Below are 115343 nucleotides of genomic sequence, written 5' to 3' on the forward strand. Positions count from 1 at the left end.
GACCTTCACCCTTCAGAAGACCGAAAACAAACGATATCGGTGATAGCGAAAGCTCTATTTAATGGAGATGAAGAAAAAGCCGAAGCTTATTATGACGGACTGAAACAAGGTGAAGCGAAAGCCTTAATTGAAGGTATCGAAGGTACGGTAGAGGCAGTTCAACACTTTGATGAAACAATAGTAACGATTGCCGAAGCATTGGGTAATCCAAAAGAAACTGTTCAAAAAGTAGTGATTTCTCTCGAAGAGTTAAATGCCCGTATCAATTCAGCATTAGAGACTAATCCGGCAGAGGCTGGAGAATTAATCGGATATTTGCAATCTCAAGGGAAAGCATTACAAGCTCCAACGGTGCTTCTAACCGGAGAAGTAGCAGAAAAAGTAGTGAGATTGTTGAAGAAATCGCCTCAGATGGATTATAAGTCTGATGTGAATAATTTGGGGGTGAATAGTGCTAAGTTTGATAAGGAATTGAATGACAATATTTCAAATAGGGTGAATGGTAGTTTTTATAATATTGATGCAGTTAATAAGCTTCGAAAAGGTAAATTACCTGGTGATGGTTTAGATAGAAAAACAGGGTTACCTGTAGAAGGAAAAATAGGTGTGCCTCGAAATATGCCTTCATCTAAAGATCCTGATACGATGGCTATTAATTTTGCAGAGCAGTTTTTAGGGAGAAGAGTTACTCCAGAAGAATGGGAGGCAGGTAGAAAAATGTTTAAAAATAAAGATTGCATAAATTGTTTTAAAGTGGATTTAGGCAATCGCCAATCTATTGTTTACCGAAGTGGAGTAAATGAAAATTCAAGCTCTAAAACTCTATCAGGAACAGCAACATTGGAGATAAATACTACAGAAATTAAAGAACTCAATTCAGGAGAAGTTCTGAAGTTGAAATTTCCAATATCTGAAATAGGGAGATAAAATGGATAAAAAAAGAATTGTTTTATTTCTTCAGAACTACTTCTCTTACTCTGTATCATATGATGATGATGATTGTATGGCATATTTATTTTCTTATATAGAAAGAAATTTTAATTTGAACCCACAAGATACATTTCAGTATTCTATAGATTTGTTTTATAGATTTATGTATGCAGGTTTGACAAGATATGTTTATTGGGATTTAGAAAGTGAGGAAGATTTGAAGAATGACATTAGCAAAATGGTTGAGGATTTTAATAAATTTAATAATCTAGATGAATGGCATAATTACTTTATGCCAACCAAACTTATTGCTGATATTATTTGTGAGTATGATCTGATTGATGGGTATTATGACGAGAATGTTATTTCACTAGAGTTTGAACGAGAAATATCAGAGTTATTAAACAAAAAAGGTATTGGGTTAGATATTTATCCTTTAGTTGATATAGGTAGAGGAGGGATAATAAAACTAAAATAGCCCCTATAGAGCTAGCACCCGATAGTGCTAGCGTCTATACAGGTACTATTTGATATAAGTTACAAGCGATCAATTATGTTGAATGTTTTGCAAATTTTAGAAGTAAATCAACAGCTTGTTTTGGTACGAGCGAGGATGCTCGCACCATCGGGGGGGATCAAAGATAAAGCTTGGGAAGAAGGCGGCTCGAAAAGACGACAAATGGATGTGGCAGTGGCAACACTCGGTGCAGTGCTAAGTGGCGGCAGTGCAGGGCAAGTGGCAGTAGCAGCCGTTTCCCCTGAACTGAATGCCCAAATCCACGAGCTGACGAAGGACAGTAAAACGGCAAATTTACTGGCGCACGCCGCCCTTTCTGCATTAGAAGCTGGGGTATCAGGCAACAACGTTGGCGCAGGGGCGGTGGCTGGTTTAGTCGGCGAAGGCAGTGCAATGTTACTGGCTGAAACGGTTTTCAACAAACAACCGAACGAACTCACCGCCGAAGAACGCAACTTGTTGAAAGTGGCAGGACAGCTTGCAGGTGCCGCGGCAGGACAAGCCACGGGTGGCACTACAGCAGATACAGTGTTTGGGGCAGAGACGGCTAAGAGGGCGGTGGAGAATAATTACTTATCCCATCGTGATGTGTATGCTTATCAAAAAGCCCTTAAAAAAGCGATTGAAAACGGAGAAAGCGTTGAAGAAGTACATAAGTATTTCAAAGCGTTAAGCGAAAAACAACGTAATGAATTGTTAGCCGATTGTGATATTGATTGCCGAGTGACAGTGCCACAAACCTTATTAGGGGCGGTAAATTTAGCAGATGATTTATCAGGTGCATTGAATAGCTGGCTTCAAGTCTTACCGTTTGAAGAACAGGGTAAATTCTATCAACTGGTTGAACATGAAAACCAGAAAACTATTGAAGCCCTGAAAGAGAAACAAACAGGCTTAGAGAAAGGCATTGAGTTAGCAGTAGATGCTTCTCGATTGCTTGCGAAAGAATCGGACATAAACACTCCAAAAACTAAGCAATCGCTTTATGATTCCAAGAAGGCAAGGGAAAAATTAGAGAAAGAGTTTGGTAAGGAAAATGTGATTTCCACAACCATTGCTGCCAGTGGAATAAGAAATACCAATTTAGCGGGGAAAAAGCATCCTAAGACAGGTGTACCATTTGATAGCAAAGGTTATCCAATTTTTGATGACATAGCTAAATATGATACAAGATTGGATATTAAGTCTTTTAGAAGTGCTACTTATCCTGAGCAAATGGAAATGGCAACTAAGCAATTATATAAAGATCTCGGAGAAGATGGTTTAAAAAAACTATTCAATCAAAAGCAAATAAACGCAATTAAGAATGGAGATAAAAAAATACCCGGATTTACATGGCATCATCATCAAGATACAGGGAGGATGCAACTAGTTCCTGAATGGCAACATTCTAAAACAGGTCATATTGGTGGAGATTATATTCAAAAAGGAAAATAATATGTGGAGTATTTATAAAGAGGATCATTCAGATCTTAATTTCGCTATTGGATGTTTATATTGTGATGCAATAAACATGGATGAATTTAAATCTTGGATAGAAATGCTTGTTTTAAACTTAAAATCAGAAGATATACCAATGTATATATACGACTTACTTGATTTTGATGGGGAGCTATATCATATCTCAAAGCTTATTGGATTTGATATTATTAATGATTTATCTGAATCAGAAGAATATAGTATATATGGAATTGCATATTTAAGAAACAATCCTATTTATGAGTGTCCAATTGGTAAGGATAAGGCTATTATGGTACTAGATTCAAATAGAGAAGTTTTAGAAAGATTTAAAAGATTTTTTCCATTTGTAAATATAAAATCCCCCCGATAGCACTAGCGTCCATGCTAGTACTATTTAATATGAATTACAAGCGGTTAATTATGCTAAGTATTTTGCAAATTTTGGTACGAGCGAGGACGCTCGCACCATCGGGGGTTACCGTTTGAAGAGCAAGGTAAATTCTATCAGCTGGTTGAGAGTGAAAACCAGAAGACTGTTCAATCCCTGAAAGAGAAACAAACAGGCTTAGAGAAAGGCATTGAGTTAGCAGTAGATGCTTCTCGATTGCTTGCGAAAGAAAATAGTTTGGGTAATTCTACAGCGCAGAATAATTTTGCGAAGAAAACTAACACATTAGCAAACAATAGGATTAAGCAATCACCTGTTTTCAATACAGATAGTGAGGCACATTTGGTAGCAAAAGAATTAGGCTATATTAAAACAAATTATCGAACTAAGTCTGGTGCGGCTGTATTTAAAAAAGGGAATAGCTATATAACTAGAGATGTTGATGGTCACAATGGTGGGGCTTGGAAAGAAGCTTCTAGCCCTGAAAAATTAAACAAAAAAGAAACAAGGAATGGAACCTTTGATATTAATTTAAATAAAATTGGAGATTAACTATGGAAAAATATATGGATTTTTATAGAAATGTAACTTATTCAAGATTGTATGATGAAAATTCATTTATAGGAAGATGGCTGGATTACTCAGAATGGAATGATGATGAATATTGGAAACTTGAAAAAGATTTTCTAAATATAGCAATAACATATCGAAATACAAGATTGGTAGAGCAAGATGTTTTAATTGGAATTATGCGAATAATTGAGCTATTAATAATTCCAAGTTGGGATAGTTTTACCATTTTCACTGATGGTAAGTCGGATATCTATGATAGATATGAGAGATTTAAGTATATAATCTCTAAAATGTTTGCAGATGAACATATGGATCTAAGTATTTTCTCTTATAACCCTAATAGCTTATAAATTATAGCTAATAAAGCTTGAATAAATCAACTTTACAAGTTAGAAAAATGTAAAATCAATAGCAGTGATAAATAATACCCCCTGATAGCGCTAGCGTCCACGCTAATGCTATTTAATATAAGTAAAAATCGGTTAATTATTCCAATATTTTGCAAATTTTAGCGGTAATCAAGCGCTTGTTTGGTAATAGTTAAGATGTTCGCATTATCGGGGGAAAACCAGAAAACTATTGAAGCACTAAACCGGCTTAGAGAAAGGCATTGAGTTAGCAATGGATGCTTCTCGATTACTCGCGAAAGAAGTGGAGATAAACACGCCAAAAACTAAGCAATCGCTTTATGATTCCAAGAAAACAAGAGAGCAAATTGAAGGGGAATTTGGTGAGAAAAATGTGAAATCAACAACAGTGGTAAATAATGCTCGTTCTACAGTAACTGAGCGGACATTAAAAACAGGCGAGAAAGTCCAAATTATTGAATCTGAAGGAGGGAAAGCAGTTCAGATTAGTTCCAAGCCTGATAAGTTTGGAAATACTAAATTGCTGGCAAATATTCCATATGATTCAAGAGGACTACCTATTTTTGATGATGTAGCTAAATTTACGACAAAAATAGAGAAGCCAAAGAATTACCAGAATATGTCAAATAAGGTAAGAAGAGAGGCTGAAATGCGTAATGCAACATTAGCGTTAAAACGAGAGATAGAATCAGGTAGAGTAAACAAGAATATATTTACAAAAGAGCAATTAGAACAAATCAATAATGGTACTTATAAAATAGTTGGTTTTACTTGGCATCATAATGCCCAAAGTAGTCCAAACAATATGCAATTAGTGCCTGAAAAGATTCATAATTCAATTAAGCATATTGGGGAAGCAGCATTAAGTGAGGGAAGATAATATGAAATTTAGAAATTTAGAAATTTATGTTGATTATGGAAAAGTAGATATTTCTTTGATTAGAAATTTTGAGCAGGCTTTTGGAATTAAACTCCCGAAATTATACATTGAATTATGCCTAAACCATAATGCTCCATCTATAAAAAATAACTGCATTACTTATTATGATTTTTATAACGATGAGGAAGGCATGACATCAATAGGATTTGATGCTTTTATAAATGAAGAAGATTTTGACGGGTATTCTATGTCAAATATTCTTCGTCAATATATTTGTGATGATTCGATTTATGGCTATGAACATGTTTATTCATTTGGTAGCTCAGCAAATGGAGATTGGATTTGTTTTGATTATAGAGATAATCCGGTCGGAGATGAACCAAAAATTTGTATAGTTATTCATGATGAATATGATAAAAAAACAGGAAAGCATTTATTATTTCCTATTGCGGATAATTTTGAGCAGTTTTTAGATAAGCTAAAAACCTTTGATGAAGTAATGGCTAAATATGAATAGTGCCTATTTGGAGCTTAAATTTCTGAACTACAAGTGGTAAAGAATGTTTAACATTTTGCAAATTTTAGCGGTAAATCAAGCGCTTGTTTGGTAATAGTTAAGATGCTCGCATTATCGGGGCCGAACTTGCAGGCGGCAGTGCCACAGCAGGCGCGGTTGCAGCAGGCGTGGGCGAACTCGGGGCAAAAGTGCTGGCTGAAACGGTTTACGGTAAGCAACCGAGTGAGCTTAACGAGGAGGAAAAACAGAACCTACTTAATGCAAGCAAAGCATTGGCAGGCGTTGCCAGCGGAGTGGTAAGTGGAGGCAATGGAGCTGAGACTTTAGCGAATGCAAGTGTTGGAATGGTTGTGGCTGAGAATGCGGTGGAGAATAATTTTCTCAAGCAGGCTATGGAAAACTCTAATCAGATAGTTCAATTAGGGCTATTGGAAGAAGGAGAAAAAGTCAAAAAAGAGATAGAGAAAAAGGCAGCAGAAGCGGCTGTAGAGGAGGTTGTTGATGTTGCTGATAAATATGCTCCTCATTATGCTGTGGTAAATTTAGGAGTTTATGGAATAGATAGTAAGGTGGCTGTCAATTTACGAAACTTTGACGTTTTTTATGGAGGAAGTTTTTCTCCAGTGGTGCTACCAAATAGATTTGGAGCTTCAGCAGGAGCAAGTTTGGGCTGGTTTACTAATTTAGAGAATAGTGATCTAAAAAATTCTGAAAAAATGAGAATTACAGGGGATAGTATATCTAGAAATCTACAAGGCCCTGGTATTGGTGCTAGTGGCTGCTATAAATTAGTTTGTGCAGGTTATGGACAAACAATTTCTGTAAATCCAGCAGATAAATCATATAAAAATATTGAATTAGGCGTTGGTGTTGGAGGTAGTGGAGGAAGTATAGATCAAGGTTATTTAAAAGGAATTAATAATGAAGATAAATAAATCTATGTTATTTCCTCTTTTTATATGTGTAATAATCTGGAATGTATTTTTATTGATTAGTAGTAGATTTTCAGGAGATCAATGGATAGAAAAAGAAACTAGAAATATATATAACTCTATCATCAGTGAAACTAGTTCGTTGGATGGGAAATTTGAACAATTTGGCGGTAGGATACTTGATGGATTTATTTTGGTTATTTACTTCTCTGATTTGAATGTTGATTATACAAATAGATTTTTTTCAAAAATTGAAAGTATGGGGTTTGTAAAAACATCAGATAAACTGAAGTATGGCAGCCATCTTTTTTGCAAAGGACATTCAGGGTTTCTTATTAGTAGGGATAAGAAATTAACAATAAATTATCAATATAGAATGTCTTATTGTATTGAGTAAATTCGCAATATGATCATAGTTTACACTGGTGGTACATAGTTGATATATGTATAAAAATAAAGAGAGAAATGATTGTGAAAATAAAATTGTTATTGTTTTTATTTATTCCATATCGTTTAGTAATAGTGAAAAGTAGTTAATTATGAATAATATTTATAAAGTTATTTTCAATAAAACTACTCAACAATTCATTGTAGTTTCAGAACTAGCTAAATCAGCAGGAAAGCACCTGATAGCGTAGTGTCCACAGCTAGTGCTATTTAATATAAGTAAAAATCGGTTAATTATTCCAATATCTTGCAAATTTTAGCGGTAAATCAAGCGCTTGTTTGGTAATAGTTAAGATGCTCGCATTATCGGGGGCCGAACTTGCAGGCGGCAGTGCCACAGCAGGAGCGGTTGCAGTAGGCGTGGGCGAACTTGGGGCGAGAATACTTGTGGAAACGGTTTACGGCAAACAACTGAGTGAGCTTAACGAGGAGGAAAAACAGAACTTACTCAATGCAAGCAAAGCATTAGCAGGCATTGCGAGCGGAGTGGTAAGTGGCGGTAATGGAGCTGAGACTTTAGCGAATGCAAGTATTGGGATGGTTGTGGCTGAGAATGCGGTGGAGAATAATTTGTTACTGACAGATTATATGATAATGGTTATGTATTTAAAACAAGCAGGTGGCTTTATTGCTACCATAGAAAACAGAATTGTGATATTTACAATAAATACAGGAAGTGAATTGTCTGATCTTCTACAACGGGATATCATTTTGTTCTTATGCCTAAAAATAAGGCGGTGTGTAACCGCCCTATTTTCTCTTTTTACTGTAAGATTACATAGAAATTTGCACCATCTCGTACGACATTTAGTGCCACAACAGACGGTTTTTTATCTAAGATTTTGCGTAATTCACCAATATTTTCAACTTTACTGCGGTTTACACCAACAATGATATCGCCTTTTTTAAAGTCATAACGCTCTGCGATTGAGCCTTTTTCAACTTTAGTGATCTCAACACCTTTTAATCCTTTTTCGTCATAGTTGCTGAATTCAGCTCCTTTTAACGCAGGTAGCAGATTATCGGCGGTCGTTTTTGTTTGTTCATCAGATTGCAAGGTCACTTTAACCGTATCTTCTTTATTATCACGTAGATAGGTTAATTCGATTTCTTTGCCTGCACCAGTGGTTGCGACTTTAGCTCGTAATTCGGCAAAGCTGCGGATTTTTTGGCCGTTTAAAGCAGTAATCACGTCACCTGCTTTTAAGCCAGCTTTTGCCGCAGCAGAATCAGCCATAACCTCGCTAACAAAAGCGCCTTGTTGAGCATCGACATTGAATTCTTTAGCAAGATCAGCGTTTAATTCGCCCCCTTTAATCCCTAGTAAACCACGTTTTACTTCGCCAAATTCAATAATTTGCTGGACAAGGTTATTTGCCATATTGCTCGGAATAGCAAAAGCAATTCCAGCATTGCCGCCACTAGGCGAGATAATAGCAGTATTAATCCCGATTAATTCGCCTTGCAAGTTGAGTAATGGACCTCCGGAGTTACCGCGGTTTACCGCTGCATCGGTTTGAATATAGCTTTCATAACCAGAATCAATACTACCTGTTGAGCGCCCAAGTGCAGAGACAATACCCGAAGTAACTGTTTGTCCTAAGCCAAATGGATTACCGATTGCAACAGTAAAATCGCCTACACGTAGTTTATCTGAATCGGCGATTTTAATTTCAGTTAGGTTTTTAGGATCTTCAAGCTGGAGCAAGGCAACATCTGATTGTGGATCTGCACCAACTAATTTGGCTTTAAACTCACGCCCATCTTCAAGTTTTACCGTAATTTTATCGGCCTTATCAATAACGTGGTTGTTCGTTACTACATAGCCTTTTTCCGCATTAATGATGACGCCAGAACCTTCTCCTCGGAATTGGCGTGGACTACTTTGACGATCGCCAAACATATCTGGGCCAAAGAAGAAATCAAATTCATCTGGTACCATTCGCTGTCGAGTTGAACGGCTCTCTGTTTTACCTTCAACTGCAATACTAACCACTGCGGGGCGAACTTTTTCAATCATAGGAGCAAGGCTAGGTAGTGTTTGTCCATCAACCGCATTTGGTAAGCTAGCGTGGGCATTTATTGGAAATGATAAAGTGCATAAGCCTAAGATGAGTGAAGAGAGTAGTGTTTTATTTAATTTTGTCATTCTATTTCCTTACTATTATTGATTATGAAATGAGCGGAGAACATCCGCAATCTGTAGCTGATATGACAGAGAAAAATTTCAGCGGTTCGAAAAATTGTGTACGATAGCTTGAAATTTCAACAAAAGACAGAGTTTGCTTTTTACAATTCGGCTAAATATGTGAAATGCTTCACATATTATTGACATTAGCATAACTTTTAGACGTGTGGAGATTTATTCTTTAGCATGAAAAAAGTAAAATATCCTGCCTTTCTGGTATTTATTATTCTACTTTCATTTCTGTTTATAGGAAATCCGACTATGTTATGGTTTCTACTTTGTGTAGCTATGTTACTTTTAGGTTACTTTATTTATGGAAAAGTAATTGAAAAGATCTTTGTTATTAAGCCTGAACGTGAGACTCCGGCCTATTCTATGCGAGATGGCATTGATTATGTGCCAATGTCTAAAAAGAAAATTTGGCTCATTCAATTATTAAATATTGCAGGCACAGGGCCAATTTTTGGTCCAATCCTAGGGGCATTATATGGCCCAGTGGCCATGCTTTGGATTGTATTCGGTTGCATTTTTGCTGGTGCAGTGCATGATTATTTAACAGGTATGCTTTCTATCCGTAATGGTGGTGCGAATGTACCATTTTTAGCGGGCAAGTATTTAGGCACTCCGATTAAACATTTTATGAACGGCTTTGCAGTATTGCTACTTTTATTAGTTGGCGTGGTATTTGTGGCTAGCCCGGCATCTCTTCTAACTAATATCACTTCTGATATTATTAATTCAGGAGGAGTAAGCGCAGGGGCAGTAAATGATGAAGCAGGAGCCTCTAAAGGTACTATTTTAATTGTTTGGACAACCATTATCTTTGCTTACTACATCATCGCGACGCTTGTGCCGGTAGACAAAATTATTGGTAAAGTTTACCCATTCTTTGGTGCTCTCTTGCTATTTATGACTTTTGGGATGCTATTTGGCTTAATTTTTAACGGTATTCCATTTTTCCAAACAGTTGGAGGTGATGTTGGTATTGCTGATTTTTTCCGTAATATGCATCCTAATGGTGCACCAATCTGGCCATTACTTTTCATCACTATCGCTTGTGGGGCGATTTCTGGGTTCCACGCAACTCAGTCGCCATTGATGGCTCGTTGTACTCAAAATGAAAAAGAAGGTCGCTTTATTTTCTATGGAGCAATGATTGCTGAAGGCGTTATCGCTTTAATTTGGTGTATGGTTGGCTTAAGTTTCTATGATAGTACAGCTTCATTCCAAGAAGCTTTAAAAGGTACTCCATCTAAAGTGGTTTATGACTCTGCCGTAGGTATGCTTGGCTTAGTGGGGGGAATTATTGCGGTGCTTGGTGTAGTTATTTTGCCAATTACTTCAGGTGATACATCTTTCCGTGCGGCACGTTTATTAATTGCAGAGTTCTTAAAATTTGACCAGCGTCCATTTGTTAAACGCCTAATGATTGCTGTGCCTCTATTTGCAATCGGTTTTGCTGTATCGTTAGTGGATTTTCAAATCTTGTGGCGCTATTTTGGTTGGGCAAACCAAACTACAGCAACTATTACATTATGGGCTGTAAGTGCATATCTGTATCGCACTAAGAAATTCCACTGGGTGGCAACACTGCCTGCAATTTTTATGACCAGTGTATGTTCAACCTTTATTTTAAATGCGCCAATTGGACTGAGCCTAGATTATACGCTGTCTGTATGGCTTGGTTTTGCGGTAGCATTGTTGTGCGCAGGGCTATTCTTTAAATTACTCAAACCGTTCGATAAAGAAGTCGAAGAGTAATTAAAATACCCTTAAATGATCTGACCCCAAAAAGTTAGACAAATTTAATTCAAGGACTGAGTTCTGTACTCCACAGGGCTCAGTCCTTTTAATTTCACTTGAATACGCTTATGGTTGTAATAATGAATGTCATCGAGAATCGTTTGTTCAAGCTGTTCGAAGGTCTCAAACCGCTCGGTAAAATAACATTTCGTTTTCAGTTCTAAAATGCGATAACGCAAGCGTTCTTCTTCGGTTTTTTGGGGGAGCATTTTCGGGTATTTCGGTTTCATTGACGGACAAGCTTTAGGTTTGGACAATAAACCGTTTATTACCTTGTTTATCAAAGGCGTGCAGCCATTGGCTGATAATGCCGGAATTGGCAATAGCAAAATAGAGATGCATATTCTGCAGAAAATTGACCATTTTTGACCGCTTGTATCACGGATAATTTGAATTCAGGTGAGTAAGCCTGTTTAGTATGACAAACAGCTAACCCATTGATGCCATTGTGATTATATTGCTGAATCCAACGTCATCATGTTCTACCTGTAAGCTGAAAATGCCGACGGGGCAGTGAGCTGTTTTACCCTGTTGAAGATAAAATTCCAATAACTTGTTGTTTGAAAGATTGGTTGTATTGAGCCATAAAAAATCTGCACCTTAATCTGTTGGTTGTTTAGTCCAACTTTTGGGGTGCAGATCATTTTAGTAAAAATCTAATTTTTTATGGCTTTTATTTGATCATCTGTCTCCGTTATATACGGTATTACGAACGATGACATAATCTACCGTGCGAATTGCTGCTAAATCTCGACCACCAGCGTAAGAAATAGCAGATTGAATATCTTGTTGCATTTCGTTCAATGTGTCAGCAAGTTTACCACGAACTGGAATCATCTCTTTTTTGCCTTCCACATTTTTACGCTCGCCTTTTTGGAATTCAGAGGCACTACCGAAATACTCTTTATATTGTTTGCCATTGATTTCTGCATTTACGCCTGGGCTTTCTTCATGAGCAGCAAGCAGTGATCCAATCATTACCATCGAGGCGCCAAAACGTACTGATTTTACTATGTCACAATGGTGACGGATACCGCCATCGGCAATAATTGGTTTACGTGCTGCTTTTGCACATAAGCGAACTGCAGCTAACTGCCAGCCACCGGTACCAAAGCCTGTTTTCAGTTTCGTAATACAAACTCGACCAGGTCCAATTCCCACTTTAGTAGCATCAGCGCCTGCATTTTCTAATTCACGTACGCCTTCAGGAGTACCTACATTACCAGCAATTAGAAATGTAGATGGTAAGTGTTGTTTTATAAATTGGATCATTCTAATTACATCATCTGAATGTCCGTGAGCCACATCAATAGTGATATAGTCAGGAACGAGATTTTCAGCGACGAGTTCTCGTACAAAGTCATATTCGTAATCTTTAACCCCAATACTGATTGATGCGATTAATCCTTTTTCTTTCATCTTTTTGACAAAAGGTTTGCGAGCGCTTTCATCAAAGCGATGCATAATATAGAAGTAGTGATTTTGAGCAAACCATTCTGCAAGTTCTTCGTTGATGACGGTTTGCATATTGGCGGGAACAACAGGGATTTTAAAAGTATGGTTACCGAATTTAACGCTGGTATCGCACTCTTTACGGCTACTAACAATACATTTATTAGGGATAAGTTGAATATCTTCGTAATCGAAAACTTCCATGGGACACTCCTGTATATAAAATAATAAAAGGGTGCCAATACGGTAGTATTGACGAAGAATTCTACTTTACAACCGTTTGCTTTGCAAGAGATAAAAATAAAAAAGCCTACAAATTCTGTAGGCCTTTGATACAAATTATCGCCACGCTTTAAACTGGTTAATTAAGCCATTGGTAGAACTATCGTGGCTTGTGATTTGTTCGTTATTTTCCAGCTCTGGCAGTATGCGGTTAGCAAGTTGTTTACCTAGCTCAACACCCCATTGGTCGAAGCTATAAATATTGAAGATCACACCTTGTACAAATATTTTGTGTTCATACATCGCAATCAATGCGCCAAGCGTGTATGGGGTGATTTTTTGTAGCAAGATAGAGTTGGTTGGTTTATTGCCTGTAAATACTTTAAATGGCACAATATTTGCAACTTCTTCGAGTTTTTTACCCGCTTGTAAGAACTCTTGTTCAACAATCTCTTTTGCTTTTCCGAAAGCTAATGCTTCAGTTTGGGCAAAGAAGTTAGATAGTAATTTGCTATGATGGTCAGCAAGAGGATTGTGGGTTTGTGCTGGGGCAATAAAATCACACGGAATTAATGTTGTACCTTGGTGAATTAATTGGTAGAAAGCATGCTGACCATTGGTGCCGGGTTCTCCCCAGATAATTGGACCGGTTTGGTAGCCCACCGCTTTGCCGTCTCTGCCGACAAATTTACCGTTCGACTCCATATTACCTTGTTGGAAGTAGGCCGCGAAACGGTGCATATATTGGTCATAAGGCAGGATAGCTTCACTCTCTGCACCTAAAAAATTATTATTCCAAATGCCGATAAGTGCAAGGGTAGTTGGAATATTTTGTTCAATTGGCGCATTGAGGAAATGTTTGTCCATTGCGTGCGCACCAGCAAGCAGTTGCTCAAAATTTTCAAAACCGAGTGAGAGCGCGATAGATAAGCCAATTGCTGACCAGAGTGAGTAGCGGCCTCCCACCCAATCCCAGAATTCAAACATATTGGCTGTATCAATGCCGAATTTCTCAACTTCTTTTACATTGGTAGAGAGTGCGATAAAGTGTTTTGCTACCGCGGACTCATCTTTTGCTGCAGCCAATAACCAATTACGAGCAGAATATGCATTGGTCATGGTTTCTTGAGTCGTAAAAGTTTTACTTGCTACTAGGACTAGAGTAGTTTCAGGATTCACTTTGCGTAGAGTTTCGGCAATATGTGTACCATCCACGTTTGAGACAAAGTGCATATTCAGATGATTTTTATACGGGCGTAGAGCCTCTGTAACCATGTAAGGGCCTAAATCTGAACCACCAATCCCAATATTGATGACATCGGTAATTGCTTTGCCTGTGTATCCTTTCCATTCGCCTGAGATTACTTTCTCGCAGAAATCTTTCATTTTTGCCAGTACTGCATTTACCTCAGGCATCACATCTTTACCATCCACTACTACAGGGGTATTTGCTCGATTACGTAATGCAGTGTGTAGTACGGCGCGGTTTTCTGTGCGATTAATTTTTTCGCCGTTGAACATTGCATAGGTTGCAGATTTAAGCTGGCACTCCTCTGCAAGTTGGCGTAGTAGGGTTAAGGTCTGTTGGTTCACCGCATTTTTAGAAAAATCAACCAATATTTGATCTTCAAAGCGGAGGGAGTATTTATCGAACCGGTTTGGTTCATCAGCAAAAAGTTGTGGAATAGTGAGGTTTTCCATTTTATGCTGAGCTAACGCGTTCCAAGCAAAAGTTTGAGTTGGATTGATATTTTGCATTGATAGTCCTCTAAGATTAAAAATTAATTCTGTTCAGATTTGTCATTTAGTAGTGTATCAAGACGTTTTTCTAACTCATTCAGTTTCTCACGGGTGCGTAATAATACTTGTGATTGAACGTCAAATTCTTCGCGGGTAACTACATCCAATTTCGCGAGTTGAGCTTGTAAAATCTGTTTAAATTTTTCTTCAAGATCGATACCAAGATTTTTTAACGGTTGCGGCAGAGCATTATGAAGCTGCTGTGCGATTGATTCTAAATTTTTGGGATTAAGCATAACATTCTCCTAGAAAAATACAGCGGAGAATTTTAAAGAATTTCAGCGATAAGCAAAAGCAAATAATGCGATATTTATTAAGAAATTTATTGGGAAGAAATGGCTGGGGTACTAGGATTCGAACCTAGGAATGCCGGGATCAAAACCCGGTGCCTTACCGCTTGGCGATACCCCAAATGAAAAAAACTAACTTTAAGTTAGCTATTAGAGATATGATGAACAAGATGGCTGGAGTACTAGGATTCGAACCTAGGAATGCTGGGATCAAAACCCAGTGCCTTACCGCTTGGCGATACTCCAGTCGTATTTTTGCAAGCCATTAAATGGTGCGGGAAGAGGGACTTGAACCCACACACCTCTCGGCGCCAGAACCTAAATCTGGTGCGTCTACCAATTTCGCCATTCCCGCAATGGTGGCTACAGCGAGATTCGAACTTGCGACCCCAACATTATGAGTGTTGTGCTCTAACCAGCTGAGCTATGTAGCCATTTGCGTAACCATATCGGCTTTGCGGGGCGTATTATGCTGATTTCCCCTTTGTTCGTCAAATACTTTTTTTAAAAAAATAAATTTTTGCGTTCTTTTGCATAGAGTTTCGGCAAATTGCGTAAAAAACAGTAGAAAACTGCTTAACTATTCATTTCTGCTGATAATTGTTGTAGTACTGGCACAATTTCTGGAAAGCTTCCCTCCCATAATTGGAAAGCATAGGCTGCCTGACCAACAAGCATACCTAAGCCGTCTTGGCAATTTTCTGCACCATTTGCTCGAGCATAATTTAAAAAAGGGGTCTTTTGCTGAGGCGCATATTGCATATCATATATATTGGCAGACACAAGTAGTGATACGGGTAATTCCACACATTTTCCTTGTAAGCCTAGTGAAGTGGCATTAATGATTAAATCAAATTGTTGCTGGCAGATTTCGTTCCAACAAGCGGCTTGAATTTCACCAAATTTTGCAAATTTTTCAGCTAAATCAACCGCTTTCTGGGGGGTGCGATTATAAAGTGTAACGCTTTGTTGAGCTTGTAATAGTGGATAAAGCACGCCTTTTGTTGCGCCGCCAGCACCTAAAATTAATACTCGTTGTGTTGGTTTTAACCAAGTTAAACGTTTTAAATCTGCGATTAAGCCCAGCCCATCTGTATTGTCGGCATATAATCTTCCATCGTCTAAGCGCTTTAATGTATTACAAGCTTGGGCTTGTAAACAAGCTTCACTATGTATATCCGCTAAGGCAAATGCGCGTTCTTTAAACGGCGCGGTAATATTGGCTCCTTTCGCCCCCGAGTTAAAGAAGCCCGTTAATTGCTGTTCAAATAGGGTTTCATCACCTAATTTAGCAATATAATTGATTGCTTTATCTGTCTGTTTGGCAAAAAGTTGATGAATACGGGGAGATTTACTCTGTTGGATAGGGTTTCCCCATACGGCATATTGGTTCATTGTTATCCTTTTCGTAAAATCTGTTGTGTGAAAATATCACGAATTTCTGAAGGGTTGCTTTTTCCACCTGTAGGCATATCCAAAACCGGAAAATGGGTTCCAAATTGTGCCAATACTTCAGTGACTGTTTTACAAGGCGGTAAGCCGCTTAAATTAGCACTGGTTGAAGTGAGCGCAAAGCCTACGCTATTGCATAGCTGTTCAACGGCAGGAATTTGACATAGACGCACAGCGATAGAATCAAATTTTCCTTTTAGATAAGATGGTACATTCGCTTTAGCAGGCATAATCCAAGTTATTGCTTTATCTGAAATTTGGTGGAAACGCTGCCATTCCTTCTCGCTTAAACGGTTATCGTCAATATAGGGCATTAAGAAATCTAAATGAGGAGCGATCAATATTAGCCCCTTTTCCTCTGGGCGATGTTTCAGAGCAAGTAACTTCTTTACAGCCTGTTCGCTATTCGGATTACAGCCCAATCCGAACACTGCTTCGGTTGGATAGGCTACGACTTGATCCTGCTTTAGTTTTTCTGCAATTTGTTTAATTGTTGTCATTTGGCTTTTCATTAAAAATATGCTGACATAGTTTATTGGCGCATTGGTATTGCTGTTTTTGGGCAAGAGCCAAAGGGTAATTGCACTCAGGGCAGCACCTTTTTACAGGCTTTATTGCTAAAGTAAATTTACATTTTGGATAGGCATTACAAGCATAGAATGCTTTACCTGAACGCCCTGTACGTTTAACCAATTTACCCGTGCTACATTCAGGACAATCAAATTCTTCTTCCTGTTCCACTTGTTCATGTACGACAAAACGGCAATTGGGATAATCACTACAGCCAATAAAAATACCGAATGAACCCTGTTTCAGTTGTAATAGGGCGTTGCAATCTGGACAAGGCTCATCTAGTGTTTTGATTATATGATAACTCTGTTGCAATGATTTAATGTAATGGCATTGCGGGTAAGCACTGCAGCCAAGAAATAAGCCTTGCTTGCCACGTTTAATCTGTAACATTGCACCGCATTCAGGGCAAATCTCTCGCTGTTTGCTGGATTCAAATAGACTCATTATTTGATTAGCTCAAATGTAATTACAAAAAGTTGCTGTTCTTCTGGATAAATCTCTTTAATCACTTGGCGTAATTCTGACAAGCTCATATTTTCTTGTTTAGCATGTTGCTCTGAAAGCTGTTCAACGTGGATAGGTTCAACAGATAATACTTGAATTTTGGCAAACAAGCGGTCTGTTTCATTGGTAAAAACACAAAGCTCTTGTCCTGCTTGATAAAAAGATTCTGATTTATCTCGAATTGTAATGGTTTTTTTACCATTAACAATATCGTTTTCAAAGCGTGAGAAAAAGGTAATTTTATTCATCTGTATATTCTGCATCGTAATTATCGCCGTAATCTAAATCCATTAAATGTGAAAAGTGATCATTAGCAAAGCCATGGCTTATCATATATCGCCACATTTTCTGTTTTGCCTTGAGATCCCAAACATGTGGCCGCTTTTTCTCAAAAACGCTTTCGGCTAATTCAAACCAATCGACTTCACAATTATCCAGAGCTTGTTGAATCATCCAATCTTTGATACCTTTTTGCAAGAGTTCTTGACGTAAACGGCGTGGCCCATAGCCTTGCAATGCTCTATATCGCAGATAGCTTGCACAGAATCGTTCGTCACTTTGCCAATGATTTTCTTGAGCTTTGCTCATTGCTTGCTCAATTTCATCATTAGTATAGGCTTTCAGTTTGAGTTTACGTTTAAGCTCTAATTCACTATAGTCCCGTTTGGAAAGCAAATAGAGTAAATAATTTAGTGCACTATATTTTGCTGTCATCAATAAAAAATGCGGTTTATTTAAACCGCATTCCCATTCTTAAAACTCTTCGTTAAATTCTTCGCTATTATTAACTAAATCATCGCCATCATCACTAGAAGACTCTGCGATCAAGGCTTTTTCTGGGCTGTTTGTTAGCAACTCACGAATATCTTGTTCAATTTTATCCGCAATTTCTGGATTTTCTTTTAACCACTTAATTGCATTATTTTTACCTTGGCCAATTTTCTCCCCTTCATAAGAGAACCAAGCACCAGATTTTTTGATTAAACCTTGAGCTTCAGCCAAGATTAATAGTTCACTCATACGAGAAATGCCTTGACCATACATAATATCAAACATCACTTCGCGGAATGGTGGCGCAACCTTATTTTTCACCACTTTAACTTTTGTTTGGTTACCCAAAATCTCATCACCTTCTTTTACCACTCCTGCACGGCGGATATCTAAACGTACTGAAGAGTAGAATTTAAGTGCGTTACCACCTGTAGTTGTTTCAGGATTTCCAAACATGACACCAATTTTCATACGAATTTGGTTAATAAATACCACTAGGCAGTTGGTATTTTTGATGTTTGCAGTCAATTTACGCAGTGCTTGTGACATCAAACGAGCTTGTAATCCCATATGAGAATCGCCCATATCGCCTTCAATTTCTGCTTTCGGCGTTAATGCAGCAACTGAGTCCACGATAATGACATCTACAGCGCCAGAGCGAACTAATGCATCACAGATTTCTAATGCTTGTTCACCATTATCTGGTTGAGAAATCAATAATTTATCGGTATTTACCCCTAATTTACGCGCATAGACAGGATCGAGAGCATGCTCTGCATCAATGAATGCGCAAGTTTTATCTGTTTTTTGTGCTTGTGCAATAAGAGAAAGGGTAAGTGTTGTTTTCCCTGAAGATTCAGGACCGAAGATCTCAACGATACGCCCCATCGGTAAACCACCGATACCGAGTGCTAAATCCAAACCGATAGATCCTGTTGAAACCGCTTCAATATCAAGGGTTTGGGTTTGGCCTAAAGTCATTACAGAGCCTTTACCAAACTGTTTTTCAATTTGTGCTAATGCTGCAGTAAGTGCTTTCTCTCTTGCTTCAGGATCTGTTTGCTTTACCACTTGGTTTTTCTGATTTTTTTTCTCGCTAGCCATAATGTTTCCTATTTTATCTTGCCCAAAATAGTTTGGGCGGGCTGTGCATCAATAACTGTAAATTATTATACTGTTTACTCATACAGTTTCAACTGTTTTTTGTAAATTTTTCGATCCTGATCGTAAAATTTTATGCAAAACGTACCGCTTGTATGGGGAGCGCACGTGCTAGATCGAACGGATTAAGTGCATTGATTAGCATAATTTGTTCAAAGTTGCCTAAACTTTCTACAGGAATATCAAGTAATTCAACTTGTTTTTCATCTAGTAAGCGACTTAATTGTGTGCCCTTTAGCAGGTAATCTTTTGAGCTATACCATTTTCCTTGTTTTGAAAAAAGCAAATTCCCGATGGTACAATCACTTACTTTTCCATTGTTGATAATAATCACCTCACTATGTTGGTTGATAGGAAAGGTTTGAAAAATAGAGCGATTACTGTATTTAAATTGATAATCTAAATTGTCAGAATAAACAACATCAAAATAATGGAGCTCTTTTGCTTGATAAGGGAAATATTGAATTTCATAATCGTGTTGATTATAGGCTATTTTACAGCGGTATAATCCCTGCTTATATTCCTGTGGAATAGTTAGAATTTTACTTAACTCAAATAATGGAGTTTCATTAAAATAGCCAAAACAAGATTTTTCATATCGTGCTTGATGATATGCAATATTTTGGGCAATGCCATCCTTAATGGCAATGGTTTCAAAGAGTGGAAATTGGGACATAAACTTTCTCGAGAATTTCATTATATTCTTCATCAAGATGACTTAAAAAAGTAATTCCACCACCACTGCGGAAAAATAATTGCTCATCTTGTTGTTCAATATAGCGAATAGCCACAGCACTTTCTAAATTTTCTCCATCAAAATAGCCAAAAATCCCTGTGTAATAGCCTCTTTCCTGCTGTTCTGCTTGCTGAATAATTTCTACGGTTTTCGCTTTGGGCGCTCCGCTAATTGAGCCTGCTGGCAATAATTTTGCCAGTATCGAACCAATATTTTTTTGCCAATATTCCCCTAAATCACCACAAATTTCAGAGCTGGTTTGATAAATTGCACCGCGATGGGTATGCACTTTTTCAACATAGCGATATTTTGTGACTTGGATATTTTCTGCAACTAGAGCGAGATCATTTCGGATTAAATCAACAATCGTATTATGTTCACTAAATTCTTTGGTGGAGTTTAATAATTTTTCTTTTGCATGCTCTTCAGCAGCATTAATTGTGCCTTTCATTGGGTAAGAATAGATCTTATTGTGCTGAATTTTAATAAAGCATTCAGGTGAGAAACAGACAAATTTCTCAGCTAAATAGCATTTATACTTGGCATGGCTTGCTGCAAAAATTTCATCTAAACGATAATTTGTTTTAATCTCTGTCGGAAAGGTTAAATTTAATAAATAGCTGTTTCCTTTCTGAATTTCGCGTTGAACAAAATTAAATGCAGCCTGATAACGTGGATAGTCTAAGGGGATTGGCTGAAAGGTAAATTTACGCTCAACATTTATGCATTCTTGTATGGCTAAATGAGGAAATACAAATTGAAGTGCATGCAGGTTTGCTTGAGCCAATGGGAAAATAATCGGTTTTTGCTGTTCAAAATCGATCAAAAAGAAAAACGGGCATTTTTCTTGCCCGAATTGATTTGCTTGTTGAATAAAATCTTGCATTTTAGGTATGAGAGAGAAAAAGTCGGTTAGTTATAATCTAATTTTCGGCTCTCTGCAAGCGGTGAGATTTTGCCAAAAATTTGCAAAATCTCACCGCTTGTAAGGTCTATTTACTTACTGCCTGTTGCCACGTTGCCAACCAATTTTTTGTTGTTTCACTATTTGGTTGTTTGAAATTAAGGATCGGATAGTTGGGTAATTGCTTAAATGCAGGATCTGCTTGAACCGCATTTACGGGTTTCATTACATTATTGTAAGCAATGGCTTTTTGTGCGGCAGGACTTTGCAGAAAAGCTAAAAATTGCTGTGCGAGAGAGCGTTGCTGTGAACTGGCGAGAATAGCCGCGACTTCTATTTGTAGCAAATGGCCTTCGCTAAATGGTGCGGCAGCATAATCATCATTTTGTTCGTGCCATTGATGGTATAGTGGCGAAGTCGTGTAACTCAGTACGAGATCAGATTCACCTTTTAAGAATGCCCCGTAAGTTTCTGACCAGCCTTTACCTACCGTGACGGTATGTTTTGCGAGCGTTTGCCACGCCTGTGCACTTTTTTCACCATAAACTTGGTTGATCCAATAGAGCAGACCACGTCCAACTGTACTGGTTCTTGGATCTTGATAAATTACCTTGAGATCTTGCCGCTCAACCAACTCTTTTAAGCTTTGTGGCGGATTAGCGAGTTTTTGTTTGTTGTAAATAAAGGCATATTCGCCATAGTCGTAAGGTAAAAATATGGTACTTTTCCATTCAAGCGGTAAGTTTTTTGCATTATTTTGCAAATGGTGTTCGCGAAATAGACCCGATTTTTCTGCCTCATTCATCACATTTTGGTCGATACCAAGCATGACATCTGCTTTGGTTTTATTGCCTTCTAGGCGAATGCGGTTAAACATAGTTACGCCATCTTGAAAAGGCATGAATTTGATATCGCAGTTGCATTCTTGCTCAAACAGCGCTTCTAAGGTTTTCGCGGGGCCATATTTAGAGGCAAAAGAGTCATAGGTATAAATTGTTAATACCGGTTTTTCATGGGCTAAAACGCTGGTAGAGAGGGAGAAAATCGTAAAAGGGAGGAGTTTGGAAAGTTTCATTCAATGTTCCTTCTAAAAATGGAGATAGAAGGATCTAAAACAGAAATAGTCATTGCTGTCTCAAATCCCTACGCTGATATTAGTCAGATCAGGTTCTATGGGTATTTCTCAGCCTTACATTACAAAGCACCCCAATGAGAACGAAGACATTTTAGGCAAAATACAGACTATTATCAATTGCTAAAATCACTTAGAATATTTGCAAAATTTCGACAGGTTTGAAGCGCTTACATAGGGACTTATTTTGAACGAACTTATTATTACTCTAGAACCACAAGACAATGCTCGTTTGCAAGCATTTTGTGGCGCATTCGATGAAAATCTGGCGTTGATTGAAAAGCAATTCAATCTACTGATTGCTCGCCAAGGTTTTACTCTTACATTACAACCAGCTGAAACCAATCATTACTCTCATCATGTTTTACAAAATACAGCAAAGCTACTCCTGCAGTTGTATAACGAAACTGCACCAATAAAGGGAAAAATTAAAGAACTAGACTTAGAAAATGTGCATCTCGCTATTGCTGAAAGTCGAACCTTATTACAAGGTCAGTGGCAAAATAGCGGAAATGAAATTGCGATCAAAACAAAACGGGGGGTAATTAAACCAAGAAGTGGGCACCAACAAACTTACCTGCGTAATATTTTAAGTCACGATATTAGTTTTGGTATTGGGCCGGCTGGAACGGGGAAAACTTTTTTAGCAGTAGCGGCTGCCGTAGAATCATTGGAACGGCAAGAAATTCGCCGTATTTTACTGACTCGCCCGGCAGTGGAAGCTGGGGAGAAATTAGGCTTTTTACCGGGGGATTTGGGGCAGAAAATTGAGCCTTACCTTCGCCCACTCTACGATGCTTTATTTGAAATGCTCGGCTTTGAACGGGCACAGAAATTGATGGAACGTAATGTGATTGAGATTGCTCCGCTTGCCTATATGCGTGGGCGTACCCTCAATGATGCATTTATTATTCTTGATGAGAGCCAAAATACGACGATTGAACAGATGAAAATGTTCTTAACCCGCATTGGGTTTAACTCAAAAGCGGTGATTACAGGGGATATTACTCAGGTTGATTTACCGCGTTCAACTAAATCAGGATTAAAGCATGCGATCGAAGTATTGAGCAAAGTTCCTGATATCAGTTTTAACTATTTTGATAGCCAAGATATTGTGCGTCATCCAGTAGTCGCAAAAATTGTGCAAGCTTATGATGTCTGGGAAGCGGAAGACGAATTACGTCGTGAACAGCGTAAACTTGAGAAATTGGCGTTAGAACAGCAAAAATTGTTAGAGCAGGCAGAAAACTTATAGCAACTGTATCTTGCCAAAAATTTTGGGGAGATACAGTTGCTAAAATCAGCGCGCGCTATCTCCCGCGTTGATTATTTTTCATGCCAAATTCGATTAACGTATAAGGTAACTTTCCCAGTAGGGGTAAGTACCTGCACTTCATCATCGACTTCTTTACCAATTAAAGCTCGAGCGACCGGCGAGTCAATAGAGATCCACTGTTTTGCAGGGTCAAATTCATCACAACCCACAATGCGATATTGTTTAATCTCGCCATCTTCGTTCTCTAATTCAACCCAAGCGCCGAAAAACACCTTACCTTCTTGCGATGGATGGTAATCCACGATTTGTAGAACTTCTAAACGTTTAGAAAGAAAACGCACGCGACGATCGATTTCACGCAGCCGGCGTTTGCCATAAATATATTCGGCATTTTCACTGCGATCACCTAATGCAGCAGCATCAGAGACAGCTTGAGTCACTTTGGGACGCTCTTCTTTCCATAAAAATTTCAGCTCTTGATCGAGCGCTTGCCAGCCTGCCCGAGTGATATGGTTAGATTTCGCCATGATTAGCTCGCAAATTCTACAATACCGGATACTTTACCTTGCTCATCTAAGGCAATAAGTGAGTGAATATGCTGTTCTTTCATGAGCTCTTCTGCATGTGCTAGGAAGGTAGAATCTGCAACGGTTTTAGGGTTTATCGTCATGATATCTGCAGCACTTTTTTGTAAACTTTCTGCACCAAATTTTGCCAAAGTACGACGAATGTCACCATCTGTGATAATCCCGCATAATTGCTCGCCATCCATCACTAACGCCACACCCATTCTACCTTCATTCATAACGTCTAAAAATTGAGTAAAGCGCGCATTAGGTTGAGTGATTGGCAGTTTACGCTGCATAACATCTCGTACACGACAGAGCAATTTACGCCCTAAACTACCACCAGGATGAAAACGCGCAAAATCTTCCGATTTAAAATCTCTTGCTTTAATTAAGGCTATGCCCAATGCGTCACCTAATGCCATCGTAATTAAGCTTGAAGTCGTCGGAGCAAGATTATTTGGGCAAGCTTCACGCTCAATACTAATATCTAATGTTACATCTGCATGTTTACCTAAAGTAGATTTTTCATTACCTGTCATTGCAATAATTTTATTGCCGAAGTTTTTTAGGCTTGGAATTAGCTTATTTACATCATCGGTTTCACCGCTGTAAGAGATTAAAATGACGACATCAATAGGCTTGAGCATACCCAAATCACCATGAAAGGCTTCGGTTGGGTGTAAGAAAAAGCTAGGTGTTCCTGTAGAGGCAAAGGTTGCGACCATTTTTTTGCCGACTAAACCTGATTTCCCAATGCCTGCGACAACCACTCTGCCACGACAATTTAAGATCATTTCAACGGCTTGATTGAAATTATCAGATAAATTTTGATTAAGTCGGTTAATTGCTTGTGAATATAAATTAAGCGTTTCGTTTGCACTGGCTAAATGACTCATATAGTAGATCCTTAATCAGAAAATTTCTTGAATTATACGCTGTTTTACAAAAAACGGCATGATCATGAATAGTTAAATTGAGTCTTTTCAACTATTATGCTTAAAAACTTTGTTATACTATCAGAGAATATTTTGGTAATTAACCATGCTAGGAGTAGCTATGAAAACTTTAAAATTAACAGTATTAAGCTTAATTTTAACTTTAACTTCATGTAGTAGTGGCGGTGGTGGCGGAACTCCAGCTTCTGCATCAAGCCAACCTACTGCTACAGCAAGCAATCAGCCTTCATCAAATTCACCATCAAACCCAGCAACAGATCTAGTTAATGACTCTGAACAACAAGATTCCCAGACACCCCCAACAACAGCATCACCGAAACCTGTTCACGGTTATTATTTAGTTGGTGCAAAGCGTGATAATGTTGGAATTACTGCTTTTACTTTGACTAGTGATCGCTTAGAAATACTAGATCATTTTGGTGGTTCCATTCCACTCTCAGATCCAACACAATCACCTGCCGATGGTTACTATAAAATTGGTAAAGGTATAGTAAATGATAATTCTTTATTAAAAGAAACTAAATTTGGTGTTGTGGAAAACGACCGACAGGTCTATATTTTTTCTCAGGGTAATCGCGCAACGGGTATGCCTGTTTCAGGTACTGCTTCTTACACAGGTGAGGCTATTTTAGTTGCTGTAGATAAAGAAGATGAATTCAAACGTTTGAATTACTTCACTACTCCAGTTAAATTTAACGCCGATTTTGGGCAAAAACAGTTAATCGGTTCATTACAATTAATGGAGCTTGGCGCTGATGGAAATGTTGTTTTTGATGCCGAAATTAACGGCGATAAATTCTCAAAATGGGGAGGTTTTGATGGTATTCAAGTTGACGGTGCATTCTATGGCAATAATGCATCAGAACTAGGAGGTGTTCTCCTGAAAAGAGACGCATTTAGTGGTTCTTTCGGAGCGAAAAAAGATGACTAATCTGGTTCATTAAACATCTCTGCGGGCTAAAGTATTTTAGCCCGCCTTATTTTGCCTCTCCTCCCATTCCGTAGTAAAATAACACGTTTTTGTCTATTTCAAACAGGTTTAAAAAATGCAAATTGAATCCCTTTTTCCACTTGATCCCAATGTCAAAGTCCGCACCCGTTTTGCCCCTAGCCCAACCGGTTATTTACACGTAGGTGGTGCAAGAACGGCACTTTACTCTTGGTTGTATGCAAAACACAACAACGGCGAGTTTGTGTTACGCATTGAAGATACCGACCTTGAACGCTCCACCCCAGAAGCGACAGCGGCTATTTTAGAAGGTATGGAATGGCTTGATCTTGCTTGGGAACATGGCCCTTATTTCCAAACCAAACGCTTTGATCGCTATAATCAAGTGATCGATCAAATGCTAGAAGCAGGCACAGCATACCGTTGCTACTGCTCAAAAGAGCGTTTAGATGCGGTGCGTGCCGAGCAAGAAGCCAATAAAGAGAAAGCAAAATACGACCGCCACTGTTTGGGCGATCATTCACACGATCCAAGCGAGCCACACGTAGTACGCTTTAAAAACCCGACCGAAGGTTCTGTGGTGTTTGAAGATGCGGTACGTGGACGCATTGAAATTGCCAACAGCGAATTAGACGATTTAATTATCCGCCGTACCGACGGCTCACCAACCTATAATTTTTGTGTGGTGGTGGACGACTGGGATATGGGCATTACCCACGTGGTGCGTGGCGAAGACCATATCAACAATACCCCTCGCCAAATCAACATCTTAAAAGCATTAGGCGCACCGATTCCAACCTATGCCCACGTTTCAATGATCAATGGTGATGATGGGCAAAAACTGTCTAAACGTCATGGCGCGGTGAGTGTGATGCAATATCGTGATGACGGCTATTTACCCGAAGCGTTAATCAACTATCTAGTACGTTTAGGCTGGGGACATGGCGACCAAGAAATTTTCTCACGCCAAGAGATGATTGAACTGTTTGATTTACATTCGGTGAGCAAATCTGCCAGTGCATTCAATACGGAAAAATTACAGTGGCTAAACCAGCACTATATCCGCACGCTTGATCCAAGCTATGTGGCAAAACACCTTGAATGGCATATGAACGATCAAGGCATTGATTACCAAAATGGTGTGGCATTGGAAGAGATTATCCCAGTATTAGGCGAACGTGCCAAAACCTTGAAAGAGCTTGCGGCAAGCAGCCGTTATTTCTATCAAGAATTTGAAGCTTATGATGAAAAAGCCGTTGCGAAAAACTTCAAACCAGAAGCCGTTGCTCCCCTTACAAAATTATTGGAAAAACTGACCGCTTGTAATGATTGGACGGTAGAAAACATTCACGATGCGATGAATGCCACTGCGGCGGAATTAGAAATCGGTATGGGCAAAGTCGGTATGCCGTTCCGTTTAGCGGTAACAGGAAGCGGGCAATCGCCATCAATGGACATCACCGCCAAATTAGTCGGCAAAGAAAAAACACTAACTCGTTTACAAAAGGCGATCGTGTTTATTCAAGAGAATAGTTAACCTAAACAGGGCGAATTTATCGCCCTATTTTTTGAAAAAATCAAAAAAATTACCGCTTACCTGCTAGCCATTCTGTTGGTGTTTTTCCTACTTTACGTAAAAAAATTCTTGTCAGTGCCGCATTATGGCTGTAGCCAACTTTTTCCGCCACAATTGCTACTGGAAATCCCTTAAGTAACAGATTTTGTGCCATGGTAATTCTCCAATAGGTGAGATATTCCAGCGGCGATTCACCCATCATCTCTTTGAAGTAGGCGGAGAATTGCGATTTGGACATCAGCGCCGTCTCTGCCATCTGTTCCAGTTGCCACGGCTGCTCGGGAGATTGATGTATCGCACGCAACAGCGGTGCCAGCCGTTTATCTGCCAAGCCTTGCAGCAAGCCTGCTTGAAACAGTTGTTGTTCCAAGCAGCAGCGGACAATCAAAATCGTAAAATAGGCACACAAATGCTGAATGGCGGCTTGATAGCCCAAGCGTTGCTCGGCGCTTTCGCTGAAAATCTGGTTGGCGATGATTTCTAAGCTTGGGTTTTGATCTAAAAACAGCGTGACCGTTTGGTGCAGGCTGTGAATAAGTGGGTTTTGCACCTCTGAACCGAAGTCGAAGCTGATGCAAAACACCTCTAATTCACCGTCTAGGGGCTGAATACTGTGCAGGGTTTTGGTTGGCGAGAACACCACACACGGCCGTTCGATGCTTTGCGGCGGCAGGTTGGCTTGGTTGAGCAGGCACTTGCCGTTGCGGATAAAGTGTAGGTAGCACTTGTTTGGCTCGTTAAATTCGCCTAAGCGGCAGAGCGAGCCGATAAAAAACAGATCGGCACGAAAGCTAAAATGGGTAAACAGGTGGGTAATGGCGTCCATAAATTTTGGTTAAAAAGTTCAGATTTTCGGTTAAAACAGACCGCTTGCGATTCCTTATAATGTGCCCACTTCAACGATACTGTTGATGTGTGTTCATCACTCTTTATTTTTATTACAAGGACTATTTTATGTCAAACCAAGTAAACGAACAAATCGATCAAGAGCGCCGCAGTGCATTAAACAGTGGTTCACGCATTGCAATGGCAGCCGGCGTATTAGGCGCAATGGGCTTAGCAGGTATGGCGAATGCGGCTGAGAAAAAAGCAGAGAAAAGCATCTACGCCGAGCCAGAGCAGTACGGTTTAGAGCGTCCGGGAATGAAAATCGACCCGAAACGTGTGGCGTTAGTGGTAGTGGATCCGCAAAACGACTTTTTAAGCCCGAACGGTGTAATGTGGGGCGTGTTGAAAGACAGCATTCAAGAGAACAACACCATTGAGAACATCGAAAGCCTGTTCAAAGCAGCGAAAAAAGTCGATATGCCGGTTATCGTTTCTCCGCACTACTACTACCCAACCGATCACCAGTGGGAATTTATGGCGCCGGGTGAAAACTTTATGCACAAAACCAATATGTTTGCTCGTAAAGGTGCATACACAATGGAAGGTTTTGAAGGTTCAGGTGCGGACTTCGTAGAGCGTTACAAACCATATATCTTCGATGGCAAAACAACCATCACTTCACCACACAAAATCTTCGGGCCGGAAACCAACGATGTGGTCTTACAACTGCGTAAACGTGGTATCGACCAAGTGATTTTAGCGGGTATGGCGGCAAACCTCTGTATTGAATCTCACCTGCGTGAGCTGGTTGAACAAGGTTTCGAAGTGGCTGTGGTGAAAGATGCGACCGCAGGGCCACGCATTCCGGAAGGTGACGGTTACTTAGCGGCGTTAGTGAACTTCCGCTTAATCGCTAACGACCTCTGGACAACCCAACAAGCGGTTAAAAATATGGGAGCGTAAGCTCTACTAAGAGTTTTTAGGCACTCAGTACGGATTTATAAAATTTATATTTGACAAACACAAATGTACGCCTTACTATGTCAGCGTTTTCAGGGGGTATAGCTCAGTTGGGAGAGCGCTTGCATGGCATGCAAGAGGTCATCGGTTCGATCCCGTTTACCTCCACCAAATTTTAAGCCTTGAACGTAAGTTCAAGGCTTTTGCTTTTTGTGGAAACCTAAGAAAATTTTGTCGCCTAAAATCAGGCAAAATTTTTTTACATTTTTCTAGCAAACGGTTGCGTTTTGTGTATAATCCCCGCCCCGAACTACTAGCATGGTAGTGGGGCGACTATCAAAAATCCAATAGAGAGTTGAAAAATGACCACAGAAAATATGAGTACGCCAAAGCAGGCGTTTATTGGCTTACAGATGCTTTTCGTTGCATTTGGTGCCTTAGTTTTAGTGCCGTTGATTACGGGCTTAGATCCTAACGTTGCACTTCTTACTGCCGGTGTCGGTACCCTTCTTTTCCAATTAGTGACCAAGCGTCAAATTCCTGTTTTCCTCGCTTCAAGTTTTGCTTTTATCGCGCCAATCCAATTCGGTGTTGCCCAGTGGGGGATTCCCGTTACTATGGGCGCGTTAATGAGTGCAGGTTTAGTTTATTTTGCTTTATCTGCCTTAGTAAGATTCCGCGGTGTTGGCATGTTACATAAATATTTCCCACCAATTGTCATTGGCCCAGTGATTATGGTGATTGGTTTAGGTCTAGCACCTGTGGCTGTAGATATGGCAACAGGAAAATCTGCGGGCATTGACACAAATACTGCTGTGTTAGTTTCTATGATCACGCTATTAGTCACTTTATTCGTTGCAGTATTTGCTAAGGGGCTATTAAAGTTAGTACCTATTTTAGCCGGTTTAACAGTGGGCTATGTTTTATCCATCTTTATGGGCTTGGTTGATTTCTCTAAAGTTGCTGAAGCGCCTTGGTTTAGCTTGCCGAGTGTATCAGCTCCAGAATTTCAATTAGATGCCATACTTTACTTATTGCCAATCGCAATTGCACCCGCAGTAGAGCATATTGGCGATGTGATGTCGATTAGCCAAGTAACCGGTAAAGATTTTATGAAAAAGCCAGGATTACACCGTACGCTTTTAGGCGATGGTGTGGCAACGGCTGCAGCATCAATGTTAGGTGGCCCGCCAAATACGACTTATTCCGAAGTCACTGGGGCGGTAATGCTCACGAAAAACTTTAACCCGAAAATTATGACTTGGGCAGCAATTTGGGCGATTGCTTTCTCATTCTGCGGCAAAGTAGGCGCATTCTTATCCACCATTCCAACGTTCGTGATGGGCGGTATTATGATGTTGCTTTTCGGTGCGGTAGCAGTTGTAGGTATGAATACCTTAATTAAAGCCAAAGTGGATTTATCTATACCTCGTAATCTCTGTATTGCATCTGTGGTAATGACTTTCGGTATTGGTGGTATGTTAATCAATATCGGTGAGTTCTCACTTAAAGGTATCAGCCTTTGTGCATTGATTGCTATTGTATTGAACCTTGTTTTGCCTAAAGAAGAGAAAACGGAAGCTTAATTTTAATGGGACGTTAATTTATTTAACGTCCCTTTTTGTAGGATGGGCTTTAGCCCATCAATAAATACAGTTTGTTGTGATGGGCTAAAGCCCATCCTACATTTGTTTAAATCCAAAATGATGTAATACGTTGCATCCTAATGAAGGAAAAAAAATGCAAAAACTCAACATTACCCCTGCGTTATTAAACACCCCTTGTCCATGGTGCTCAGAATTAGAAAATCTGCGTGAACTATACGCTTGTGAATATACGGGGGCGGTGACAACCCGTACCTCAATGCTTGAACCTTATCCGCACGATTGGGCGAAAAATCAGTATGTGTTGTTCGATTCTAACGCTCAGAAAGCTGCGAGTGTTAATACTCAAGATGCAACTATTGAACAAACCGCTAGTTTAAATACCATTGGTTTAAGCCCAAATAATTTAGCCAAAACAATTAGTTGGGTGCGTACAATCTCTGATGAATTGTCCGCTCCCTCAAACAAACCGTTTATTATTTCTGTGTTTGGTTCGCCAGAAGAAGTGGGCGAATGTTATGAGCAGATCGTCGCATTACAAAGCGAAGTAAAAATGCCATTAGCAATGGAAGTCAATATCTCTTGTCCAAACATTCCGGGTAAAGTTTCCCCTGCTTATGATGCGAATGAGTTAAGCCCCTATTTGAGCGCATTGCAAGCCACCTTGAAAAAACTTAACTTAGGTGAAAATGCTCTCCCAATCGGGATTAAAATTCCGCCATTTACTTACGAAAATCAATATGACGAATTGCTAAAAGGCTTGTTACAAGCGGTAGAAAATGGTGAAAATTTACCAATTGCTTTTATCACTTCAACAAATACACTAGGTTCTTCACTTGTTATGCAAAATGATAAAGCAGTGCTGAATTCAGAGCTTGGTACAGGCATTGGCGGTATGGCAGGAACAGCTATTCACGCTCTTTCACTCGGCAATGTGTACACGATTCGTCAAATGTTAGATAAGCAGCCAAAATTACAACATCTACAAATTATTGGTGTTGGTGGCGTGAATGATAAGACAGGCTTTGAGCGTATGAAATCGGTTGGGGCTGATTTCGTAGGTCTCGCCACGGCACTTGGCGTTAAAGGTATTAAAGTGTTTGAAGAAATTTCTGCATAAAAAAGTCGGGACAATAGTCCCGATTTTTTTATTCTGCTGTATTCAAACGCTGTTTTGCCATATTGATACTTTTAATTAGCTCTCGGCGATCAATTGCTTGATTTTCGCTATTGAGCACCTGTTCCCATTGTTCAATGGCTTGCTTAAAATCATTACGTAAAAATGCATCGGTTGCTAAAAGTAAACGACTGGCACTTTCATTGGCATCTTTTGCTAAGGCTTTATCAATTAAAGCACTGACTTCGGGAGTAATTTGGTGTTTATGACGATAGTATTCCACCGTTGCTTTTCCACCTAAAATGGCAGCTGTCTGCCCTAGCACCTTCTCTGCATTGTGATAACAGATTAATGCACTCTCAAAATCATTATCTAGTGCGTAGGCTTGGGCAAGTTCAAACCATAAATCGCCATCATTAGGATTTTCTCGAAGTTTATTTTGCAGATTGAGAATATAACGCTCGTTACGAGTGGTACTATCGCTTTCACTCTGTTGTTGCTGAAACTCGCTAAAGGCTTGGCTACCAGCATTAACTGTTTGTAAACGATTTGTTTGCCAATAAAACACTATACAACCAGCCAATACTAAGGCTAATAGCCCAATCCCTTTTTTGGTAAGCGGTGCATTTTGTGTATTTTTTTGCAAAATATGGCTTTGTTCAAAAGCATTACGCTCATTGGTTTCTTGCAAAAATTCGGCTTTTTCATCTTTGGCAAAATTATCGGCAAAACGCACAGCTTGATGGTAATGAGCTTGATTTAATGCCTCTCTTTCACTCATTTTTTCTTCCTTGCTCGCCATAAAACCGCTCCTAATAATAGACTGAATAAGCCAAATGGGACTCCCCATAGTACCCAAGTTTGAGCATTTACAGGTGGTTTATAATTGACAAAATGCCCAAAACGATTCGTCATTATTTGGATAATTTCTTGGTTGCTTTTACCTTTCTCAACCATTTCATAGACTTCTAAACGCAGCTGAAAAGCTTGTGTTGCATTTGATTCAATCAAGTTCTGGTTTTGACACTGCGGGCAACGTAATGATTTTGCTAATGCTACCGCTCGCACACGGTTTTCAGCATGGCTAAATTCAAAGGTATCAACCATTTCTGCTTGAGCAATACCACAAATAAAAGCAAATAATGCTAACCATTTTTTCATGCTATTCTTCTCTTAATGCTTGCAAACGAGGTAAAAAATCCTGTGCCAAATTCGGATTATAACCTTTTTGCTGATAGCGAATAACACCGTTTTTATCAACCAAATAGCTCATCGGTGCCGAATTCACCGCAAGCGTTTGGATTAAAAATGCACGTTCATAATCATCAATAATCAGCTCAAATGGGTTACCCCAGCGAGCCAGAGCTTGACGAGCATCAGAGGGGCGATCGGCATAAGTCAGCCCAACCACTTTCACGCCTTGAGCTTGCATCTCCTGTAAAATCGGAAACTCTTTAATACACCAAGTACACCAACTCGCCCACACATTTAAAATAAACGGCTCTTTAGGCAAGCTCTCTTTGCTTAGGCTTGCGTGGCTATCAAGTAAATGTGGCAAACGAAATTCAGGAAACGGTTTACCCCGCCAATCTTCACTGGGTGAAATAGAGTCAGGATCTTTGAGTTGGTAAACCAAAAAAAAGACCACCGCTAGAAGTAAAACGAGCGGTAAGAATAGGAGTGATTTTTTCATATTCGAAATGATGTTGTTAGGAAAGCACTTACCTCGGTGAATAAGAATATCACTAAAATTGACTTTTTTCACTCGTAAAAAGTATTGTGTATGCTGAATATTTAGTAAGAGAAGCATGCAACAATTTGAAATATAGATAGCCGTATTAGAACCAATTATTTTCCAAATATTTAACTTTTTATTTCAGCTGTTATGCTAGAATTTGCAAAATTTTATCATTTTCTTACCGCTTGGAGGGGATATGGACTGGTTTATTTTAGCACTTCGTAACACATTGAATTTTAAAGATCGGGCAAGACGCAGAGAATATGGCTGGTTTTTAATTGGGAATTTTGTTATTAACTTCTTTTTGGGTTTTATTGAAGCTGGGAGTGATAGGTTAGGATTAGATGGTTTTTCTCTTTTTGTAGGTGTTGTGAGTCTGATTGTTGCTATTCCCTTATTTGTTGCTTCGGTTAGTGTCACTGCTCGTCGTTTACACGACTTAGGCTATTCAGGCTGGTGGCAACTGGGTGTGCTTGGTATTTTGTTGCTCGTTTTATTAATGCTTTTTGCTCTGATTGATTTTATGCCAAAGAGTGCCATTATTACTGGTATTCTGCTTTGTGTTGCGGCTTATTTTATCTTTGGTCTATGGCTACTTTTCAAAGATGGGCAACGTTTTACCAATAGATATGGTCTCGATCCTAAAGCAGAGACTGTTCCCCATGCGGAAATAGTGAGTGATGAAAAACAGAATGAAAATAAACTGGTGAAGTTTTAGTAAGTTAAACGGCACGCAAAACGTGCCGTTTTTGTGAGATACTCACGATAATTTGGCCTTTCTTTTCGTTAATCCAACAACTGCCATTACTGCGGCAATCACCATCATCATTCCCCCGAGCCAAAGTAAGCGCACATAGGGTTTGTAATGCAAGCGAAATGCGTATTCTTTGATGCCAAGTTTATCGCCCATGACGATGTAAATATCATCAACGCCGTGATGGTATAAGCCTACTTCAGCCATCGTCATTGTGCGGACATCATAATAACGGCGTTCAGGTTTCACACTCGCAAGCAGGTGATTTTCGCTATTTAGAATATCAAAAGTGGCAACTTCAGCAGTATAATTTTGCCCAATTTCGTTATCAAAATGGCGGTAATGGAACTTAACCCCCGCTAATTCTGCGTGGTCGTTTGGCTTCATTCTCACTCCCATTTCATCGCCATAAAAGCTATTCATCATCGCGCCAATGACGCATATCGCAAAGCCGGTATGAGCCAATCGCATTGCAAGCGGTCGAATTTGCCACATAAAATGCAAATAAGGCAGATGGGTTAAAATTAACCAAATCGCAAGGCTTACAAAAACCAAAGGGATTATTTCAATTTGATGAACGTGTGTTTTTTGAATGGTTTGCCAAATCATTCCCGTTGAAAGAGCAACAGCCATAGGTAAGGCGAGCAATTTCCATTTGAAGGTGGTTTTTTCAATACTTTTCCAACGCAGTAGTACGGCAAAAACCATAATAAGCATAAGTAATAGGACTAGCGGGGTGAATACCGTATTGAAATAAGGGGCACCAACGGAAATTGCTCCCCAACCCATTGCGGTGAAAATCATAGGATAGAATGTGCCTAATACGACTACCACTGTTGCTAACACAAATAAACCGTTAATCAGCAAAAAGGCGGTTTCTTTAGAAAGTAAGCGGAAACGCACATCACCTTGCCAAAAATTCGCGCGGAAAGCGAAGAGTGAAAGAGCGATAAAACTTAAGGTAAAAAAGAGAGCGAGTAGGGCAATGCCACGATCAGCATCCACGGCAAAGGCGTGCACAGATGTCAGCACTCCCGAACGCACAATGAAAGTACCGAGTAAGCTTAAGGCGAATGCGAAAATTGCCAATAAGATAGTCCAATAGCTGAAAATCCCTCGTTGTTCGCTGACAATGAGGCTATGAATTAATGCTGTACCGAGTAACCATGGCATTAATGAAGCATTTTCAACGGGATCCCAGAACCACCAGCCACCCCAGCCAAGTTCATAGTATGCCCACCATGCGCCCAGCATTATACCCGCGGTTAAGAATCCCCATGCAATCATTGTCCATGGGCGAATCCAGCGCGCAATGGCATAATCAAACACGCCGCCAAGTAAAGTGGCGACACTCATCGCAAAGCTCACTGCAAAGCCAACATAGCCAAGATAGAGTAGTGGAGGGTGGAAAATTAAGCCAATATCTTGCAGCATCGGGTTGAGATCTCGCCCTTCGGGCGGCTGCGGATAGAGGCGTTCGAAAGGGCTAGAAACCCATGCAATAAATAGTGCAAAACCGAAGATGATCAGCGCAAGTACGGCTAAGGTACGGTGAGCAAACAAGCGGTCGATTTGACGAGAAAAAATGCAAAAAATCCCTGTCCACAGGCAAAGTGCGGTGAGCCAAAATAGCATTGAACCTTCATGTCCCCCCCAAGTTGCCGCAAATTTAAAAAAGGTGGGTAACTGACTATTAGAATGGGCTGCTACATAGCTTAGGCTAAAATCGTCTTGTAGAAAGCCGTAGGCTAGGGCAATGAAGGAAAAAATCCCTAAACCGGCTTGCAGCAAACTCAGTAAAGGATTTAAGGCAAGGTAATCAGGACGTTGGCGAATTTCGCCCCATAACGAAAGCAGGACTTGTAATCCTGAAACCCCCACTAAACAGATCAAACAAAAATAGCCTAATTCGGCAAACATAGCTGTTCTCTTATTTTGCAAAAAACTTAGTTATTGTAACCGCTTGTTATTCCATAAAAAAGGGCGATGGTTCGCCCTTTTGATCTGGTTCGATTTATGCCGTTTTGTTCTCCCCAGCATCTGGGTTTTGCTCAATTTCAGGCTCTTTAATTTCAACTTTTTCGCCCAAGCCTTCTAGCATTTCAGCTGTTTTTTCATCAAGCGCAACGGCAATGCTATCGTCTTGTGGTTTTAGATATGGCTCAATTGCCCAGTATTTGCGGATAGTTTCATCAGTCATACCGTGTAATACTTCCTCATTAATACGTTCTTGGTCTAGGCGACGAACATAGTTGATTACATCTTGAGATTCTGTTTCTGTTGCCCCCAATTTTTCCATTACAGCACGCCCAAGTACTAATGCAGATTCAAAGGTTTCACGTACTTGGAAATCAATGTGTTGTTTTAATAATTTAACTGCTGAACGGCGATCGTAGGTACGAGCAAAGACAGGGACAAGCGGAAATTCATCTTTAATCAGCTCGACAATATGCTCTGAACGTTCAGAGCTGGCTACACCTACGATCACGGCTTTGGCATTTTCTAAGCCACTGGCACGTAATACATCGATACGAGATCCATCACCATAATATACTTTAAAGCCAAATTTAGCGGCGATACGTACTTTTTCGACATCAGCATCAATAACTGAAACACTTACGCCGCGTGCAAGTAATGCTTGGCAGACGATTTGGTTAAAGCGACCAAAACCAATCACAAGTACACTGCCTTCTAGATTTTTTGCTATTTCAACGCCATCCAAATTAGGTTCGTTTGGCGTATTTGCTTTTCTGCGATTCGCTAATTTTTGCATAGCAAGTAAAATCAATGGTGACAGGAGCATAGAGACAATGACTGCGGCGGTAAATGTAGCTTGGCTATCAGCGGAAAGCACGCCTGCGGCAGCGGCAGCAGAAAAGAGTACAAAGGCAAATTCCCCGCCATGCGACATGATTGCCATGCGAGCAATGGCTTCTGCTTTTCGTAAGCGGGTGAGTAGCGCGACAATAAATACAGATAGCGCTTTCCCCATGACATATAAGCCAACAATGCTAAATAGCCAGAGCCAATTATTTGCTACCAGCATTAAATCAAGAGACATGCCCACGCCCATAAAGAAGAGGCCAAGCAAGAGTCCTTTAAATGGTTCAATATCGGCTTCAAGTTGGTGGCGGAATGAAGATTCGGAGAGCATTACCCCTGCTACGAAAGCGCCCATTGCCATAGATAAGCCACTAAGTTCCATCAATAATGCAGAGCCTAAGACGACAAGCAGAGCGGCAGCGGTCATCATTTCTCGGATATGAGCTTTAGAGATAATTCTGAACATTGGGTTCATGAGCCATTTCCCTAGGGCAACTAGAATTAACACGCCAAGTAAGCCTGCGCCTATAGCTGTCCAGTTAGTGCCATTGTCTATATGGGTTTGCTCAGGGGCTAAAAAAGCGATAGAGGCGAGTAGGGGGACAATCGCTAAATCTTCAAAAATTAAGGTGGCGACAATACGTTGTCCTTTTGGCGTGGTACTAATGCCTTTTTCTTCTAATACTTGCATGACGATGGCGGTTGAAGACAATGTAAACCCCATGCCTGCAATAAATGCAGTTTCTTTAGTAAGACCTAAGATAAAAATCCCTGCAGAAGTTAATAACGCACCACATAACGCGACTTGTAGTAAGCCTCGTCCAAAAATGGCTTTTCGCATACTCCATAAACGTTCAGGGTGCATTTCGAGCCCGATAATAAATAAGAACATGACAACCCCAAGTTCTGCCATATGCACAATAGATTCGGGGTCTTCAAATAAGCCTATGCCTGAAGGGCCAATTAATGCTCCTGCAACGAGGTAACCTAATACGCTTCCTAAGCCCAGACGTTTAAATAGTGGGACAACTGTGATACTTGCTATCAATAACACCACAACTTTAATTAATTCTGGGTTCTCGATGGTCATATTTTTTCCTTTATTTTGTAGGGCGTGTTGATGTTTCAAATGGAGTAGCGGCTTCGGCAAATTTTTGCCGTAACAAGGCAAAAAATGTGAAGTCTAGTGGGCTAAACAAACATTTTTTAACGCAGTGACGGCAAAAATCCGCCAAGCCCCGCAGGGTTGTGCTTAAAAATGATACACTCAGCGTCAGAAAATTTGTAAAGGGGGACACCATTCACTACATTTTCTTCCTTGATTGTGTCATTTTTAAGCGACAACGCTACTTCATTTGAAACATCAACACGCCCTAGTGTTGGTTTGCTCTTTTAAAAAATCACGGTGCTGTTTACTTTGAAATGGCACAATGAAAAGCTGCCTGTCTTGATGTAGAAGTTGATAAAATTGTGGGAAATTAAAGCTCCCAAAGGCATTTTGCTCTTTATTTTTTAATCCTTCTGCATAAAGGCGGCTAACTGTTTTTATTTTATCTTCTTTTTTTCCTTGGCAATAGTAGTAGCATTCGACTTTATTGTCTTTATCTAATACATAAACATTAAAGGTCGCATTGTCATTATCTTCAAAAAAGAATTGTAAAAAACCTTCACTAGCAAAAGTATAGATTTCTTGTGGAATGATATTGTTTGTTTTATCAATAGGATCTTCAATAATTTCCGTTAATGTTTGTTGCTGATTAAAAACTAGCTGCCATTCTTTCCCTGCCATTCGAACCACTGCCGGTTGATAGCGTTGAAAAATAGTGCCTGTTTTCACAGTAATACAACGATTGACCAAATTAAAAACGAATTGTTGTAATTCATCATTAAGTCTTTCACTATAAGAAAAGACTTTTACTGATTGCGGAGGCGCAGAGCTTAAATAAATTTTATTTGAGATTAATTTTAAGGCTTTTAATAATGCATTAGTATTTTCAAAGTGACGTGTAATGATTTCATTCCACATATTGCGATAGATAATACTAATACTACCAATTACCCCTTCTTTTGATGAACTTAAATTAAAGAGATCCAGCTGTTCAATATCTGCATTAGTAACGGTATTGATATGTTTAGTTGGATCACGGGTTAAGTTTATTGCAACCACTAAATTACGAATTTCATTTGGATGATCTAGTGCATGTCGGCACAATTTAGGCGCTTTTAATGGGAAAGAGAGGCGCAAGTCATTAATAAAACGGCATAATTTGGGTAATTCAACACCTTGATTAACCAAATGAATTTGGCTTGTTGAAGTAATTAAGCCGTTAAAATATGCCCAAGCAACAGACATAATGAGATTTGGCTGATAAAGTACATAACGTTTAGTTGAATCATATTCAGCAAAAGGGGCATGGTTAAGCATGTACCAACCCGCTTTAACAGAGCTGCCTTCCCCAACATTAATGAAGGTTATATTTTCTTCGGAAAGATTACTGATCGCTTTTTCATTAATTAATTCTACTTTTCCCTGTGCATGTTCGAAAGCAGAGTAGAGCTGGCGCATTAAAAAATCAGCATCTTGTGGCATGATATTTGGATCGATCTGAAATTTGCGCGCGAATTGTAATAAATTGCGATAGCTCAATAGCAATTGTTCGACGATTTTTTTCTGTTGTGCGGCAACCTGTTTGACTTTCCAATGACGACGATTATTCAGGATATGTACTTCTTTATCGCTCCAATGCCATTCATTGACTAATTGCTTTAATGCTTTTTGGCGACAAGGATCTGTTTGCCCTTCATTTGCTTTAATATAAAAGCAGTGGCGTAAAAAAGATAAACGTCCAAATGCATTTTGTCGTGAGAGATAAATAGTGACTTGCTCTAACATTGCCTGATAAGGATCGAAGTGATAACAGATCCCTGTAGGAGAAAGCAGTAATTTTTTAAATCTTTTGGAAATTAAATCTGTTTCTGGATAAGTTTGCGCATAGCTTTCTAATAATAAAATTTTTATAACAGATTTATATGGACTGCGAATACCTTTATATAGCTGCCATAAACTTGCACCAAAAAATTCACCGATAGAGAGCGCAGAAAAGTCGCCAAAATCGATCCAATCTTTTGCATTTAATTCTCTATTTTCAACCGCTTGCTCAACTAAGGTTTGATAATTTAAGCCTTGTTTTTCAATATGTAGCCATAAAATACGTTTTCCCGCTAAGCGAATAGCAGAGCGATAGAACTCATCAAGCAGAAAAAAATGTTGAGCGGAGCCATTATGCTCATCGCCAATATCATTATGGTAGGTTTTGCTCTTAAACTGTTGAGGGTTCATTAGGAAAAAATTGACCTCAACACCTAATGTTGCCGCCCATTGCTTAATAAGATCTAATTTACATTGTAGAAGAAATTGTTCTTGTGCAGAAAAGGTTTTGGAATGGCATAACCAGAGATCTAAATCAGAAAAACAGGTTTGCGTAATAGAACCTATGCTGCCCATGACATATAGCCCATCAAATGCGGCAGAAGAAGAGAAAAAAGAATGATCGGAGATAACTTTAGAAAACTCGGCGCTACCAAGAATTCTTAACAAATATTCTTGTTGAATGGTAGTGAGAGTGAAATGAGAAATACCTTTTGGGCTATTTTCTACATAGGCAGGTAATAGCGGATGGTTATATTGAAGTAACAAAGGCAATAAACAGAAAACCTGTTTAAAAGATTCATCGCTATTTTTTAAAATATTATATATGCGATGATTTTCTAGTGCATCAATTCGCTTTTTTGCCCATTCAAGTCGCTGTGAAAACTGTGAATAATCAACATTAGGCGGTAGCGGTTCTAATGTCAGCTCTCTCATCTGATTTTTCTCGGTATTGGAAAGGTCGTCAATTTATCACCTAAATCCGTGATGAGCAACACTAAAAGGTGTTTAGCCTTAGAGATGGAATAGGAGAATTGTCTATTTGGTTTTTGATATACAAATATATTTTGCTCTTTAGAGACACTTTTACACTCATGAAAGCAGACGCCAACACAGATGTTGGCGTCATTTTAAGGTTTCAAGCCATCTTAGCTAGTGATGAGCATTATCTATTTTGAGCTCAGCTAATTTGGGTCTTGAATGAACGATTTGTAAGCATTTTAGTTTATTGATGTTCTTCCCAAGCGAGAGCACGTTGTACCGCTTTTTTCCAACCAGTGTAACGACGAGTACGTTTTTCCTCATTGTTATCCGGTTGGAAAGTGCGTTCAATTTCTGCCTTGCCACGCAATTCTTCTAAATTCCCCCAAAAACCTGTTGCTAAACCTGCTAGATACGCTGCTCCGAGTGCAGTGACTTCACCAATTACTGGGCGTTCAACAGGTGTATTAAGGATATCTGCTTGGAATTGCATTAAGAAGTTATTCGAAATTGCACCGCCATCAACACGCAATGCGGCCAATTTTTCACCGCTGTCTGACTGCATAGCATCAAGCACTTCACGAGTTTGGTAAGCAATGCTTTCAAGAGTTGCTCGCACTATATGATTGCGGTTTGAACCTCGCGAAAGTCCAACAATTGCCCCGCGTGCATATGGATCCCAATACGGTGCACCTAAACCAGTGAATGCTGGCACAACATAAACTCCATTTGTTGAATCTACTTTAGTTGCAAAATACTCAGAATCTTTGGCATCGTGAATAATTTTTAGCTCATCACGCAACCATTGAATAGAAGCTCCTCCCATAAAGATAGAGCCTTCTAGCGCATAGCATGGCTCACCTTTAGCATTACAGGCAATGGTTGTAAGTAAACCGTTTTGTGATTTAACTGCACGATCGCCCGTGTTCATCAACATAAAACAACCTGTACCATAAGTATTTTTTGCTTGCCCTGCTTCTACGCAGAGATGTCCATAGAGCGCGGCTTGCTGGTCGCCGGCAATACCTGCTACAGGAATGCGAACGCCGCCCTTGCCACCAATATTCGTTTCGCCATAAATCTCGGACGAGTTACGTACTTCCGGTAACATAGCACGTGGAATATTGAGGATTTCTAATAATTTATCATCCCACTGTTTAGTGTGAATGTTGAACAGCATGGTGCGAGAAGCATTAGTATAATCGGTAACGTGAACACGTCCTTGGGTAAGTTTCCAAACTAACCAAGTATCTACAGTGCCAAATAGTAATTCCCCTTTTTCCGCTTTTTCTCTTGCTCCTTCAACATTGTCTAAGATCCATTTTACTTTTGTACCGGAGAAATAGGGATCCACCACAAGTCCTGTATTTTCACGAATGTAACTTTCAAAGCCATCTGCTTTTAATTTATCGCAAATATCGGCAGTTCGGCGGCATTGCCAAACAATGGCATTGTAAACGGGTTTACCTGTCTCTTTTTCCCAAACGATGGTGGTTTCGCGTTGGTTAGTAATACCAATAGCCGCGATTTTATCGGAACTAATACCGGCTTTTGCAACAACTTCGTTTAATGTTGAGCTTTGGCTTGCCCAGATTTCCATTGGATTATGTTCTACCCAGCCTGCTTGCGGGTAAATTTGAGTAAATTCGCGCTGTGCAACTTCAACGATGTTCGCGTTTTTATCGAGCAATACAGCACGAGAGCTGGTCGTACCTTGATCTAATGCAATGATATATTCTTTAGTCATCGTTTACTCCTTAGTAGGAAGGTTTTTATGGATTAAGTTTTTATAGCCCCATGCTCCGATTAATGCTCCGCAGATTGGGCCGAAGATTGGTACAAGGAAGTAAGGGATATCACGTCCGCCTGTGAGCGCAATTTCGCCCCAGCCAGCAAGAAATGCAAAGAGTTTTGGACCGAAATCACGGGCTGGGTTCATGGCAAAGCCTGTTAATGGGCCTGTTGCACCACCTAATACGGCAATCAGCAAACCAATTAATAACGGAGCCATTGCTTTATTTGGCATACCGTTTTTGTCATCACCAATTGCTAAGATGGTGGACATTAATACCGCTGTAATCACCAACTCAACAAAAAATGCGAGCGCAATGCTAATGTTTGGGTGTGGGTAAGTAGAGAAAACACCAGCAAAGCCAACAGTTTCGCCTCGAACAATGCCTTGCGCAGCTTCTGCAGCAGCAAAGAGATCGCTGTACATCACATAGATTAATGCAACGGCGCAGAATGCTCCGGCAATTTGTGCGATGATATAGGGCACGACACGGCGTTTATCAAAGTCATAAAATGCGGCTAATGCAAGGGTAACTGCTGGATTCAGATGCGCTCCAGATGCCCCCGCAGACATATAAATTGCCATTGAAACCCCTATACCCCAGATGATTGCAATTTCCCACAAACCAAGATTTGCCCCAGCAAGTTGTGCGGCTGCAACACAACCTGCTCCAAAGAACAAAATGAAGGCTGTGCCGATAAATTCGCCTATACAGGCATTGCGTAAAGATTTGTCCATAGTTCACTCCTATAGAAATGGAAGAGAGGTTAGGGCGTACAACTATTTCAAATAAGGCGTTTGGCGGCCGATTTTAAATATCAATACGCCCTAAAGTTTTGCAATTTTTTGTTGAAATTCAAGCGCTTGCGAGGTGGCACCTCCTTATTCTTAGCTAGGTATTTGTTAGGTTATTTTTTCAACGCCATAGCGAGCAAGGCCACAGGATGTAAGCAGGTGACTTGGCTAGACATATCAATTTGCCATTTACAGGTTTCACATTCTGAAATGACAAAATCGAACCCTCCGCCATTAATATGCTCAAACAGCGATTTACCAATAGCCTGCGCACTGTCGTAGTTTTCCGATTTAAAACCGTAAGTTCCGGCAATACCACAGCATTGGCTTGGCAATGTCACTACTTCTAAGTCTGGGATTTGTCGCAACAGATCGAGCGTATAAGGTGCCCAACCGGCTTTTTCTACGTGACACGCGGTGTGATACGCCACCCGCAATGGCATTGAGCGGAATGTCGGTACTCTACCTTCTGCAAATTTACGTGATAAGAATTTAGTGATAATGCTGATGTGCGGACGAATTTTCGCATTATCCATCCCTAGGATATGATGATATTCATCGCGTAAGTTCATCGTACAGCTGCTAGATGTTCCCACTACTTCTAGTGCCCGCTTATCAATAGTTTGCTCAATTTGTGCAATATTGAACGCTGCCTGTTTTTTGGCTCTTTCCGGAAAACCGTTTACAGAAAGCGGTAAGCCACAACATTTCTCTTTTTCCAGCAACACCACACCAATGTCCATCGCATTAAGCAATGTAATCAGATCTTTACCCAGCTCTGGATTGTTATAATTCACATAACAACCGTGATAATAAGCGACTTTCTCTCGGAAGAACGCTTGGCGCTCGGCTTCTTTTTTTAAATACCAGTTGCGAAATGAACCAAATGAATATTTAGGCAATGTGCGATGACGGCTAACATTTAAAGTTTTATCCAGTAAAAAACGGGTAACTTTTAAGCCAGTGATAGTATTAACAATCGGTGCAAACGGCGTATTGAGTCTGCCCATAATATCGGTATTACTCAGCACCGCATCACGCAGTTTATGCATAAGCGGTTTATTTTGTCGCTCGACAAAACGATTACGGGCACGCACGATAATATCGCCGATTTTAACATCCGATGGACAAGCAATTTCACAACGTTTGCAGTTTGTACAATATTTCAATGCCTCATCGTACATTTCTGCACTTTTTAGGCGCAGTCTTTCACCATCTGGGCCGGACTGTTTCGGGCCAGCATAGGCTGGATTAACTCGAGATACAGGACAGACGGCAGTGCAAGCGGTACATTTTATGCAACTTTCAAACGATTCATCAAAGCCATGCATAGGTAGAGGCTGATGGCTCTGTTGTTTGGCTTGTTCAATTAATTGTTGAATATTGCTCATATTATTGCCCCCCGATCTGTTGTGCCACTGTTAAGGCGGTCACTACGGCAACACCGGAACCGCAATTTTCAGCGATGCCGTTATAGCCACCAATTACACTGCCTGCTGCATAGAGATTCGGCAGAAATTCCCCATTTTTACGCACTTGGCAATGGGCATTGATAATCACTCCTGCACTTTGATACGGCTGAGTAGCGCTAAAACGATGCGCAGTCCAAGACAAGCGATCTTGTGGATTAAATTCACCTAAACCTTGAATATCTGCACCAAAAAGCGGATCGCAAATGCGATCAAATTCGGAACTCAATCCACCACTGAAAAAACTGCCAGAAGCAAGCACAAAATGGGTAGCTGATAAGCCGTGTTCAGCGTGCAAGCGGGTGAAAATCCGCAAAATTTTACCATTTTCATCGACTTCAGCCCGTTCGGCTTTATCGCCGTTAATCATCACGCCACCTGCACATTCAAATAGCTGGCGTAAGGCTTTGCGTTGGCGAATACCAAGCAGTGAAGGAGGTAAAGTTGGGAGTTCAAACAGCGTTGCTTGGCTGGCTTGTTGTAAACGTTGGAACAGCTCATCGTGATCAATACCAAAACAGGCTGGCAGGAATATCGCATCAGCGCCTTGAGCACGCTGACGAATTTCGCGCACTAATGCATCAAATGCAATTTGTTGTTCTAGACGTTGAGAAATATGTACGCTGCGGAATTCACGTCCACTTTGGCGGAGTTCGTCCAATTCTGGCAAATGTAGATAATCTGTGATGATCTCGCATTGAGCAAAAGTGGGTTGCTGTTTTAGATTATCGGCAAACAGCTCTGCTTGGTAATCGTGATAACCTTCAATACCCAAAATAGCCAACTTGCGATAGGCAAAATTTTCTGTCCAGCCTAACATTGGTGAATTTTCTGGTGAAAGCCAAGCAGGGCGTAACCCTCCGAGAGGCGTTACACGCCAATGGTTATGGGCGCTAGATCCACTCAGGGCTAACGGTTTGGCAAAATCACGTTCAAATTGCTGTGCCATCGCTAAGCTTTGCGCAAAGCCAAGCACGCGATATGGGTGATTTTCACTTAAACAAGCGGTCTGTTTTTCGTCAAATTTTGCAATTTTTGTTCCGCTTGTTTCGCCTAACAAGCCAAATGCACCAGATGAAAAATCCATTGCTGCTTGACCATTATTGACGATCACACAGCGTTTACCTTGTTGTTGTAGGCGGATGCCGCAAGTGAGTCCGGCCAATCCGCCGCCAATAATGACTACATCAAAATTCATTGTCGTCTGTCCCCTGTTGCGCTTGATTTTCAAGCGGTTTCACATCATTTAACCCTAGCAAGCTGTAATAGATCCAACTGCTAAATTCAGCTTCTCGTACGGCTTCTCCCCATGCTATTGGTTCAATTCCGCGCCAACGCTCTTCCATAAAAGAAGCTAATTGCACTGTAGATTGCCGTGGTGTAGCCGCTTTAAAACGGCTCATTAATCCAGCGGCTCGGCAGGCACAAAGCTCAGCTTGGCATGTGCCCATTCCTACGCGGGTACGGCGGCGTAAATCGATAAGGTTATTTACGCTCAGTTCTTCTACTGCATAGCGAACTTCGCCAGCAGTCACCGCTTCACATTCACAAACCAGCGATTTATCTAAACGCTCGTTTTCCAACATTTTTGGTGTGCGTGCGCCGTGGCGATAAACTGCAGAGTAGCGTAATGTATTTGGTAATGAGGTGATTTTACGATTGGTTTCGACTCTTGGTTCATCAGAGCCAGGGAGTGGACGCTCATGGGTGGTACAGCGCTCGGTTTTGCCTAATTTTTTACAAACTAAGTCAGTTGCCCATTCCGCCATTAAACGGTAGGTCATCAACTTACCTCCCGTGATGGTAATAAAGCCTTCTAAGCCATCACGTTCTTGGTGATCGAGTAATACAATACCACGACTCACATTCCGTCCAGATGGATCATCATCTGTCGCGACTAATGGGCGTACGCCTGCGTAGGCGCGTAACACCCGTGTATGGCGTAAGCTTGGGGCAAGTTTTTCCCCTTCGCGGAAGAGAATATCGACCTCTTCTGGAGTTACGACCATATTATCAATTTGATCGTAAGGGATACGATCAGAGGTTGTACCAATCACACAAATCGTGTCCCCTGGCACAAGAATATCGGCATCGGCAGGCTTACGGCAGCGGTTGATCACCATATTATTGATACGATGCCCCATGACCAGTAATGCCCCTTTGGCTGGGAACATTCGGATTTTTAAATCCGCATATTCGGCAATACCTTGTCCCCAAATTCCACCAGCATTTACCACAATCGGCGCAAAAAATTGGCGTTCTACCCGATTTTTATGATCATATGCTTTCACACCAATGACTTTACCCCCTTCACGAATTAATCCTTTTACTTCGCAATAGGTAAAGACTTTTGCCCCACGCTCGGTGGCATCCAGCATATTGGCAGCGGTTAAACGGAAAGGATCAATAGAACCATCAGGCACAACAACCGCACCAATTAGGGAAGGATTGACCGAAGGCTCCATGCGTTTTGCAAGATCAGGTTCAATAGCCACCGCTTCAATACCTGATGCATTGCAAGCATCAATAAAGGTTTTTTGATAGTTGAGATCATCTTCAGGCAACGTAATAAATAAGCCCTCAGTTTCCTCAATACAGTGAGATGCAACACGGCGTAGGATTTGGTTTTCTTTAATACATTCTTCGGCAGATTCTCTGTCATTTACTGCGTAGCGCCCACCGCTGTGTAATAGCCCGTGGTTGCGCCCTGTTGCACCCGTGGCGATATCGCGCCTTTCGAGTAGGATACAATCTATGCCACGCAACGCACAATCGCGTGCCATTCCCGCACCCGTTGCCCCACCACCGATGATAATGACATCAGTACTGATTGGCGAAAAGTCGCCCGCATTTTTATAAAGTTGAGGTGATAAGACCATACAACCTCCCACAAATGAAAGTAAAACAAATAAATTGGGTGTATTTTATGCTTAATGTTCGAATGCGCTCAATATTTTGGTTGAAAAAGAGTGTAAAAGTGTGAATGAGATCACGTTATGATTTTTTTTGAAAAATAAATTAAAAAAATAGTGTGATATGGCTCACAAAATTTCACAATAAATATGCATTTGTTGATGCAATCTTCTATGATATGCGCCACCTAATTTATGAAGGAGTAATAACAATGAAATTAAGCAAGTTGATGTCTGGACTAGTGTTAGGTATGGTAATGTTTGGCTCTATCGCAGCGCAAGCGTCTAGTGAAAAACTCATTATCGCGCATCGTGGTGCGAGCGGCTATTTACCTGAACATACGCTAGAATCAAAAGCGTTGGCTTTTGCACAACGAGCAGATTATTTAGAACAAGATTTAGCTATGACGAAAGACAATCGTCTTATTGTCATTCATGACCATTTTTTAGATGGTTTGACTGATGTGGCTAAAAAATTTCCTGAGCGAAAACGCGCAGATGGCCGTTATTATGTGGTGGATTTCACTCTAGATGAGATTAAATCACTCGAAATGACAGAAAATTTTGAAATGAAAGAGGGTAAACAAGTGCAAGTTTATCCTAATCGTTTTCCAATGTGGAAATCACATTTTGTGCTTCATACGTTAGAAGAAGAGCTGGAGTTTATTCAGGGGCTAGAAAAATCGACAGGGAAAAGAATAGGTATTTACCCTGAAATTAAAGCGCCATGGTTACATCATAAAGAGGGCAAGGATATTGCACTTGAAACACTGAAAGTGCTGAAAAAATACGGCTATGATAATAAAGATGCGCCAGTTTATCTGCAAACCTTTGATTTTAATGAACTAAAACGAATTAAAACCGAATTGTTGCCGCAATTGGGTATGGATTTAAAATTGGTTCAGTTAGTCGCTTATACTGATTGGCATGAAACAGAAGAACAAGATAAAGATGGCAACTGGGTTAATTACAACTATGACTGGATGTTTGAGGACGGCGCAATGGCTGAAGTCGCTAAATATGCAGATGGTGTAGGTCCTGGTTGGTATATGCTAATTGATGATAAGCAATCTAAAGTGGGTAACATTGTTTATACGCCGCTCGTGAAAGAGCTAGAAAAATATAAAATGGAGCTACATCCATACACCGTGCGTAAAGATGCGTTACCTGAATTTTTCACGAATGTGGACGAAATGTATGATGCCTTATTAAATAAAGCCGGTGCTACAGGTGTGTTCACTGATTTTCCTGATACGGGGGTGGAGTTTTTAAAGAAATAATTAACGTATATTGATTTGAGTTTAACGAATTTACTACATTTATATAAATAGAAGATAGGAGATTACTTATGTTTGGTCCATTCAAACCAGCTCCACATATTGCGGAGCTGCCCGCAGATAAAATTGATTCAACCTATAAACGGCTGCGTTGGCAGGTGTTTGCGGGGATTTTCTTTGGTTATGCGGCTTATTATTTTGTGCGTGCTAACTTCGATTTAGCTCAACCAGGTTTAATTGAAGCTGGTCTTTACTCTAAAGCAGAACTAGGGGTTATTGGCTCTGCTGCAGGTCTTGCTTATGGATTATCTAAATTCGTTATGGCAGGGATGTCAGATCGCTCAAACCCTCGTGTTTTCTTACCTTTTGGTTTATTGCTTTCTGGTCTATGTATGACTTTAATGGGGTTATTCCCATGGGCAACTTCTGGTATTACCATTATGTGGATTATGATCTTCCTAAACGGTTGGTTCCAAGGTATGGGCTGGCCACCGTGTGGGCGTACAATGGTACACTGGTGGTCTAAATCTGAACGTGGAACAATAGTTTCTGTTTGGAATACTGCACATAACTTAGGCGGTATGATGCCAGGGGCAATGGTTCTACTTGCTAGTGCGCTTTTCTATAGTACTCACGGCGTGGAAGCAACGGCAAAAGATGTATGGCAACAATCACTTTACTTCCCTGGTATTGCTGCGATGATCTGTGCAATTCCTGTGTACTTTGTCATGCGTGATACTCCACAATCTTGCGGTTTACCTCCGGTCGAAAAATGGCGTAATGATTATCCGGATAACTACGATGAAAAAACTGCAGAACACGATCTTAGCACCAAACAAATTTTCGTGGACTATGTGTTGAAAAACCGCCTGTTGTGGTACATCGCTATTGCTAACGTCTTTGTATATCTCATTCGTTATGGTGTATTGAAATGGTCACCGGTATATTTAAGCGAAGTGAAACATTTTAATATCAAAGGTACAGCTTGGGCTTATACCATTTATGAATTAGCTGCAATTCCAGGTACATTACTTTGCGGTTGGGTATCAGACAAAGTCTTCAAAGGTAAACGTGGTTTAACAGGCTTTATCTTTATGATCTTAACCACTGCAGCAGTTGTAGCTTATTGGCTCAACCCTGCAACACCAGAAGCAGAATTGGCAAGCTATGCCGCTTGGTATGAAAACCCATATCAATTAATGGACTTCTTATTAATGACCCTCATAGGCTTCTTAATCTATGGACCTGTGATGCTCATTGGTTTACACGCTCTTGAACTTGCACCGAAAAAAGCTGCAGGAACCGCAGCTGGCTTTACTGGCTTATTCGGATATCTTGGTGGAACAGTAGCAGCTTCTGCCGTAGTAGGTTGGGCTGCAGAAACCTACGGCTGGGACGGCGGTTTCTATGTCATGATTGGTGCGGGTGTTCTCGCTGTATTATTGACATTCATCACCATGATTGAAGAAGGCAAGCATAAAGCGAAATTAGGCGAAACCTATGGCCAATAATTAATATACAGCTGCACCTTATACGTTATGCTAAAATGCGACTTAAGGTGCAGCTCTTGGTGAGCTCTTTGAGCTAGCCTAGAAAAACAAAAAATGCAAAGCGTAAATGCTTTGCATTTTTTTATACAAAATTAACCGCTTGTTGATGGCTTATCTATTTTTTTATTTTTGCTAATTCTTGACGCATTTGGCTAATGATAGCTTGATAATCTGCTTGATCAAAAATTGCAGAGCCAGCAACGAACATATCTGCCCCTGCTTGTGCAATATCCGCAATATTATTGACTTTCACGCCGCCATCGACTTCCAGACGGATGTTATAACCACTTTCATCAATGCGTTTACGTACTTCGCGTAATTTATCTAACGTAGAAGGAATAAATGCTTGGCCTCCAAAGCCAGGGTTTACCGACATTAATAAAATTACATCAACTTTATCCATCACATAATCTAAGTAATGTAATGGGGTAGCAGGATTAAAGACTAAACCAGATTTGCAACCGTTATCTCGGATAAGCTGTAATGAGCGGTCGATATGTTCTGTTGCTTCAGGATGAAAAGTTATGTAATTCGCGCCGGCTTTAGCAAAATCAGGAATGAGACGATCAACAGGTTTTGCCATTAAATGCACATCAATAGGACACTCAATACCGTAATCACGTAATGCTTTGCAAATAGCTGGACCGAAGGTGAGATTAGGTACATAGTGGTTGTCCATCACATCAAAATGGATCAAATCTGCGCCTGCATTGAGAACATCTCTTACATCGTCACCAAGACGAGCAAGATCAGCGGAAAGAATGGAAGGAGCAATTAAAAAGGGTTGTTGAGCCATGTGTTATCCTTATTGTCATTCACAAAAACTGTTAAGGCTAGTAATCGTTAATTTAGATTATCTAGGGACCTAAAGTGGATACCCTAGCATATTTTCCCTCGCTAAACTTCGATTTAGATCGCAAAAATTAGATTATTTATTGCCTTTTAATAAAATTTAGCTAAAAACCATAAAAAAATTGTAGCTTTTGTGATTTAACTGAGGCAAAATAATCCCACTTTCTAATTATGGTTATTCAAGGAGATAAATATGAAAAAGGGCATTCACCCTGAAAACTACAGAGAAGTATTGTTTTATGATGCCAGCGTACAACAAGGCTGGGTTATTCGTTCTTGTGCAAATACTAACAAAACAATGGTATGGACCGATGGAAAAGAGTATCCACTTTACAGCTTAGATACTTCATCGGCTTCTCACCCTGTTTATACTGGTAAGCGCCGTGAAGCTAATAACGAAGGTCGTGCGAGCAAATTCAATGAGAAATTTAAAGGTATTGCGAGTTTAACTCGTAAATAAGGAGAAAATATGCAGGTATTGAATTCATTGAAATCTGCCAAAAGCCGTCACCCAGACTGCAAAATTGTGCGCCGTAAAGGCAAGCTTTACGTGATTTGTAAAACGAATCCACGTTTTAAAGCTCGTCAAGGTTGAGGTTAAAAAAGCGTAAAAAATCTGTTAAGTCTAAGACCGTTTATCGAATAAAATAAGCGGTCTTTTTTTATTCAAAACAGAGAGAATAAAAGCTATTCCTATTTTCAACTCATTGTTTTTATTGATTAATATCAAGAAACCTCCTATTAGTTTGTTTTAACAATTTTATGCTCTTTGCCAAATTGTTAAAATCCAATATCCATTAATATCCTACTATTTTACTAAACTATTTTGGCTGATTTCACCGAACAAACCTTACCTCGCCGTCAATTTTTACGCGGACAGTTTTTAAATACATTAAAGACTGATCAGGTGAAACGCCAAGGGCAGAATGCGATTCGTCCCCCTTGGGCAGATTTAGTAAATTTTTTACAAAAATGTACCGCTTGTGATGCTTGTATTAATGCTTGCGAGATGCAGATTTTAAAACGTGGTGCGGGTGGTTATCCCGAAGTGGATTTTAGTGTCGGGCGTAAAGAGTGTAGCTTTTGTGCTGCCTGTGTAAATGTTTGCCAACAAGGTGTTTTTCGCGTAACAAGTGAAATAGCATGGGAGCATAAGATAGAAATTCAGCAAGGCTGTTTAACTCACATCGGAGTCGAATGCCGAGCCTGCGAAGATAGTTGTGAACAGCGAGCCATTCGTTTTAAACGAACAGTTGGCGGTATTGCAAAACCGATATTAAATTTAGACAACTGTAATGGCTGCGGAGCTTGTTTAGCAAGTTGCCCAAGTGATGCAATTCAAGTATTGCAAGAGGGAAGAAAGAATGCAGAATAATTTTAATCCAGAGTTAGGAAATTGGTATGTGGCAAGCCTTGTATTACAGGTAAGGCCTGAATATATCAATGAGGTAAAAGATAAATTAGCGACAATGCCATACACCGAAATCCACGGTGAAAAACCGGATGACGGTAAGTTGGTTGTGGTGATGGAAGCAGATAAAGAAAAAGCGTTGGTGAGTAAAATGGAAAGCCTACAAACTTTGGAAGGAGTGATGGCGGTTTCATTAATTTATAGCCAACGAGATGAAATTAATTAACACACTCTCCCTTTTAGGTAGCGTGACAGCTCCGGATAACGTTAGGTTATTTTGAGCAGAGAGAGGGTTAGGCATATTCTCTCCTCCCTCTGAAAATTCTACAAATTTTCTCCTCCCTCTCCTCAAAGAGAGAAGGGGTAATTTAACTAATTTATTTACAAGTGGGGAACACTATGGAACTCAATCGTCGAGACTTTATGAAAGCCAATGCTGCCGCAGCGGCGGCAGCGGCGGCAGGTATCGCCATTCCAATTAAGAATGTCTATGCCGATGATAACAAAATCAAATGGGACAAGGCTGCATGCCGTTATTGCGGGACCGGCTGCTCTGTTTTAGTGGGGACACAAAACGGCCGAGTGGTGGCAACGCAGGGTGACCCAGATGCAGAGGTGAACCGTGGTTTAAACTGTATCAAAGGTTACTTCCTTGCCAAAATTATGTACGCCGAAGACCGTTTAACTTCACCAATGTTGCGTATGAAAAATGGGAAGTTTGACAAAGAAGGTGAGTTTACACCAATTTCTTGGGATCAAGCTTTTACCATTATGGCAGACAAAGTGAAATCTATCATTAAAGAGAAAGGCCCAAATGCCGTAGGTATGTTCTCATCTGGTCAATCTACTATTTATGAAGGCTACGCTAAAGTAAAACTTTGGAAAGGGGGATTCCGTTCTAATACGATTGACCCGAATGCACGTCACTGTATGGCATCAGCAGCGGTTGCGTTTATGCGTACTTTCGGTATGGATGAGCCGATGGGCTGTTACAATGATATTGAACATGCTGAAAACTTTGTGCTTTGGGGTTCAAATATGGCAGAAATGCACCCAATTTTATGGAGTCGTATTTCTGATCGCGTACTTTCTAATAAAGAATGTAAAGTGGCTGTACTTTCAACCTATGAGCACCGTTCATTTGAGTTAGCGGATACGCCAATTATCTTTAGACCACAATCAGACCTTGCGATCCTAAACTACATAGCAAATTACATTATTCAGAACGATAAAGTAAACTGGGATTTCGTCAATAAACACACTAAATTCAAACGTGGTGAAACTGACATTGGTTATGGTTTACGTCCAGAGCATCCATTACAACAAAAAGCAGCAAATGCAAAAACAGCTGGCAAAATGTATGACAGTGATTTTGAAGAATTTAAGAAAATCGTTGCACCTTATACATTAGAAGAGGCTCATCGCATTTCTGGCGTACCGAAAGATCAATTAGAAACACTTGCGAAAATCTACGCCGATCCGAACCAGAAAGTGGTGTCATTCTGGACTATGGGATTTAACCAACATACTCGTGGCGTGTGGGTGAACCATATGATTTATAACGTTCACTTATTAACAGGTAAAATTGCATTACCTGGTAATGGGCCATTCTCATTAACCGGTCAGCCATCTGCTTGTGGTACTGCTCGTGAAGTTGGAACCTTTATCCATCGCTTGCCAGCGGATATGGTGGTAGCAAATCCAAAACACCGTGAAATCGTAGAAAAAGCGTGGAAATTACCAGAAGGCTTTATCTCTTCTGAATTAGGCTATCATGCAGTGGGTCAAGACCGTGCATTAAAAGACGGTAAACTCAACTTCCTATGGACAATGTGTACCAACAATGTTCAAGCAGGTCCGAATATCAACCAGGAGCGTTTACCAGGTTGGCGTAACCCTGAAAACTTCATTGTCGTTTCTGACCCATATCCAACCGCTTCAGCATTAACCGCCGACTTAATTCTCCCAACCTCAATGTGGGTTGAAAAAGAGGGGGCGTATGGTAATGCAGAACGTCGTACTCAAGCGTGGCGTCAAATGGTAAAAGGGCCGGGAGAATCTCGTTCAGACTTATGGCAATTAGTAGAATTTTCTAAATACTTCAAAGCTGAAGAAGTATGGAGTGACGAGATTATGGCGAAAGTGCCAGAATATCGTGGCAAAACGCTTTATGAAATCCTTTACTTAAATGGTGAAGTAAACAAATTCCAAGTACCTAGCGACATTCCTGAATACCTCAATGATGAAGCAGAGCATTTTGGCTTCTACCTCCAAAAAGGTCTCTTTGAAGAGTATGCACAATTTGGGCGTGGGCATGGACATGACTTAGCTGACTTTGAAACCTATCACCAAGTACGTGGTTTACGTTGGCCTGTAGTCGATGGTAAAGAAACTTTGTGGCGTTATCGCGAAGGTTATGACCCATATGTGAAAGCAGGTGAAGGCGTGAATTTCTACGGCAATGCAGATGGTAAGGCTGTTATTCTTGGCGTACCTTATGAAGAGCCGGCAGAATCACCAGATGAAGAGTACGATTTATGGCTTTGTACTGGACGCGTACTTGAACATTGGCATACAGGGACAATGACTCGCCGTGTACCAGAGTTACATAAAGCTTTCCCAAATAACCTTGTGTGGATGCACCCAACGGATGCACAGAAACGTGGGCTGCGTCACGGTGACAAAGTGAAGGTTATCTCTCGTCGTGGTGAAGTGATCTCCCACTTAGATACTCGTGGTCGTAATAAATGCCCTGAAGGCTTAATTTATACTACCTTCTTTGACGCTGGTCAGTTAGCAAACAAAGTGACCCTTGATGCAACCGACCCAATCTCCTTTGAAACCGATTTCAAAAAATGTGCGGTTAAGGTGGTTAAGGCATAATTGAACGTTCCTCTCTCCCTGACTTGCAGTGCTGAACACACCGCAAGCCTATCCCTCTCCCTTTAGAGGATAGGGTGGAGAAAAATCCGTAGGATTTTTCGGAGGGAGAGGGGCAATACAAGCGGTCAATTTCAGCCAAAATTTTGCAAAAAGAAGGCTATCGTGAAACTAAATCCAAATCGTCGTCAATTTTTAAAAGATGTCGGTCGTACCGCAGCTGGTGTGTGTGGTGTGGGCATTGTGTTGGCGATGCAACAAAATCAAAGTCTTGCCCGAGAAGGTGTGGCACTTCGGCCACCAGGTGCAATCGCAGATGATAAAGAATTTTCTGCCGCTTGTACTCGTTGTGGACAATGTGTTCAGGCTTGCCCATATGATATGTTGCATTTGGCAAGTTTATTATCGCCAGTGGAAGCCGGTACGCCTTATTTTACTGCGCGTGATAAACCTTGCGAAATGTGTCCTGATATTCCGTGTATGAATGCTTGCCCAAGTGGAGCATTAGGCGGATTAGAAGAGATCGATCAAGCAAGAATGGGGCTAGCGGTATTGCTAGATCACGAAACTTGCTTGAACTGGCAAGGTTTGCGTTGTGATGTATGCTACCGTGTTTGTCCATTGATTGATAAAGCGATCACTCTTGAGCGTGTACATAATGATCGCACGCAGATTCATGCGAAATTGATCCCAACTGTGCATAGCGATGCTTGTACCGGTTGTGGTAAATGTGAGCAGGCTTGTGTACTGGAAGAAGCTGCGATCAAAGTGCTGCCAATGGATCTTGCCAAAGGCTTGCTCGGCAGACATTATCGTTTAGGTTGGAAAGAAAAACAGAATGCAGGTAAAGCATTATTGGAAGACTACCATCCAGACGGTTTACGTCCTGCCTTTGAGGCGCGTATGCCAGAAGGGCAAAATCAACCAGTCTATCAATTTATGGAAGTGAAACCGGGTGTGAAGGTTTCTACGCCAAGCCGTGCAACGATGGACTATGTGCCAAACCGTACTACCGTAGAAGCACCGATTCTTAATCCAATTGATTTAGACAATGTGCCGTCTAAGCTAGGAGGGAAATAATGGCAGTAGCAAATTCCCCAAAAGAGGCAGGCAAAGAAGCACGAGAAAAACTTGGGCTATGGCGAGCGAATAAATGGCTAATTCTCCGCCGTTTAAGCCAGCTTTCCGTCATCTTGATGTTTTTAAGCGGTCCGATGTGGAATGTCTGGATTCTCAAAGGTAATTATAGTGGCAGCATGCTGTTTGACTTAATTCCAATGAGTGATCCTCTGATTACCGCAGAGAGTTTAATGACAGGTTATTTGCCTGAGTGGAAAACGTTGCTAGGGGCCGTGATTGTGATTGTGGCTTACGCCTTGCTGGCAAGTAAAGCGTTCTGTAGTTGGATTTGTCCATTGAATATAGTGACTGACGCTGCTGCATGGCTACGTCGTAAGTTAGGCATTCGCCAAACGTTAAAAATCTCCCGTAACTTACGTTATGTGATTTTGGCAGTTGTGCTTATTGGCTCAGCAGTCACAGGTAACTTAATTTGGGAGTGGATCAATCCAGTTGCTGCATTGGGACGAGTTTTTGTCTATGGCTTAGGTGCAACACTTTGGTTAGTGTTAGCCGTATTCTTGTTTGACTTACTAGTCGCTGAACATGGTTGGTGTGGGCATCTTTGTCCAATTGGTGCTATTTATGGCGTAATTGGGGCAAAAAGCATTGTACGAGTGAAAGTCGTTGATCGTGAAAAATGCGACCGCTGTATGGATTGTTACAATGTTTGCCCAGAACCACAGGTGCTACGTTCACCATTGCATGGTAAAGCCGAAGATAGCACGATTGTGCTTGCCAAAGATTGTATTAGCTGTGGACGCTGCATTGATGTGTGTGCTGAAAATGTTTTTGCTTTTTCCAACCGCTTTGCGAAAGAGAAGAGAATTATTTAAATTTTAATAATGTAGGGAACGCTTATTTCGACAAGCTCAATGACTTATGCCTGAGGTGTGTTGAAATAGATGACTGAGTTTTTAGCAGCCATATTTCCCTAGAAACGGAGTGAATTATGAAAAAATATCTTGCCTTTTTACTTGTTGCTTTATCGCCAATTGCGATGGCAAATAATATTCCATCTTCATTAGAAGGGGCTGCAGAGGCAATTTCCCCTGAGTGGCATAATATGCCTAAAGATAGTGGTAAGCATCAGCTTACTTTTGTAAACCAACCACCAATGATCCCACATAGCGTGAAAGGTTATCAAGTAACTAAAAACACTAACCAGTGTTTAAATTGTCATGGTGTTGAAAATTATCGAACAACAGGTGCTCCGCGCATTAGCCCAACGCACTTTCAAGATCGTGATGGTAATGTGACTGGTGATTCTTCACCACGCCGTTATTTCTGTTTACAGTGTCATGTAGAACAAGCAGACGTTAAACCAATTGTGGAGAATAAATTTCAGTCCACCAAAGCCTTCGGGGGTAAATAATGAAAGGATTATTTTGTAGACTCTGGAAATGGGCGAAAAGCCCAAGCAAAATGGCGGTAGGATTGGTGATTATTCTCTCGGCATTAGGCGGCATATTCTTCTGGGCCGGGACGAATACGGCATTGGAATATACTAATACCGAAGAATTTTGCTCAGGCTGCCATATGAATGATGTGGTGCCCGAATACCGTGCTTCACCACACTTTATGAACCGTAGTGGCGTGAAAGCAGATTGTGCTGATTGTCATTTACCACATGAATTTATCCCAAAATGGACGCGTAAATTCCGTGCACAGTTAGAGGTTTGGGCGCATTTCACCGGTAAAGTAGATACCAAAGAAAAATTTGAAGCGCATCGCTTAGAAATGGCACAACGTGAATGGGCAAGAATGAAAGCGAATAACTCACAAGAGTGTCGTAACTGTCATAACTTCGCGGATATGGATTTTACTCAGCAAAAAGGTGTTGCGGCGAAAATGCATGCTATGGCTGAACAAGAAGGTAAAACCTGTATTGATTGCCACAAAGGTATTGCCCACAGCTTGCCACATATGGAAGGTGTGAGTAAGTTTGGAGAATAAATCCTATAGAGAAAATGCCGACATATAGTCGGCATTTTTTTAGTATAGGCAATGGCTTGTAGCAGGCTTAATGCGAATGTATTTGTAGATGTTTATAAGCTGACAGCGAGCTTCTGTATATGCGTTTTAGCCAAAAGCAGAGATTTTTGTTAAACTAACGACTTTGTTTAAATCATCTAGTTCGCCCAAATGCAAAATAATCTTTATCAATGGCCTTGTGCGAATGCTATTTATCCGGATAGAGGAAATAAATCTTATCGTTTCAAACGGTTACGTTTTCGCTTACGTTCATTAATGAATTTACGTTCGGTGCAGGCATTCGAGCAATATGTGAATCAAAATCCAGATCTTGCGGCTTTCCTGAATACGAGAGCAAATTATAGCTACCCACTTGTACATCGTTTTTTGGATAAACGTTTTAATGCTAAGCAACGTTATCAAGCGATGGTAGATAATCTAACCTTTCTCCCTAAAAGTTTATGGCAGCAGTCGATAAGCTTTGGTGAAGTTGTACCTGAATTTTCACTTTATTTGAACATTAATGAGCAGCAGCCTATGGAAGGGTTCTGGGCACTAGAATTACGTCATAGCGAGACGAACCAACTTATTTATGTGCTCACTTTTGGTAAGTTAGCAGACAGTTTGTTGATTGCCGTTATTCAGGGGCCAAATTTTGATGGTTCAAAAGAGTTGGTGAAGAAACTGACGAAAAAATGCCATGGATTACGCCCTGCGTATTTAATGGTGGAATGTATGAAAGCATTAACTAGAGTATTAGGTTATTCAACATTGCTTGGTATTCCACAGAAATATCAGAATAAATCTCGTTTAATTCAAAGTAAACGTTATGTCGTTGATTACGATGCTATTTTCAGTGAAAGCGGTGCTTCGTTGGCGGAGTACTGGCTTTTACCACTTGCATTAAATAATAAAGATTTAAGTGATATTCCAAGCAATAAGCGCTCAATGTATCGTAAACGTTATGCAATGCTTGAACAAATTCAAGCTGCCATGCATGAGCAACTTGCTGGATTACAAGCGGTTCATATTGAGCCAAAATCTGCAAATTAAGAGAAGAAAATGAAAGAAACAATTGTTGCCCAAGCAACGCCGATCGGGCGTGGAGGTGTTGGGATTTTACGTATTTCAGGGCCGTTAGCGGAGAAGGTTGCGCAGGAAGTTCTAGGTAAGACACTTAAACCGCGAATGGCAAATTATCTGCCCTTTAAAGATCAAGATGGCACTGTGTTAGATCAAGGTATTGCTCTCTTTTTTAAAGCACCAAATTCTTTTACTGGTGAAGATGTGCTAGAGCTACAAGGGCATGGTGGGCAGATTATTTTGGATCTCTTGTTACAGCGTATTTTAAAAATTGAGGGCATTCGAATTGCCAGAGCAGGTGAGTTTTCTGAGCAAGCATTCTTAAATGATAAGCTTGATCTTGCTCAAGCAGAAGCCATTGCTGATTTGATTGATGCTACCTCTGAGCAGGCTGCCCGCTCAGCATTAAAATCGTTGCAGGGTGAATTTTCCAATAAAGTCAATGAATTGGTAGATAGTGTGATCTACCTACGAACTTACGTAGAAGCTGCTATTGACTTCCCTGATGAAGAGATTGATTTTCTTGCCGATGGCAAAATTGAAGCAAAACTCAATGAAATTATCGCTCAGCTTGATGGCGTTCGTAAAGAAGCGAAGCAGGGCTCGATTTTACGTGAAGGTATGAAAGTCGTGATTGCGGGTAAACCGAATGCGGGTAAATCAAGCCTCTTAAATGCTTTAGCTGGACGGGAAGCTGCTATTGTGACAGATATTGCTGGGACTACCCGTGATGTTTTGCGTGAGCATATTCATATTGATGGAATGCCGTTGCATATTATTGATACAGCGGGTTTACGTGAAGCAAGTGATGAAGTTGAGAAAATTGGTATTCAGCGCGCATGGGATGAAATTGGACAAGCAGATCACGTTTTATTGATGATCGATAGTACCCTGTCGGCAGCTGACCAATTTCAACAAGAGTGGGCTGATTTCTTAGCGAAATTGCCAGTAAAAATGCCTGTTACGGTAATTCGTAATAAAGTAGATTTATCGGGCGAACAAGAAGGTGTTGAACAACAAGATAATTTCACGCTTATCCGCTTATCCGCGCAAACTAAAGTGGGAGTGGAATTATTGCGAGAGCATTTAAAAAAATCTATGGGCTATCAAAGTTCAACAGAAGGTGGCTTCATCGCGCGTCGTCGTCACCTTGTTGCATTAGAAACTGCCGCGGAGCATTTGGAGCGGGGGCATACTCAGCTGACTCAATTTATGGCTGGTGAGTTGCTTGCAGAGGAGTTAAGAATGGTGCAGAATGCCTTGAGTGAAATCACTGGACAATTCACCTCTGATGATCTTCTTGGCAATATTTTTAGCTCATTTTGTATCGGTAAATAACCATTTCCCCTATTTTCCATGAGAAAAATAGGGGATTTTTCTTGCTTTTTTCCGTTAAATCCGTATTATTCACGCCCTTCTTTTTCTTGGGTTCCCTAACCCCAATAACATTTTTTAAAAAGGATTTAACATGACAACTTTTCAAATTAAAACGAACCAAACGCGTTCGCTCGTTTTGCTTTCGCTTTTCCATATCTTAATCATTAGTTTAAGCAATTATTTGGTACAAATTGCCTTTGAAATTCCACTTCCTTTTGGTGGTCGATTGCCTACGACTTGGGGAACATTTACTTTTCCATTTATCTTTTTAGCAACGGATCTCACTGTACGAGTTTTTGGTGCACCTTTAGCTCGACGTATTATTTTTGCCGTTATGTTTCCTGCTTTGTTGGTCAGTTATGTTATCTCGGTGCTCTTTTTTGAAGGACAATTTCAAGGATTTAGTCATTTAGGTGATTTTAATCTTTTCGTATTTCGCATCGCATTAGCGAGTTTTGCTGCTTATGCTGTTGGGCAGTTGATGGATATTTTTGTCTTTAACCGTTTGCGTCAAGGTAGAATTTGGTGGCTTGCACCAGCAAGTTCAACTATTTTTGGTAGTCTTATTGATACTTTTGTCTTTTTTGCAGTGGCGTTTTATCAAAGTAGTGATGAATATATGGCGGAACATTGGTTTACTATTGGTAGTGTTGATTATGCGTTCAAGCTTTTTGTCAGTCTTTTGCTATTTTTGCCACTATATGGCTTGTTGCTGAATTTTTTAGTGAAAAAATTAAAGTAATCAAGCGGATGATTTTGAATGCTTTTTTGCAAAAAATTTTGTATTCCGTACCGCTTGTATGTGCAAGTCGTGAATTTTAAGGCTAAAGCGCGTATAATTCCTGAACTTTTATTGTTATAAGAAGGTTTGTATGAAAAATATTCCAATTAGAACTGAAGCAGAAATAGAAAAATTGCGTATTGCTTGTAAGTTAGCCTCTGATGTACTGGTGATGATAGAACCTTACGTTAAAGAGGGGGTAACAACGGGCGAATTGGATCGCATTATGCATGATTATATTGTTAATCAGCAACAAGCAATTCCTGCATGTTTAAACTATCATGGCTTTCCAAAAGCAACATGTATTTCACTAAATGAAGTTGTTTGTCATGGTATCCCTAGTGATGATAAAAAACTGAAGAAAGGCGATATTCTCAATATCGACGTAACCGTTATCAAAGATGGTTACTTTGGCGATAACTCGAAAATGTATGTGATTGGTGAGCCAAGTATTAAAGATAAACGTTTATTAGAGGTAACTCTGGAAAGCTTATACATTGGTTTAAGAGTAATTAAGCCAGGTGTTCGTTTAAATCAAATAGGTAAAGCAATTCAACAATATGCCGAGAAAGAAGGCTTCTCTGTGGTTAGAGAATATTGTGGGCATGGTGTTGGTACGGAGTTCCATTGTGATCCTCAGGTATTACATTATTATGCTGATGATGGTGGTGTCGTATTACAAGAAGGTATGGTATTTACGGTTGAGCCGATGATTAATTCGGGTAAAAAAGAGATTCGCTTAATGGGTGATGGTTGGACTGTAAAAACCAAAGATCGTAGTCATTCTGCACAATATGAGCACCAAATTGTCGTGACGAAAGATGGTTGCGAAGTATTGACGATTCGTGATGAAGAGATTTCTGCAGGACGTATTCAGCGTTTGATGGTTAATGCATAATTAGGGTGTGTTTTCATATGTAAAAAAACGGTCAGCATATATGCTGACCGTTTTTTTGTTATTTTGTACGACTATGCAGAACATACTCCACAAGTTGCTGCAGCGGAGAACATCCACACTTGTTTTTCTTGCTCTTTGATGTAGTCGCTCATTTGAGATGCCGTACCTTCATCATCAAGATCGTTTGCAAGATTTAAGATTGCTCGTTGTTGTTTTAATAAGGTTTGGAAGCCTTCCAAAGTACCTGTTAAGCAATGCTGTGCAGATTGTGTACCTAAATCTTCTTTAATTAAGGAAGATTGTAAATATTGGCTAAAACCATTATCTGGCACGTGGCCTAAAGTTAAGATACGTTCTGCGATTTCATCTACTTTTACAACTAAATCATCATAGATTTCTTCGAATTTTGCGTGTAATTCAAAGAAACTTACACCTTTGATGTTCCAGTGATAGCCACGCACGTTAGTATAAAATACTTGGTAGCTTGCGAGTAGATTATTTAATTCTTTTGCGAGTTTTTCTGATGATACTGCGTTTAAACCGATTGCATTAGTCATATTGTTTCTCCTATGTTTTGGTTGCTGATTTCTTAAACTATGAAAAGTATAGTGCAAAAAAATACAGTTGTGAAATAGAAAAAATTAATCCATTTGATAAATCAAGGCTATTGTATAAATAAAATTAATTTACATTTCCTATCAATGCGGACAGTTATGAGAAACGATTGCATTTATACTTTAAAATGCGTTAAGCCATATTGATAGAGTTCATTTTTTTTACAGTTAAAGGTGTCGGCCACGATACTTGCTGCTTTTTTTAAGGGGAGCTCCTTATTTAGTAAGGATAATAATTTCAGCGCTTGTATTGGCAATTCATTTTGTTCACGTAGTGTTTTACCTTCAACCACTAAGACAATCTCGCCTTTAATACGATTAGAATCCTGTAGGAGCCATCCCCGTAATGTGGCAATTTCTGCACCTTGAATAGTTTCCCAAGTTTTAGTGAGTTCTCGTGCCATAACCACATAACGTGTTTGTCCGAATATCTCTTGCATGTCTGCTAGCGTATCTAAAATACGATGGGTTGATTCATAGAAGATAAGTGTTCGGCTTTCTTGAGCAAGTTCTGTTAATTTATCGCAACGCGCTTTAGTTTTAGCGGGTAAAAAGCCTTCAAAACAAAAACGATCAGAAGCGATTCCCGAACTACATAATGCAGCAATAGCTGCGCAAGCACCCACAATAGGCACAACTTGGATTCCTGCTTGACGACAGGCTCTAACAAGATGAAAGCCAGGATCGCTAATTAATGGTGTGCCCGCATCGGATACTAACGCAATATTGAACCCTTGTGCTAGTTTTTCCACTAAGACTGTAGCTCGTTGTTGCTCATTGTGATCGTGTAAAGCGAAAAAAGGTTTTTTGATGCCATAATGGCTGAGCAGTAAACCGCTATGGCGAGTATCTTCAGCGGCAATAAGATCTACTTGCTCAAAAGTATTTAACGCGCGTTGAGTAATATCTTCTAAATTGCCAATTGGGGTGGCGACAATATATAAAGTACCGAATTGTCCGTTTTTCATTTGCATTTCCACTGTTTGATGAGTAACATTCCGCCTTAATATCTACCGGCAGATTACTATTTTGTTTAAAAAGAGGTAAGAAAATGTCGCACATTTTAGTACAAAGTCGTGCTTTTAGCCAAAAAATGAAAACAATTCTAGTACCATCGGCTCTTGCTGTTTTACTAGTAGCTTGTTCAGGAAATCATATTTCTGAAACCTTAAAAAATGAAGCCTATGCAAATTCTGAGTTTTACATTAATAAAGCTGATCAAAGTAATAAAATTGAAGAACAACAAACCTACCGTCTATTAGCAGTGCGTAAACTGATTGACGAAAATAAAAGTTATGAAGCTCAAAATACTTTTGCTGAGTTGAATGCTGAAAAATTAAACGAATTGCAAAAATTGGAGTACCAGCTATTAAGTGCACAGCTTGCTGCTTTGCAAGGGAATGATGCTGCTGCTATAGAGGTGTTAAAATCATTACCTCAGCATCAATTAAGCCAATCTCAATTATTGCGGGTGTATAGAACTCAAGCTAAGGTAGCAGAAAATCGAAAAGACGTGATCGAAACCGTTCGTGCGCTTGCCTTTATGGATAACTATTTAACAGATAATCAGTCACGTCAGGAAAATAACGATAAAATTTGGTCATTATTACGTAGTGCTAATCGAGGCATGATTGATAAAGCAAGAGCAGAAGCTGGAGAGTTAGGGCTAGCTGGCTGGTTGGCGTTAGTGCAAACTTATAATCGTAATATGAATAATCCTTCGGCATTACCACAGCTACTTGAAAACTGGAAAAATGAATATCCAAATCATTCTGCGAATCGTTTGATGCCGTCAGAGTTAAAAGATGTGCAAAGTTTCCAACAAACCCAATTAAATGGGGTCGCACTGTTTTTACCATTAAGTGAAGATGCTAGTACCTTAGGCCAGTTGATTAAACGTGGTTTTGATGATGCCAAGGGTGCCGATTCTATTCCAGTGAAAGTTTATGACACGGATAGTAAGCCATTAGAAGATTTGATTACGGATGCTAAAAATGATGGGGTGCAAACGATCATTGGTCCATTACTAAAATCTCGAGTTGATGAGATGGTTGCAAGCGCTCAAATTGGCAATGTAAATGTACTGGCATTAAATTCTACTCCGAATGTAAAAGCCATTTCACGGGTATGCTATTACGGCTTATCGCCAGAAGCAGAGGCAAAAGCCGCTGCTGAGCGTTTCTTCCGTGATGGTATTTCTCATGCGCTTGTCGCTACTCCACAAGGTGATTTTGGACAACGCTCTGCCGATGCCTTTGCTCAACGCTGGCGTCAGCTGACAGGCAAAGATGCGGATATTCGCTATTATAATGAACCATTAGATAGTGTCGCATCATTACAAAATAGTGCAGTAGGTGCTGGAGCTGGATTATATGCGTTAGGTACAGCAGAGCAGGTTCTACAAATTAAACAAGAATTAGATGCTTCACAATTGGCAAATCAGTTTCCAATTTATACATCATCGCGTAGTAACTCAAGCCATAATGATCAAGATTTTCGTTTAGCAATGGAGGGGGTGAAATTTAGTGAAATTCCATTGTTAGCAGATGTAAGTTCTGATGAATATCGTAAAGCTGGGCAGTTAGCAGATAATGATTTTGCAATGATGCGCCTGTATGCTATGGGGTCTGATGCATGGTCGATTGCCAATAAATTCAATGAATTCCGTCAAATTCCTGGTTACAAAGTTTCAGGTTTAACAGGCATTCTAAGTGCAGGTAGAAATTGCAACATTGAACGAGAAATGAGCTGGTTGCAGTATCGTGCTGGTGAAGTGGTTAGCGCTAACTGATGCGTAAACAGGGAGAAGCATTTGAGCAAAGAGCCAAAGTGTTTTTACAGGCACAAGGGTTAAAATTTATCGCTCAGAATCAGACTTTTAAAGTGGGTGAGCTAGATTTGGTGATGCAAGATGGCTCTACGACAGTTTTTGTAGAGGTCCGCCAACGTAAAAGCGCTTACTTTGGTTCTGCAGTAGAAAGTATTGATTACCGTAAGCAGCAAAAATGGCTAAAGGCTGCAAATCTTTGGTTGATGCAACGTAATCAAAGCTTGGATACTGCGGATTGTCGGTTTGATGTTATTGCTTTTGAAGGGAATGCTCCTCCTGTATGGCTCAAAAATTTTTTAGGCTAATATGTTAGAAAAAGTCCAAAATTATTTTCACGAAAGTATTCAAAATCGCATTAGTGTCGCAGGAGAACTGCCTGAGCAGTTAATTAATGCGGCAGAACGGATAGTTTCTTGTTTACTACAAGGTAATAAGGTGATTGTATGTGGTGATGGGCGTTCTTATATTAACGCACAATTATTTGTTGCAAATTTACAGCACCGCTATGATATTGCTCGACCAAGCTTGGCTGCAAGTTTATTGCAATATGATAATGTCTTGGCTGCCTGCCTTGCTCAGGAGCAAAATTTAGATCAGCTTTATAAAAAACAATTTAAAGCGATTGCGAAACAAGGGGATATTCTTGTTATTTTTGCCCCCAAAGGGGAGGAAAAGATCATTCAGAATACGGTACAGAGTGCGGTAGCTGATAATATTTCTGTTTTAGCTTTTACTAGTCTGTTGAATAGTGGAATGTCAGCTTGGCTTGGTAATAATGATTTGGAAATTCGTATTCCACTAAGTAATGAAATGCGGGCAATTGAAGAGCACCATTTTTGTGTAAATTTATTAAGTGAATTAATTGATAATTTACTTTTTAACCCAACCCCCTATTAATTGGAAACTAAGGAGTTGAATATGTCTTTATGGCTAACACGTATTGTTCAGGCAAGTTTATTTGCTTTTGTTGTAACTTCTTTGCAGGGCTGTTTAACAACTGCAGTCGTTGGAGGAGCAGCAGTGGCCACGAAAGTTGCAACGGATCCTCGTAGCGCAGGCAGACAATTAGATGATGAAACCTTAGAGGAAAAAGTTGCTTACAATCTAAATAAAGATGATGAGTTAAAAGAAGATGCGCGCATTAATGTCGTTGCTTATAACGGCAAAGTATTGCTGATTGGGCAAGCCCCGAATGAATCAGCAAAAGAGCAGGCAAAAAATATTGCCGCGGGGGTTGATGGGGTTGTGATGGTGTACGATGAAATTCGTATTGGTGAGAAGATCGGCATTGTACAATCAGGACAAGATAGTTGGATTACCACCAAAATAAAATCACAACTTTTTGCGAATTCTGAAGTCAAAGCGACCGAAGTGAAGGTTATTACTGAAAACGGTGAGACTTTTCTTATGGGAAATCTCTCTTCTGCCCAAGCGAATGCTGCTGCAGAAGTGGCTCGTAACGTAAGTGGCGTGACCAAAGTAGTAAAAGTGATCACTTATACAGAATAATTTTGGGAGAATAAATTTGGGCATATTGGTTCCCAGTATGCCTTTTTATTTTGCAAAAAAATCAGGAAAACCGACCGCTTGTTGGGTTCTTCCGCAAAAAATTTGACTTTGGCTCTGCCTTGATAGATTATCGCAAGCCATTTTTTATTTAGGACAACCGAATGCGTGATAATGAAAACTTGGTTGAAGTAAAGAACCTTACCTTTAAGCGAGGTGAGCGGGTTATTTACGATAACCTAAATCTTAAGGTAAAAAAAGGGAAGATCACGGCAATTATGGGGCCTTCTGGCATAGGAAAAACAACTCTGCTGCGTTTAATTGGCGGGCAACTTATCCCTGATGCGGGAGATATTCTATTTGATGGAGAAAGTGTTGCAAAAGCTTCAAATAGTAAGTTGTATCAGTTGCGTCAGCGTATGGGGATGTTATTTCAATCAGGAGCACTGTTTACCGATCTTTCTACCTTTGATAATGTTGCTTACCCTATTCGTGAACATACTCGCTTATCTGAAAGTTTAATTCGTAAGCTGGTACTAATGAAATTAGAAGCTGTAGGCTTACGAGGTGCCGCACAACTCATGCCATCTGAGCTTTCTGGTGGAATGGCACGTCGCGCAGCATTGGCTAGAGCAATTGCACTTGATCCAGACTTGATTATGTATGATGAGCCTTTTGCTGGACAAGATCCGATTAGTATGGGGGTGATTGTCGATTTAATCAAAAAGCTTAATCAAGCATTGAATTTAACCTCAATTGTTGTTTCGCACGATGTGGATGAAGTGTTAAGTATTGCTGATTACGCTTACATTGTGGCAGATAAACGAATTATTGCGGAAGGTACTTCTGAAGAGTTACTTGCAAGTAAAGACCCTCAGGTTGTGCAATTCCTTGCTGGTAAAGCTGATGGCCCAGTACAATTCCATTATCCCGCAGCCGATTATACGGAGGAGCTATTTAATGATTGAGATGATTAGTTCAGTTGGGGCTTCTGTCATTGGCTTTATTCGTGCATTTGGGCGAGCAACTTTTATGCTTTGGGGAGCGTTGGTAGGTAAGCCAGAAATACGTAAGCATACGCCATTGCTGATTAAACAACTGTATGTGCTAGGCGTGCAATCTTTACTAATCATTATGCTCTCAGGGCTATTTATTGGTATGGTACTTGGTTTGCAAGGTTATGTCGTATTAGTTGATTTTTCTGCAGAAACGAGTTTAGGGCAGTTAGTTTCACTCTCTTTATTGAGGGAATTAGGGCCTGTAGTGACGGCACTCCTTTTTGCTGGGAGAGCAGGTTCTGCTTTAACCGCAGAAATTGGTTTAATGAAAGCAACAGAACAGCTTTCTAGCCTTGAGATGATGGCAGTTGATCCATTAAGACGCGTTATTGCTCCTCGTTTTTGGGCAGGAATTATTGCGATGCCAGTTTTAGCAGCGATTTTTACTGCAATAGGTATCTGGGGGGGATCATTAGTTGGGGTAGATTGGAAAGGTGTGGATTCTGGCAGTTTCTGGTCTGTAATGCAAAATACCGTTGGAGTAAGTGATCTGATTAATGGCTTTATCAAAAGTGTGGTTTTTGCTCTTGCTGTCGTTTGGATTGCACTTTTTAATGGCTATGATGCAATGCCAACATCAGAAGGAATTAGCCAAGCGACAACACGAACCGTTGTGCACGCTTCATTGATAGTATTAGGCTTAGATTTTATTTTAACTGCAATTATGTTTGGTGGTTAATTAACAAGGAAAAATTATGCGTCAATCATTAAAATTTGAATTTTGGGTCGGTTTATTCGTTCTATTGGGTTTAGGAGCATTAATCTTCCTCGGATTACGGGTAGCAAATGTACAAGGCTTTTCGGCAGAAAAAACTTACCCCTTGTACGCAACTTTCGATAACATTGGCGGACTAAAAGTCCGTGCGCCGATTAAGGTTGGCGGTGTGGTTGTTGGGCGTGTTGCAGATATTCAATTAGATGCACAAACTTATACCCCAAAAGTGACATTAGCTGTAAACGAAGAATTTAATCAAATTCCGGATACTAGTTCACTTTCAATTAAAACCGCAGGCTTATTAGGTGAACAATATATTGCATTAAATGTTGGCTTTACCATTGAAGGCGAAACAGAAATGCTTAAAGCTGGAGATACTTTTGCAGACACTAATTCCGCAATGGTACTCGAGGATTTAATCGGGCAGTTCTTATATGGTGATAAGAAAACCGAAAATAGTGAAACCGCTGAACCAAAAGCGGAATAATTTTTACGCTAGGATTATCCTAGTGCTTTTAACAGACATTGAGTCGAATGGAGTTTTAACATGTTGAAAACCCTTAAAAAAATCTTAGTTGCAGGTGCTGTGGTAGTATCTACCTTAATTTCTAACATGGCATTAGCATCAAGTAGCCCTTATGTATTAATGCAGCAAACCGCAGATAAATTATTTGGTGACATTAAAGCTAACCAAAGTAAAATTAAAGCGAACCCAGATTATTTACGTACGATTGTGCGCAATGATTTGATGCCCCATGTACACGTGAAATACGCAGGGCAATTAGTCTTAGGTAAAAATTTAGCATCGGCAAGTGATGCGCAAAAAGAAGCATTTTTTGGGGCTTTTGGTCAATTTATTGAGCAATCTTATGCGCAGGTTTTAACGCAATATACCGATCAAAAAGTGCAGATTGAAAATGAAAAACCAGTAGGTGATAAATCTATTGTGAGTATTCGTGTTAATGTATTGCAAAATGGTAATGCTCAGCCAATTAAACTAGACTTCAAATGGCGTAAGAATAGTAAAACTGGTCAATGGCAAGCATATGATATGGCAGCAGAAGGCGTAAGTATGGTTGCGACCAAACAAAATGAGTGGAGTGGTGTCTTGCGCCAAAAAGGGATTGATGCTTTAACGGCTCAAGTGGCACAATCTGCAAAACAACCAATCACTTTAGGCAAATAATTCTTTATGCAGACAAAAAATCCATTACAATGGGGCGTTCAGCAAAATAATGAAAGCCTGATGGTTCAATTGTCTGGCGAGCTTAATCGGGACACGTTGCTTCCATTATGGAAGCAACGTGCTTCTTTTTTATCGCCAAAAGCAAACCAACATCTCTATTGGGATCTCAAAGGTTTGACTTCAATTGATTCTGCCGGCTTTGCTTTGCTCGCTGAATTGCTTAACCATTATCACAAATCTACCCCGTGCAGTTTGATTAATGCGCCAGAAAGCCTACTCAAATTGGCGGAATTATTTGATTTATCCGAATGGTTTGCTTCTTTCTTACATTCACCTAGTGGGTATAAATAAATTATGGAACCGAAACAAATCGAAGAAATTTTAGTTGCTGCATTAGATGCTGATGAAATTCATGTGCAAGGCGAAGGTTCGCATTTTGGCGTGATTGTTGTTAGCGATAGTATTGCTGCGCTTTCCCCTGTCAAACGCCAACAAGTTGTTTACGCGCCTTTAACCGAGCGTGATCTTTTTGCAACAGGTGCTATTCACGCGCTGACTATTAAAGTGTTCAGTAAAGAAAAATGGAAGATACAAGCGGTATATTTTGTAGAATTTTTTGCAAAATACGTACGTTCAATATTGGCTTGAACCTTTGCTTGTCGTGCTAGTATAGCGAGTATGCACCGCTTGTTTTATATCATAAAATGAAAGGAACTTTATAAAATGGAAAAATTCCGTGTTCACGGCCCCTTTACCTTAAGTGGTACAGTTGATATTTCTGGCGCAAAAAATGCTGCGTTACCTATTTTATTTGCAGCAATTCTTGCCGAAGAGCCTGTTGTTTTAACTAATGTACCAAAATTGAAAGATGTTGAGACAACATTCAAAATTTTACGCCAATTAGGGGTTGTTGTTGAGCGAGCAGAAGATGGCGCTGTGCATATTAATGCAAAAAATATCAATAACTACACCGCGCCTTATGAGTTGGTAAAAACGATGCGAGCTTCCATTTGGGCACTAGCACCGTTAGTTGCTCGTTTCCATCAAGGGCAGGTTTCACTACCTGGTGGTTGCACTATTGGTGCAAGACCTGTAGATATGCATATTTCGGGGCTTGAAAAAATGGGCGCAACGATCACGTTAGATGAAGGCTATGTAAAAGCAGAAGTGAATGGTCGCTTAGCTGGCGCAAGAGTTTTGATGGATAAAGTGAGTGTTGGTGCAACTTTATCTGTGATGATGGCAGGAACGTTAGCTAAAGGCACGACAGTGATCGAAAATGCTGCGCGTGAACCAGAAGTAGTGGATACTGCGGATTTCCTAAATAAAATGGGCGCTAAAATTAGTGGGGCTGGTACGGATACTATTACCGTGGAAGGCGTTGAGCGTCTAAGTGGTGGCGAACACCGTATTGTTGCAGACCGCATTGAAACCGGTACATTTTTAATTGCTGCGGCAGTCTCAGGTGGTCGTATTACTTGCCGAGGAACCAAAGCCGACACTTTGGATGCAGTCATTGAAAAATTACGTGAAGCAGGTATGCAAGTGGATGTTACGGAAGATAGTATTACACTAGATTCGCTTGGACAGCGTCCAAAAGCAGTAAATATTCGTACAATGCCACACCCTGGTTTTCCAACCGATATGCAGGCACAATTTACTCTATTAAACGTGGTTGCAAATGGCACGAGTAAAATTACCGAAACGATTTTTGAAAACCGTTTTATGCACATTCCAGAGTTAATTCGTATGGGAGCTAAAGCGGAAATTGAAGGCAATACTGCGATTGTACATGGTGTTGAGATGCTCTCTAGTGCCGAGGTGATGGCAACCGATTTACGGGCTTCAATTAGCCTTGTTTTAGCCGGCTGTATCGCAAATGGTGAAACAGTGGTTGATCGTATTTACCATATTGACCGTGGTTATGAAAATATTGAAGCGAAATTACAAGGATTAGGCGCAAGAATTGAACGTTTTTCTGCACCTAGTGAAGAATAATTTTAATCAAAAAACAAGGCATTGAAAATCACTTTCAATGCCTTTTATTTTGTAAAAAATGGTTTAATTTCAACCGCTTGTTTTTGATCAAACTAACTAAAATAATCGACACAGATTATCTGATTTTTTGATAGCATAGTAAGTGTTAATTTTTTGTTTTTTTAGAGTGAGTGATTATGAATCCAAGACGTAAATCTCGATTAAAAGTCGTTCTGAGTGTGTTGGCAGGCGTTGCTGTTGCTGCGAGCTTAACCTTGTATGCATTAAGCCAAAATATTGACCTATTCTATACCCCTTCTGAAATTGTGTATGGGAAAAATGATGATCCCAATACGAAGCCAGAAGTTGGGCAACGAATCCGAGTGGGGGGAATGGTTGTTGATGGTTCAGTTAAACGTGATGATAAAACCTTAAAAGTTGAATTTGGTTTGAATGATATTGGGCCTGCGATTCAAGTGGAATATGAAGGCATTTTGCCCGATCTATTCCGTGAAGGGCAAGGTATTGTGGCACAAGGTGTGCTGATTGAGCCTACTAAACTGCGTGCGACTGAGGTATTAGCCAAACATGATGAAAACTATATGCCTCCAGAATTAGATGATCAGATGAAAAAAGCTCATCAGCCAATGGGTATTTCAGCTAATGATTTAAAGGGGGAGTCTGAGCGCGATCGTCGTGAATTAACAGGGGAAAATCAATGATTGCTGAATTAGGCAACTATACCCTTTCTTTGAGTTTAGCACTGTCAGTTATACTGGCAGTGTTGCCACTTTGGGGAGCGGAAAAAAATAACCATACTTTAATCTCACTTGTTCGACCAATGACATGGGCAGTATTCTTAGCTCTGACAGTCTCTTTTGGCTCTTTATTTTATCTTTTTGCTGTAAATGATTTTACGGTGCAATATGTGGTAAACAACTCAAATAGCACCTTGCCGATTGAATATCGTCTATCTGCTGTTTGGGGGAGCCACGAAGGTTCTCTTCTTTTATGGATTTGGCTACTCTCGCTTTGGAGTGTTGCAGTAGCAAGCTTTAGCCGACAAATGCCAGAAGAGTCGGTTGCTCGTGTATTAGCCGTAATGGGCTTAGTGAGTATAGGTTTTCTTATTTTTATTATTTTTACCTCTAATCCATTCGACCGTACTTTCCCAAATTTCCCTGTCGATGGACGTGAACTCAACCCAATGTTGCAAGATGTGGGCTTAATTTTCCACCCGCCATTGTTGTATATGGGTTATGTTGGCTTTTCAGTCGCCTTTGCTTTTGCGATTGCTTCATTGATGACTGGCCGGCTTGATACCGCTTGGGCAAGATGGTCTCGCCCTTGGACAATGGCAGCATGGGTATTCTTAACTCTCGGTATCGTACTTGGTTCTTGGTGGGCATACTACGAGCTTGGCTGGGGAGGCTGGTGGTTCTGGGACCCTGTAGAAAACGCATCACTAATGCCGTGGATTGCAGGTACTGCCTTAATTCACTCATTAGCAGTAACCGAAAAACGCAGTACATTTAAGGCGTGGACAGTGTTACTCGCAATCCTTGCTTTCTCACTCTGCCTACTGGGTACATTCTTAGTACGTTCAGGGATTTTAGTTTCTGTACATGCCTTTGCCTCTGATCCAACACGAGGCTTGTATATTTTGGCTTACTTAGTGATTGTGATTGGTGGCTCACTTTTACTTTATGCTTATCAAGGCAACAAAATTAAGAGTTTGGATAACTCAGAACGCTATTCTCGTGAAAGCTTACTATTGCTGAACAACATTTTGCTGATGGCATTTTTGTCAGTAGTATTCTTAGGCACAATTTTACCGCTTATTCATAAACAGATTGGGCTGGGCACAATTTCGATTGGTGCACCATTTTTCGACCAAATGTTTATGATTTTAATGGTGCCTTTTGCCTTTTTGTTAGGCGTTGGGCCGCTGGTAAAATGGCGACGCGATCAGTTCTCGGCAATTCGTAAGCCTGTAATTATTTCAACTCTGCTAATGGCAGTATTAGGTTTTGCTCTGCCATATTTATTTGCCAGCAAAATCACCGTAAGTGTTGTGCTTGGCACAATGATGGCGGTGATTATCATCGCATTATCGCTATACGAGCTACACCAACGTGCAACCCACCGACACAGTTTTGTGCAAGGTTTATTTAAACTCTCTCGTAGCCACTGGGGTATGGTGCTTGCTCACTTAGGTGTCGCAATGACGGTATTCGGCATCGCATTCAGCCAAAACTTCAGTATTGAAAAAGATGTGCGAATGAATGTGGGTGATAAAACTCAAATTTTAGATTACGAATTTACTTTCAAAGGTATTCGTGACAGCAATGGGGCAAACTATATCGGCGGTACAGCGGATATTGAAATCACTCGTAATGGAAAATACGAAGCAACTCTTGAAGCGGAAAAACGTTTCTATAACGTAAGTAAAATGGGAATGACCGAAGCCGCTATTGACTGGGGCTTTACTCGTGATTTATATGCCGCATTGGGTGAGCGTTTGGAAGATGGCTCTTGGGGCGTACGCCTTTACTATAAACCGTTTATCCGTTGGATCTGGTTCGGTGGCATATTTATGGCACTCGGTGGATTGCTCTGTATGTTAGATAGACGTTATCGTTTAAAGGTTGCAACTAAGTCACAATTAGCATAATCTATGTACTGCTTTGCTAAATTTGGAGTGATTATGAGCGAATCCAAAGGTTTTTTCCGTAAATTAATGGATAAATACAACGAACTCTGTAAAGATTTAGGCGTAGATGGCGGCGCTTGCCGTGGTTGTGTGCCTATAGTGAAGTTTGATCCAGAAACTGAGGAAAAAACCAAACAAGAGCAAACTAAATAATTATGACTTTAGCGTTCACAGGGCGATTATCGCCCTGTTTTATTTTTTATTCATGATAAAAATAACAATGGAAACACAAGATTACTTTTTTGATGGTTTTAATAGTGCTTTTGCGACTCACCAAGCCGTGGCTCAATTATTAGGGCAAGCCCAAGTACAAGCATTACTTCCCCCAGTACAGGTTGTGGAGCAAGGACAAGCGGTTGAAATTCCGCTAAATTTTACAAATTTTTCAGAATGGCAATTACAACTGGAAACCGGCGAGGTATTTACGGGGATTCCTGAAAATGGGCGGATTGTGCTGCCATCAGATCTGCCATTGGGCTACCATGAGGTGACATTGGCTGATGCACAATGTCGCTTAATTATTACACCGAAAACTGCTTATCAACCGAAAGAAATTTTGGCTAAAAAGAAGCTTTGGGGAGCAATTTTACAGCTTTATACTCTCCGTTCTGAACAAAATTGGGGAATTGGAGACTTTGGCGATTTAGCCCAATTTCTCACTTATTTAGCACGGCAAGGTGGTGATTTTGTGGGGTTAAACCCAATTCACTCTTTATTTCCTGCTAATCCAGAAGCTGCAAGCCCTTATAGTCCCTCATCACGCTTATGGCAAAATATACTCTATATTGATGTAACCGCCATACCTGCTTTCCAAAATAGCCTCCAAGCTCAAGAGTGGTTTCAGCAGCCAGAAACACAGCAGAAATTAAATGCTGCGCGAACTTGTGATTATATTTCGTACTCCTTAGTTACTCAGCTAAAATTACAAGGCTTAGCTCTTGCTTATGAACAGTTTAAACAAGAAGATCAAACTGATTTCGAACAATTTATTGTAGAGAAAGGCGAACCGTTAAAAATACAAGGCACTTTTGATGCGTTACATCAATGGCTATCCGAGCAATATCCTGCTCAATGGGGTTGGAGTAATTGGGCAAGCGAATGGCAAGATTATACTTCACCACAAGTTGCAGATTTTCAGCAACAACAGCCTGAGCGTATTCGCTTTTATATGTGGCTACAATTTATTGCTAGCCAACAACTCAAAGCTTGTTATGAGTTAGCCAAACAGCTCAATATGCCAATTGGGTTTTACCGCGATTTAGCCGTTGGCGTAGCAAACAATGGTGCGGAAACTTGGTCGGATAAATCTCTTTATGTGCTGGGAGCAAGTATTGGGGCACCACCAGATATGCTTGCGCCCCAAGGGCAGAATTGGGGGCTATCGCCCATGCATCCAAGCGTATTGCAAGCACGAGCCTATCAACCCTTTATCGATCTATTACGTGCAAATATGCAAGATTGTGGAGCATTACGCATAGACCATATTCTAGGCTTAATGCGTTTATGGTGGGTACTACAAGGTGGCAGTGCAGTAGAAGGGGTTTATATTCGTTATCCTTTTGAGGATTTGCTTGGTATTTTGGCTTTAGAGAGCCAACGCCACCGGTGCTTGATTATTGCAGAAGCATTGGGGACTGTGCCAGAGGGTATCTTAGAGGCATTAGAGCAAAAAGGCATTCTCGCTTATAACGTATTCTATTTTGAATTTGAAGATGGTAAGAGCAAACCGCTTTCGCATTATCCATACCAAGCAATGACCACACTCAGTACTCACGATCTGCCAACGATTAATGGTTATTGGCAGGAGTATGATATTGCGCTTGGTCAGCATTATGATATTTATCCAAGCCAAGCGATTTTAGACTTTGTGCAAGAGAATCGCTCTTTGAGTAAAAAAGCATTTTGTGAAGTATTAGCTAAAGTAGGGATTCTGGCAAGCAATGATAAAATGCCTATAAGTTCTGCTTTCAATCATCAACTGCAAAGCTATGTTGCACATACTAATTCAGCACTCTATGCAACTCAGCCCGAAGATTGGCTGAATATGTTAGAACCCGTGAATATTCCGGGAACAAGTTCTGAGCATCCAAATTGGCGGAGAAAATTATCAAAGTCTATTACAGCAATTTTCTCTGATGAGTCAATATTAGCATTGTTAAACTCAATTCAGCAGAATCGCACTTAAAACTATCCCCTAGATAGCTGAGCTATTTAGGGGATTATTTTAAATAGGCGGTAAGATGTGAGCACAGTTGTTAATTTGGCAGACAATTTGACAAAAAATATGTTCTATTTCTTGTTCGGTTAATTCAATCTTATGTTCTGCAAAAATAGCTTGCAGGCTTGAACACATTCTTATCGAGGCTGCACTCGGAATAAATTGATAATTAAGACTAAATTTTTCAGTACAGATACCTTTTGCATTCAGTTTATTTAGTTGCTGAAATACATAGCGATCATTACCAAAGCCTATTTGGTTCCAAGCTTGTGCTAAATTTTGAGCCAGCGCTCTCTTAAAAGTATAACAACTGACATCAATGAATTTTTCGCTACCTAACTCAAAGCGAATATTCTCTAAGAGAATCCCTTGATGGCGAATATTGACCGTATAGGTATTAGGATGGCTTTTTATATAATGCCCAAGACTCTCGATTTTATCTTGACATAAAAAATTGCCTTTGCGATCAATTAGGTTGCGAAATGTATAAACGTAATCAGGATCTTCTTTGACATAAACGTCAAAAACATTTTGAATATGATCAGGCTGATAGAAATTATCATCATCTAAATAACAGATAATATCTTCTTGTACTAAAAAAGGTGCTATTGCATTAATGCGGCTATTATACCAGCCATCTTTCCCTGTATTCATCGGCAAATAAATGGCGGTAACGGCAGGATACTGGCTGAGTATTGCACGAGCATTATCAAAGAATTGCTCGCCATCAACAAACACATAATGTTTAGCTGGATAAGTTTGGTTTGCAACACTTTGAATAGCTCGGTGTAATTCAATTCTACCGATAGTTGCGGTAATTACCGCAAAGGTTAAACGACTTTTATTTGTAACTCTCTCTTTCATTATGCTCCGCGTTATACTTCTAATTCGGCTTCATTCCCCCGTTCTTCTAGCCAATTACGACGATCTTCTGCACGTTTTTTAGAGAGCAGCATGTCCATTAATTCCATGGTCGATTGCATTTCTTCAGTTTCGGCATCATCTAACGTAAGCTGAACTAAACGGCGTTTGCTCGGCTCCATTGTAGTTTCACGCAGTTCTTCATAATCCATTTCTCCCAACCCTTTAAAACGTTGTACTTTTGGGGTACCACGCTTTTTCTTCGCAAGTTGAGCGAGAATTGCGTCTTTTTCTGATTCATCTAGGGCATAATGCACTTCATCTTTACCGATCTCAATACTATAGAGTGGTGGCATTGCCACAAAAACGTGCCCTTCCTCCACCAATTTACGGAAATGGCGTAAGAATAAAGCACAAAGTAGAGTGGCGATGTGTAAACCGTCCGAATCTGCATCGGCAAGAATACAGACTTTGCCGTAACGCAGTTGGCTTAAATCATCGCTATCAGGGTCGATACCTAAGGCCACCGCAATGTCGTGAATTTCTTGCGAGCCAAGCACGGTATTAGACGAATCTTCCCAAGTATTCTTAATTTTGCCACGCAGTGGCAAAATCGCTTGGAAATCTTTATCACGAGCTTGTTTGGCTGAACCGCCTGCAGAATCCCCTTCCACTAAAAAGAGTTCAGTACGGCTTAAATCTTGCGATGCACAGTCAGTCAGTTTGCCGGGTAGGGCAGGGCCGCTAGTGATTTTTTTGCGAATTACTTTTTTCTCAGCATTGAAACGATTTTGAGCTGATTCCACCGCCATTTCTGCGAGTTGTTTTGCAGTTTCTATATTTTGCTCCAACCAAATCGCAAAGGCATCTTTTGCAATATTTTCCATATAAGTTGCCGCTTGACGGGAAGAAAGTCGCTCCTTAGTTTGCCCTGCAAATTGTGGTTCTTGCATTTTGAGTGAAAGCACATAGCTACAGCGTTTCCACACATCGTCCGCATTCAGTTCCACACCCTTTGGCATCTTGATATTGCGTTCGCAGTAGGCTTTCATTGCTTCAAATAAGCCTTTGCGGAAACCGTTTACATGTGTGCCAGCAAGTGAGGTAGGAATCAAGTTTACATAGCTCTCGGCAAGTAATTCTTCTTTCGGCTGCCAGAAAATCCCCCAACTTGCCGCCCAATTAATGCCATCAATTTCACTCTGAATATCGTAAATAAAAGGCGGATTGGGTAAAAAATCTTCTTCACCTAGCTGCTTTTCTGCAATCACATCATTGAGATAATCGGCTAGCCCATCTTCATAGCACCAAGTCTGCTCAGTTTTGTTGATATGGTTGGTAAAGTTGATAGTGAGTTTCGGGCAAAGTACCGCTTTCGCTTTGAGCAAGCGTTGCAAACGGCTAACGGAAAATTTTTTCTCATCAAAATAATCCATATTCGGGTGGAAACGAATTGCCGTCCCTGTTTGGCGTTTCGGGCAAGTGCCGATCACTTTCAAATCTTCCACTTTCACACCGTTTTCAAAAGCGATGGTATAAATTTCGCCATTGCGTTTGATCTCAATGTCAATCCGTTTAGAAAGGGCATTGACCACAGAGATCCCCACACCATGCAGACCGCCCGAGAAGGTATAGTTTTTATTCGAGAACTTACCGCCCGCATGCAGTTTGGTCATAATCAACTCTACGCCCGACATTTTTTCGGTGGAATGAATATCCACTGGCATACCACGCCCGTTATCAATCACTTCAAGGGAATTATCGGTGTGCAAAATCACATCAATTTGGCTCGCATAGCCAGACAACGCTTCGTCCACACTGTTATCGATCACTTCCTGCCCTAAATGGTTCGGGCGAGTGGTGTCGGTGTACATACCAGGGCGGAGTTGGACGGGTTCGAGATCTTTTAAAACAGTAATTTCATCTGCACCATAGCGTTTTTGTGTCATAGCGGCTCTTTTGATTGATGTGAAAATAAAGGGCGGATTTTACCTTAAATTGAGCGATTTTCCCAATTTTGTGGTTTAGATTAGTGAAATAGAAACTTTTTGAAAGCAATCAAATGTGGTAAAAATCGCCCGCTTGTAAGCGGGCTAAATAGCAATCTAAATGCAATATACCTGTTTCCTTTGATTTTGACTGATAACATTGCCCTTTAAAATTAGCTGGAATGCCTTTTAACCTTTGGGTTTCCTTTGCTTCTTTGCCATTGATATACACATCGGTTTGATAGCCGTTTCCGCCCGTTGTCATTGCTAAATTGATATTGATGAAACTCACTACAACGCCATTTGCAAAAGTATGGCTTTGTTCTTGCATTCCTTTTGAGCAGTTTTCAACTTTGCTTTTTGTGAGCTTACCGTTTTTAAGATAGTAGCCTGTGGAATAGCGTTGTCCTTGCCCGTAATCTTCATCGCAGGCGAGGGCTGAAAGAGGAAAAATAAGAGAGATTAAGAGGAAGACTAATTTGAAATTACGCATAGTTGAAAAAGTGAATAGTAAAAATAAAGCAACCTAAATTTAAGTTGCTTTATATTAAAAATCAACTAGTAAGATACTTTAATTTCAATGTCTGAATATAAATTGGGAATTATATTATTCAGCTCGACTTGAATATTTTCTTTTAAAGTATCTAAATTGCGTTCAGATGTTTTTCGAGAAAAAATCAGAATATATTGGTCTTCATTGGATACTTTTTTATATTCTTTATCTAAGAATAAGTAACCTATCTCTTCAAGTTTACTGATAATTTCTAAATGTTTTTCTGGTTGGTTACTAATGATATGAATATCAGTGTTCATCTCTATTCTCTCCATGAATTTGTTTCAGGATTATATTCAATAAAGGAAGGGCAAATGCTACTACTTACTCTAATGAATATAACTTCGCCGCCACCTACTGGAGATGTGCTATATTTACAAGTACGAAAGGATGCAGAAACATATCTCATATTATATGAATGATCACCATACATTGTAATCCAATCTGCAAAAGCACTTATAGATGTTCCTAAACCAATAGCTAAAACAGCTAATTTTCTCAAACTACGCATACTTTTCTCCTATCTAGGTTAATTAAGAATTTGTTTTCTTCCAAAACGGAACTTGTGGTTTGCCAAAATCATTTTCTCCTTCGTTGCCTTTAATGAAAGAGAGTGAAATGACACAGCAAGAAGAAAGGAGCAAACCTATAATATAGATAATGCTGACTGTTCCGGAATTACTTAATAGCGATATGGAATCTCTTAATTCATTTGATGACATAAATAAGAATTCTGCTTGTTTCATATTAGATTGTGTTTTAGATAGCATTAGTGAATAGTAATGCTCAATTAATTCATAATTAATTTTTGATTGTATTTTGAGATAATAAATAACCAATACTAAAGAAGCTATATCAAGCAGAATGATAGAGTTATATAGCTTGCTTTCTGTTGCTCTCTTATTGAAATCATGAACTCTTCTATTAAGGTAAGAGTATTTAATTACCAAGTAAATAACCAAACTAATTAGTAATACAGTATAGAATATAGGCTCTTGCTGAATTATATCCAATAGAGTTAGTTGTCCAATCATACCTGATAACATAAGAATCGCTGAATTGAATACGATACAGCCAGCAAAGAAAAATAACAAAAATACAGAAAAGGATGCTCTGCCAATTCTTCCCTCAAATCCAAAGATTCCTTTGATAATATTCATTTTAGAATTCCTATTGTTGATAAATTATGCCTTCTAGGCATTTAATGGGCGTATTCTATGCCTTATAGCGTATTCAGTCAATGCAATAAATCACAAAAAATATGCCTAAAATGAATAATCTTAGTAGGCAGTAAAATGGCACAACCAGTTGCATCAGACATCGACCGACTTGTCGGTCAAAGAATCCAACAAAAACGTAGAGAAATGGGCTATTCCGCTGAACGACTGTCGGAGTATGTGGATATTTCCCAACCACAGCTTTCTCGATATGAACGTGGGGCAAATAAAATTAATGTGGCACACTTAGTAGCGATTGCGACTTTTTTGAAAACGCCGATCAGTTACTTTTTTGCAGATTGTATGGAAGGTTTTGATTGGAATAGTGATGAGCAAGATCGTCTCTGGCAGACATTAACTCAGTCACAAAAGGCATTGTTGGTGGACTTTATTAAAGAGATAAGAAAATAGGTGGGGAATAATCTTTGATTAGAATTTATAGTTCAACTTGTTGCACCACACACAAGTGAAATTATTTCAATGATGCAACAAGTTGCACCCTGCTAAATATAGCCTACCGACAAGCGGTCTAAAACCTGCTAAAATCCGCAAAATTTTTTAACTGAGAAAATTATGGCACTTATCAACCTTTCCAACGCCTATTTAGGCTTTGGTGATCACCCTTTATTAGATCATACCGAACTGCACATTGAGCCGAACGAGCGAGTCTGTTTAGTGGGGCGAAATGGGGCTGGCAAATCCACCTTAATGAAAATACTTGCAGGCGAAGTACAGCTTGATGATGGCAAATTGGTATTTGAAAAAGATATTGTGGTTACTCGATTAGAGCAAGATCCACCACGTCACATTGAAGAAACTGTGTTTGACTATGTGGCGGAAGGGGTTAGCCATCTTGCCGATCTGCTTAAACGCTACCATCATATTTCGTTGCAAATGCAAACAGAGTATAGCGATACGTTGATGTCGCAGCTTTCGGAAGTGCAATCGCAATTAGAACACGCTAACGGTTGGCAATTTGAAAACCGTATTCAAGACACACTCAAACGCTTAGAGCTTGATCCCAATAAACGTTTATGCGAGCTTTCGGGCGGTTGGGTTCGCCGTGCGGCACTGGCTCGAGCATTGGTGGCTGATCCTGATGTGTTGTTATTGGACGAGCCGACCAACCATTTAGATATTGATGCGATAGCGTGGTTGGAAAATTTCCTGTTGGATTTTAAAGGCAGCATTATTTTTATTTCCCACGACCGTGCTTTTATCCGCAAAATGGCGACTCGCATTGTGGATTTGGATCGGGGTAAGTTGGTTTCTTATCCAAGCAATTACGATAAATACTTGGAAGAAAAAGCCGAAGATTTGCGAGTGGAAGCGCTTCAAAATGAGCTATTTGACAAAAAGCTAGCGCAAGAAGAAGTGTGGATTCGTCAGGGGATTAAGGCAAGACGAACCAGAAATGAAGGGCGTGTGCGAGCGTTGAAAGCCTTGCGAGAAGAACGCCGTAATCGCCGAGAAGTGCAAGGCACGGCAAAAATCCAGATTGATAACACCGCACGCTCAGGCAAAATTGTGTTTGAAGTGGAGAATGCCAGCTATGAAATCGGGGGGAAAACCTTGCTGAAAAATTTCAGTACGACGATTTTGCGTGGCGATAAAATTGCTTTAATCGGGGCGAACGGTATCGGCAAAACCACCTTAATTAAATTACTGTTAGGCGAAATTCAACCGACATCAGGCACAGTGCGTTGTGGCACAAAATTGGAAGTGGCTTATTTTGACCAATACCGTGCGGAATTAGATTTAGAAAAAACAGTGATGGATAACGTTGCAGACGGCAAACAAGATGTGGAAGTGAACGGGGTAAAACGCCACGTGTTAGGCTATCTGCAAGATTTCTTGTTCCCACCAAAACGCGCAATGACCCCAGTAAAAGCCTTATCAGGTGGTGAGAAAAACCGCTTATTGTTGGCGAAACTTCTGCTTAAACCGAACAACCTGTTAATTCTGGACGAACCCACCAACGATTTAGACGTAGAAACGCTGGAATTATTGGAAGAGATGCTCACCGACTATCCAGGCACATTGATTATCGTCAGCCACGACCGTCAATTTGTGGATAATACGGTAACAGAATGTTACTTCTTTGAAGGCGAAGGTGTCGTCAATAAATATGTTGGCGGTTATTTTGATGCGAAACAGCAACAAGAAAACTATTTTGCTACCGTTGCCGACAAGCGGTTAAGTTCGAGCAAAAATTTGCAAAAAACCGAAGAAAAAGCACTGCTTGTTGAGACAAAGCCAAAAGCTGAAATAGCGAAGAAAGTAAAACTTTCCTACAAAGAACAGCGTGAGCTAGATGAACTGCCTGCCAAAATGGAGCAATTGGAAGCAGAAATTGAAGCTTTGCAAGCCGAAGTCAATAGTGCGGAATTTTTCAGTAAAGAGCCAAGCTACACCAACGCTCAACTGCAAAAACTAGCCGATACGGAACAAGCGTTAGAATTGGCGTTTGAACGTTGGGAAGCATTAGAGAATATTAAAAACGGAAATCTGTAATGCTACCGACTAAAGCAGCAATTTTGCTCAATACCCCTTATTTTTCTCAGTCTATTGCGGAAGAATATATTATTTGTGCCGATGGTGGAGCGAATTTACTGGCTGAGGGTAGGGCTCCTTATGCGATTGTTGGTGATTTGGATAGCGTATATCAGGATAAATTACAAGGGAAAGTGTTATCTTGTCCACGCGAAAAAGATTACACCGATGGCGAGAAGGCCGTGCGTTTTGCGGCAGAACAGGGCTTTCAAGAAATCGTGATTTATGGCGCGAGTGGTGGGCGAGCAGATCATATTTATGCGAATTTATCCTTGCTCGCGCTGGCACAAACATTAGGATTGAAAGCAATGATCGATAACCCACAAGAGCAGATCGCTTTTTTCTTGCAAGGTAAAGTGCAATTAAATTTACCTATCGGAGCCACTTTTTCCTGTTTGCCTTATGGCGATAGTGCAAGTGTCAGTCATTCACAGGGGCTGTATTATCCCTATCAGGATTTAATTTTAGATCGTCGGTACTCAGTTGGTATTTCTAACATTGTTACTCAAAATCTTGTTTCTTTTGAGGTTTTGCAAGGGGCGGTTTTTGTTTTTATTGGTAAAGAGATGAAGGGATGTTGATGTGCTATTTTAAACATCAACAGAGACCATAACAATTTTTCGGAATAACATAAAAATGGCAAGAATAGATAATTACGAGCAGCGTTTTGGCGGTATTGGCCGCCTTTATACCCCAGATGGCTTGGCGAAATTGCGTCAAGCCCATATTTGTGTGGTCGGGATTGGCGGTGTGGGTTCTTGGGCAGTGGAAGCATTGGCTCGTTCAGGGATTGGTAAAATCACCATGATCGATATGGACGATATTTGCGTTACCAATATCAACCGCCAAATTCACGCAATGTCGGGCGAAATTGGCAAGCTCAAAACTGAAGTGATGAAAGAACGGGTAGCCAAAATTAATCCCGAATGTATCGTTGAGATTATTGATGATTTTTTAACTCAAGATAATCTGAGAGAGTATCTGCAACGTGACTATGACTATGTGATTGATGCGATTGATAGCGTGCGAGTAAAAGCAGCGATGATTGCGTTTTGTAAACGTCACAAAATCAAAATTATTACTGTAGGTGGTGCAGGAGGGCAAACTGATCCAAGCCAAATTCAAATTGTGGATTTAAGCAAAACTGTGCAAGATCCACTTGCGGCAAGAGTGCGAACTTTACTTCGGAAAGAGTATGGTTTTAGCTCAAAAAGCAAATTTGGTGTGGATTGTGTTTTCTCAACACAACAACTAATTTTCCCGAAAATGGGCGAGGGCTGTGAGGTTTCGGCAACAATGAATTGTGCCAATGGTTTTGGGGCGGTAACAATGGTTACTGCCACTTTTGGATTTTTTGCGGTGAGTCGGGTGATTGATAAGCTATTGTTTCGAAAATCCTGATATAAAGATGACGGAAGCCCATCCTACTTTAGGTAATAATTCGATTACTCATTTTGCAAATTTTCCTTAATTTTATACCGCTTGTTGGGCGAATGTAATTTGCCCCTACGGTTTATGTGTTATTTCAGGACAAAGTAACGAAGCACTTCCTGTAAATTCGCGTGGGTTTTCTGCGGATCCAACGGTTTGTCGTTCATCAGCACATATTCCAGCATACCGATGGAGATGATCGCGAAGAATTGTCCTTGGAAACGCTTGTCCTCGTCGCTGAGCGGAGAACTAGCCGCTTGGTTTTCCAAATATTTCTGCCGTATGATTTTTTGCATATCTTGTTTTAAGTTAATACGGCGGGTTTCGATTTGCCAGAGTAAACGTATCGTTTTTCGGTATTCGTTAATAATCGGAGCGGCTTTCAGAGCGAACTCCATAGTTGGTGAGCTGAAACGTTGTTCAAGAATCGGAATAATCACATCTGCTTTGAGCCGTTCGATAATGTGCGTTGCCAGTGCGTCTTTGTTCAGGTAGTGTTTATAGAAAGTTGAGCGGTTAATGTCCGCCTTATCCAAAATATCCTGCACGGTAATTTCATCATAATTTTTCTCTTCCAGTAGAGCCAAGAATGTTTCGTGGATAACTTTACGCGTGCGGGTAATTCTTGGATCTTCTTTTTTCATTTTTTATTTCCTTTCTTTTGCAAGATATCCGACACTTTAACGTGTTGTGTATGGTTAGACAACATTTTATCGCTTTTTGATGGTTGTTTGTAAAATGCGCATTTCCTATACTCGGATTATTTGAGAATTAACAGTAAGGAATGTTGTATGAAAAAATTACTGATAGCTGCATTGGTTGTTGCATTTATCGGCGGTGTGTATTTATGGCGTCAAACGCACGGGCAAAACCGTAATCTGACGGGGATTGCCGCTGTGAACGGTCGCTTGGAGCTGGAGCGTTTGGATATTGCTTCGCTGTATGCTGGACGGGTGGAAGAGATTTATGTCAAAGAAGGGCAAAATGTCGAGAAAGATCAACCGCTTGCCCGCCTTTCCTCGAGCCAGACCCAAAGTCAGGTAGATTCGGCACGAGCCCAAATCGAAGCGGCGAAAGCCCAGAAACAGCGGGCGATTGAAGGAGTGGTGCGGGCAAATTCGGAAATTTTAGAGAAGCAGCAGCAACTGAAAGTGGCGAAATTGGAGATGGATAACGCTAAAAAGTTGCGTGCGGAAAAGCTGATTTCCGCCAGCGAACTGGAGCGTCGTCAGGCAAATTACCGAGCGACGCAGGCTTCTCTTGAAAGAAGCAAAGCCGCTAAAGCCGAAGCCGAAGCGGTGGTCGCTCAAAGTACGGCGAATATTTCGCAGGCCGAAGCCCTTTCCCATCAAGCGACTTCGCAAAATGAAGATATGTTGATTAAAGCACCGATTGCCGGTCGCGTGGAATATAAAATTGCGGAAGTCGGCAATGTGCTGGGTGTCGGCGGACGTGTGGTGAGTCTGTTGGATACGACGGACGTTTACATTAATCTGTTTTTACCTTCCTATCAATCCAATCTGCTTAAATTGGGCGATGAGGCCCGAATCAAAATCGATGGCAGCGATTATGTCTTTCCGGCAACTATCAGCTATGTAGCCGGTGAGGCTCAATTTACGCCGAAATCGGTGGAAACCGCCGAAGAGCGTGCCAAATTGATGTTTAAAGTGAAATTGCAAGTACCGGTGGAAGTGGCGAAGCAGTACTCAGGGTTATTGAAAGGAGGTATGACGGCGATGGGATATGTGAAATATGATACGGACGCCGTTTGGAGCGAGAATTTAAACATCAACTTACCGCAAGGCGAAGAATGATGGAGAATGCAAGCACTATTGCCGTTTCGGTCAAGCGGTTACGGCATACCTACGGTAAAACCACGGCACTGAACGAGGTATCGATTGAGATTCCAAAAGGCAGGACGGTCGGTTTGATCGGGCCGGACGGCGTAGGAAAATCAACCCTGCTTTCACTGATTGCTGGGGCTAAAATTATTCAACAGGGAGAAGTGCGGGTATTCGGTAAGAATGTGGCGGATAAAGCGGCTCGCGAAGCCTTGACCCATCAAATCGCCTTTATGCCGCAAGGATTGGGAAAAAATCTCTATCTGACCTTGTCGATTTACGAAAACGTGGATTTTCACGCACGTATGTTCGGGCTTAGCGGCAAGCAACGCAAGGCCCGCATTGAACGCTTATTAAAAGCGACGGGCTTAGCACCTTTTGCCGATCGACAGGCAGGTAAACTTTCAGGCGGTATGAAGCAGAAGCTCAGCCTCTGTTGTGCCTTGGTGCACAGTCCGGATTTGTTGATTTTAGACGAGCCGACTACGGGGGTGGATCCGCTTTCGCGTCGCCAATTTTGGCAATTGGTGGAGGAGTTGCGGGCAGAGACGGGCGATATGACGGTGATTGTCGCCACCGCCTATATTGATGAGGCGGAAAGATTCGAGCATGTGCTGGCGATGGACGACGGCAAGCTGATAGCCGATAAATCGACTAAGCGAGTGATTGCCGAAACGGGGAGTGAAAATCTCGAGCAAGCCTACATCAAACTGCTGCCGCCTGAAAAACGCGGGGCGGCGGAAGGTCTTTATATCCCGCCTTTCGAACCGATTGCCGATGAGCCACCGGTTATTATCGCCGAAGGATTGACGAAAAAATTCGGCGATTTTGTTTCGGTGGATAACGTCAGTTTTGTGATTCCGAAAGGGGAAATTTTCGGCTTTTTAGGTTCGAACGGATGCGGTAAATCCACCACGATGAAAATGCTGACCGGTTTGCTTGATCCGACTGAAGGCACGGCGACGTTACTCGGTAGGCCGATTGACGCCGGCGACATCAATACCCGTAAGCGGGTAGGCTATATGTCGCAAGCCTTCTCTTTGTATGAAGAGTTGAGCGTGCGCGAGAATTTGGCGTTGCACGCCAAACTTTACCAAATTCCGATAAACGAGTGGGCGGACTATATCAATGGCGTGATCACACAATTCGATTTAAGCCACGTGAGCAGTGCATTACCTTCCGCCTTGCCGCTTGGGATTCGGCAGCGTTTGCAACTGGCGGCCGCTTGTTTACATAAACCGGAAGTGTTGATTTTAGACGAGCCGACTTCAGGGGTGGATCCTGCCGCACGTGATATGTTCTGGGAATATTTGATCAAACTCTCGCGTGAAGACCGTATCACTATTTTTGTTACCACTCACTTTATGAATGAAGCGGCGCGTTGCGATCGTATTTCTTTTATGCATCGCGGGCGCGTGTTGGGCGTGGGAACGCCGGAAGAGCTGCGTCTCGGTAAAAATGCGTCGAGTTTGGAAGAGGCGTTTATTCTCTATTTGGAAGAGCAGGCGGACGATATTACCGCCCCCGCTGCGGAAAATGTGCAACCGATGATGGCGGAAGAGCGCTTACAAGCGGTCGGATTTGCACGAAATTTTACAAATTGGTTCGCCACGATTCGGACTTTCGCCGTGCGGGAAGGCAAAGAGCTGCTGCGCGATAATATCCGTTTGTTTTTCGCCTTACTCGGGCCGCTGATTATGTTGGTTTCGATGGCGGCCAGTATTTCGTTCGATATTAATCCGATGAAATTTACCGTGCTTGATCACGATAATAGTTCGGAAAGTCGTAAACTGATCGAAACGTTCGACGGCTCGCCTTATTTTATCCGACAACCGCAGATTCATTCGGTCGATGAAATTACCCTAGCTTTACAAAGGTCCGAAGCCAAATTGGTATTAGAAATTCCGGCAAATTTCGGACGCGATTTATTACGTTCGGAACAACCCGAAATCGGCGTGTTTATCGACGGTGCTTTTCCGTCGACGGCGGAAAATTTGAAAAATTCGGCGAGCGGCGTGATCGGCCAATATATGCGGGAAGTTTTGCGTGAAAACGGTATTGAGGTGAAAACGAGTACGCCGATTGAGCCTCGCATGGTGTATAACCAGGATTTCAAGAGCATTTTTGCCATGACGCCGGGAATTATTATGCTGGCGATGATGTTGATTCCGCCGATGATGACGGCCTTAAGCGTGGTGCGTGAAAAAGAGATGGGCACCATTATGAATCTCTACGGTTCGCCCGCTTCACGCTTTCAGTTTTTATTGGGCAAACAGCTGCCTTACATTGCGTTGTCGTTCGTGAGTTATTTGATTATGGTGCTGGCGGGTATGTTTGTTTTCGGCGTGCCGATTAAAGGTTCGGTACCGGCGATGTTTTTCGGCGTGTTACTCGGTATTTGTGCTTCGACGGGTTTCGGTTTGTTGGTGTCGAGTTTTGTGAAATCGCAGGTGGCGGCCATTTTTGCGGCGGCGATTATTTCCATGATACCGACTATGAACTTTTCGGGCATGATGTATCCGACGTCAAGGTTGGACGGTAATGTCTTGATCGTATCCAAAATATTTCCCGGCTCTTGGTTTCAGCAAATCAGCCTGGGCGGTTTTACCAAAGGTTTAGGCTTCGGTGATTTTATCCAAAACTATCTGGCGTTGGCGGCGATTTACGCCGTATACATGATTTTGGCGACGCTCGCCCTGAAAAAACAGGAAAAATGATATGTTACGTTGGCTTAAAAATGTGGCTTTTCTCTCGCTCAAAGAACTGAAAAGCCTGTTTAGCGATTTCGTGTTGATCGTATTGATCGTGTATATGTTTTCGATTGCCCTCGTCAGTGTCGCCAGACAAGGAATTACCGATGTTAAAAACGGCTCGGTGGCGATGGTCAATTACGATCATTCTATGCTTTCTTATCGTTTAAAAGATGCGCTCATCGCCCCCTATTTTAAAAATGTGGACGATGTTCCGCCGCAGCAGATAGACCGTTTGATGGATACCGGCCGCTATACTTTCGTTGTGGAAATTCCGCCCGACTATCAGCGGAATTTGCTGGCGGGCAGAGAACCGAAAATACAGCTTTTGGTGGACGCGACGGCAATGACGCAGGCGAGTATCGGTTCGTCTTATATCACACAGATTTTCAGTCAAGAAATCAACCGTTTTCTGAAAACCGAAAGCAGCCCTCCGCCGATTAAAACGGCGGTGAACGTGCTGTTTAACCCGAATTTTACCAGCTCGTGGTTTATGGGGGCGACGCAAATTGTCGGTAACCTGACGTTGCTGACTTTGCTTTTGGTCGGCTCGGCGGTGATTCGTGAACGGGAACGCGGCACGATGGAACATTTGCTGGTCATGCCGGTACGTTCCAGTGAAATTGCGATAGCGAAAATTTTAGCGAACGGTTTGGTTCTGCTGGTTGTGGCAACGCTCTCTCTACGGATAGTCGTGAAGGGAATGCTGGATGCCCCCTTTACTAATCAGCAGATTTTAATTTTTGCCTTGGGTGCGGCCATTTTCCTGTTTTCCATCGCTTCGCTCGGTATTTTGCTGGCCGTATTTGCCCCGACTATGCCGCAATTCGGCTTGCTCTGTTTGCCGACTTATATCGTGATGTATTTGCTTTCGGGAACAAACTCACCGATTGAAAATATGCCGGAAATCGCCCAACAGCTCACCCAATTTTCACCGACTACGATTTTAGGCGCTTACGCACAAGACGTGCTGTTCCGGGGGGCGGGACTGGACGTAGTATGGCTGCATTTGGTCAAAATGGCGGCACTTGGTGCGGTGTTTTTAACCATTGCCTTAACCCAATTTAAATCGATGCTATCCAGACAGGGGTAAAGAATGAAAAAGTTAACATTGACCTCATTTGCAATTTTTTCGGTAATTTTGACCGCTTGCAGCCAAATGCAAATTAATACGGAATCCGGCATATCGTTGCCGGAACGTTTTGACCAAGCCGAAGCGGCGAAAGGCTCGGCGCAAATCCGCCAATGGTGGCGGAATTGGCATGATCCGCAATTAACCGCACTGATTGAAAAGGGGTTAAACGAAAATCTCGATATACGTCTGGCCCGTGCGCGTTTAAGCGAAGCGCAGGCAAACAGTGATTACGCCGAGGCTGAGCGAGGAATTAACATCGGCGCGAGCGGTTCGGCCGTCGGCGGCGTATCGGATGTCAATACGGGGGTAAGCAATCCGGGTCGTTCCCGCTCGGGCGGGGCTTACGGCGGTATTAGCGCCTCGTGGGAGCCGGATTTTTTCGGGAAAAAACGCAGCGACGCGGACGCAGCTCAAGCGGTGGCATTAAGTGCGCAGGAACAGGTATATGCGGCACAATTATTGGTTTCAAGCGAAATTGCCGATAACTATTTCCGCATTCATGCATTGGAGCAACAAAATGCGGTGCTGGAGAAAAATATTAAGACCATGCGGGAATTACAACGTTATGTACAAGGGCGGTTTAACGCCGGACAAGCCACCGCCTATGAAGTGAATGAAATTGCCGCACAAATTACCGCATTACAGGCTCGACAAGCGACGCTCAAAGCACAGGCGGACGTTTTTCAGCGTAATATCGCCATTCTTACCGGCACGGTACCACAGGGCTTCAGTATTGTGAAAAGCGGCAATCCGCTGGCGAAAATTCCTGCCGCTCCGAGCGGGCAACTACCGGCTGCGGTGATCGAGCGTCGGCCGGATATACGTGCCAACGCCCTCCAAATCCAAGCGGCAGCGGCCAAATCGGCGAGCGCCAGAGCCGATTTATATCCGCGCTTCGATATTAATTTTATGGGGCGGGGCGGACGTATCGAGCTGAATAACGATCTTTCCCATATTTCCGGATTATCCGGTTTGGCGGGATTAGATGTGCAATTGCCGCTCTTCACCAACGGGCGGATACAAGCGAATATTGACGCGGCGGACGCACGCCTGAAAGCGGCGTTGATTCAATATGATAAAACCTTACTCACCACATTAGGTGAGGTGGATTCGGCTTACCAAAATCATCGCAGCCTGACGGCTCAAACCCGCTTGTTGCAAAAATCCCATACGCAGGCACAAAAGCAGGCCAGTGATGCGCAACTCTTATTCAAACACGATGATAAAACGCTGGACGTCGCTATTCGCGCACGGGTTACGGCACTGAATTATCAAGAACAGCTTATCCAATCGCAACTGGCACAAGCGCAAAATCTACTTGGTTTATATAAAGCATTAGGAGGAGGATGGCTGTAACATAAAAATAGAATCCAAGGTTTTGCTACCATGAACTATGCCAACGGTTTCGGGGCTGTGACAACAGTGACTGCCGCCTTTGGATTTTTTGCGGTGAGTCAGATGATTGATAAATTGTTACGTTAGAACAAAGCAACCGTTTGCTTTTTTTTGTTAGAAACGCTATACTACAGCTCTAGTGCCAAAAGGAACTAGAGATGTACTGTTTAACTAAACTTATTGCAAACAAATTCTTCCAGCCAAGCCGTGCAATTTTGCGTGGCTTGGTTGTTTTTTTATTAAGATCTCATTTTTGAGATCTTTTTTTTGCCCAAAATTTGAGTAGGAAAAGCAAGCTATGAGCCAATTAATCAGAACGTTGAAAAGCCATATTCGTGATGAAGTTATCAAAAAAGGGGGGTGGGTAAATTCCCATGCTCACGCCGACCGTGCTTTTACAATGACCCCAGAAAAAATCAAAATCTACCAAGAAGCCAATTTGCAGCAAAAATGGGATTTGGTTGATGAAGTCAAACGTCACTCGACAGTGGAAGATTATTATCGCCGTTTTAGCCAAGCGATTGAGCTAATGATCGCACAAGGGGTAACGGCATTTGGGACATTTGTAGATATTGACCAGGTGTGCGAAGACCGTGCCATTCTTGCTGCTCATAAAGCCCGTGAAGTCTATAAAAATGATATTGTGCTGAAATTTGCTAACCAAACTTTAAAAGGAGTGATTGAGCCAAATGCGAGAAAATGGTTCGATATTGGTTCGGAAATGGTGGATATGATTGGTGGCTTGCCATACCGTGATGAATTAGATTATGGCAAAGGCTTAGAGGCGATGGATATTTTGATGGATACCGCCAAATCGCAGGGCAAAATGCTACACGTTCATGTGGATCAATTCAACTCACAATCAGAAAAAGAGACAGAACAGCTGTGCGATAAATCGCTTGAACACGGCATGCAGGGGAGAGTTGTCGCTATTCACGGTATTTCGATTGGGGCACACCCGAAAGAGTACCGCCAAATGCTGTATAAAAAAATGAAAGCGGTGGATATGATGATGATCGCCTGTCCTATGGCGTGGATTGATAGCCCACGAAAAGATGAGGTGCTACCATTCCATAATGCCCTTACCCCAGCCGATGAGATGATTCCAGAAGGGATTACGGTTGCTATTGGTACAGATAATATCTGTGATTATATGGTGCCACTATGTGAAGGCGATATGTGGCAGGAATTAAGTCTGCTTTCAGCAGGTTGCCGTTTTACTAACTTGGAAGAGATGGCAAATATCGCCAGCATCAATGGGCGGAAGGTATTAGGATTGTCATAAATGCAAGCGGACGAAAAATCGTCCGCTTTTGCAAAATTTAAATGAAATTAGACCGCTTGTAAGAGCTTGTGATAATAATCCCAATCAAAATACTGACCAGGGTCGATTTTCCGCTCGGGGGCAATTTGGTTATGCCCTGCAATGCGTTCGGGGGTAATTTGCGGATATGTCACCATAATTTCTTTGCTTAATTTTGCCAGCGTTTGATATTGTGCTTCGGTAAATGGCTGATTATTTGAGCCTTCTAGCTCAATGCCAATGGAAAATTCATTACATTTTTCCCGCCCAGCAAAACAAGAAATACCAGCATGCCACGCCATATCATTAAAGCTCACATATTGGGTAATTTCCCCTTGGCGGTTGATTAAACAGTGTGCGGACACTCGCAGATCTTTGATTTCTTCAAAATAAGGGTGAAGGGTGGGATCGAGTGTCCCACTAAAAAAACGGTCGATAAAATCACCGCCAAATTCTTCAGGTGGTAAGCTAATGTAGTGAATTACTAGTAATGAAATATCTTGTGCATCAGGACGTTCGGAAAAATGGGGGGAAATCACCTGTTTTTGTGCGGTTAGCCAGCCATTTTCAATGGTTAAATTCATAAAAAATCCAAATATAGGGTAGAATAACGGCTTATTTTACCAATAAGAGAAGCAAAATGTTAAGTTACCGCCACAGTTTCCACGCCGGCAACCACGCCGATGTTTTAAAGCACATTGTTTTAACCTTGATTTTGACCGCCTTAAAGCAGAAAGAGAAAGGCTTTTTCTATTTAGATACGCACTCAGGTGTAGGACGTTATAGCTTGCTTTCTGCGGAAGCGGAAAAAACAGGCGAATATATTGAAGGGATAGCAAGACTTTGGGAACGTACTGATTTGCCTGAAGAAATCGCTTTATATATCAACGAACTAAAAAAAATTAACAAAGGCAATAAGTTAAAATTCTACGCAGGTTCGCCACTGCTTGCGGTGCAACAGTTGCGTGAACAAGATCGTGCGTTATTAACTGAATTACACCCAAATGATTTTCCACTACTTCGCCAAGAGTTCGCTAAAACGCCAAATGTGGTAACGAAACGTGAAAACGGTTTCCAACAGCTTAAAGCTGCACTGCCACCGAAAGAAAAACGTGGCTTAGTCTTAATTGATCCGCCTTATGAATTAAAAGAAGATTATGAATTGGTGGTAAAAGCAATAATTGAAGGCTACAAACGTTTTGCGACAGGCGTATATGCGATTTGGTATCCAGTGGTATTACGCCAACACACTAAACGTATTGTGCGTGGACTACAGGAAACAGGCATTCGCAAAATTTTACAAATTGAGCTAGCGGTTCGCCCCGATAGCGATCAACGAGGTATGACTGCAAGTGGTATGATTGTGATCAACCCACCTTGGCAGTTAGAAAGCCAAATGAAAAAAATTCTACCGTATCTTACCGATGTTTTAGTGCCAGAAGGCACAGGTTCGTGGACGGTAGAATGGATCACACCAGAATAAATTGTAGGGACGCCATACTGGCGTCCGTTTATTATAAAGGGAAGCAAAATGCAACAATACAAACACGACTTTATCGAATTTGCTTTAAGCCGTAATGTGCTGAAGTTTGGTGAATTTACCTTAAAATCAGGCAGACAAAGCCCGTATTTTTTTAACGCAGGCCTGTTTAGTACAGGGCAAGATCTCGCCAAACTGGGCGAATTTTATGCCCAAGCCATTCAAGCAAGTGGTATTCAATTTGATGTGTTATTCGGGCCTGCCTACAAAGGTATTCCCATTGCAACTACCGTTGCCGTTGCTTTATTCAATCAATTTAATTTAGATAAACCGTGCTGTTTCAACCGCAAAGAAGCCAAAGATCATGGTGAAGGCGGAAATTTAATTGGTTCGCCACTGAAAGGAGATATTTTACTGGTGGACGATGTGATTACCGCAGGTACAGCAATTCGGGAATCGATGGAAATAATCCAAGCCAACCAAGCAAACCTTGCGGGGGTATTGATTGCTTTAAACCGTAAAGAGAAAGGCAAGGGCGAGCTTTCAGCTATTCAAGAAGTAGAAAGAGACTATGGTTGCCAAGTTTTCTCAATTATCGATTTTGACGACTTACTGCAATTTATCGAACAATCGCCACAATACGAACCCTATTTGGCGAAGATGAAAGCATATCGTGCCAAATATGGCGTGTAGCTTTTGCAAAATTTCTGAAAAAAAGACCCGCTTGTAAGCGGGTTTTCATATTAAATATTATTTTGATAACGCCGTGCATCATTAAATCCCCAAAGTAAGCCGAGAATTAAGCCTGTAATATGAGCTGTATTGCCCATATGCACCCCAAACAAGGGGCTGATAAAGCCAATGGCAATCCCGATTAACAGTGAGTAAAGAAAGCTATCAGGTAGATCTAATGGGCTGGGTTTGGTAAATTTGTTGGCAGCGAAGACATAAGCAAGCACCGCATACACCACGCCGGATAAACCAAAGAAATTTGGTCCACTCATCGCATTTTGTGCTACACCAGTAAGCAGCGCAGCAATAAAGAAGAGCAAAATCAATTTAAATGAACCAAGATAACGCTCGATTAGCCCCGCAAATTGCCACCACCAGAGTAAGTTAAAAATTAGATGCGCCTCGCCAAGATGGACTAAACTATGGGTAATATACCGCCAAATTTGCTCGCTTTCGCCTTGATAGTAAGGATAATGAGCAAGTTCAAAAATGGCATTTTGCAAGCCAATTTTCTGCAATAAATATACCAAAATACAAATAATGGTAACCAAAAGCGTAATAGGTTGGCGTTTAAGTTGTTCAAGATTAATCATTGCTTTGTGCCTGTTGCATTGCGGAAAGGAGAACCTCTGTTGGTTGTGCGCCAGAGACAGATAATTTGCCATCAATCACAAAAAAGGGCACACCTTGAACCCCTAGCTTATTTGCCATACGCTCATCTTCGCGTACTTCGTGTCCGAAATCATCACTGGTTAGTAATTGTGCGATGTCTGTGCGCTCGAAGCCGAGTTCTAAGGCAAGATCAATTAATGCAGTACGCTTGGCAAGAATGCCGTTTTCTGTGAAATAGTAGTGAAAAAGGCGTTCAGCCATTGCCATTCCTAGCCCTTTACTTTCAGCAAATTTTTGTAAACGGTGTGCTTCAAAGGTTCGGGTATATTGAGTAGTAGCATAACGAAGATCTAATCCCGCATTTCGTCCGATTTGCTCTACTCGTTCAATCATTTCTAATGCTTGCTGTGGCGTTTTTTGATATTTACGCTGCAAACGTTCTTGAATACCGCTTTCTGGTTCACCGTTAGCGTGAGGATCTAATTCAAAGGCACGGAAAATCACTTCTACTTCGCCATCAAACTGTGCAATGGCTTGCTCTAAATAGCGCTTGCCGATATAACAAAATGGACAAGCAAAGTCAGACCAAATTTCAATTTTCATTATTTATCCCTCAAAGCATTCTAACCAAGGCTGGTTATTTTTGTAATAAATTGAGCTTTTTTCACGCGCTTTTAGCTCCACATAATCGCCATCAATTGGCAAATAGGAACGGTAACGCACTTCAAAGCGGGAAGAGGTACTATTTAATACCTTATTTTCAAGATGATCAAATGGCAATGCCTTGCCATTATCTAGCTGAAAATAAAAACCAAAATTCTCAGCGAAGCGGCTCTCTTTCCAAAGCGGAAAATAGCTTGCTAAAAATGAACTAGAGGCTGTTTCAAAATTGTAGCAGTAGTAGTTATAGCGTTTGAAATTCGCAACATTATTCAATTCCGATTGGCTGATATTGTTTTTCAGATAACCGATTTGAGGCTGAGGAGTGGGCTTTGGTGCCGTACAACCAAATAAAACAGTTAAAGTGGCAGAGAGTAGAATCAGTTTAAATTTAGGCATAACTTTCCCGAAAGAAGATTGCAAAATGTGGGCTATAATAACGGAAATTGAGTGAGGTGCAAGCGCTCTGTTTTTCTCAAACATTTGCAAATTTCTCGAAAAAATTGACCGCTTGTGGTTGATGGTAGTGCCTGTCTTTGACGGGAGGCTGTTGATTTGAAAGGTACTCGTCAGTGATGAAGATCATCAGGGTACAAATCTGCCGACATTGATTTTATTTGAACAATAGCTTTTTACTCTTTTAATAATAACTGTGTTACTTTCGTATCACTATCAATAAAATCTATAATACCTTTATGCAATAAATATATAAAAGATATTCCTATTACAAATAAAGAATTTAAAATTATTATAATGTTTAAATTATAAGTATCTATTATATATCCTGACAATAAATTAGAAATAGGGATGCTAAGATTACCAAAAAATGAAATATTCGAAATAACTTTGGTTCTTAAATTGTCTGGTAGAGAACTGATCAACTTACTATCAATGGATACATTGATCCAATTTTTACTAATTCCAATTGTTATAAGTGCCAAATAAAATATTGAAATATTATTATTTAGTATAGCTAAAAAACCAAATCCCAGCATGATAGATGAATAAAATACAAAGTTACTTAATCTTTTAAATTTCAAACTAATTGGTTCGTATAAAAAACTGCCTAAGATAACTCCTATAGCAATACAGGAAGTTGCGAAGCCATAGCTAATAGATTCCAGCTTAAATACTTCTTTTATCATATATACATTTATGATTTGCATTGGTCCGAATGCAATTCCAATGATAAAACTATAAATAAATAATATTCTGACTATTGGATTTTTTATTGTATAATTTAACCCTAACTTAATATCATTATAAAAATTAATATTTCTCGATTTTTTATTTATCTGGCTATTTGTTTTTATGTGATAAATCATTATAGAAGCAAGTATTAGCATAAATAACATTAACATAAATGATAATGTCATTCCCAGAGTATAAAACAACCAACCACCGATTGTGCCTGATAGAATACTGACTGTTGAATTTATTCTCATAATAATATTATGAGCCTTTGGTAATAATTCTTTATTTATTATTTCAACGATAAAACCGGTACATCCAACTTTTGTAATGCCATTTCCTAATGTATAAAGAGATTGAAATATAATCAATGCAGATATTGATAGTGTGTTTAATTCATTAATTAAAATAACTATCAGGCAAGATATTATTTGTATAACTATTCCTACCTGAATTATCTTTTTTCTTTGAAAATTATCCCCTAGAGGAGACAATAATATATTAGATATTATGGATATAAAAACAGTGGGTATAACCACATAGCTAATATAAATGGCTCTTTGGTAGGTGTCAAAAATCCACCAACTTATGGATATAGTTATAGCAATGTTGCCAAGATTGATTAGAACAAATGCCAAACGATACAGCCAAAAGTTGATCCCTAAATTCTTTTGTTCAAAAAACGCTCTATTTTTAGACATGGTATTGTAGATATTGTATTCCGTCGTTTATCACCTATTTATGCGGGCGTAATAAACTGCGACCCTACGAATGAATTTAACCGCTTGTTATGCTATTGTCGAATGGAATGATGAATTTTTTTGAGTAAGAACACAAAAATGAAACTTGATTAGCTTTCGCTATGGTACAACAATGATGATGTTAGGTGCGTAGCGGTAGATGTGTGACCTTGCCGAACAGTTAGCGATTTCTCACCTGCTGGATAACTCTTACCAACAGCTTTCCGGCGGTGAACAGACCCGAGTGCAACTCGCCCGTTGTTTGATGAAACAAGCCCCGATCTTGCTTGCTGATGAACCGATTGCCGCTCTCGACCCCTACTACCAAATCGACATTATGCAGCAGCTCAAAGCCCTAACCCCAACACAGACCTGCGTGGTGGTGATTCATCATTTGCCCCTTGCCTACCGCTTTTGCGATGAAATCATTCTGCTCAAAAACGGCAATTTACTCGCCAACGGCAACACACAAGCGGTCTTAAATGCCGAAAATATTGCAAAAGCTTTTGGGGTGAAAGCTGAAATGGATTGGGGAAAAAGGGAAATGTGGGGGATTGAGAAGTTGGAAGTGTAGTTCCTATTTTGGTGATTTTTTGAGAAATCGGAAGTTAAGTTCCAACTTGTTAATTTTTTTATAAAAATGGAGCTTAATTTCCAATTTGAGGCGGCTATGATTTCCCATGAAAGCTACTTGCAAGAACTGCTCCAATTCAGAAAACAGATAAAACAATCTATATCCAAGTGGCTTATGAAATCCCTGAGAATACCCACGAAACCGATAATTTACTGCATATTAAGGATAACTATAAGAAAATCCTGATCACAGGCAGATATTACGATCAATCCGAGATTGATGGGATTGAAGTGATTTATATTGTGGATTGGTTGTTGAGTTAAATGGCTGGGGGCAAGTTATTTTATCCTTTAAAGAGGATAACCTTGCAAATATACGCTAAAAGGTATAAAGTTATCCTTATCCCTTCTAGCGTATAAGGAAAACAGAATGTTCCCCATGGTTGCTACCACGCCACAAATGTTGGCACACGCAGTGAAAGAATACCGTAACTTACAGAAAAAATCGCAAACTGAAGTTGCCACAGTTGCTAACACTAAGCAATCGACGATCTCCATATTTGAAAATGATCCCACTGGCACAAAAATTGAAACTTTGTTCAATATTTTAATGGCATTAGAATTAGAGTTAGTCGTCCAGCCTCGCCCGAAAAGTCGTGATATTTTGCAAGATGAAGAGGGCGAGATATGGTAGGCAATGTACTGACGGTTGCGATGAATGGGTTAGAAGTTGGGCATTGGCAAAAACTTTCTAGCGGAGCAACGGAATTTTGTTATATCCCGAGCTGGCTCAACTCTCCACGAAAACGAGCGATTTCTCTTTCATTACCGCTATCGGATCAAATTTATCGTGGTGATGTAGTCTATAATTTTTTCGATAATTTGTTGCCGGACAATGAATTAATTCGCTCCCGTATTCAGCAACGTTTTCAAACCACCACAAAATCGCCGTTCGATTTGCTTTCGGCAATCGGGCAAGACTGTGTGGGAGCTATTCAGCTTTATAATCAAACACCTTCGCCCACTCAGAACATTAACGCTCAAAAGCTGGTAGATCAGGAAATTGAGCATATTTTACAAAATTATCAAAGCCTGCCACTGGGTATGGCGGAGCAGGCAGATTTCCGTATTTCAATTGCTGGTGCGCAGGAAAAAACGGCCTTTCTTTACCATCAAGGCGAATGGAAACGCCCGTTGGGTTCAACGCCAACCACACATATTTTCAAATTACCGATCGGTGTTGTTGGACAAGGGCAAATCGACCTTTCGAATAGTTGTGAAAATGAGTGGCTCTGTTTGAATATTTTGCGGGTATTTGGCTTGCCTGTATCTCAGGCGGAAATTGCCTATTTTGGTGAAACCAAAGTGCTGATTATCGAACGTTTTGACCGCCGTTGGGCGAAGGACAATAGCTATTTGCTCCGTTTACCACAAGAAGATATGTGCCAAGCGTTTAACATTGCTCCGGCTCGGAAATATGAAAATGATGGTGGCGTTGGTATTCTGCCAATTATGCAACTCCTCAAAGGTTCGAGCAATGCACTTGCCGATCAAAAAGCCTTTTTCAAAGCCCAAATTCTGTTTTGGCTGCTCTGTGCAATTGACGGACACGCCAAAAATTTCAGCCTATTTTTAGAACCTAACAACCGCTATAAACTTACGCCGTTTTACGATGTGATTTCCGCCTACCCATTGATTAGCCCGAAAGGCTTGCAAAAACAGAAAGTTAAAATGGCAATGGCGTGGCACGGCGAGCAGAATAAGCACTATCTTTGGGATAAAATCCAACTTCGACATATTTTTAATACTGCAAAGTTAGCAGGCTTATCAAAACAGACAGTGGAGGAAATATTACAGGAGATTGTTGTGGCTTCATCACGATTAAATAGTATCCCGACACAACATTTGCCCGAACAAATTGTTGACCCGATTTTGAGTGAGATGGAGAGAAAGTTGGTTGTGGTGAATAGGTAGTGACAAGCGGTCGGTTTTGCGGGGAAATTTGCAAAGTTTTTGAGAGAATTGACCGCTTGTTAATAGAGAAATTACTTCTGTTTTAACAAAGAGATGATCTCTTTTAATGAGTTAATCTCGTTTTGCTTTTGCTCTAATAGCTGATCTTTTGCTTTTATCAACTCTTCTTTATGCGCAATCATATTCTCTTTTACCTGTATTTCTAATTTTAATTTCTCTAATTCAATAGTTTGAGTTTCCTGAATACCGTAGTAAACCGTATTATTATCTACAGTGTCATTCATCATAAAATAGACACCTTTGTTTGCATTATGCATAAATTCCAATGCATCCATATTAAACAAATTGGCTATTTGTTCTAATTTATCTAAGGTAAGTTTGGTTTCACCTCTCTCAATTTTAGCGTAGCCATTCAAAGACATATGTAGCTTTTCTGCCATTTCCTCCTGTGACCACTGCTTGATTTCCCTTAATGCTCTGATTTTTTGATTGTATTCCATAGATACCTACTGTTAGGCGAAATTCACCCACAAAAAGCGTAATTTTCTCCATTTTCTGTGGGTGGTTAAGTGAAATAAAAAAACTATACTGATTCTAGTTTTTATTTGTTCATTTATCAAGCAATGCTTGAACTAAGAGAGTTACATTATGGCTAATTTTGGCTTTCCTGTCGAAACAATCCTTGTCTTTTTTGGGGTTATTATCTTTTCGGTGTACCTTGATTTGTTTGCTCATCGCAATACCAAAGAGATTACAGTTAAAGATGCTTCACTTTGGTCACTATTTTGGATTGGGCTAGCTTTAGCTTTTTATGGTTATTTATGGGCGAGATTTAATAAGGAATCTGCTGATCTTTATCTTGCTGGTTATGTGTTAGAGAAAAGTCTATCGATTGATAATCTAATGGTTTTCGTTGCTATTTTTGCATCATTTGGAATCACGGGCAAATTGCAACACCGTATTCTTTACTGGGGGATTATAGGAGCATTGGTTTTCCGTGCAATATTTGTGGTCATTGGAGCAAGCCTATTTACAGCAAGCCCTTATGTTGGTTTTATTTTTGCTGCTTTTGTCATTTGGAGTGGATATAAAATGCTCAGCAGTAATAATGAGTCAGAGGAAGAGATTGAAGATTATTCTAATCATTGGAGCGTCCGCTTTATCGGAAAAACAATGCGTGTTTATCCAAAATTGTTTGGAGAGCGTTTCTTTATTAAACATAATGAATTGAGTGCAGAAAATGTAGCCTTAGTCACTCGTAAAGGGATTCGTTATGCTACACCGGCATTCCTCTGCCTTATAGCAATTGAAACCTCAGATGTTGCATTTGCTTTTGATTCTGTTCCTGCCGTCATTGCCGTTACCCAAGAACCATTATTGGTTTATGCTGCGATGATTTTCGCTATTTTAGGGTTGCGTAGCCTTTACTTTATCTTAGCTGCATTGACTAAATATTTAGTTCATCTTGAAAAAGCAGTAATAGCATTACTTTTCTTTATTGGTATCAAAATGGGAATCCAATCTTGGAACCACGCTTTTGGTGATACAGGTATTCATATTTCTCCAAATGCCAGTTTATTGATTGTATTGGGCACATTGGCTGTTGGGATACTGGCTTCTCTAATCTTTCCAAACAAAGAGGAAAAGTAAATGAACGCTATTAAAAAATTTATTGCTCGTTTATTACTCCACCCCTATCTTAGAGTTTTGATCATACTGTTTTCCATAATAGGAATATCACAATTTTCCTACTTTAAAGACATTGAGAATGACTATTTTGGATATGGGTTAAGCATTACTGGCATTATTATAATTTGGTTTTTACTGGATTTTATTGCCATCCTTTTATTAAAAAAGCCTCAGCAGAAAGTGGAAATTCCTACTTTATTTATTTCTTGGTTAAAAGAAAAAGCAGGGATTACTACAGGGGTTGTGTTAGCTTTTAGTTTTATTGTAGCCGCTATTTGGCTGATTTCTTTCGGCTATAATAAATACCAAGATTACCAGAACAATAAACCTATTGACTATGCCGCTGCGTTAGCAGATAACAGTGTTGAATCTTGGGAAAGATATTTAAAACAAAATCCCAACTCTATTGACAGAATGGAAATTGAAGAGCGGATAATTCGACTAGAAACAGAAACAATCCTGAAACATAAAGATACAGGTAAACTCCCTATCAGCAATAAGCAGAGTAAGTATTATAGCTCTATTTCTCATATCCAAGTTAATAACGGAACAGGTTGTGTATTAACAATGCGATATGTCGGCAATAATGTAATGAAAATTGTTATTCCGGTTGGGCAAACTTATAAGATCAGTTTAGATAGTGGGAATTACGCTGTAGCAGCCAGTGCTTGTAATAGTAATTATGGTTCATATGAGGAATTTAGTGGAAACCATAATGTTAAATATTATATGACTCGCTGATAAATCGAATTTTATTCATCAACTCAATGGAGAATTTATATGTCAGTATCTTTATCAAAAGGCGGTAATGTAAGCCTAAGTAAAAATGCCCCTAATTTAACTAAATTAGTGATTGGATTAGGTTGGGATGTTCGAGCAACAGATGGTGCTGAATTTGACCTTGACGGCTCAGCATTTATTTTAGATGCGACAGGTAAAGTACGTTCAGATGCCGATTTTATTTTTTATAACAACTTGAAATCAATTGATGCTAGTGTTGAACATACAGGTGATAATCGTACAGGAGCTGGCGATGGTGATGATGAAAGCATCATTGTACACCTTGACAAATTACCTACTACGGTAGAAAAAATTGCGATTACAGTAACTATTCATGAAGCAGAATCAAGAAAACAGAGTTTTGGTCAAGTTATTGGTGCATTTGTTCGTTGTGTCGATGGGGCAAATAATAATGAAATTGCTCGTTTTGATTTAAGTGAGGATGCTTCAACCGAAACAGCGATGATTTTTGGTGAAATCTATCGCCATAATGGAGAATGGAAATTCCGTGCCGTAGGACAAGGCTTTGCTGGTGGTTTAGCAGCATTAGCAAGAAATTACGGTATTAATATTTAATTGGAAATAAATGGGTAAGTAATTACCCATTTTTTATGGAGAAAAAAATGGCTATTGATGTAACTAAAAAACCTAAAATATCACTCAGCAAAGTGATTCTAGAAAAGTCTGGGGATTCCACTCGTATTGATTTATCTAAAAGCAATGATCAAAATATTGTGATCAATTTAAATTGGACACAAAAGAAAAATGCCGGATTATTTGCTAACCTATTTAATAAAAATCAAGATATTGACCTAGATTTAGGTTGCTATTATGAGTTAAATAATGGGCAATCTTCAGTGATTGATGGGTTACAGTTCTCTCATAATCGAGGAGGAGCGAGAAATCAACGAACTCGACAAGGCTGTTATACCGAAGCACCTTATATTTGGCACTGTGGCGATGATCGAGGTGCTGGCAATAGTTCAGGCGAGAATATTTTAGTAAATCCCCAAGGCGCTCAACATATTAAACGGATTATCGTTTACTGTTTTATTTATGAAGGTGTAGCAAAATGGGGAGAATCTGATGCTGTCGTTACAGTCAAAGTACCTAACCAACCGGATATTGTTGTTGAAATGGGAAGGCAAACTGATCCAAGAACTTTCTGTGCGATTGCCTCTATAGAGTTTCACGGAAATCAAATGTCAGTTCGTAAAGAAATCACTTTCCATAATGGCCATAAAGAGTGCGATCACTATTATGGATGGGGATTTAACTGGGGTGCTGGTTCTAAATAAAGGAAAGCGGACGAAAGTCCGCTTTCCTAGCTTTTCCAATAGTTTTCCTAGTTTATATTTAACTATCATTTATTCATGATATGTGAATACGGACCATCACTTCTTAATATATGTCTTAATTCAAAGTATGGGACTTCTACATTCCAAGCCCCTAATGCATAAGGACCAACTTGATAGGGAGGAAATAAAAATCTTAGCCCAGTATCAGTAATTAGAAAATTCTCAAAATTTCCATCATGAGCTGATGCTCCCTCTTTGAACCAGTTCATAGTATGTTCATCTACTTCTTCTCCTGTTTTTTCCCAATATTCTTTGCGAAGTTGTTTAATTGTATACTCACTAATTATTTCCAAATAGCTAGTTCTGGGCTCAAATAAATCTTCTAATCTGATTCTTATTATTGAATTTCTACTAGTGTCGAAATTAAATGTACTAAATGCAATTTGACCATGTGCTGCTCCTGAAAAATAATAATATAATGTCATATATATAGAAATAATGTTATTTGAAACAAATGCTATATCAAAACTTTCTGAATATTCGTTTTTTATGTCACTATTCAATTCCTCTTCTGTTAAGATTATTTTCTCTAATTTCTCCTGTCTTAGTTCTGATAATATTTTTATTGCATTCCCTAAAAAATATGCACTCAGTTCCGATGCTACTTCAGGTTTCGAGTCTGATACAAAAGAAGGATAGGTAATATCAATGTTGTGTCCCAAATTATCATCCCAGCTTTCTTGAATTTCATTACTCTTGATTAAATATGGTCCATTAGATGTACCTATTGTAATTGCAATAGATTGCTGTTTAGCAGCTATGAGAAGAGACTCTCTAATACTATTAAATGAATTACCATCTATATTTCTTATAAACTGCAATCGTCTTGAAATATCATCTGGAACATTACACTCTTCAATTATTATAGGAATGATATAGATGTCATCTTGTTGCCTATATTTTAGTTTATTCATAGCTTCATTAAATTCTCTTCTAACAAAACCTCTTTTTCCTACACTACTGCTAGAAAGTAATAATATAACAACATTAGCGTTATTTAATGCCTTGTCTATTTCAAACTCCCAATTTTGTCCTGCTATAAGTTTTTTTATATCCATCCAAGGGGTAAATCCTGATTTTTCTAGCCACTCATAATATTTTTCTGCAATTACTTCATCTTCTTTTGCATAACTAATAAATACATTTAAAGACATGTTATTTCTCCAAAATAAAAGTTATAAAATAATCACCATCATTGAATCAATATAGTTTTACTAATTAGAACACTATATGTTTTTAAACCCCACCCTCAGCCTGCGACTTCACATCTTGTTTCATTGCCACACTTAACCATTTCTTCGCCGTGAGCTCGTCCCAACCTTTGCGTTTCGCATAATCCACCACTTGGTCTTCGTCAATTTTGCCGAGTGTGAAGTAGTTGCTGGCAGGGTGGGTGAAGTACCAGCCGCAGACGGAGGCGGCAGGCCACATGGCATAGCTTTCGGTGAGTTTCATGCCGATCCGTTGTTCGACTTCGAGTAAATCCCAGATGATCTGTTTTTCGGTATGCTCAGGGCAGCTCGGGTAGCCCGGGGCGGGGCGGATTCCTCGGTAGTTTTCACGGATCAAGCGGTCGTTATCGAAGGTTTCTTCGCTATATCCCCATACTTTGGTGCGTAGCTCAAAGTGTAGGTATTCCGCCATTGCCTCTGCCAAACGGTCGCCAACGGCTTGGAGCAGAATGGCGTTGTAGTCATCGCCTGCCGCTTTGTAGCCTTCTACTAAATCGTGTTCTTCAATGCCGGCACAGACGGCGAACATACCAAACCAGTCTTGTTGTCCGCTTGCTTGGTCAGCGATAAAATCGCTTAAACAGAGGTTATACGGGCTTTTGCTGTTTTTGCCTCGTTCAGATTGTTGGCGGAGGTGGTAGGATTTTCCGATACAAGCGATGCGATCTTCGTTTAAAATTGCAATATCATCGCCCTCACGCACGGCAGGGAAAATCCCCATAATCCCGCTTGGGTTGAGCTTGCCGTTTTGCTCAAATTCGTCCAGTACCCGTTGGGCATCGTTATAGACACGGCGTGCCTCTTCGCCGCCCTCCGGATAATCAAAGGCATCAGGATAACCGCCCATTAAGCCCCAGAGCATAAAGAACGGCGACCAGTCGATAAATTTGCGCAGGGTGGCAATCGGCACATTTTTGTATTCGATAATACCGGTCTGTTTTGGCGTTGGCGGCACATAATCCGCCCATTCGCCACTAAATCCGTTAAAGCGATTGGCTCTTGCTTCCTCAATGGATAAACCGTTGCGAAGTGGTTTGCGAACGGCAAATTTACGCTGAATTTCTTCGTACTCGGCTTTGGTTTTTTCCCAAATTTCATCTCGGGTTTCCGGATTCATCAGCGCTGCACACACCGTCACACAGCGGGAGGCATTAGCGGTGTAGATCACCGGATAGTTATATTTCGGGTAGAGCTTAATTGCCGTGTGTTCTTTGGACGTGGTTGCCCCACCAATCATCACCGGTAAGTTGAGTTTCAAGCGGTTCATTTCACCTAAAAAATACTCCATTTCGTCCAGCGATGGCGTGATTAGCCCACTTAGCCCAATGATGTCGGCTTTTTCCCGAATGGCAGTTTCGATAATCACATCGGCAGGCACCATCACACCTAAGTCGATCACTTCAAAGTTATTACACTGCAACACCACGCTAACGATGTTTTTGCCGATGTCGTGTACATCGCCTTTTACAGTGGCGATCACCATTTTGCCATTGCTCGATCCTTTCTGCTTGGTGGCGTTGATATACGGCTCTAAATAGGCAACGGACTGTTTCATTACCCGAGCCGATTTCACCACTTGCGGTAGGAACATTTTACCGTCTCCGAACAGGTCGCCCACCACGTCCATACCCGCCATTAGCGGCCCTTCAATCACTTCCAGCGGAGAGGCAAATTGCTGGCGAGCCTCTTCGGTATCTTCAATGATGTAGGTGGTAATGCCTTTCACGAGGGCGTGTTTTAAACGCTCTGCCACAGGTAAGTTTCGCCATTCGGCGGCACTTTCATCGGCACTTTCTACTTTTACGCCCCGATATTTTTCGGAAATTTCCAACAGGCGGTCGGTGGCGTCATTACGGCGGTTCAGCACCGCATCTTCAATCGCCTCTCGCAGTTCAGGGTCGAGGTCGTCATAAATCGCCAACTGCCCTGCGTTCACGATCCCCATATCCATTCCGGCTTTGATGGCATAGTAGAGGAACACGGCGTGAATGGCTTCCCGCACCACATTGTTGCCACGGAAAGAGAAGGAGACATTCGACACCCCGCCGGAAATTTTGGCGTATGGCAAGTCTCGTTTAATCCGTTCACAGGCTTGGATAAAGTCCACCCCGTAGTTATTGTGTTCTTCAATACCGGTGGCAATCGCAAAAATGTTCGGGTCGAAAATAATGTCTTCCGGTGGGAAATCGAGCTGATCGACCAAAATCCGATAGGCTCGGGTACAGATTTCTACCTTGCGTTCTTCGGTATCCGCTTGCCCGACTTCGTCAAACGCCATCACTACCACCGCAGCCCCATATCGGCGGCAGAGTTTGGCTTGGTGAATAAATTTTTCTTCGCCCTCTTTGAGGGAAATTGAGTTCACAATCGGCTTGCCCTGCACGGTTTGCAAGCCCGCCTCGATCACCTCCCATTTCGAGGAGTCAATCATAATCGGCACTTTTGCCGCCTCAGGTTCGGTAGCAAGAATGTTGAGGAAACGGGTCATACATTTTTTGGAATCGAGCAACGCCTCGTCCATATTCACGTCAATCACCTGCGCCCCGTTTTCCACTTGGCTGATGGCAATTTCAATCGCTTCCGCAAATTTCTCTTCTTTAATCAGCTTCTTAAATTTTGCCGAACCGGTGACATTATTGCGTTCGCCCACATTTACAAACAGCGAATTATCGTCAATCGTGAGTGGTTCTAAGCCCGACAAACGCATAGCGGTTGGAATTTCAGGTAATTTACGAGGCGCAACGCCTTTGGTGGCTTCGGCAAAGGCTTGGATATGCTCCGGCGTTGTACCACAACAGCCGCCGACAATGTTCAGCCAGCCGAGTTCTGCCCACTCTTTGATGTAAGTCGCCATCTCTTCCGCCCCTAAATCGTACCCGCCAAAAGCGTTTGGCAAGCCGGCATTCGGGTGAACCGAAACAAAAGTCTCACTGATTTTTGACATCATCTCCACATAAGGGCGAAGTTCCTTAGGCCCGAGCGCACAGTTCAAGCCGAACGTCAGCGGTTTGGCGTGGCGGAGCGAGTTATAAAACGCCTCAGTAGTCTGCCCCGACAGCGTTCGCCCTGAGGCATCGGTAATCGTGCCGGAGATCATAATCGGCAATTTCACACCCAGCTCATCAAACACGGTTTCAATCGCAAACACCGCAGCTTTGGCGTTCAGGGTATCGAAAATGGTCTCTATCATAATCAGATCCGCCCCGCCCTCAATCAAACCTCGGGTTGCCTCGGCGTAGGCTTCCACCAGTTGCACAAAGGTAATGTTACGGAAACCGGGGTCATTCACATCTGGGGAGATCGAGCAAGTTCTATTAGTCGGGCCGAGAATACCTGCAACAAAGCGGGGTTTTTCAGGGGTGGAGTACTTATCCGCTGCTGCTCGTGCCAATTTCGCCCCTTCAAAATTGAGTTCATAGGCAATATGCTCTAATGCATAGTCGGCTTGGGCAATAGTGGTCGCAGAGAAAGTGTTGGTTTCAATAATATCTGCCCCAGCGGCAAGGTATTTTTCGTGAATTTCCGCAATCACATCAGGGCGTGTGAGAATCAATAAATCGTTATTGCCTTTGAGATCTACTGGGCTATCTTTAAAGCGTTCAGCACGGAAATCCGCTTCGGTCAGTTTATATTCTTGAATCATCGTCCCCATCGCACCATCTAGGATTAAAATGCGTTGAGAGAGGGCTTGCTGAAGAGCAGAAAATTTGTTTTGCATAATGGTCTTTTATCTTAGAAAAAATTAGTGCTAAGTTACCGTTTCTTACAACTTTTTGCAAAATTTTATGCAAAATTGACCGTTTGTTTTTAGGGCGTATTGATGTTTTAAATAGCGTGTCGTTAAAATAAAGCAAAAAGAATATAAGGAGCAAAAAATGAACAGCATTCAATTGTTGCCACCGGAGATTAATATTGTTCGTTACAACGAATTAGACGTATTAGAAATCTCACACCCTAAGTGTTGTGCCAAAATTGCCTTGCAAGGTGCTCATCTATTTAGTTGGCAACCTAGCCACGCTAAGCAAGATGTATTATGGATAAGTGAAATCGAGCCTTTTAAAGCGGGTAATGCCATTCGCGGAGGTATCCCAATTTGTTATCCGAATTTTGGCAACGGCTTAGATGGTAAACAGAAACCTTCACATGGATATGCACGTATTTCCAGCTGGGATTTAAGCTCTTATCGTATTGAACCTCATGCGGTGTATATAACCCTACAGCTCGCTCAGCAGGCTAAAATTGAAATGATGCTTGGAGAACAAGCAACCCTGCATTTTACCAAGTTAGATAGTGAGCCAAGCCAGTTGGCATTGCATAGCTATTTTAATATTGCAGATATTACTCAAACCAAGGTAAGCGGTTTGCCAACGCGTTGTTTTGACAAGCTGACTCAGCACGAGCAAGCGGTCGAAAGTCCACGAAAAATTGCAGAAAACATTGATTGTATTTATACGCTGCAACAGCCTATATCTGTTATTGATGATAATGCCAACCAGCGGCAAATTGAAGTTGAACATATAAATGCCAGCGAAATTGTGCTATGGAATCCGTGGCGTCAGCCGACAAACGGTATGAGCGAAACAGGCTATAAAACGATGGTTTGTGTAGAAACCGCACGAATTTACCGCTTGCTTGCTCAGAATGAAACAGTGGGTGTGAAGATTTGTGTGAAATAGTGTAGAATTTGGCAAATTTTTATAATGGAATAAAAAATAATGACAACGTTAAAAAACGATCGTTACTTAAAAGCCCTTTTACGTGAACCTGTGGATATGACACCTGTGTGGATGATGCGACAAGCAGGGCGCTATTTACCAGAGTATAAAGCCACTCGTGCGATCGCTGGCGATTTTATGTCGCTTTGTCGTAATGCGGATTTGGCTTGTGAAGTGACCCTTCAACCGCTACGCCGCTATGCGTTAGATGCAGCGATTCTTTTTTCCGATATTCTCACCATTCCTGATGCAATGGGTTTAGGTTTAAGTTTTGGTGCTGGTGAAGGCCCAAAATTTGCACGCCCAATCACAAATAAGGCAGAGATTGATAATCTCCCGATTCCTGATCCCGAAGGTGAATTACAATATGTGATGAATGCGGTGCGTACGATTCGCCGAGAATTAAAAGGCGAAGTGCCGTTAATTGGTTTTTCAGGCAGCCCTTGGACACTTGCCACTTATATGGTGGAAGGCGGTTCAAGCAAAGCCTTTACCAAAATCAAAAAAATGCTCTATACCGAGCCGCATTTACTCCACGCATTATTAGATAAATTGGCTGACAGTGTTGTTTTATATCTTAATGCCCAAATTAAAGCAGGGGCACAAGCTGTGATGGTATTTGACACATGGGGCGGTGTGTTAGCGCACAAAGATTATGAAGAATTTTCACTACGCTATATGCACAAAATCGTCGATGGCTTAATCCGTGAAAATGAAGGCAGAAAAGTCCCAGTCACACTCTTTACCAAAGGTGGTGGCTTGTGGCTAGAAAAAATGGCGGAAACAGGCTGTGATGCGTTAGGATTAGACTGGACAGTAGATATTGCTGATGCGAGAAAACGTGTGGGGCATAAAGTGGCGTTGCAAGGCAATATGGATCCAAGCGTGCTTTATGCAAGCCCTGAGCGTATTCAGCAAGAAGTGAAAGCGATTTTAGCAGGGTTTGGTAACGGCTCAGGGCATGTGTTTAATCTTGGACACGGCATTCACCTAGACGTACCAACCGAAAGCCCGAAAATTTTTGTGGATAGTATTCACGAGTTTTCTAAATCGTATCATCGTTGATTTTACAAAAAATATACTAAAATCAACCGCTTGTAGGGTGCAATTTGTTGCACCTCTGACAAAATAAATTGTTTTAACGGTGCAACAAGTTGCACCCTATGGGAAAAATAAATGCGAAACCCAATCCACAAACGTATGGAACGCTTCGAGAGTTGGCAACATCTCACATTTATGGCGTGCTTATGTGAACGAATGTTGCCGAATTTTCAGCTGTTTTGTGATGTGACAGAACAACCTGAAAAAGCGAAAACTTACCAAAATATCCTAAATCTTGTTTGGGAATTTCTAACAGTTAAAGGCGCAAAAATCAATTTTGAAAATCAGCTGGAAAAACTAGAAGAGATTATTCCTGATGTAAACGAATTTGATTTTTATGGTGTTTTCCCTGCTGAAGATGCGTGCCAAGCGTTATCCGATTTATTGCATACTATCATTGCAGGCGAATTTTTAGAACAATCTATTAAGCTCAGCCAACTCTCTTTAGCGACTGTAGCAACTTACTTAGAAACTCAGCAAGATCGAGAACTCAATGAAACGGAATTAAAAAATTCTGCGGAAATTCAGGAAGAGCTTGATGTTCAATGGCAAATTTATCGCTTACTAAATGAGTGTGAGGAACGCGATATTGAGCTGATTTTAGAGCTGAAAAAAGAGTTGCGAGAGAGTGGAATTAGTAATATTGGGTTAAAATTTAATCAATAAGTGTGATCTGCGCAACAATTTCAACATTATTCACTTTGAGAAATGCGTAGATTGAATTAAGCTAAGCAACGCTTTTATGCAAATTTCTTTGATCTGGCAGGAATGCCGAAAATTCAAATCTTTTAGAGGATAACACTATGAACAAAACTGAATTAATCGATGCAATCGCAGCGTCTGCTGAATTAAGCAAAAAAGATGCAAAAGCCGCATTAGAAGCAACTTTAGAAGCGATCTCTGCAAGCCTAAAAAAAGGTGATGCGGTTCAACTAATCGGTTTCGGTACTTTCAAAGTAAATCACCGCAAAGCGCGCACTGGTCGTAACCCAAAAACTAACGAAGCAATTGAAATTCCAGCATCTAACGTACCAGCGTTCGTTGCGGGTAAAGCATTAAAAGATTTAGTAAAATAATTCTTTGTACAGATTTCTTAAAAGCCTAGATTTTATCTAGGCTTTTTTGCGTTTATAAAAACGTGTTTTTCCGCTACAATAGCACTGTTTTTTTACTCCATTTTAGACAAATAATGAAACCATCAATTATTAGCAAATTAGAAAGCTTAGCAGAACGCCACGAAGAGTTACAGGCATTGCTAGGCGACCCATCAGTGATTAACGATCAAGAGAAATTCCGTAGTTATTCCAAAGAGTATGCCCAGTTAGAAGAAGTGGTTGGAGCATTTAATCGTTGGAATAAATTGCACGCCGATATTGAAGATGCACAATTACTGTTAGACGATCCTGATATGAAAGAGATCGCCCAAGAAGA

117 protein-coding genes, 5 tRNA genes, 5 pseudogenes and 1 riboswitch (2 of these 128 running past the window's edge) are annotated in these 115343 nt (G+C 40.7%); of the genes and pseudogenes, 76 read left to right on the forward strand and 51 right to left on the reverse strand.

Going from position 1 to position 115343, the window contains the following annotated elements:
- The 12 genes and pseudogenes from F542_RS10745 to F542_RS11190 all read left to right on the forward strand — a co-directional run.
- Nucleotides 1-927: the 3' portion of a hemagglutinin repeat-containing protein gene (locus F542_RS10745; RefSeq protein WP_015433211.1), read on the forward strand. Its footprint begins 5883 nt before the window's first position; the window shows 927 of its 6810 coding nt (coding positions 5884-6810); the start codon falls outside the window, past its left edge; the stop codon is at nt 925-927.
- 1 nt (nt 928) lies between these two features.
- Complete coding sequence (locus F542_RS02205) at nt 929-1408, forward strand: hypothetical protein (protein ID WP_025266811.1); 480 nt, start codon at nt 929-931, stop codon at nt 1406-1408.
- Nucleotides 1409-1483: 75 nt separating this feature from the next.
- Nucleotides 1484-2884 carry an HNH endonuclease gene (locus tag F542_RS02210; RefSeq protein ID WP_015433209.1) on the forward strand — a complete coding sequence of 467 codons (1401 nt, stop codon included), beginning with the start codon at nt 1484-1486 and terminating at the stop codon, nt 2882-2884.
- A gap of 1 nt (nt 2885) precedes the next feature.
- Nucleotides 2886-3278, forward strand: a complete 393-nt coding sequence (locus tag F542_RS02215) for a hypothetical protein (RefSeq protein ID WP_025266812.1) — start codon at nt 2886-2888, stop codon at nt 3276-3278.
- Nucleotides 3279-3512: 234 nt separating this feature from the next.
- Nucleotides 3513-3848, forward strand: coding sequence for a toxin C-terminal domain-containing protein (locus F542_RS02220; protein ID WP_042365528.1), 336 nt, complete (start codon nt 3513-3515; stop codon nt 3846-3848).
- Between the two features lie 2 nt (nt 3849-3850).
- Nucleotides 3851-4219 carry an immunity 41 family protein gene (locus F542_RS02225; RefSeq protein ID WP_025266813.1) on the forward strand — a complete coding sequence of 123 codons (369 nt, stop codon included), beginning with the start codon at nt 3851-3853 and terminating at the stop codon, nt 4217-4219.
- Nucleotides 4220-4490: 271 nt separating this feature from the next.
- Complete coding sequence (locus tag F542_RS02230; protein ID WP_015433207.1) at nt 4491-5117, forward strand: HNH endonuclease; 627 nt, start codon at nt 4491-4493, stop codon at nt 5115-5117.
- Between the two features lies 1 nt (nt 5118).
- Nucleotides 5119-5634 (forward strand): SMI1/KNR4 family protein, encoded by a 516-nt coding sequence (locus F542_RS02235; RefSeq protein WP_015433206.1) that lies wholly within the window; start codon nt 5119-5121, stop codon nt 5632-5634.
- A 188-nt stretch (nt 5635-5822) separates the two neighbouring features.
- The gene (locus F542_RS02240; RefSeq protein ID WP_158329201.1) at nt 5823-6569 is read left to right on the forward strand and encodes a VENN motif pre-toxin domain-containing protein; all 747 of its coding nucleotides are present in this window, start codon (nt 5823-5825) and stop codon (nt 6567-6569) included.
- Nucleotides 6556-6963, forward strand: a complete 408-nt coding sequence (locus F542_RS10750; RefSeq protein WP_025266815.1) for a hypothetical protein — start codon at nt 6556-6558, stop codon at nt 6961-6963. The genes F542_RS02240 and F542_RS10750 overlap by 14 nt, the downstream gene beginning before the upstream one ends.
- A gap of 142 nt (nt 6964-7105) precedes the next feature.
- Entirely contained in the window at nt 7106-7204 is a 99-nt protein-coding gene (locus tag F542_RS11185; RefSeq protein ID WP_081601345.1) for an ESPR domain-containing protein, read from the forward strand.
- Nucleotides 7205-7307: 103 nt separating this feature from the next.
- Nucleotides 7308-7532: pseudogene (locus F542_RS11190) on the forward strand (VENN motif pre-toxin domain-containing protein); the annotation flags it as partial.
- 244 nt (nt 7533-7776) lie between these two features.
- Here the strand turns inward: F542_RS11190 and F542_RS02250 are convergent.
- The gene (locus F542_RS02250; protein ID WP_015433204.1) at nt 7777-9162 is read right to left on the reverse strand and encodes a Do family serine endopeptidase; all 1386 of its coding nucleotides are present in this window, start codon (nt 9160-9162) and stop codon (nt 7777-7779) included.
- A gap of 300 nt (nt 9163-9462) precedes the next feature.
- On the opposite strand from F542_RS02250, the gene F542_RS02255 reads away from it, so the two are divergent.
- Nucleotides 9463-10962 carry a carbon starvation CstA family protein gene (locus tag F542_RS02255; protein WP_025266816.1) on the forward strand — a complete coding sequence of 500 codons (1500 nt, stop codon included), beginning with the start codon at nt 9463-9465 and terminating at the stop codon, nt 10960-10962.
- Between the two features lie 44 nt (nt 10963-11006).
- On the opposite strand, the pseudogene F542_RS11195 reads toward F542_RS02255, so the two are convergent.
- The 18 genes and pseudogenes from F542_RS11195 to thiB all read right to left on the reverse strand — a co-directional run.
- Nucleotides 11007-11162: pseudogene (locus tag F542_RS11195) on the reverse strand (IS3 family transposase); the annotation flags it as partial.
- Nucleotides 11151-11590: pseudogene (locus F542_RS11100) on the reverse strand (helix-turn-helix domain-containing protein); the annotation flags it as partial. The pseudogenes F542_RS11195 and F542_RS11100, both read right to left, overlap by 12 nt.
- A 95-nt stretch (nt 11591-11685) precedes the next feature.
- A complete protein-coding gene (locus F542_RS02265) occupies nt 11686-12660 on the reverse strand; it encodes a GMP reductase (RefSeq protein WP_015433199.1) in 975 nt (324 codons plus the stop codon).
- A gap of 135 nt (nt 12661-12795) precedes the next feature.
- On the reverse strand, nt 12796-14436 hold the full coding sequence (gene pgi, locus F542_RS02270) for a glucose-6-phosphate isomerase (RefSeq protein WP_015433198.1): 1641 nt from the start codon (nt 14434-14436) through the stop codon (nt 12796-12798).
- Between the two features lie 23 nt (nt 14437-14459).
- Complete coding sequence (ubiK, locus tag F542_RS02275) at nt 14460-14714, reverse strand: ubiquinone biosynthesis accessory factor UbiK (protein WP_015433197.1); 255 nt, start codon at nt 14712-14714, stop codon at nt 14460-14462.
- Nucleotides 14715-14814: 100 nt separating this feature from the next.
- A tRNA-Gln gene (locus F542_RS02280) sits at nt 14815-14889 on the reverse strand.
- 50 nt (nt 14890-14939) lie between these two features.
- A tRNA-Gln gene (locus tag F542_RS02285) sits at nt 14940-15014 on the reverse strand.
- A gap of 24 nt (nt 15015-15038) precedes the next feature.
- A tRNA-Leu gene (locus tag F542_RS02290) sits at nt 15039-15123 on the reverse strand.
- Between the two features lie 2 nt (nt 15124-15125).
- A tRNA-Met gene (locus tag F542_RS02295) sits at nt 15126-15202 on the reverse strand.
- Nucleotides 15203-15344: 142 nt separating this feature from the next.
- Nucleotides 15345-16163: a shikimate dehydrogenase gene (gene aroE, locus F542_RS02300; RefSeq protein ID WP_015433196.1), complete on the reverse strand. Its 819-nt coding sequence runs from the start codon at nt 16161-16163 to the stop codon at nt 15345-15347.
- A gap of 2 nt (nt 16164-16165) precedes the next feature.
- Nucleotides 16166-16720, reverse strand: coding sequence for a Sua5/YciO/YrdC/YwlC family protein (locus F542_RS02305; protein ID WP_025266817.1), 555 nt, complete (start codon nt 16718-16720; stop codon nt 16166-16168).
- Nucleotides 16707-17237 carry a DNA topoisomerase family protein gene (locus F542_RS02310; RefSeq protein WP_015433194.1) on the reverse strand — a complete coding sequence of 177 codons (531 nt, stop codon included), beginning with the start codon at nt 17235-17237 and terminating at the stop codon, nt 16707-16709. The genes F542_RS02305 and F542_RS02310 overlap by 14 nt, the downstream gene beginning before the upstream one ends.
- Complete coding sequence (gene yqfB, locus F542_RS02315; RefSeq protein ID WP_025266818.1) at nt 17237-17551, reverse strand: N(4)-acetylcytidine aminohydrolase; 315 nt, start codon at nt 17549-17551, stop codon at nt 17237-17239. Before yqfB ends, F542_RS02310 begins: the two co-directional genes overlap by 1 nt.
- Nucleotides 17538-18011: a recombination regulator RecX gene (gene recX, locus F542_RS02320; protein WP_015433192.1), complete on the reverse strand. Its 474-nt coding sequence runs from the start codon at nt 18009-18011 to the stop codon at nt 17538-17540. The genes yqfB and recX overlap by 14 nt, the downstream gene beginning before the upstream one ends.
- A 39-nt stretch (nt 18012-18050) precedes the next feature.
- On the reverse strand, nt 18051-19172 hold the full coding sequence (gene recA / locus F542_RS02325) for a recombinase RecA (protein ID WP_015433191.1): 1122 nt from the start codon (nt 19170-19172) through the stop codon (nt 18051-18053).
- Nucleotides 19173-19302: 130 nt separating this feature from the next.
- A complete protein-coding gene (locus F542_RS02330; protein ID WP_015433190.1) occupies nt 19303-19905 on the reverse strand; it encodes an aminotransferase class IV family protein in 603 nt (200 codons plus the stop codon).
- Nucleotides 19883-20851: an aminodeoxychorismate synthase component I gene (locus F542_RS02335; protein WP_025266820.1), complete on the reverse strand. Its 969-nt coding sequence runs from the start codon at nt 20849-20851 to the stop codon at nt 19883-19885. Before F542_RS02335 ends, F542_RS02330 begins: the two co-directional genes overlap by 23 nt.
- Before the next feature lie 106 nt (nt 20852-20957).
- Nucleotides 20958-21944, reverse strand: a complete 987-nt coding sequence (gene thiB / locus F542_RS02340; protein ID WP_015433188.1) for a thiamine ABC transporter substrate binding subunit — start codon at nt 21942-21944, stop codon at nt 20958-20960.
- A 47-nt stretch (nt 21945-21991) separates the two neighbouring features.
- Nucleotides 21992-22088: riboswitch (TPP riboswitch) on the reverse strand.
- A gap of 100 nt (nt 22089-22188) precedes the next feature.
- Between thiB and F542_RS02345 the strand changes: the two genes are divergently transcribed.
- Nucleotides 22189-23256: a PhoH family protein gene (locus F542_RS02345; protein WP_015433187.1), complete on the forward strand. Its 1068-nt coding sequence runs from the start codon at nt 22189-22191 to the stop codon at nt 23254-23256.
- 71 nt (nt 23257-23327) lie between these two features.
- Here the strand turns inward: F542_RS02345 and greB are convergent, their stop codons facing one another.
- Both greB and F542_RS02355 read right to left on the reverse strand, forming a co-directional pair.
- Nucleotides 23328-23804 carry a transcription elongation factor GreB gene (greB, locus tag F542_RS02350; RefSeq protein ID WP_015433186.1) on the reverse strand — a complete coding sequence of 159 codons (477 nt, stop codon included), beginning with the start codon at nt 23802-23804 and terminating at the stop codon, nt 23328-23330.
- 2 nt (nt 23805-23806) lie between these two features.
- Nucleotides 23807-24742: a KpsF/GutQ family sugar-phosphate isomerase gene (locus F542_RS02355; RefSeq protein WP_015433185.1), complete on the reverse strand. Its 936-nt coding sequence runs from the start codon at nt 24740-24742 to the stop codon at nt 23807-23809.
- Between the two features lie 160 nt (nt 24743-24902).
- Between F542_RS02355 and F542_RS02360 the strand changes: the two genes are divergently transcribed.
- Complete coding sequence (locus F542_RS02360; RefSeq protein WP_015433184.1) at nt 24903-25733, forward strand: transferrin-binding protein-like solute binding protein; 831 nt, start codon at nt 24903-24905, stop codon at nt 25731-25733.
- A 115-nt stretch (nt 25734-25848) separates the two neighbouring features.
- The gene (gltX, locus tag F542_RS02365; RefSeq protein ID WP_015433183.1) at nt 25849-27288 is read left to right on the forward strand and encodes a glutamate--tRNA ligase; all 1440 of its coding nucleotides are present in this window, start codon (nt 25849-25851) and stop codon (nt 27286-27288) included.
- A gap of 49 nt (nt 27289-27337) precedes the next feature.
- Here the strand turns inward: gltX and F542_RS02370 are convergent, their stop codons facing one another.
- Nucleotides 27338-28153 (reverse strand): helix-turn-helix domain-containing protein, encoded by an 816-nt coding sequence (locus F542_RS02370; protein WP_015433182.1) that lies wholly within the window; start codon nt 28151-28153, stop codon nt 27338-27340.
- Nucleotides 28154-28281: 128 nt separating this feature from the next.
- Here F542_RS02370 and F542_RS02375 point away from each other — a divergent pair, with 128 nt between their 5' ends.
- The 4 genes from F542_RS02375 to F542_RS02390 all read left to right on the forward strand — a co-directional run bounded on the left by F542_RS02375 (nt 28282) and on the right by F542_RS02390 (nt 31839).
- Complete coding sequence (locus tag F542_RS02375; protein WP_015433181.1) at nt 28282-29118, forward strand: cysteine hydrolase; 837 nt, start codon at nt 28282-28284, stop codon at nt 29116-29118.
- A 92-nt stretch (nt 29119-29210) separates the two neighbouring features.
- Nucleotides 29211-29286: transfer RNA gene (locus F542_RS02380), tRNA-Ala, on the forward strand.
- Nucleotides 29287-29477: 191 nt separating this feature from the next.
- A complete protein-coding gene (locus F542_RS02385; protein WP_015433180.1) occupies nt 29478-30701 on the forward strand; it encodes a uracil-xanthine permease family protein in 1224 nt (407 codons plus the stop codon).
- Between the two features lie 154 nt (nt 30702-30855).
- Nucleotides 30856-31839, forward strand: coding sequence for a dihydroorotate dehydrogenase (locus tag F542_RS02390; RefSeq protein ID WP_025266821.1), 984 nt, complete (start codon nt 30856-30858; stop codon nt 31837-31839).
- A 28-nt stretch (nt 31840-31867) separates the two neighbouring features.
- Here the strand turns inward: F542_RS02390 and F542_RS02395 are convergent, their stop codons facing one another.
- From F542_RS02395 to F542_RS02405, 3 genes are read right to left on the reverse strand one after another with little or no spacing between them, the layout of a single operon-like run.
- Nucleotides 31868-32638: a TPR domain-containing protein gene (locus tag F542_RS02395; RefSeq protein WP_015433178.1), complete on the reverse strand. Its 771-nt coding sequence runs from the start codon at nt 32636-32638 to the stop codon at nt 31868-31870.
- Nucleotides 32614-32997 carry a heme lyase NrfEFG subunit NrfF gene (gene nrfF / locus F542_RS02400; protein WP_015433177.1) on the reverse strand — a complete coding sequence of 128 codons (384 nt, stop codon included), beginning with the start codon at nt 32995-32997 and terminating at the stop codon, nt 32614-32616. The genes F542_RS02395 and nrfF overlap by 25 nt, the downstream gene beginning before the upstream one ends.
- A gap of 1 nt (nt 32998) precedes the next feature.
- Nucleotides 32999-33529 carry a redoxin family protein gene (locus tag F542_RS02405; protein WP_015433176.1) on the reverse strand — a complete coding sequence of 177 codons (531 nt, stop codon included), beginning with the start codon at nt 33527-33529 and terminating at the stop codon, nt 32999-33001.
- 241 nt (nt 33530-33770) lie between these two features.
- Here F542_RS02405 and F542_RS02410 point away from each other — a divergent pair, with 241 nt between their 5' ends.
- The gene (locus F542_RS02410) at nt 33771-34292 is read left to right on the forward strand and encodes a DUF805 domain-containing protein (RefSeq protein WP_025266823.1); all 522 of its coding nucleotides are present in this window, start codon (nt 33771-33773) and stop codon (nt 34290-34292) included.
- Nucleotides 34293-34334: 42 nt separating this feature from the next.
- Here F542_RS02410 and F542_RS02415 read toward each other — a convergent pair whose 3' ends face one another.
- The 8 genes from F542_RS02415 to glpA all read right to left on the reverse strand — a co-directional run bounded on the left by F542_RS02415 (nt 34335) and on the right by glpA (nt 47996).
- Entirely contained in the window at nt 34335-36248 is a 1914-nt protein-coding gene (locus F542_RS02415) for a heme lyase CcmF/NrfE family subunit (RefSeq protein WP_015433174.1), read from the reverse strand.
- A 94-nt stretch (nt 36249-36342) separates the two neighbouring features.
- A complete protein-coding gene (locus tag F542_RS02420) occupies nt 36343-38241 on the reverse strand; it encodes a monovalent cation:proton antiporter-2 (CPA2) family protein (RefSeq protein WP_015433173.1) in 1899 nt (632 codons plus the stop codon).
- A gap of 273 nt (nt 38242-38514) precedes the next feature.
- The gene (locus tag F542_RS02425; RefSeq protein WP_015433171.1) at nt 38515-41016 is read right to left on the reverse strand and encodes a class I adenylate cyclase; all 2502 of its coding nucleotides are present in this window, start codon (nt 41014-41016) and stop codon (nt 38515-38517) included.
- Nucleotides 41017-41305: 289 nt separating this feature from the next.
- Complete coding sequence (gene glpK, locus F542_RS02430; RefSeq protein WP_015433170.1) at nt 41306-42808, reverse strand: glycerol kinase GlpK; 1503 nt, start codon at nt 42806-42808, stop codon at nt 41306-41308.
- A gap of 3 nt (nt 42809-42811) precedes the next feature.
- Nucleotides 42812-43591 carry an MIP/aquaporin family protein gene (locus F542_RS02435; RefSeq protein ID WP_015433169.1) on the reverse strand — a complete coding sequence of 260 codons (780 nt, stop codon included), beginning with the start codon at nt 43589-43591 and terminating at the stop codon, nt 42812-42814.
- Nucleotides 43592-43761: 170 nt separating this feature from the next.
- Nucleotides 43762-45039 carry an anaerobic glycerol-3-phosphate dehydrogenase subunit GlpC gene (gene glpC / locus F542_RS02440; protein ID WP_025266824.1) on the reverse strand — a complete coding sequence of 426 codons (1278 nt, stop codon included), beginning with the start codon at nt 45037-45039 and terminating at the stop codon, nt 43762-43764.
- A 1-nt stretch (nt 45040) separates the two neighbouring features.
- Nucleotides 45041-46315 (reverse strand): glycerol-3-phosphate dehydrogenase subunit GlpB, encoded by a 1275-nt coding sequence (gene glpB / locus F542_RS02445; protein WP_015433119.1) that lies wholly within the window; start codon nt 46313-46315, stop codon nt 45041-45043.
- A complete protein-coding gene (glpA, locus tag F542_RS02450; RefSeq protein ID WP_015433118.1) occupies nt 46305-47996 on the reverse strand; it encodes an anaerobic glycerol-3-phosphate dehydrogenase subunit A in 1692 nt (563 codons plus the stop codon). The genes glpB and glpA overlap by 11 nt, the downstream gene beginning before the upstream one ends.
- Before the next feature lie 263 nt (nt 47997-48259).
- Between glpA and glpQ the strand changes: the two genes are divergently transcribed.
- Both glpQ and glpT read left to right on the forward strand, forming a co-directional pair.
- Nucleotides 48260-49309 carry a glycerophosphodiester phosphodiesterase gene (glpQ, locus tag F542_RS02455; RefSeq protein WP_407636812.1) on the forward strand — a complete coding sequence of 350 codons (1050 nt, stop codon included), beginning with the start codon at nt 48260-48262 and terminating at the stop codon, nt 49307-49309.
- A gap of 68 nt (nt 49310-49377) precedes the next feature.
- Nucleotides 49378-50817, forward strand: coding sequence for a glycerol-3-phosphate transporter (gene glpT, locus F542_RS02460; RefSeq protein ID WP_015433116.1), 1440 nt, complete (start codon nt 49378-49380; stop codon nt 50815-50817).
- 154 nt (nt 50818-50971) lie between these two features.
- Here glpT and rpe read toward each other — a convergent pair whose 3' ends face one another.
- Nucleotides 50972-51652, reverse strand: a complete 681-nt coding sequence (gene rpe, locus F542_RS02465; protein WP_015433115.1) for a ribulose-phosphate 3-epimerase — start codon at nt 51650-51652, stop codon at nt 50972-50974.
- Nucleotides 51653-51901: 249 nt separating this feature from the next.
- Here rpe and F542_RS02470 point away from each other — a divergent pair, with 249 nt between their 5' ends.
- The 13 genes from F542_RS02470 to map all read left to right on the forward strand — a co-directional run bounded on the left by F542_RS02470 (nt 51902) and on the right by map (nt 63231).
- Nucleotides 51902-52168 carry a type B 50S ribosomal protein L31 gene (locus F542_RS02470; protein ID WP_015433114.1) on the forward strand — a complete coding sequence of 89 codons (267 nt, stop codon included), beginning with the start codon at nt 51902-51904 and terminating at the stop codon, nt 52166-52168.
- A gap of 9 nt (nt 52169-52177) precedes the next feature.
- On the forward strand, nt 52178-52303 hold the full coding sequence (ykgO, locus tag F542_RS02475) for a type B 50S ribosomal protein L36 (RefSeq protein WP_015433113.1): 126 nt from the start codon (nt 52178-52180) through the stop codon (nt 52301-52303).
- 231 nt (nt 52304-52534) lie between these two features.
- Nucleotides 52535-53083: a ferredoxin-type protein NapF gene (napF, locus tag F542_RS02480; protein WP_015433112.1), complete on the forward strand. Its 549-nt coding sequence runs from the start codon at nt 52535-52537 to the stop codon at nt 53081-53083.
- Entirely contained in the window at nt 53073-53345 is a 273-nt protein-coding gene (locus tag F542_RS02485) for a chaperone NapD (protein ID WP_025266826.1), read from the forward strand. The genes napF and F542_RS02485 overlap by 11 nt, the downstream gene beginning before the upstream one ends.
- 173 nt (nt 53346-53518) lie before the next feature.
- On the forward strand, nt 53519-56002 hold the full coding sequence (napA, locus tag F542_RS02490; protein WP_015433110.1) for a nitrate reductase catalytic subunit NapA: 2484 nt from the start codon (nt 53519-53521) through the stop codon (nt 56000-56002).
- 162 nt (nt 56003-56164) lie between these two features.
- A complete protein-coding gene (gene napG / locus F542_RS02495; RefSeq protein WP_015433109.1) occupies nt 56165-57079 on the forward strand; it encodes a ferredoxin-type protein NapG in 915 nt (304 codons plus the stop codon).
- The gene (napH, locus tag F542_RS02500; RefSeq protein WP_015433108.1) at nt 57079-57954 is read left to right on the forward strand and encodes a quinol dehydrogenase ferredoxin subunit NapH; all 876 of its coding nucleotides are present in this window, start codon (nt 57079-57081) and stop codon (nt 57952-57954) included. The genes napG and napH overlap by 1 nt, the downstream gene beginning before the upstream one ends.
- A gap of 116 nt (nt 57955-58070) precedes the next feature.
- Nucleotides 58071-58493, forward strand: coding sequence for a nitrate reductase cytochrome c-type subunit (locus tag F542_RS02505; RefSeq protein ID WP_015433107.1), 423 nt, complete (start codon nt 58071-58073; stop codon nt 58491-58493).
- Nucleotides 58493-59074 carry a NapC/NirT family cytochrome c gene (locus F542_RS02510; protein ID WP_015433106.1) on the forward strand — a complete coding sequence of 194 codons (582 nt, stop codon included), beginning with the start codon at nt 58493-58495 and terminating at the stop codon, nt 59072-59074. Before F542_RS02505 ends, F542_RS02510 begins: the two co-directional genes overlap by 1 nt.
- Before the next feature lie 189 nt (nt 59075-59263).
- On the forward strand, nt 59264-60145 hold the full coding sequence (locus F542_RS02515) for a VirK/YbjX family protein (RefSeq protein ID WP_015433105.1): 882 nt from the start codon (nt 59264-59266) through the stop codon (nt 60143-60145).
- Between the two features lie 9 nt (nt 60146-60154).
- Complete coding sequence (gene mnmE / locus F542_RS02520; protein WP_015433104.1) at nt 60155-61513, forward strand: tRNA uridine-5-carboxymethylaminomethyl(34) synthesis GTPase MnmE; 1359 nt, start codon at nt 60155-60157, stop codon at nt 61511-61513.
- Between the two features lie 130 nt (nt 61514-61643).
- Nucleotides 61644-62294 (forward strand): 7-cyano-7-deazaguanine/7-aminomethyl-7-deazaguanine transporter, encoded by a 651-nt coding sequence (locus tag F542_RS02525; RefSeq protein WP_015433103.1) that lies wholly within the window; start codon nt 61644-61646, stop codon nt 62292-62294.
- 130 nt (nt 62295-62424) lie between these two features.
- The gene (gene map, locus F542_RS02530) at nt 62425-63231 is read left to right on the forward strand and encodes a type I methionyl aminopeptidase (RefSeq protein ID WP_015433102.1); all 807 of its coding nucleotides are present in this window, start codon (nt 62425-62427) and stop codon (nt 63229-63231) included.
- Between the two features lie 71 nt (nt 63232-63302).
- Here map and F542_RS02535 read toward each other — a convergent pair whose 3' ends face one another.
- Both F542_RS02535 and rsmI read right to left on the reverse strand, forming a co-directional pair.
- Nucleotides 63303-63788 carry a Dps family protein gene (locus F542_RS02535; protein WP_015433101.1) on the reverse strand — a complete coding sequence of 162 codons (486 nt, stop codon included), beginning with the start codon at nt 63786-63788 and terminating at the stop codon, nt 63303-63305.
- A gap of 173 nt (nt 63789-63961) precedes the next feature.
- A complete protein-coding gene (gene rsmI / locus F542_RS02540; RefSeq protein ID WP_025266827.1) occupies nt 63962-64813 on the reverse strand; it encodes a 16S rRNA (cytidine(1402)-2'-O)-methyltransferase in 852 nt (283 codons plus the stop codon).
- A gap of 83 nt (nt 64814-64896) precedes the next feature.
- Here rsmI and F542_RS02545 point away from each other — a divergent pair, with 83 nt between their 5' ends.
- From F542_RS02545 to malQ, 15 genes are all read left to right on the forward strand, one after another.
- Nucleotides 64897-66636: a penicillin-binding protein activator gene (locus F542_RS02545; RefSeq protein WP_015433099.1), complete on the forward strand. Its 1740-nt coding sequence runs from the start codon at nt 64897-64899 to the stop codon at nt 66634-66636.
- Nucleotides 66636-66980 (forward strand): YraN family protein, encoded by a 345-nt coding sequence (locus tag F542_RS02550; protein ID WP_025266828.1) that lies wholly within the window; start codon nt 66636-66638, stop codon nt 66978-66980. The genes F542_RS02545 and F542_RS02550 overlap by 1 nt, the downstream gene beginning before the upstream one ends.
- Before the next feature lies 1 nt (nt 66981).
- Complete coding sequence (locus F542_RS02555; RefSeq protein WP_015433097.1) at nt 66982-67572, forward strand: D-sedoheptulose-7-phosphate isomerase; 591 nt, start codon at nt 66982-66984, stop codon at nt 67570-67572.
- A gap of 21 nt (nt 67573-67593) precedes the next feature.
- Nucleotides 67594-68184: a division/outer membrane stress-associated lipid-binding lipoprotein gene (gene dolP, locus F542_RS02560; RefSeq protein WP_015433096.1), complete on the forward strand. Its 591-nt coding sequence runs from the start codon at nt 67594-67596 to the stop codon at nt 68182-68184.
- 161 nt (nt 68185-68345) lie between these two features.
- Nucleotides 68346-69149, forward strand: coding sequence for a phospholipid ABC transporter ATP-binding protein MlaF (gene mlaF / locus F542_RS02565; RefSeq protein ID WP_015433095.1), 804 nt, complete (start codon nt 68346-68348; stop codon nt 69147-69149).
- Nucleotides 69142-69918 carry a lipid asymmetry maintenance ABC transporter permease subunit MlaE gene (mlaE, locus tag F542_RS02570; RefSeq protein ID WP_015433094.1) on the forward strand — a complete coding sequence of 259 codons (777 nt, stop codon included), beginning with the start codon at nt 69142-69144 and terminating at the stop codon, nt 69916-69918. The genes mlaF and mlaE overlap by 8 nt, the downstream gene beginning before the upstream one ends.
- Nucleotides 69919-69934: 16 nt before the next feature.
- Nucleotides 69935-70441 (forward strand): outer membrane lipid asymmetry maintenance protein MlaD, encoded by a 507-nt coding sequence (gene mlaD, locus F542_RS02575; RefSeq protein ID WP_015433093.1) that lies wholly within the window; start codon nt 69935-69937, stop codon nt 70439-70441.
- A gap of 60 nt (nt 70442-70501) precedes the next feature.
- Nucleotides 70502-71140 (forward strand): phospholipid-binding protein MlaC, encoded by a 639-nt coding sequence (mlaC, locus tag F542_RS02580; RefSeq protein ID WP_015433092.1) that lies wholly within the window; start codon nt 70502-70504, stop codon nt 71138-71140.
- 6 nt (nt 71141-71146) lie between these two features.
- Nucleotides 71147-71491 (forward strand): STAS domain-containing protein, encoded by a 345-nt coding sequence (locus F542_RS02585; RefSeq protein ID WP_015433091.1) that lies wholly within the window; start codon nt 71147-71149, stop codon nt 71489-71491.
- A gap of 3 nt (nt 71492-71494) precedes the next feature.
- Nucleotides 71495-71788, forward strand: a complete 294-nt coding sequence (locus F542_RS02590) for a BolA family protein (protein ID WP_025266829.1) — start codon at nt 71495-71497, stop codon at nt 71786-71788.
- A 75-nt stretch (nt 71789-71863) separates the two neighbouring features.
- Complete coding sequence (gene murA / locus F542_RS02595; RefSeq protein ID WP_025266830.1) at nt 71864-73138, forward strand: UDP-N-acetylglucosamine 1-carboxyvinyltransferase; 1275 nt, start codon at nt 71864-71866, stop codon at nt 73136-73138.
- A gap of 176 nt (nt 73139-73314) precedes the next feature.
- Entirely contained in the window at nt 73315-73839 is a 525-nt protein-coding gene (gene ccmE, locus F542_RS02600) for a cytochrome c maturation protein CcmE (protein WP_015433088.1), read from the forward strand.
- A complete protein-coding gene (locus tag F542_RS02605; protein ID WP_015433087.1) occupies nt 73836-75791 on the forward strand; it encodes a heme lyase CcmF/NrfE family subunit in 1956 nt (651 codons plus the stop codon). The genes ccmE and F542_RS02605 overlap by 4 nt, the downstream gene beginning before the upstream one ends.
- Nucleotides 75792-75824: 33 nt before the next feature.
- Nucleotides 75825-75983, forward strand: a complete 159-nt coding sequence (locus F542_RS10995) for a DUF5363 domain-containing protein (protein WP_158329203.1) — start codon at nt 75825-75827, stop codon at nt 75981-75983.
- A 52-nt stretch (nt 75984-76035) separates the two neighbouring features.
- Nucleotides 76036-78015, forward strand: a complete 1980-nt coding sequence (gene malQ / locus F542_RS02615; protein ID WP_025266831.1) for a 4-alpha-glucanotransferase — start codon at nt 76036-76038, stop codon at nt 78013-78015.
- A 39-nt stretch (nt 78016-78054) separates the two neighbouring features.
- Here the strand turns inward: malQ and F542_RS02620 are convergent, their stop codons facing one another.
- The 6 genes from F542_RS02620 to F542_RS02645 form a co-directional block, all read right to left on the reverse strand.
- Nucleotides 78055-78912: a glycosyltransferase family 2 protein gene (locus F542_RS02620; RefSeq protein WP_025266832.1), complete on the reverse strand. Its 858-nt coding sequence runs from the start codon at nt 78910-78912 to the stop codon at nt 78055-78057.
- A gap of 11 nt (nt 78913-78923) precedes the next feature.
- Complete coding sequence (gene parE / locus F542_RS02625) at nt 78924-80858, reverse strand: DNA topoisomerase IV subunit B (protein WP_025266833.1); 1935 nt, start codon at nt 80856-80858, stop codon at nt 78924-78926.
- Between the two features lie 109 nt (nt 80859-80967).
- Nucleotides 80968-81390, reverse strand: a complete 423-nt coding sequence (locus F542_RS02630; protein ID WP_025266834.1) for a hypothetical protein — start codon at nt 81388-81390, stop codon at nt 80968-80970.
- Between the two features lie 65 nt (nt 81391-81455).
- Entirely contained in the window at nt 81456-81710 is a 255-nt protein-coding gene (locus tag F542_RS02635) for a hypothetical protein (protein ID WP_025266835.1), read from the reverse strand.
- A 2-nt stretch (nt 81711-81712) separates the two neighbouring features.
- Nucleotides 81713-81961: a hypothetical protein gene (locus tag F542_RS02640; protein ID WP_025266836.1), complete on the reverse strand. Its 249-nt coding sequence runs from the start codon at nt 81959-81961 to the stop codon at nt 81713-81715.
- 22 nt (nt 81962-81983) lie between these two features.
- A complete protein-coding gene (locus F542_RS02645) occupies nt 81984-82610 on the reverse strand; it encodes a DUF805 domain-containing protein (protein WP_025266837.1) in 627 nt (208 codons plus the stop codon).
- A gap of 135 nt (nt 82611-82745) precedes the next feature.
- Between F542_RS02645 and F542_RS02650 the strand changes: the two genes are divergently transcribed.
- The 4 genes from F542_RS02650 to tcdA all read left to right on the forward strand — a co-directional run bounded on the left by F542_RS02650 (nt 82746) and on the right by tcdA (nt 86621).
- Nucleotides 82746-83078 carry a helix-turn-helix domain-containing protein gene (locus F542_RS02650; protein WP_015433079.1) on the forward strand — a complete coding sequence of 111 codons (333 nt, stop codon included), beginning with the start codon at nt 82746-82748 and terminating at the stop codon, nt 83076-83078.
- A gap of 162 nt (nt 83079-83240) precedes the next feature.
- Nucleotides 83241-85181, forward strand: coding sequence for an ABC transporter ATP-binding protein (locus F542_RS02655; protein WP_025266838.1), 1941 nt, complete (start codon nt 83241-83243; stop codon nt 85179-85181).
- A complete protein-coding gene (locus F542_RS02660) occupies nt 85181-85801 on the forward strand; it encodes a thiamine diphosphokinase (protein ID WP_025266839.1) in 621 nt (206 codons plus the stop codon). The genes F542_RS02655 and F542_RS02660 overlap by 1 nt, the downstream gene beginning before the upstream one ends.
- Nucleotides 85802-85856: 55 nt before the next feature.
- The gene (tcdA, locus tag F542_RS02665) at nt 85857-86621 is read left to right on the forward strand and encodes a tRNA cyclic N6-threonylcarbamoyladenosine(37) synthase TcdA (RefSeq protein WP_025266840.1); all 765 of its coding nucleotides are present in this window, start codon (nt 85857-85859) and stop codon (nt 86619-86621) included.
- A 119-nt stretch (nt 86622-86740) separates the two neighbouring features.
- Here the strand turns inward: tcdA and F542_RS02670 are convergent, their stop codons facing one another.
- Nucleotides 86741-87295, reverse strand: coding sequence for a TetR/AcrR family transcriptional regulator (locus tag F542_RS02670; RefSeq protein WP_025266841.1), 555 nt, complete (start codon nt 87293-87295; stop codon nt 86741-86743).
- A 147-nt stretch (nt 87296-87442) separates the two neighbouring features.
- Between F542_RS02670 and F542_RS02675 the strand changes: the two genes are divergently transcribed.
- The 6 genes and pseudogenes from F542_RS02675 (at nt 87443) to F542_RS02695 (ending at nt 95057) form a co-directional block, all read left to right on the forward strand.
- On the forward strand, nt 87443-88465 hold the full coding sequence (locus F542_RS02675) for an HlyD family secretion protein (RefSeq protein WP_025266842.1): 1023 nt from the start codon (nt 87443-87445) through the stop codon (nt 88463-88465).
- Nucleotides 88465-91209 carry a ribosome-associated ATPase/putative transporter RbbA gene (gene rbbA, locus F542_RS02680; protein WP_015433073.1) on the forward strand — a complete coding sequence of 915 codons (2745 nt, stop codon included), beginning with the start codon at nt 88465-88467 and terminating at the stop codon, nt 91207-91209. Before F542_RS02675 ends, rbbA begins: the two co-directional genes overlap by 1 nt.
- Before the next feature lies 1 nt (nt 91210).
- Nucleotides 91211-92335 carry an ABC transporter permease gene (locus F542_RS02685; RefSeq protein ID WP_025266843.1) on the forward strand — a complete coding sequence of 375 codons (1125 nt, stop codon included), beginning with the start codon at nt 91211-91213 and terminating at the stop codon, nt 92333-92335.
- Nucleotides 92336-92338: 3 nt separating this feature from the next.
- Nucleotides 92339-93733, forward strand: coding sequence for an efflux transporter outer membrane subunit (locus F542_RS02690; protein ID WP_025266844.1), 1395 nt, complete (start codon nt 92339-92341; stop codon nt 93731-93733).
- A gap of 24 nt (nt 93734-93757) precedes the next feature.
- A pseudogene (locus F542_RS10950) lies at nt 93758-93859 on the forward strand (tRNA cyclic N6-threonylcarbamoyladenosine(37) synthase TcdA); the annotation flags it as partial.
- 211 nt (nt 93860-94070) lie between these two features.
- Nucleotides 94071-95057, forward strand: coding sequence for an amidohydrolase family protein (locus tag F542_RS02695; protein ID WP_025266845.1), 987 nt, complete (start codon nt 94071-94073; stop codon nt 95055-95057).
- A gap of 47 nt (nt 95058-95104) precedes the next feature.
- Here the strand turns inward: F542_RS02695 and ampD are convergent, their stop codons facing one another.
- The gene (gene ampD / locus F542_RS02700) at nt 95105-95659 is read right to left on the reverse strand and encodes a 1,6-anhydro-N-acetylmuramyl-L-alanine amidase AmpD (protein WP_025266846.1); all 555 of its coding nucleotides are present in this window, start codon (nt 95657-95659) and stop codon (nt 95105-95107) included.
- 56 nt (nt 95660-95715) lie between these two features.
- Between ampD and F542_RS02705 the strand changes: the two genes are divergently transcribed.
- Nucleotides 95716-96558, forward strand: coding sequence for a 23S rRNA (adenine(2030)-N(6))-methyltransferase RlmJ (locus tag F542_RS02705; RefSeq protein ID WP_015433068.1), 843 nt, complete (start codon nt 95716-95718; stop codon nt 96556-96558).
- 48 nt (nt 96559-96606) lie between these two features.
- Complete coding sequence (gene pyrE, locus F542_RS02710; protein WP_025266847.1) at nt 96607-97248, forward strand: orotate phosphoribosyltransferase; 642 nt, start codon at nt 96607-96609, stop codon at nt 97246-97248.
- A gap of 50 nt (nt 97249-97298) precedes the next feature.
- Here the strand turns inward: pyrE and F542_RS02715 are convergent, their stop codons facing one another.
- The 4 genes from F542_RS02715 to F542_RS02730 all read right to left on the reverse strand — a co-directional run bounded on the left by F542_RS02715 (nt 97299) and on the right by F542_RS02730 (nt 100451).
- Nucleotides 97299-97880: a rhomboid family intramembrane serine protease gene (locus tag F542_RS02715; RefSeq protein ID WP_015433066.1), complete on the reverse strand. Its 582-nt coding sequence runs from the start codon at nt 97878-97880 to the stop codon at nt 97299-97301.
- Nucleotides 97873-98502 (reverse strand): DsbA family oxidoreductase, encoded by a 630-nt coding sequence (locus F542_RS02720; RefSeq protein ID WP_015433065.1) that lies wholly within the window; start codon nt 98500-98502, stop codon nt 97873-97875. Before F542_RS02720 ends, F542_RS02715 begins: the two co-directional genes overlap by 8 nt.
- Before the next feature lie 3 nt (nt 98503-98505).
- Nucleotides 98506-98958: a hypothetical protein gene (locus F542_RS02725; protein ID WP_025266848.1), complete on the reverse strand. Its 453-nt coding sequence runs from the start codon at nt 98956-98958 to the stop codon at nt 98506-98508.
- 233 nt (nt 98959-99191) lie between these two features.
- On the reverse strand, nt 99192-100451 hold the full coding sequence (locus tag F542_RS02730) for an MFS transporter (RefSeq protein WP_038445701.1): 1260 nt from the start codon (nt 100449-100451) through the stop codon (nt 99192-99194).
- Nucleotides 100452-100659: 208 nt separating this feature from the next.
- Here F542_RS02730 and F542_RS02735 point away from each other — a divergent pair.
- The 4 genes and pseudogenes from F542_RS02735 to F542_RS02745 form a co-directional block, all read left to right on the forward strand.
- A pseudogene (locus tag F542_RS02735) lies at nt 100660-101064 on the forward strand (ATP-binding cassette domain-containing protein); the annotation flags it as partial.
- A gap of 167 nt (nt 101065-101231) precedes the next feature.
- Nucleotides 101232-101387, forward strand: a complete 156-nt coding sequence (locus F542_RS10875; protein ID WP_015433061.1) for a hypothetical protein — start codon at nt 101232-101234, stop codon at nt 101385-101387.
- 106 nt (nt 101388-101493) lie between these two features.
- Nucleotides 101494-101757 carry a helix-turn-helix domain-containing protein gene (locus F542_RS02740; protein ID WP_231504944.1) on the forward strand — a complete coding sequence of 88 codons (264 nt, stop codon included), beginning with the start codon at nt 101494-101496 and terminating at the stop codon, nt 101755-101757.
- Nucleotides 101751-103037, forward strand: a complete 1287-nt coding sequence (locus F542_RS02745; protein WP_015433059.1) for a type II toxin-antitoxin system HipA family toxin — start codon at nt 101751-101753, stop codon at nt 103035-103037. The genes F542_RS02740 and F542_RS02745 overlap by 7 nt, the downstream gene beginning before the upstream one ends.
- 71 nt (nt 103038-103108) lie before the next feature.
- On the opposite strand, the gene F542_RS02750 is transcribed toward F542_RS02745, so the two are convergent.
- A complete protein-coding gene (locus tag F542_RS02750) occupies nt 103109-103537 on the reverse strand; it encodes a helix-turn-helix domain-containing protein (RefSeq protein WP_015433058.1) in 429 nt (142 codons plus the stop codon).
- 148 nt (nt 103538-103685) lie between these two features.
- Here F542_RS02750 and F542_RS02755 point away from each other — a divergent pair, with 148 nt between their 5' ends.
- From F542_RS02755 to F542_RS02770, 4 genes are read left to right on the forward strand one after another with little or no spacing between them, the layout of a single operon-like run.
- The gene (locus F542_RS02755) at nt 103686-104687 is read left to right on the forward strand and encodes a TerC/Alx family metal homeostasis membrane protein (protein ID WP_015433057.1); all 1002 of its coding nucleotides are present in this window, start codon (nt 103686-103688) and stop codon (nt 104685-104687) included.
- Nucleotides 104688-105467, forward strand: a complete 780-nt coding sequence (locus tag F542_RS02760; RefSeq protein ID WP_015433056.1) for a DUF6759 domain-containing protein — start codon at nt 104688-104690, stop codon at nt 105465-105467. It abuts the gene before it with no gap.
- Between the two features lie 39 nt (nt 105468-105506).
- A complete protein-coding gene (locus F542_RS02765; RefSeq protein ID WP_015433055.1) occupies nt 105507-106082 on the forward strand; it encodes a TerD family protein in 576 nt (191 codons plus the stop codon).
- Nucleotides 106083-106129: 47 nt separating this feature from the next.
- On the forward strand, nt 106130-106804 hold the full coding sequence (locus F542_RS02770) for a TerD family protein (RefSeq protein WP_038445703.1): 675 nt from the start codon (nt 106130-106132) through the stop codon (nt 106802-106804).
- Nucleotides 106805-106869: 65 nt separating this feature from the next.
- Here F542_RS02770 and F542_RS02775 read toward each other — a convergent pair whose 3' ends face one another.
- Nucleotides 106870-108018 carry a TIR domain-containing protein gene (locus F542_RS02775; protein WP_015433053.1) on the reverse strand — a complete coding sequence of 383 codons (1149 nt, stop codon included), beginning with the start codon at nt 108016-108018 and terminating at the stop codon, nt 106870-106872.
- Between the two features lie 82 nt (nt 108019-108100).
- Nucleotides 108101-111814 carry a methionine synthase gene (metH, locus tag F542_RS02780; protein ID WP_015433052.1) on the reverse strand — a complete coding sequence of 1238 codons (3714 nt, stop codon included), beginning with the start codon at nt 111812-111814 and terminating at the stop codon, nt 108101-108103.
- 157 nt (nt 111815-111971) lie between these two features.
- Here metH and F542_RS02785 point away from each other — a divergent pair, with 157 nt between their 5' ends.
- The 5 genes from F542_RS02785 to prfA form a co-directional block, all read left to right on the forward strand.
- Nucleotides 111972-112772 carry a D-hexose-6-phosphate mutarotase gene (locus F542_RS02785; protein ID WP_025266851.1) on the forward strand — a complete coding sequence of 267 codons (801 nt, stop codon included), beginning with the start codon at nt 111972-111974 and terminating at the stop codon, nt 112770-112772.
- Between the two features lie 39 nt (nt 112773-112811).
- Complete coding sequence (gene hemE, locus F542_RS02790) at nt 112812-113876, forward strand: uroporphyrinogen decarboxylase (RefSeq protein ID WP_025266852.1); 1065 nt, start codon at nt 112812-112814, stop codon at nt 113874-113876.
- A 111-nt stretch (nt 113877-113987) separates the two neighbouring features.
- Entirely contained in the window at nt 113988-114578 is a 591-nt protein-coding gene (locus F542_RS02795) for a YjaG family protein (RefSeq protein WP_025266853.1), read from the forward strand.
- Between the two features lie 137 nt (nt 114579-114715).
- Nucleotides 114716-114988, forward strand: coding sequence for an HU family DNA-binding protein (locus F542_RS02800; RefSeq protein ID WP_015433048.1), 273 nt, complete (start codon nt 114716-114718; stop codon nt 114986-114988).
- A gap of 113 nt (nt 114989-115101) precedes the next feature.
- Nucleotides 115102-115343: the start of a peptide chain release factor 1 gene (gene prfA / locus F542_RS02805; protein ID WP_025266854.1), read on the forward strand. It continues 841 nt past the right edge of the window; 242 of the gene's 1083 nt are visible here — the first part of the coding sequence; it begins with the start codon at nt 115102-115104; the stop codon falls past the right edge of the window.

The organism is Bibersteinia trehalosi USDA-ARS-USMARC-188 (assembly GCF_000521725.1).
Lineage (GTDB): Bacteria > Pseudomonadota > Gammaproteobacteria > Enterobacterales > Pasteurellaceae > Bibersteinia > Bibersteinia trehalosi.

Coding starts and splice junctions, on each gene's coding strand:
- F542_RS02205 (WP_025266811.1), top strand. CDS start 929: ATGGATAAAAAAAGAATTGTTTTATTTCTTCAGAACTACTTCTCTTAC.
- F542_RS02210 (WP_015433209.1), top strand. CDS start 1,484: ATGTTGAATGTTTTGCAAATTTTAGAAGTAAATCAACAGCTTGTTTTG.
- F542_RS02215 (WP_025266812.1), top strand. CDS start 2,886: ATGTGGAGTATTTATAAAGAGGATCATTCAGATCTTAATTTCGCTATT.
- F542_RS02225 (WP_025266813.1), top strand. CDS start 3,851: ATGGAAAAATATATGGATTTTTATAGAAATGTAACTTATTCAAGATTG.
- F542_RS02230 (WP_015433207.1), top strand. CDS start 4,491: ATGGATGCTTCTCGATTACTCGCGAAAGAAGTGGAGATAAACACGCCA.
- F542_RS02235 (WP_015433206.1), top strand. CDS start 5,119: ATGAAATTTAGAAATTTAGAAATTTATGTTGATTATGGAAAAGTAGAT.
- F542_RS10750 (WP_025266815.1), top strand. CDS start 6,556: ATGAAGATAAATAAATCTATGTTATTTCCTCTTTTTATATGTGTAATA.
- F542_RS11185 (WP_081601345.1), top strand. CDS start 7,106: ATGAATAATATTTATAAAGTTATTTTCAATAAAACTACTCAACAATTC.
- F542_RS02250 (WP_015433204.1), bottom strand. CDS start 9,162: ATGACAAAATTAAATAAAACACTACTCTCTTCACTCATCTTAGGCTTA.
- F542_RS02255 (WP_025266816.1), top strand. CDS start 9,463: ATGTTATGGTTTCTACTTTGTGTAGCTATGTTACTTTTAGGTTACTTT.
- F542_RS02265 (WP_015433199.1), bottom strand. CDS start 12,660: ATGGAAGTTTTCGATTACGAAGATATTCAACTTATCCCTAATAAATGT.
- pgi (WP_015433198.1), bottom strand. CDS start 14,436: ATGCAAAATATCAATCCAACTCAAACTTTTGCTTGGAACGCGTTAGCT.
- ubiK (WP_015433197.1), bottom strand. CDS start 14,714: ATGCTTAATCCCAAAAATTTAGAATCAATCGCACAGCAGCTTCATAAT.
- aroE (WP_015433196.1), bottom strand. CDS start 16,163: ATGAACCAATATGCCGTATGGGGAAACCCTATCCAACAGAGTAAATCT.
- F542_RS02305 (WP_025266817.1), bottom strand. CDS start 16,720: ATGACAACAATTAAACAAATTGCAGAAAAACTAAAGCAGGATCAAGTC.
- F542_RS02310 (WP_015433194.1), bottom strand. CDS start 17,237: ATGAGTCTATTTGAATCCAGCAAACAGCGAGAGATTTGCCCTGAATGC.
- recX (WP_015433192.1), bottom strand. CDS start 18,011: ATGACAGCAAAATATAGTGCACTAAATTATTTACTCTATTTGCTTTCC.
- recA (WP_015433191.1), bottom strand. CDS start 19,172: ATGGCTAGCGAGAAAAAAAATCAGAAAAACCAAGTGGTAAAGCAAACA.
- F542_RS02330 (WP_015433190.1), bottom strand. CDS start 19,905: ATGTCCCAATTTCCACTCTTTGAAACCATTGCCATTAAGGATGGCATT.
- F542_RS02335 (WP_025266820.1), bottom strand. CDS start 20,851: ATGCAAGATTTTATTCAACAAGCAAATCAATTCGGGCAAGAAAAATGC.
- thiB (WP_015433188.1), bottom strand. CDS start 21,944: ATGAAACTTTCCAAACTCCTCCCTTTTACGATTTTCTCCCTCTCTACC.
- greB (WP_015433186.1), bottom strand. CDS start 23,804: ATGGCGAAATCTAACCATATCACTCGGGCAGGCTGGCAAGCGCTCGAT.
- F542_RS02355 (WP_015433185.1), bottom strand. CDS start 24,742: ATGAGTCATTTAGCCAGTGCAAACGAAACGCTTAATTTATATTCACAA.
- F542_RS02360 (WP_015433184.1), top strand. CDS start 24,903: ATGAAAACTTTAAAATTAACAGTATTAAGCTTAATTTTAACTTTAACT.
- gltX (WP_015433183.1), top strand. CDS start 25,849: ATGCAAATTGAATCCCTTTTTCCACTTGATCCCAATGTCAAAGTCCGC.
- F542_RS02370 (WP_015433182.1), bottom strand. CDS start 28,153: ATGGACGCCATTACCCACCTGTTTACCCATTTTAGCTTTCGTGCCGAT.
- F542_RS02375 (WP_015433181.1), top strand. CDS start 28,282: ATGTCAAACCAAGTAAACGAACAAATCGATCAAGAGCGCCGCAGTGCA.
- F542_RS02385 (WP_015433180.1), top strand. CDS start 29,478: ATGACCACAGAAAATATGAGTACGCCAAAGCAGGCGTTTATTGGCTTA.
- F542_RS02390 (WP_025266821.1), top strand. CDS start 30,856: ATGCAAAAACTCAACATTACCCCTGCGTTATTAAACACCCCTTGTCCA.
- F542_RS02395 (WP_015433178.1), bottom strand. CDS start 32,638: ATGGCGAGCAAGGAAGAAAAAATGAGTGAAAGAGAGGCATTAAATCAA.
- nrfF (WP_015433177.1), bottom strand. CDS start 32,997: ATGAAAAAATGGTTAGCATTATTTGCTTTTATTTGTGGTATTGCTCAA.
- F542_RS02405 (WP_015433176.1), bottom strand. CDS start 33,529: ATGAAAAAATCACTCCTATTCTTACCGCTCGTTTTACTTCTAGCGGTG.
- F542_RS02410 (WP_025266823.1), top strand. CDS start 33,771: ATGGACTGGTTTATTTTAGCACTTCGTAACACATTGAATTTTAAAGAT.
- F542_RS02415 (WP_015433174.1), bottom strand. CDS start 36,248: ATGTTTGCCGAATTAGGCTATTTTTGTTTGATCTGTTTAGTGGGGGTT.
- F542_RS02420 (WP_015433173.1), bottom strand. CDS start 38,241: ATGACCATCGAGAACCCAGAATTAATTAAAGTTGTGGTGTTATTGATA.
- F542_RS02425 (WP_015433171.1), bottom strand. CDS start 41,016: ATGAGAGAGCTGACATTAGAACCGCTACCGCCTAATGTTGATTATTCA.
- glpK (WP_015433170.1), bottom strand. CDS start 42,808: ATGACTAAAGAATATATCATTGCATTAGATCAAGGTACGACCAGCTCT.
- F542_RS02435 (WP_015433169.1), bottom strand. CDS start 43,591: ATGGACAAATCTTTACGCAATGCCTGTATAGGCGAATTTATCGGCACA.
- glpC (WP_025266824.1), bottom strand. CDS start 45,039: ATGAGCAATATTCAACAATTAATTGAACAAGCCAAACAACAGAGCCAT.
- glpB (WP_015433119.1), bottom strand. CDS start 46,315: ATGAATTTTGATGTAGTCATTATTGGCGGCGGATTGGCCGGACTCACT.
- glpA (WP_015433118.1), bottom strand. CDS start 47,996: ATGGTCTTATCACCTCAACTTTATAAAAATGCGGGCGACTTTTCGCCA.
- glpQ (WP_407636812.1), top strand. CDS start 48,260: ATGTCTGGACTAGTGTTAGGTATGGTAATGTTTGGCTCTATCGCAGCG.
- glpT (WP_015433116.1), top strand. CDS start 49,378: ATGTTTGGTCCATTCAAACCAGCTCCACATATTGCGGAGCTGCCCGCA.
- rpe (WP_015433115.1), bottom strand. CDS start 51,652: ATGGCTCAACAACCCTTTTTAATTGCTCCTTCCATTCTTTCCGCTGAT.
- F542_RS02470 (WP_015433114.1), top strand. CDS start 51,902: ATGAAAAAGGGCATTCACCCTGAAAACTACAGAGAAGTATTGTTTTAT.
- ykgO (WP_015433113.1), top strand. CDS start 52,178: ATGCAGGTATTGAATTCATTGAAATCTGCCAAAAGCCGTCACCCAGAC.
- F542_RS02485 (WP_025266826.1), top strand. CDS start 53,073: ATGCAGAATAATTTTAATCCAGAGTTAGGAAATTGGTATGTGGCAAGC.
- napA (WP_015433110.1), top strand. CDS start 53,519: ATGGAACTCAATCGTCGAGACTTTATGAAAGCCAATGCTGCCGCAGCG.
- napH (WP_015433108.1), top strand. CDS start 57,079: ATGGCAGTAGCAAATTCCCCAAAAGAGGCAGGCAAAGAAGCACGAGAA.
- F542_RS02505 (WP_015433107.1), top strand. CDS start 58,071: ATGAAAAAATATCTTGCCTTTTTACTTGTTGCTTTATCGCCAATTGCG.
- F542_RS02510 (WP_015433106.1), top strand. CDS start 58,493: ATGAAAGGATTATTTTGTAGACTCTGGAAATGGGCGAAAAGCCCAAGC.
- F542_RS02515 (WP_015433105.1), top strand. CDS start 59,264: ATGCAAAATAATCTTTATCAATGGCCTTGTGCGAATGCTATTTATCCG.
- mnmE (WP_015433104.1), top strand. CDS start 60,155: ATGAAAGAAACAATTGTTGCCCAAGCAACGCCGATCGGGCGTGGAGGT.
- F542_RS02525 (WP_015433103.1), top strand. CDS start 61,644: ATGACAACTTTTCAAATTAAAACGAACCAAACGCGTTCGCTCGTTTTG.
- map (WP_015433102.1), top strand. CDS start 62,425: ATGAAAAATATTCCAATTAGAACTGAAGCAGAAATAGAAAAATTGCGT.
- F542_RS02535 (WP_015433101.1), bottom strand. CDS start 63,788: ATGACTAATGCAATCGGTTTAAACGCAGTATCATCAGAAAAACTCGCA.
- rsmI (WP_025266827.1), bottom strand. CDS start 64,813: ATGAAAAACGGACAATTCGGTACTTTATATATTGTCGCCACCCCAATT.
- F542_RS02545 (WP_015433099.1), top strand. CDS start 64,897: ATGTCGCACATTTTAGTACAAAGTCGTGCTTTTAGCCAAAAAATGAAA.
- F542_RS02550 (WP_025266828.1), top strand. CDS start 66,636: ATGCGTAAACAGGGAGAAGCATTTGAGCAAAGAGCCAAAGTGTTTTTA.
- F542_RS02555 (WP_015433097.1), top strand. CDS start 66,982: ATGTTAGAAAAAGTCCAAAATTATTTTCACGAAAGTATTCAAAATCGC.
- dolP (WP_015433096.1), top strand. CDS start 67,594: ATGTCTTTATGGCTAACACGTATTGTTCAGGCAAGTTTATTTGCTTTT.
- mlaF (WP_015433095.1), top strand. CDS start 68,346: ATGCGTGATAATGAAAACTTGGTTGAAGTAAAGAACCTTACCTTTAAG.
- mlaE (WP_015433094.1), top strand. CDS start 69,142: ATGATTGAGATGATTAGTTCAGTTGGGGCTTCTGTCATTGGCTTTATT.
- mlaD (WP_015433093.1), top strand. CDS start 69,935: ATGCGTCAATCATTAAAATTTGAATTTTGGGTCGGTTTATTCGTTCTA.
- mlaC (WP_015433092.1), top strand. CDS start 70,502: ATGTTGAAAACCCTTAAAAAAATCTTAGTTGCAGGTGCTGTGGTAGTA.
- F542_RS02585 (WP_015433091.1), top strand. CDS start 71,147: ATGCAGACAAAAAATCCATTACAATGGGGCGTTCAGCAAAATAATGAA.
- F542_RS02590 (WP_025266829.1), top strand. CDS start 71,495: ATGGAACCGAAACAAATCGAAGAAATTTTAGTTGCTGCATTAGATGCT.
- murA (WP_025266830.1), top strand. CDS start 71,864: ATGGAAAAATTCCGTGTTCACGGCCCCTTTACCTTAAGTGGTACAGTT.
- ccmE (WP_015433088.1), top strand. CDS start 73,315: ATGAATCCAAGACGTAAATCTCGATTAAAAGTCGTTCTGAGTGTGTTG.
- F542_RS02605 (WP_015433087.1), top strand. CDS start 73,836: ATGATTGCTGAATTAGGCAACTATACCCTTTCTTTGAGTTTAGCACTG.
- F542_RS10995 (WP_158329203.1), top strand. CDS start 75,825: ATGAGCGAATCCAAAGGTTTTTTCCGTAAATTAATGGATAAATACAAC.
- malQ (WP_025266831.1), top strand. CDS start 76,036: ATGATAAAAATAACAATGGAAACACAAGATTACTTTTTTGATGGTTTT.
- F542_RS02620 (WP_025266832.1), bottom strand. CDS start 78,912: ATGAAAGAGAGAGTTACAAATAAAAGTCGTTTAACCTTTGCGGTAATT.
- parE (WP_025266833.1), bottom strand. CDS start 80,858: ATGACACAAAAACGCTATGGTGCAGATGAAATTACTGTTTTAAAAGAT.
- F542_RS02630 (WP_025266834.1), bottom strand. CDS start 81,390: ATGCGTAATTTCAAATTAGTCTTCCTCTTAATCTCTCTTATTTTTCCT.
- F542_RS02635 (WP_025266835.1), bottom strand. CDS start 81,710: ATGAACACTGATATTCATATCATTAGTAACCAACCAGAAAAACATTTA.
- F542_RS02640 (WP_025266836.1), bottom strand. CDS start 81,961: ATGCGTAGTTTGAGAAAATTAGCTGTTTTAGCTATTGGTTTAGGAACA.
- F542_RS02645 (WP_025266837.1), bottom strand. CDS start 82,610: ATGAATATTATCAAAGGAATCTTTGGATTTGAGGGAAGAATTGGCAGA.
- F542_RS02650 (WP_015433079.1), top strand. CDS start 82,746: ATGGCACAACCAGTTGCATCAGACATCGACCGACTTGTCGGTCAAAGA.
- F542_RS02655 (WP_025266838.1), top strand. CDS start 83,241: ATGGCACTTATCAACCTTTCCAACGCCTATTTAGGCTTTGGTGATCAC.
- F542_RS02660 (WP_025266839.1), top strand. CDS start 85,181: ATGCTACCGACTAAAGCAGCAATTTTGCTCAATACCCCTTATTTTTCT.
- tcdA (WP_025266840.1), top strand. CDS start 85,857: ATGGCAAGAATAGATAATTACGAGCAGCGTTTTGGCGGTATTGGCCGC.
- F542_RS02670 (WP_025266841.1), bottom strand. CDS start 87,295: ATGAAAAAAGAAGATCCAAGAATTACCCGCACGCGTAAAGTTATCCAC.
- F542_RS02675 (WP_025266842.1), top strand. CDS start 87,443: ATGAAAAAATTACTGATAGCTGCATTGGTTGTTGCATTTATCGGCGGT.
- rbbA (WP_015433073.1), top strand. CDS start 88,465: ATGGAGAATGCAAGCACTATTGCCGTTTCGGTCAAGCGGTTACGGCAT.
- F542_RS02685 (WP_025266843.1), top strand. CDS start 91,211: ATGTTACGTTGGCTTAAAAATGTGGCTTTTCTCTCGCTCAAAGAACTG.
- F542_RS02690 (WP_025266844.1), top strand. CDS start 92,339: ATGAAAAAGTTAACATTGACCTCATTTGCAATTTTTTCGGTAATTTTG.
- F542_RS02695 (WP_025266845.1), top strand. CDS start 94,071: ATGAGCCAATTAATCAGAACGTTGAAAAGCCATATTCGTGATGAAGTT.
- ampD (WP_025266846.1), bottom strand. CDS start 95,659: ATGAATTTAACCATTGAAAATGGCTGGCTAACCGCACAAAAACAGGTG.
- F542_RS02705 (WP_015433068.1), top strand. CDS start 95,716: ATGTTAAGTTACCGCCACAGTTTCCACGCCGGCAACCACGCCGATGTT.
- pyrE (WP_025266847.1), top strand. CDS start 96,607: ATGCAACAATACAAACACGACTTTATCGAATTTGCTTTAAGCCGTAAT.
- F542_RS02715 (WP_015433066.1), bottom strand. CDS start 97,880: ATGATTAATCTTGAACAACTTAAACGCCAACCTATTACGCTTTTGGTT.
- F542_RS02720 (WP_015433065.1), bottom strand. CDS start 98,502: ATGAAAATTGAAATTTGGTCTGACTTTGCTTGTCCATTTTGTTATATC.
- F542_RS02725 (WP_025266848.1), bottom strand. CDS start 98,958: ATGCCTAAATTTAAACTGATTCTACTCTCTGCCACTTTAACTGTTTTA.
- F542_RS02730 (WP_038445701.1), bottom strand. CDS start 100,451: ATGTCTAAAAATAGAGCGTTTTTTGAACAAAAGAATTTAGGGATCAAC.
- F542_RS02740 (WP_231504944.1), top strand. CDS start 101,494: ATGTTCCCCATGGTTGCTACCACGCCACAAATGTTGGCACACGCAGTG.
- F542_RS02745 (WP_015433059.1), top strand. CDS start 101,751: ATGGTAGGCAATGTACTGACGGTTGCGATGAATGGGTTAGAAGTTGGG.
- F542_RS02750 (WP_015433058.1), bottom strand. CDS start 103,537: ATGGAATACAATCAAAAAATCAGAGCATTAAGGGAAATCAAGCAGTGG.
- F542_RS02755 (WP_015433057.1), top strand. CDS start 103,686: ATGGCTAATTTTGGCTTTCCTGTCGAAACAATCCTTGTCTTTTTTGGG.
- F542_RS02760 (WP_015433056.1), top strand. CDS start 104,688: ATGAACGCTATTAAAAAATTTATTGCTCGTTTATTACTCCACCCCTAT.
- F542_RS02765 (WP_015433055.1), top strand. CDS start 105,507: ATGTCAGTATCTTTATCAAAAGGCGGTAATGTAAGCCTAAGTAAAAAT.
- F542_RS02770 (WP_038445703.1), top strand. CDS start 106,130: ATGGCTATTGATGTAACTAAAAAACCTAAAATATCACTCAGCAAAGTG.
- F542_RS02775 (WP_015433053.1), bottom strand. CDS start 108,018: ATGTCTTTAAATGTATTTATTAGTTATGCAAAAGAAGATGAAGTAATT.
- metH (WP_015433052.1), bottom strand. CDS start 111,814: ATGCAAAACAAATTTTCTGCTCTTCAGCAAGCCCTCTCTCAACGCATT.
- F542_RS02785 (WP_025266851.1), top strand. CDS start 111,972: ATGAACAGCATTCAATTGTTGCCACCGGAGATTAATATTGTTCGTTAC.
- hemE (WP_025266852.1), top strand. CDS start 112,812: ATGACAACGTTAAAAAACGATCGTTACTTAAAAGCCCTTTTACGTGAA.
- F542_RS02795 (WP_025266853.1), top strand. CDS start 113,988: ATGCGAAACCCAATCCACAAACGTATGGAACGCTTCGAGAGTTGGCAA.
- F542_RS02800 (WP_015433048.1), top strand. CDS start 114,716: ATGAACAAAACTGAATTAATCGATGCAATCGCAGCGTCTGCTGAATTA.